This window comes from Glutamicibacter sp. AOP12-B1-11, assembly GCF_052379245.1.
Lineage (GTDB): Bacteria > Actinomycetota > Actinomycetes > Actinomycetales > Micrococcaceae > Glutamicibacter.
The window spans coordinates 112192-204860 of sequence record NZ_JBQSYL010000002.1 but is presented as its reverse complement, the minus strand read 5'-3'; the positions used below and the strand labels follow the sequence as shown (position 1 = coordinate 204860).

At 62.6% G+C, this 92669-nt stretch carries 84 protein-coding genes (1 of these 84 running past the window's edge); 20 read left to right on the top strand and 64 right to left on the bottom strand.

The window, feature by feature from the left end; all coding sequences use genetic code 11:
* Positions 1-165 precede the first annotated feature (165 nt).
* The 3 genes from ACT3UQ_RS02085 (at position 166) to ACT3UQ_RS02075 (ending at position 2034) form a co-directional block, all read left to right on the top strand.
* Entirely contained in the window at positions 166-663 is a 498-nt protein-coding gene (locus ACT3UQ_RS02085; protein WP_444636424.1) for a GNAT family N-acetyltransferase, read from the top strand.
* Between the two features lie 330 nt (positions 664-993).
* Positions 994-1404, top strand: a complete 411-nt coding sequence (locus ACT3UQ_RS02080) for a RidA family protein (protein ID WP_096283055.1) — start codon at positions 994-996, stop codon at positions 1402-1404.
* A gap of 54 nt (positions 1405-1458) precedes the next feature.
* Positions 1459-2034 carry a GNAT family N-acetyltransferase gene (locus tag ACT3UQ_RS02075; RefSeq protein ID WP_217990326.1) on the top strand — a complete coding sequence of 192 codons (576 nt, stop codon included), beginning with the start codon at positions 1459-1461 and terminating at the stop codon, positions 2032-2034.
* Between the two features lie 167 nt (positions 2035-2201).
* On the opposite strand, the gene ACT3UQ_RS02070 is transcribed toward ACT3UQ_RS02075, so the two are convergent.
* The 7 genes from ACT3UQ_RS02070 to ACT3UQ_RS02040 all read right to left on the bottom strand — a co-directional run bounded on the left by ACT3UQ_RS02070 (position 2202) and on the right by ACT3UQ_RS02040 (position 11442).
* The gene (locus tag ACT3UQ_RS02070; protein ID WP_193058690.1) at positions 2202-5216 is read right to left on the bottom strand and encodes a Tn3 family transposase; all 3015 of its coding nucleotides are present in this window, start codon (positions 5214-5216) and stop codon (positions 2202-2204) included.
* Between the two features lie 208 nt (positions 5217-5424).
* Positions 5425-6225: a GntR family transcriptional regulator gene (locus ACT3UQ_RS02065; RefSeq protein WP_444636423.1), complete on the bottom strand. Its 801-nt coding sequence runs from the start codon at positions 6223-6225 to the stop codon at positions 5425-5427.
* A gap of 66 nt (positions 6226-6291) precedes the next feature.
* Positions 6292-6693 (bottom strand): cytochrome c oxidase subunit 4, encoded by a 402-nt coding sequence (locus ACT3UQ_RS02060; protein ID WP_444636422.1) that lies wholly within the window; start codon positions 6691-6693, stop codon positions 6292-6294.
* 2 nt (positions 6694-6695) lie between these two features.
* Positions 6696-8414: an aa3-type cytochrome oxidase subunit I gene (gene ctaD, locus ACT3UQ_RS02055; protein ID WP_096284690.1), complete on the bottom strand. Its 1719-nt coding sequence runs from the start codon at positions 8412-8414 to the stop codon at positions 6696-6698.
* Positions 8415-8419: 5 nt separating this feature from the next.
* Positions 8420-9310 (bottom strand): aa3-type cytochrome oxidase subunit II, encoded by an 891-nt coding sequence (gene ctaC / locus ACT3UQ_RS02050; RefSeq protein ID WP_096284692.1) that lies wholly within the window; start codon positions 9308-9310, stop codon positions 8420-8422.
* 213 nt (positions 9311-9523) lie between these two features.
* Positions 9524-9898, bottom strand: a complete 375-nt coding sequence (locus ACT3UQ_RS02045; protein ID WP_096284694.1) for a HesB/IscA family protein — start codon at positions 9896-9898, stop codon at positions 9524-9526.
* Positions 9899-10032: 134 nt separating this feature from the next.
* A complete protein-coding gene (locus tag ACT3UQ_RS02040) occupies positions 10033-11442 on the bottom strand; it encodes a dipeptidase (protein WP_096284696.1) in 1410 nt (469 codons plus the stop codon).
* Between the two features lie 69 nt (positions 11443-11511).
* Here ACT3UQ_RS02040 and ACT3UQ_RS02035 point away from each other — a divergent pair, with 69 nt between their 5' ends.
* Complete coding sequence (locus tag ACT3UQ_RS02035) at positions 11512-12105, top strand: DUF3043 domain-containing protein (RefSeq protein ID WP_096284698.1); 594 nt, start codon at positions 11512-11514, stop codon at positions 12103-12105.
* A gap of 373 nt (positions 12106-12478) precedes the next feature.
* Here the strand turns inward: ACT3UQ_RS02035 and ACT3UQ_RS02030 are convergent, their stop codons facing one another.
* The gene (locus ACT3UQ_RS02030; protein ID WP_096284700.1) at positions 12479-13543 is read right to left on the bottom strand and encodes a quinone-dependent dihydroorotate dehydrogenase; all 1065 of its coding nucleotides are present in this window, start codon (positions 13541-13543) and stop codon (positions 12479-12481) included.
* 61 nt (positions 13544-13604) lie between these two features.
* On the opposite strand from ACT3UQ_RS02030, the gene ACT3UQ_RS02025 reads away from it, so the two are divergent.
* On the top strand, positions 13605-14642 hold the full coding sequence (locus tag ACT3UQ_RS02025; RefSeq protein WP_176484118.1) for an alpha/beta hydrolase: 1038 nt from the start codon (positions 13605-13607) through the stop codon (positions 14640-14642).
* Here the strand turns inward: ACT3UQ_RS02025 and ACT3UQ_RS02020 are convergent.
* The 3 genes from ACT3UQ_RS02020 to leuA all read right to left on the bottom strand — a co-directional run bounded on the left by ACT3UQ_RS02020 (position 14639) and on the right by leuA (position 18024).
* Entirely contained in the window at positions 14639-15445 is an 807-nt protein-coding gene (locus ACT3UQ_RS02020; protein ID WP_096284704.1) for an isoprenyl transferase, read from the bottom strand. The genes ACT3UQ_RS02025 and ACT3UQ_RS02020 overlap by 4 nt on opposite strands.
* The gene (gene recO / locus ACT3UQ_RS02015; RefSeq protein WP_096284706.1) at positions 15442-16191 is read right to left on the bottom strand and encodes a DNA repair protein RecO; all 750 of its coding nucleotides are present in this window, start codon (positions 16189-16191) and stop codon (positions 15442-15444) included. Before recO ends, ACT3UQ_RS02020 begins: the two co-directional genes overlap by 4 nt.
* Before the next feature lie 93 nt (positions 16192-16284).
* Positions 16285-18024: a 2-isopropylmalate synthase gene (gene leuA, locus ACT3UQ_RS02010; RefSeq protein WP_096284708.1), complete on the bottom strand. Its 1740-nt coding sequence runs from the start codon at positions 18022-18024 to the stop codon at positions 16285-16287.
* Between the two features lie 221 nt (positions 18025-18245).
* On the opposite strand from leuA, the gene ACT3UQ_RS02005 reads away from it, so the two are divergent.
* The 3 genes from ACT3UQ_RS02005 to ACT3UQ_RS01995 all read left to right on the top strand — a co-directional run bounded on the left by ACT3UQ_RS02005 (position 18246) and on the right by ACT3UQ_RS01995 (position 21067).
* Complete coding sequence (locus tag ACT3UQ_RS02005) at positions 18246-19541, top strand: FAD-dependent oxidoreductase (protein WP_444636421.1); 1296 nt, start codon at positions 18246-18248, stop codon at positions 19539-19541.
* A gap of 92 nt (positions 19542-19633) precedes the next feature.
* Positions 19634-20209 carry a DUF4396 domain-containing protein gene (locus ACT3UQ_RS02000; protein ID WP_444615653.1) on the top strand — a complete coding sequence of 192 codons (576 nt, stop codon included), beginning with the start codon at positions 19634-19636 and terminating at the stop codon, positions 20207-20209.
* 39 nt (positions 20210-20248) lie between these two features.
* Positions 20249-21067, top strand: coding sequence for a type II CAAX endopeptidase family protein (locus tag ACT3UQ_RS01995; RefSeq protein WP_096284712.1), 819 nt, complete (start codon positions 20249-20251; stop codon positions 21065-21067).
* 174 nt (positions 21068-21241) lie between these two features.
* Here ACT3UQ_RS01995 and ACT3UQ_RS01990 read toward each other — a convergent pair whose 3' ends face one another.
* The 5 genes from ACT3UQ_RS01990 to ACT3UQ_RS01970 form a co-directional block, all read right to left on the bottom strand.
* Complete coding sequence (locus tag ACT3UQ_RS01990; protein WP_444636420.1) at positions 21242-22477, bottom strand: serine hydrolase domain-containing protein; 1236 nt, start codon at positions 22475-22477, stop codon at positions 21242-21244.
* Between the two features lie 254 nt (positions 22478-22731).
* Entirely contained in the window at positions 22732-23694 is a 963-nt protein-coding gene (gene era, locus ACT3UQ_RS01985) for a GTPase Era (protein WP_096284716.1), read from the bottom strand.
* Complete coding sequence (locus ACT3UQ_RS01980) at positions 23684-24976, bottom strand: hemolysin family protein (RefSeq protein WP_096284718.1); 1293 nt, start codon at positions 24974-24976, stop codon at positions 23684-23686. The genes era and ACT3UQ_RS01980 overlap by 11 nt, the downstream gene beginning before the upstream one ends.
* 3 nt (positions 24977-24979) lie before the next feature.
* On the bottom strand, positions 24980-25453 hold the full coding sequence (gene ybeY / locus ACT3UQ_RS01975; protein WP_096284720.1) for an rRNA maturation RNase YbeY: 474 nt from the start codon (positions 25451-25453) through the stop codon (positions 24980-24982).
* Complete coding sequence (locus tag ACT3UQ_RS01970; RefSeq protein ID WP_096284722.1) at positions 25450-26478, bottom strand: PhoH family protein; 1029 nt, start codon at positions 26476-26478, stop codon at positions 25450-25452. The genes ybeY and ACT3UQ_RS01970 overlap by 4 nt, the downstream gene beginning before the upstream one ends.
* A 398-nt stretch (positions 26479-26876) precedes the next feature.
* Between ACT3UQ_RS01970 and ACT3UQ_RS01965 the strand changes: the two genes are divergently transcribed.
* The gene (locus ACT3UQ_RS01965; RefSeq protein WP_444636419.1) at positions 26877-27689 is read left to right on the top strand and encodes a GerMN domain-containing protein; all 813 of its coding nucleotides are present in this window, start codon (positions 26877-26879) and stop codon (positions 27687-27689) included.
* A gap of 81 nt (positions 27690-27770) precedes the next feature.
* Here the strand turns inward: ACT3UQ_RS01965 and ACT3UQ_RS01960 are convergent, their stop codons facing one another.
* From ACT3UQ_RS01960 to hrcA, 3 genes are read right to left on the bottom strand one after another with little or no spacing between them, the layout of a single operon-like run.
* Positions 27771-28544, bottom strand: a complete 774-nt coding sequence (locus ACT3UQ_RS01960) for a 16S rRNA (uracil(1498)-N(3))-methyltransferase (RefSeq protein ID WP_096284726.1) — start codon at positions 28542-28544, stop codon at positions 27771-27773.
* Between the two features lie 2 nt (positions 28545-28546).
* A complete protein-coding gene (dnaJ, locus tag ACT3UQ_RS01955) occupies positions 28547-29671 on the bottom strand; it encodes a molecular chaperone DnaJ (RefSeq protein ID WP_096284728.1) in 1125 nt (374 codons plus the stop codon).
* 51 nt (positions 29672-29722) lie between these two features.
* Positions 29723-30736, bottom strand: a complete 1014-nt coding sequence (gene hrcA, locus ACT3UQ_RS01950) for a heat-inducible transcriptional repressor HrcA (protein WP_096284730.1) — start codon at positions 30734-30736, stop codon at positions 29723-29725.
* A gap of 125 nt (positions 30737-30861) precedes the next feature.
* On the opposite strand from hrcA, the gene ACT3UQ_RS01945 reads away from it, so the two are divergent.
* Positions 30862-31731 (top strand): DUF3097 domain-containing protein, encoded by an 870-nt coding sequence (locus ACT3UQ_RS01945; protein WP_105552135.1) that lies wholly within the window; start codon positions 30862-30864, stop codon positions 31729-31731.
* 91 nt (positions 31732-31822) lie between these two features.
* On the top strand, positions 31823-32224 hold the full coding sequence (locus ACT3UQ_RS01940) for a DUF4870 domain-containing protein (protein ID WP_444636418.1): 402 nt from the start codon (positions 31823-31825) through the stop codon (positions 32222-32224).
* 17 nt (positions 32225-32241) lie between these two features.
* Here ACT3UQ_RS01940 and hemW read toward each other — a convergent pair whose 3' ends face one another.
* The gene (hemW, locus tag ACT3UQ_RS01935; protein WP_444636417.1) at positions 32242-33471 is read right to left on the bottom strand and encodes a radical SAM family heme chaperone HemW; all 1230 of its coding nucleotides are present in this window, start codon (positions 33469-33471) and stop codon (positions 32242-32244) included.
* Positions 33472-35316, bottom strand: a complete 1845-nt coding sequence (gene lepA, locus ACT3UQ_RS01930) for a translation elongation factor 4 (protein ID WP_096284738.1) — start codon at positions 35314-35316, stop codon at positions 33472-33474. It abuts the gene before it with no gap.
* 112 nt (positions 35317-35428) lie between these two features.
* Between lepA and ACT3UQ_RS01925 the strand changes: the two genes are divergently transcribed.
* The 3 genes from ACT3UQ_RS01925 to ACT3UQ_RS01915 all read left to right on the top strand — a co-directional run bounded on the left by ACT3UQ_RS01925 (position 35429) and on the right by ACT3UQ_RS01915 (position 37021).
* A complete protein-coding gene (locus tag ACT3UQ_RS01925) occupies positions 35429-35995 on the top strand; it encodes a type II toxin-antitoxin system PemK/MazF family toxin (protein WP_096284740.1) in 567 nt (188 codons plus the stop codon).
* A 170-nt stretch (positions 35996-36165) separates the two neighbouring features.
* Positions 36166-36426, top strand: a complete 261-nt coding sequence (gene rpsT, locus ACT3UQ_RS01920) for a 30S ribosomal protein S20 (RefSeq protein WP_096284742.1) — start codon at positions 36166-36168, stop codon at positions 36424-36426.
* A gap of 163 nt (positions 36427-36589) precedes the next feature.
* Positions 36590-37021, top strand: coding sequence for an SRPBCC domain-containing protein (locus tag ACT3UQ_RS01915; protein ID WP_176484119.1), 432 nt, complete (start codon positions 36590-36592; stop codon positions 37019-37021).
* A gap of 17 nt (positions 37022-37038) precedes the next feature.
* On the opposite strand, the gene holA is transcribed toward ACT3UQ_RS01915, so the two are convergent.
* From holA to ACT3UQ_RS01885, 6 genes are all read right to left on the bottom strand, one after another.
* Positions 37039-38031 (bottom strand): DNA polymerase III subunit delta, encoded by a 993-nt coding sequence (gene holA, locus ACT3UQ_RS01910; RefSeq protein WP_444636416.1) that lies wholly within the window; start codon positions 38029-38031, stop codon positions 37039-37041.
* A gap of 34 nt (positions 38032-38065) precedes the next feature.
* Entirely contained in the window at positions 38066-40336 is a 2271-nt protein-coding gene (locus ACT3UQ_RS01905) for a ComEC/Rec2 family competence protein (protein ID WP_444636415.1), read from the bottom strand.
* Positions 40333-40965, bottom strand: a complete 633-nt coding sequence (locus ACT3UQ_RS01900) for a helix-hairpin-helix domain-containing protein (protein WP_444618963.1) — start codon at positions 40963-40965, stop codon at positions 40333-40335. The genes ACT3UQ_RS01905 and ACT3UQ_RS01900 overlap by 4 nt, the downstream gene beginning before the upstream one ends.
* Positions 40966-40986: 21 nt before the next feature.
* Entirely contained in the window at positions 40987-41919 is a 933-nt protein-coding gene (locus tag ACT3UQ_RS01895; protein ID WP_096284752.1) for a DegV family protein, read from the bottom strand.
* A gap of 9 nt (positions 41920-41928) precedes the next feature.
* Positions 41929-44448, bottom strand: a complete 2520-nt coding sequence (leuS, locus tag ACT3UQ_RS01890) for a leucine--tRNA ligase (protein WP_444615669.1) — start codon at positions 44446-44448, stop codon at positions 41929-41931.
* Between the two features lie 262 nt (positions 44449-44710).
* The gene (locus ACT3UQ_RS01885) at positions 44711-44995 is read right to left on the bottom strand and encodes a hypothetical protein (protein ID WP_444618961.1); all 285 of its coding nucleotides are present in this window, start codon (positions 44993-44995) and stop codon (positions 44711-44713) included.
* 143 nt (positions 44996-45138) lie between these two features.
* On the opposite strand from ACT3UQ_RS01885, the gene ACT3UQ_RS01880 reads away from it, so the two are divergent.
* Positions 45139-46929: an HNH endonuclease signature motif containing protein gene (locus ACT3UQ_RS01880; protein WP_444636414.1), complete on the top strand. Its 1791-nt coding sequence runs from the start codon at positions 45139-45141 to the stop codon at positions 46927-46929.
* A gap of 110 nt (positions 46930-47039) precedes the next feature.
* On the opposite strand, the gene glpK is transcribed toward ACT3UQ_RS01880, so the two are convergent.
* From glpK to ACT3UQ_RS01865, 3 genes are read right to left on the bottom strand one after another with little or no spacing between them, the layout of a single operon-like run.
* Positions 47040-48560 carry a glycerol kinase GlpK gene (gene glpK / locus ACT3UQ_RS01875; protein ID WP_444636413.1) on the bottom strand — a complete coding sequence of 507 codons (1521 nt, stop codon included), beginning with the start codon at positions 48558-48560 and terminating at the stop codon, positions 47040-47042.
* Between the two features lie 17 nt (positions 48561-48577).
* Positions 48578-49306, bottom strand: a complete 729-nt coding sequence (locus tag ACT3UQ_RS01870) for an MIP/aquaporin family protein (RefSeq protein ID WP_105552143.1) — start codon at positions 49304-49306, stop codon at positions 48578-48580.
* A gap of 57 nt (positions 49307-49363) precedes the next feature.
* Positions 49364-51043 (bottom strand): glycerol-3-phosphate dehydrogenase/oxidase, encoded by a 1680-nt coding sequence (locus tag ACT3UQ_RS01865; protein ID WP_258133445.1) that lies wholly within the window; start codon positions 51041-51043, stop codon positions 49364-49366.
* 162 nt (positions 51044-51205) lie between these two features.
* Between ACT3UQ_RS01865 and ACT3UQ_RS01860 the strand changes: the two genes are divergently transcribed.
* Together ACT3UQ_RS01860 and ACT3UQ_RS01855 are read left to right on the top strand one after the other, a co-directional pair.
* Positions 51206-52159, top strand: coding sequence for a sugar-binding transcriptional regulator (locus tag ACT3UQ_RS01860; protein ID WP_444636412.1), 954 nt, complete (start codon positions 51206-51208; stop codon positions 52157-52159).
* A gap of 10 nt (positions 52160-52169) precedes the next feature.
* Positions 52170-53036: an alpha/beta fold hydrolase gene (locus ACT3UQ_RS01855; RefSeq protein WP_105552145.1), complete on the top strand. Its 867-nt coding sequence runs from the start codon at positions 52170-52172 to the stop codon at positions 53034-53036.
* A 7-nt stretch (positions 53037-53043) separates the two neighbouring features.
* Here ACT3UQ_RS01855 and ACT3UQ_RS01850 read toward each other — a convergent pair whose 3' ends face one another.
* The 27 genes from ACT3UQ_RS01850 to ACT3UQ_RS01720 all read right to left on the bottom strand — a co-directional run bounded on the left by ACT3UQ_RS01850 (position 53044) and on the right by ACT3UQ_RS01720 (position 80682).
* Positions 53044-55005, bottom strand: a complete 1962-nt coding sequence (locus ACT3UQ_RS01850) for a primosomal protein PriA (protein WP_105552146.1) — start codon at positions 55003-55005, stop codon at positions 53044-53046.
* A gap of 7 nt (positions 55006-55012) precedes the next feature.
* Positions 55013-56218 (bottom strand): methionine adenosyltransferase, encoded by a 1206-nt coding sequence (gene metK, locus ACT3UQ_RS01845; protein WP_105552147.1) that lies wholly within the window; start codon positions 56216-56218, stop codon positions 55013-55015.
* A 77-nt stretch (positions 56219-56295) separates the two neighbouring features.
* Positions 56296-57531, bottom strand: coding sequence for a bifunctional phosphopantothenoylcysteine decarboxylase/phosphopantothenate--cysteine ligase CoaBC (coaBC, locus tag ACT3UQ_RS01840; RefSeq protein ID WP_444636411.1), 1236 nt, complete (start codon positions 57529-57531; stop codon positions 56296-56298).
* Positions 57532-57598: 67 nt separating this feature from the next.
* Positions 57599-57877 carry a DNA-directed RNA polymerase subunit omega gene (gene rpoZ / locus ACT3UQ_RS01835; RefSeq protein WP_105552149.1) on the bottom strand — a complete coding sequence of 93 codons (279 nt, stop codon included), beginning with the start codon at positions 57875-57877 and terminating at the stop codon, positions 57599-57601.
* Positions 57870-58433, bottom strand: coding sequence for a guanylate kinase (gmk, locus tag ACT3UQ_RS01830; RefSeq protein ID WP_105552150.1), 564 nt, complete (start codon positions 58431-58433; stop codon positions 57870-57872). The genes rpoZ and gmk overlap by 8 nt, the downstream gene beginning before the upstream one ends.
* Positions 58434-58436: 3 nt before the next feature.
* Complete coding sequence (gene mihF / locus ACT3UQ_RS01825; protein ID WP_047119171.1) at positions 58437-58772, bottom strand: integration host factor, actinobacterial type; 336 nt, start codon at positions 58770-58772, stop codon at positions 58437-58439.
* A gap of 133 nt (positions 58773-58905) precedes the next feature.
* Positions 58906-59739, bottom strand: coding sequence for an orotidine-5'-phosphate decarboxylase (pyrF, locus tag ACT3UQ_RS01820; RefSeq protein ID WP_105552151.1), 834 nt, complete (start codon positions 59737-59739; stop codon positions 58906-58908).
* Positions 59732-63010 (bottom strand): carbamoyl-phosphate synthase large subunit, encoded by a 3279-nt coding sequence (gene carB / locus ACT3UQ_RS01815; RefSeq protein ID WP_444636410.1) that lies wholly within the window; start codon positions 63008-63010, stop codon positions 59732-59734. Before carB ends, pyrF begins: the two co-directional genes overlap by 8 nt.
* On the bottom strand, positions 63010-64179 hold the full coding sequence (gene carA / locus ACT3UQ_RS01810; protein WP_444635737.1) for a glutamine-hydrolyzing carbamoyl-phosphate synthase small subunit: 1170 nt from the start codon (positions 64177-64179) through the stop codon (positions 63010-63012). The genes carB and carA overlap by 1 nt, the downstream gene beginning before the upstream one ends.
* Positions 64180-64689, bottom strand: a complete 510-nt coding sequence (locus ACT3UQ_RS01805) for a PH-like domain-containing protein (RefSeq protein WP_105649112.1) — start codon at positions 64687-64689, stop codon at positions 64180-64182.
* Positions 64682-65986, bottom strand: coding sequence for a dihydroorotase (locus ACT3UQ_RS01800; RefSeq protein WP_444636409.1), 1305 nt, complete (start codon positions 65984-65986; stop codon positions 64682-64684). Before ACT3UQ_RS01800 ends, ACT3UQ_RS01805 begins: the two co-directional genes overlap by 8 nt.
* Before the next feature lie 10 nt (positions 65987-65996).
* The gene (locus tag ACT3UQ_RS01795) at positions 65997-66959 is read right to left on the bottom strand and encodes an aspartate carbamoyltransferase catalytic subunit (protein WP_105552156.1); all 963 of its coding nucleotides are present in this window, start codon (positions 66957-66959) and stop codon (positions 65997-65999) included.
* Entirely contained in the window at positions 66956-67525 is a 570-nt protein-coding gene (gene pyrR, locus ACT3UQ_RS01790; protein WP_105552157.1) for a bifunctional pyr operon transcriptional regulator/uracil phosphoribosyltransferase PyrR, read from the bottom strand. Before pyrR ends, ACT3UQ_RS01795 begins: the two co-directional genes overlap by 4 nt.
* 419 nt (positions 67526-67944) lie before the next feature.
* Positions 67945-68355: a transcription antitermination factor NusB gene (nusB, locus tag ACT3UQ_RS01785; protein WP_096284788.1), complete on the bottom strand. Its 411-nt coding sequence runs from the start codon at positions 68353-68355 to the stop codon at positions 67945-67947.
* Positions 68355-68915, bottom strand: coding sequence for an elongation factor P (efp, locus tag ACT3UQ_RS01780; RefSeq protein ID WP_105552158.1), 561 nt, complete (start codon positions 68913-68915; stop codon positions 68355-68357). The genes nusB and efp overlap by 1 nt, the downstream gene beginning before the upstream one ends.
* A gap of 83 nt (positions 68916-68998) precedes the next feature.
* Positions 68999-69529 (bottom strand): tetratricopeptide repeat protein, encoded by a 531-nt coding sequence (locus tag ACT3UQ_RS01775; RefSeq protein WP_105552159.1) that lies wholly within the window; start codon positions 69527-69529, stop codon positions 68999-69001.
* Between the two features lie 2 nt (positions 69530-69531).
* Positions 69532-70623, bottom strand: coding sequence for a 3-dehydroquinate synthase (gene aroB, locus ACT3UQ_RS01770; protein WP_444636408.1), 1092 nt, complete (start codon positions 70621-70623; stop codon positions 69532-69534).
* Between the two features lie 62 nt (positions 70624-70685).
* Complete coding sequence (locus ACT3UQ_RS01765) at positions 70686-71180, bottom strand: shikimate kinase (RefSeq protein WP_096284796.1); 495 nt, start codon at positions 71178-71180, stop codon at positions 70686-70688.
* A gap of 7 nt (positions 71181-71187) precedes the next feature.
* Positions 71188-72387 (bottom strand): chorismate synthase, encoded by a 1200-nt coding sequence (gene aroC / locus ACT3UQ_RS01760; RefSeq protein WP_096284798.1) that lies wholly within the window; start codon positions 72385-72387, stop codon positions 71188-71190.
* Between the two features lie 29 nt (positions 72388-72416).
* Positions 72417-73244, bottom strand: a complete 828-nt coding sequence (locus tag ACT3UQ_RS01755; RefSeq protein ID WP_444636407.1) for a shikimate dehydrogenase family protein — start codon at positions 73242-73244, stop codon at positions 72417-72419.
* Entirely contained in the window at positions 73244-74569 is a 1326-nt protein-coding gene (gene mltG / locus ACT3UQ_RS01750) for an endolytic transglycosylase MltG (RefSeq protein ID WP_105649107.1), read from the bottom strand. Before mltG ends, ACT3UQ_RS01755 begins: the two co-directional genes overlap by 1 nt.
* Positions 74570-74601: 32 nt before the next feature.
* Positions 74602-75075, bottom strand: a complete 474-nt coding sequence (ruvX, locus tag ACT3UQ_RS01745) for a Holliday junction resolvase RuvX (RefSeq protein WP_105552163.1) — start codon at positions 75073-75075, stop codon at positions 74602-74604.
* On the bottom strand, positions 75068-77758 hold the full coding sequence (gene alaS / locus ACT3UQ_RS01740) for an alanine--tRNA ligase (RefSeq protein WP_105552164.1): 2691 nt from the start codon (positions 77756-77758) through the stop codon (positions 75068-75070). The genes ruvX and alaS overlap by 8 nt, the downstream gene beginning before the upstream one ends.
* Positions 77759-77777: 19 nt before the next feature.
* The gene (locus ACT3UQ_RS01735) at positions 77778-77987 is read right to left on the bottom strand and encodes a hypothetical protein (protein ID WP_096257770.1); all 210 of its coding nucleotides are present in this window, start codon (positions 77985-77987) and stop codon (positions 77778-77780) included.
* Between the two features lie 11 nt (positions 77988-77998).
* Entirely contained in the window at positions 77999-78370 is a 372-nt protein-coding gene (locus ACT3UQ_RS01730) for a DUF948 domain-containing protein (RefSeq protein WP_105552165.1), read from the bottom strand.
* Positions 78371-78494: 124 nt separating this feature from the next.
* Positions 78495-79118, bottom strand: a complete 624-nt coding sequence (gene rpsD, locus ACT3UQ_RS01725) for a 30S ribosomal protein S4 (RefSeq protein WP_096284810.1) — start codon at positions 79116-79118, stop codon at positions 78495-78497.
* A 190-nt stretch (positions 79119-79308) separates the two neighbouring features.
* The gene (locus ACT3UQ_RS01720; protein WP_258133448.1) at positions 79309-80682 is read right to left on the bottom strand and encodes a replication-associated recombination protein A; all 1374 of its coding nucleotides are present in this window, start codon (positions 80680-80682) and stop codon (positions 79309-79311) included.
* A gap of 45 nt (positions 80683-80727) precedes the next feature.
* Between ACT3UQ_RS01720 and dtd the strand changes: the two genes are divergently transcribed.
* Positions 80728-81165, top strand: coding sequence for a D-aminoacyl-tRNA deacylase (dtd, locus tag ACT3UQ_RS01715; protein ID WP_444636406.1), 438 nt, complete (start codon positions 80728-80730; stop codon positions 81163-81165).
* Here the strand turns inward: dtd and ACT3UQ_RS01710 are convergent.
* The 4 genes from ACT3UQ_RS01710 to hisS form a co-directional block, all read right to left on the bottom strand.
* A complete protein-coding gene (locus ACT3UQ_RS01710) occupies positions 81162-81485 on the bottom strand; it encodes a PadR family transcriptional regulator (RefSeq protein WP_105569039.1) in 324 nt (107 codons plus the stop codon). The two genes, dtd and ACT3UQ_RS01710, sit on opposite strands and share 4 nt — an antisense overlap.
* Positions 81478-82596 carry a hypothetical protein gene (locus tag ACT3UQ_RS01705; protein WP_444636405.1) on the bottom strand — a complete coding sequence of 373 codons (1119 nt, stop codon included), beginning with the start codon at positions 82594-82596 and terminating at the stop codon, positions 81478-81480. Before ACT3UQ_RS01705 ends, ACT3UQ_RS01710 begins: the two co-directional genes overlap by 8 nt.
* Before the next feature lie 172 nt (positions 82597-82768).
* Entirely contained in the window at positions 82769-84565 is a 1797-nt protein-coding gene (aspS, locus tag ACT3UQ_RS01700) for an aspartate--tRNA ligase (RefSeq protein ID WP_444636404.1), read from the bottom strand.
* Positions 84566-84637: 72 nt separating this feature from the next.
* Complete coding sequence (hisS, locus tag ACT3UQ_RS01695) at positions 84638-85963, bottom strand: histidine--tRNA ligase (protein WP_444636403.1); 1326 nt, start codon at positions 85961-85963, stop codon at positions 84638-84640.
* A 143-nt stretch (positions 85964-86106) separates the two neighbouring features.
* Here hisS and ACT3UQ_RS01690 point away from each other — a divergent pair, with 143 nt between their 5' ends.
* Both ACT3UQ_RS01690 and ACT3UQ_RS01685 read left to right on the top strand, forming a co-directional pair.
* Complete coding sequence (locus ACT3UQ_RS01690) at positions 86107-87465, top strand: DUF349 domain-containing protein (RefSeq protein ID WP_105569036.1); 1359 nt, start codon at positions 86107-86109, stop codon at positions 87463-87465.
* 58 nt (positions 87466-87523) lie between these two features.
* Entirely contained in the window at positions 87524-88129 is a 606-nt protein-coding gene (locus ACT3UQ_RS01685; protein WP_444636402.1) for a hypothetical protein, read from the top strand.
* Positions 88130-88186: 57 nt separating this feature from the next.
* Here the strand turns inward: ACT3UQ_RS01685 and ACT3UQ_RS01680 are convergent, their stop codons facing one another.
* The 3 genes from ACT3UQ_RS01680 to secD all read right to left on the bottom strand — a co-directional run.
* Positions 88187-90454, bottom strand: a complete 2268-nt coding sequence (locus tag ACT3UQ_RS01680) for a RelA/SpoT family protein (RefSeq protein ID WP_105552491.1) — start codon at positions 90452-90454, stop codon at positions 88187-88189.
* A gap of 222 nt (positions 90455-90676) precedes the next feature.
* Positions 90677-91651, bottom strand: coding sequence for a protein translocase subunit SecF (gene secF / locus ACT3UQ_RS01675; RefSeq protein WP_444636401.1), 975 nt, complete (start codon positions 91649-91651; stop codon positions 90677-90679).
* A protein-coding gene (secD, locus tag ACT3UQ_RS01670; protein ID WP_444636400.1) for a protein translocase subunit SecD crosses the window boundary here: on the bottom strand, positions 91644-92669 show its 3' portion. The gene runs 672 nt beyond the window's last position; only the last 1026 of its 1698 coding nucleotides appear in the window; the start codon falls outside the window, past its right edge; its stop codon occupies positions 91644-91646. The genes secF and secD overlap by 8 nt, the downstream gene beginning before the upstream one ends.

Genomic DNA, 92669 nt, shown 5'->3' with positions numbered 1-92669 from the left:
TCTTACGGGACACTTCCATCGAAGGTCACTTGAGCCTCTTCAACAACTCAAAAGTATTGGAAAATTTTCTGTAGCCCATTGATCTTTTCGGTGCTAGATTCGAATCATGTTCCATTCATAAAGTTTTCTCGCAACTAGTTCAGAAGACCTACGAATGGATTTGTCATGCCCTCCGACGTTTTACAAGCTGTTCTTCAGCACGCAGATTTCACTCCCGCCGTTTCTTCGTACGCAGATATCTGCCATGCAGAATCATCATCCTCGGCAGCACTAGCTGATGCGTATTTCGCAGCATACCCACCTGGCATTGCGGCCGGAACTCTTGAAGAAGCGCAATCCGAGATGGAAGAAACCTTCGCTCACGAGTATGGGCAGCTCCTCGAAAATGCTTCTTTTGTCGCAATGCAACAGGGAACGCCGATTGGGGCGATCTTTGTTGTCAAGGAGTCGATCTGGGATGAAGACTTACTCGGCCCATTCATCATCGATCTTTTTGTTGATCCTCGGCATCAGGGGCATGGACTGGGCCGCACCTTGATTACCGCTGCCATGTCTGCGTGTAAGAAGCATGGCGCGGACACGCTGAGTCTCCGGATCGGTGATGGAACTTCCGGTGCTGCGCTGGAGCTATATAAGCGACTCGGGTTCCTCGAATTGGCCTAACCGAATAGCGGTGGTGTCATGCGTCGGATAAACGAGGCATGACACCACCATAAGCTTCCATGCAGTGATTGCCTCAACATGCCCGGTCAAGGTTCCTCAAGCGGGCGCGTTCCCAGGAGACTTCGGCGGACCATACACAGGCAATATCTTTCGGACACAGGTTCAGATTGGCAGTCAAAGATTAGTGACAGATTCTCCGTTTTTGATCCGTGAAATTTTAGCGGCTACATGAAATCGTTCGGTCGGCACGGAACTGACTTTCCGCGGCGGCAATCGTTCCCTCAGATAGGCTGGGAATCTATCAGAAGCCGAGACACTTAGAGGACAAGCATGCAACAACCTACGGTCACGCTTATTCGATCTGAAGCCCTTTCCGATGTCGCTGAGTACGCTTACGCGGCGACTGCTCCCAGCGATGCGCGTCTTATCTTCTTGGCGGGATCCTGCCCGTTGAACCAGGACGGATCGACCGCTGGGGTCGGCGACTACCGCGTACAAGCCGCTAAGGCTTTCGAGAACATGTGTATCGCCTTGGAAACGGCAGGTGCGGGCGTAGAAAACGTCATCAGCACACGTGTCCTTGTGGCATCCTCAGACCAGGCAGATCTTGTTGCCGCATGGGAAGTAATTCGTGCGGCCTTCGGTGACCACGACGTTCCCAGCACATTGATGGGTGTTACTGTTCTCGGCTATACGAACCAGCTTGTAGAAATTGAAGCAGTCGCAGCTGTCATTGACTAAGCATCCTAACGCTCCGTCAGGATGCTGTAGCGATCAAATCGGAGGATCCTAAATTTGCAGGAGCCAGTAATACCGCTAGGTGAATTTGCGCGGCTGAAACAGCCGATTCTGGAAGTCGATGATTTGGTAATGCGGCCTTGGGAACTCGCAGACGTTCCCGTGGTGGTGGAGGCTTACCAAGACCCGGCGATCATACAGTGGCATGGAAAAACCATGACCACCGACGATGCTAAAAAATGGGTGCTCCACTGGCCTTCCCGCTGGCAAGATGAGTCCGGTGCGGGCTGGTCAATATCTCGCGACGGGGAAACGATCGGACAGATCAGTCTACGGCGCATCGATCTGGCTAATGGTGCAGGCGAACTTTCCTACTGGGTTCTCCCTCAGGGACGCGGAGCAAATGTGGCGCCTAGGGGGCTACGCGAGCTGTCTACTTGGGCGTTCGATATGGCGCACTTCCACAGGCTTGAACTTGCACATTCCGTCAACAACCCTGCCTCATGCATAGTTGCGCACAAGAGCGGATATCTAACGGAAGGTATCAAGCGTCAACAGGTGCTACATGCTGATGGTTGGCACGATATGCATTGTCACGCGCGTCTAGCATCAGATCGGATCGCCGTAATCTGACTTCACCTGAATATTCACCATCCCCGTTTAGGATTTCACAAAAGCGAATAATGATGTCGATGAAATTCAAACGTCTAAGCCCAGGCTAAATTCATACGCGCTCAATCAGGCGTCCCGCAGAGGGTTCCCCTCGCGGGCCGGTAGATGTCAGCGCTGTATTGCTTCGTTCAGGCTTCCCGGTCCTCGTCGGGGTTCCTGAAAGGTCGAAGTTGCGTGCCGGTGGAGTCCGCGGCGAAAGAGTAGCGACCCAGCATGTTGATGTGTTCCGAGACCAGCGGCGACAGTCGTTGTACGTCCTCGTCGGCAACGGGGACGCCGCGGTCGCGGAGTTCGGTGAGCGCGGCGTCCAGGTAGCGGGTGTTCCACAAGATGACCGCGTTCAGCACCAGACCGAGTGCGCCAAGTTGGTCTTCCTGGCCCTCCCGGTAGGACTGGCGTATCTGGCCTCTCCTGCCATGAAAGACGAGTCTGGCCAGCGCATGTCTGGATTCCTGCACAGTCAACTGGGTGTGGATTTGCCGACGATAACCCTCGTCGGCATCGATGAAGTCCAGCAGATGCTCGGTCTTGGCTATTCTGCCGTACTCCGCCAACGCCTTTCCGAGCAGAGTTGGTGTCCCACCGCCCTGGGTGACCCGCAGGATTTCCGAGGCGCGCACCGTCCCGGCGGTCAAGGACCCGGCAAGGCGAAGCATGTCCGGCCAGTTCGCCGTAATGAGCTCCATGTTGATTCGGTTGCGGCCGGCCACCGCGTTCAGCTTCCCATAGTCCGCCGTGGCGTCGACGCGCCAGAACCGTTGGTCCGGTAACCCTGCCAGGCGGGGTGAGAACCGGTATCCGAGCAGGGTGAAGAGCCCGAAAACCTGGTCCGAGTAGGAGGCCGTATCGGTGGCGACCATTTCGGGGCGTTGGCCGCCATCAAGATCGAGCAGCCCATCCAAAATATGCAGGGAATCGCGGACCGTTCCCGGGACCACGACGGCACCCAGCCCGGAGACCTGGTCGTTGAGATAGTTCAGCCAAGTCAATCCACGACCGTGGCCAAAGTACCGGGGATTTGCCCCGGAATTGACGGTGGCCACCGGCACCACGAACCGCATTCCGTCGACTGACGCCAACAAGCCTGTGCCCCAGCGTTGCGCGAGTCCCAGACCGGACTGGGCCTGGATTAGACGGGCGTTGGCCGCGCGAAGCGTATCGGCGCGTACATAGTTTTGATCTACGTGCGTCAGGCGTCCCCGAGTCAGTGCGGGGTGGCCTTCCTTGACCACCGGTGTCAGGCCGACGTTGCATGCCTCGGCAACCAGGATGGCGGCGACCGAAACGCTGAGCTGGCCCATCCTTGCGGAGGCCTCCGAGACGTGGCTGAATTCCGAGAGGAACCCCGTCCAGGAATGCACTTCCAGCAGCACATCGGGCAGGTCCACCCGCGGCAGCATCCCGGAGACCAACCTCCGCAACTGCGTCAGTGACTCCGGTATCGTCTTGGCCTCCAAAGGTGAGAGGTGGACTTTGCCGGAATCATCAATGCGTATCGCGGGATTGTCGGCCAGTTGCTCGGCCGCCGCAAGATAACGGGCATCAAGGCGGTGGCGAACATCGGCCAGGTGGTCCGCTGGCTCTTCCGGCAGCTGGAGCGCCCTCAAGGTCTCAGTCTTGGTTTTCTGCCACGCCGGATCGGTGAGCAACCGCGCCCGGGGATCTCCCCAGCGACGCCCACCCACCACGAAAATGTCCCTACGCCGCAGCGCCTTATGGACGGCCTCCATCACCGCCACCGTATAGGCCTTGCGGTCGATCTCCTCCGCAACCGTGACAAGACGCTGCCAAGCCGGCGAGAGCACGGACAGATCAACCTCGGCCGGGTCCTTTTTGCGGCCGTCCAGAACTTCCGGCAGCGCCGTCAGCGCCGCCAACGTTGGCGTCCCGCCCGCGGTGGCCCCGAAGGGTGCCGCCGCGGCCAACGCCGGCAGGAACGAGCGCACGGTGGCGAACCGGCGCATCATCTCGGTTGCAGTGTCCGCCCCGGTTCCGTCGGGATTCACCACTTCGTTCACCACCTCCAGCGCGGCGCGTATCTCGGGCAAGGAAACCTGATCGGCCAGCACCGAGGCGGCCTCTGCGCCGGAATACTCCGTGTTGTCCAACACCTCGACCAGTGTTTTCGCGGCCTTCGCCAATTGCAGTGAGGCCTTGGACAAGCGTGGCAGGGATTTCAACCGGGCGGCACTGGATTCCCTGGCTGCCTTGCGAAGAACGCGTTCGGTGACAATGGCGTCCAAGGCATCACACAAATCATCGGCAACTTCTGACGTCAAGGCGCGCACGGCACAGAGCAGTGTCGCACCCCGCCGCTGGTCTGATAGTTCTCGAAGCGATGAGGTCTTGCCCGCCAACCCGTAGCGGGCTAGGGCATTCATCCGACCCTCGGGGATCATCTCCACATCGATGGACCCGGCACCCAGTGCCCGCAAGCGACCCAGCCGCTCCAACTGCCGCAACAACTCTGGCACCGATACCCTCGAGGGCCCGGTCCGCAATCTTTCCCACGCGGTCAGCCGTGATCCCTCCCCAACGCGAAGCAGGCCTTCCAATTCCAGGATCAAGGCGGGGCCGGCCGCGTCAACCAGCATGGAATGGAGGCGGTCATTTGCTCCGGCACGGACCTCTATAACCAGTCGTGTCAACGTAGAGACGCCGGGGAGAAGGACCTTGCGTTCACGCAGCCAGAGCACCGTCCGTTCAAACAGACGCACCGGTCCCTCCGACGACGTCCAGGCCCGGGCCTCCAGGAACAGCCTCAGCTCCGCGTGGCTGGCCGAATCGGAGAAATCCGCATACCCGTACACGATGGAAATTTCCGCGGCATGCTCATACCCGGTCTGTCCCCGCTGCGCATACAGCTTGAGCACGGAAGCATCCGCAATATCCAACTGCCCGGCCAGGAATTCCACCACCGGCCACGGAACAGCCAATGGATCCGTCAGGAACCGTCCTGCCACCCGCACCGTGATCAGTTGGACAGCAAATCCCAGGCGATTGTGCATTCCCCGACGGCGACCAACTACCGACAGGTCTGCATCGTCCAACCAACAGAAACGTTCCAGGTCCTCCGCCGATACCTCGTCGGGGAATCCGCCGAACCCTGCTGCCTGCTCATCACTTAGAAAATCGACCGCCATGGAACCCATTCAACAGGCCTCAGACTCTTTAGCGTGAATTTCCGTACCGATCTTCCTCAGACCCCAATCTCGCAGAACAATAAAGCAGGAGCGAATGCATGATTTTTGATTCGGTAGTCAGCGCAGGAGAGCTACGGCGCTGAGGGCGGTCGGAAGCAATTAGGCAATGGTGGAACACTCGCCAGAGCCGCTGTGCGCGCTTCTAAGGCTAGAAGTTCTCCGTGTAGCGGGGTGTGCGCGTTCCGAGCCGTTGCAGCGGCACAAAGAGCTTGTATCGATCCGAGCGGTACAGCGAAACCGAATAGTCGGCAAGACGCTCGCCAATGTAGGCATATCGGGTGATCTGCAGAAGTGGGAAGCCAGGTTCAACACCGAGCAGCAACGCTTGTGCGCTGCTTGCGGCGGTGCTTTCGACCTGGTCTTCGCCCCATTCCAGCAAGATGCCGTAGCGCTCGTGGAGCGCCTGATAGAGCTTGGATGGCGGCGGACCGTCGGTGAAGCCTGGCACCAGGTCCGCGGGCATGTAGTTCTCATCGAGGCTCATGGGGGTGCCGTCCGCAAGCAGCAGACGCTTGAAGCGGATCACCGCCGTGCCCTCGTCAACTATGAGCTGCGCGCTGAGGTAGGCGGATGCCTTGAGTTCGTCGAATTCCAGCACGCGTGCGTCGGGCACCATGCCGCGGCGCATCATATCTTCGGAATACGAGTGCAGCCGTACGCGAAGGTCCATTTTTTCCGGGACCACGAAGGTGCCGATGCCGACCACGCGTTTGAGTACCTGCTCATCGACCAGGGCATCAATTGCCTGGCGGATGGTCTTTCGCGCCACGCCAAAGTGAGCGGCCAGCTCACGCTCGGGCGGTAGCTTATAACCTGGCTTGCAGGCCTCGCGGGCATGCGTCTTCAGAATGTCACGGATCTGGCGATACTTGCTCGTCTTACTCTGTGCATCGAGTGTGGCGGTAACGGCTGGCGTCGGCGAGTAGCGCACGAGGATCTCCTTTGACACGGTGGTGCTGCTTAAAATACTAACGGGGTGACAAGTAAAAACTTGTCACCCCGTTAAGAGAACTACTTAGTGGGCGTGATCGCCGCGGCTGTATTCGTAAACCCAGCCAACTAGTGCGACTACGGCTAGGCCTGCTCCAATGTAGAAGACCCACCATCCAACGGCCAAGCCGAGGAAGCCAATTGCTGCGGCACCGGCAAGTACCAGTGGCCACCAGCTCCATGGCGAGAACAGACCGAGGTCTCCGGCGTTCTCGTGGATTTCGCCATCAATGCGGTCCTCGGGACGAGCACCAACACGCTTGGCGGTGAAGAACAGGTAACCGCCGACCATGGCCGACAAACCGGTGAGCATGAGCAGAGCCAGCAGGCCTACCCATTCGTTCCAGTTGGTCATGTAGCCATAGACAACTGCCACTGGGGTGAAGAAGAAGATTCCACCCAGGAAAAGCCAGGATTCAACTTTCATCTTTACAGGTCCTTCTGGTCAGCCGGTCCGAAGATCTTTGCGGCACCAGCAGTAGGAGTGGAACGGCCACTCAGTTCTGGGTGGTGCAGATCCAGCGCTGGGCGCTCGGAACGGATTCGTGGGATCGAGTGGAAGTTGTGACGTGGTGGAGGGCAAGAGGTTGCCCACTCCAGCGATGCGCCGAAGCCCCATGGATCGTCAACTTCAACCTTCTTGCCATTGCGGTGGGTGACCCACACGTTCCAGAAGAACGGAATCATCGACATGCCCAAGATGAAGGCGAACACGGTCGAAACCTGGTTCATGGCGGTGAAGCCATCTTCTGGCATGTAGTCAGCGTAACGACGTGGCATACCCATAACGCCCAGCCAGTGCTGGATGAGGAAGGTTCCGTGGAAGCCGATGAACAGCAGCCAGAAGTGGATCTTGCCAAGGCGCTCGTTGAGCATCTTGCCGGTCCACTTTGGCCACCAGAAGTAGAAGCCGGCGAACATTGCGAACACCACGGTACCGAAGACCACGTAGTGGAAGTGTGCCACCACGAAGTAGGTATCAGAAACGTGGAAGTCAAGCGATGGAGCGGAAAGGATGATACCGGTCAGTCCACCGAACAAGAAGGTGATCAGGAAGCCGATGCTCCACAGCATTGGAGTTTCGAAGGTAATCGAACCTCGCCACAGGGTACCGATCCAGTTGAAGAACTTCACGCCGGTCGGCACCGCGATCAGCATCGTCATGAAGCCGAAGAACGGCAGCATCACGGAACCGGTCACGTACATGTGGTGAGCCCAAACGGAGACCGACAGAGCTGCAATGGAGATGGTCGCGAAAACCAGACCCTTGTAGCCGAAGATCGGCTTACGGCTGAAGACCGGGAAGATCTCCGAAACGATACCGAAGAACGGCAACGCAATAATGTAGACCTCTGGGTGACCGAAGAACCAGAACAGGTGCTGCCAGAGAACGGCGCCACCATTATCCGGGTCGAAGATATGTGCCCCGAAGCGGCGATCTGCACCCAAGGCGAACAGCGCAGCTGCCAGCGGTGGGAAGGCCATCAGGACCAAGATCGAGGTGATCAAGGTATTCCACGCGAAGATCGACATGCGCCACATGGTCATGCCAGGAGCACGCAAGCAGATGATGGTGGTGATGAAGTTGACGGCGCCAAGGATGGTACCGAAGCCCGACAGTGCAAGGCCGAAGACCCAAAGGTCTCCACCGATGCCTGGCGAGAAGGTGGTGTTCGACAATGGTGCGTAAGCGAACCAACCGAAGCTAGCGGCACCCTGAGGGGTGAGGTAGCCAGCCAGGGCGATAGTCGAGCCCAAGGAGAAGAACCAGAAGGCCAATGCGTTCAGACGTGGGAAGGCCACATCCGGGGAACCGATCTGCAGTGGCATCATCACGTTGGCAAAACCTGCGAAGAGCGGGGTTGCGAACATCAGAAGCATGACGGTGCCGTGCATGGTGAACAGCTGGTTGTACTGTTCCTTGGTCTGCAGGATCTGCATACCTGGCTCGAACAGTTCCGCACGAATCAGCAGCGCCATGACGCCACCGATGCAGAACATGATGAACGAGGTGATCAGGTACATGTACCCGATCTTCTTGTGGTCGGTCGAAGTAATGTAGTCGACAAAGAGTCGACCCTTTGACTTCGGCACGACGGATGGGGCAATCGACTTGACGTCGTCGGTAGCATACTCAAACGTAGTCATAGCGATTACTCTCCTTCCTCTGCGTGACCGTGCTCCACAACGATGGAGTTGACCTTGTTAGGCTGACGGTCGTATTCCTCACCAATGTGGCCATCTTCCAGCTTGGCAAGTTCAGCCTTGAACTCTGCGTCGCTAACGACCGCAACGTTGAAGAGCATCTCCGAGTGGTACTCGCCGCAAAGCTCGGCGCACTTGCCATCGAAGTTACCCTCAACCTGTGGGGTCAGGTAGATGTAGTTGGTCTTGCCTGGAATCATGTCCAGCTTCTGAAGGAATGCTGGAACCCAGAACGAGTGGATAACATCGCGGCTGTTAAGCTCGAGCGTTACCGACTTACCTGCAGGCAGGTACAAGGTAGGCAGTGATTCCTTCACGCCAGCCGAGCCGTCCTTGTTCAGGTGAGCCTGTTCGCCAGCGAAGTACTTCTCCTGGCCCTGGTAGCTGTAGTTGAAGTCCCACGACCACTGCTTCGCGCGGACGTCTACGACGACCTCGGAATCCACAGGTGCGTTGATTGACTTCTCAACAGTGTTATTGAAGCTAAAGAAGACCAAAACAAGGACCAAAGGAATGGCCGTGTAGAAGATCTCCAATGGCAGGTTGTAGCTCAGCTGACGTGGGTAACCAGTATCGGTCTTACGGCGACGGTAAGCCACGACGCACCAAAGCATCAGACCCCAGGTCAGAATTCCGATAATGATCACGGCGATCCAAGAGTGAACCCATAGATCCTGGATTGCTCCAGTGTGGTTCGTGGTATCGCGCTCCACATTTGGGAGCCAACCGCGTTTAGCCTCCGCTGTACATCCCGTCAGCAGCAATGCGCCGGCGCCAACCAAGGCAATAACTTTTGCCTTGGCGGATCCGAGACTGCCGGTTCGGTGTTGCGAACTCACAGACGGCCCTTCCTCTTTGTTGGTGCAGAATGTGGTCTTCATAAGTCACCTCGCGGCTAAACGAGTTGCACGGTGAGGTGGCTCACGAAGGGAAACATAGTTTTACTACTTAATGTAGAGCTTACCCTCTTCGACCCCAGAATACCGAAAAACGCCGCCGTTCTAACGAGAAATTTCTTCAACGTTTGAACGGCGGCGTTAGTTCCCTAAGGCCTAGTGGAAGGAATCTCCACAGGCACAGGAGCCGGAGGCTGCAGGGTTATCAATGGTGAAGCCCTGCTTTGAAATTGTGTCTTCGAAATCGATCGAAGCGCCGGAGAGATACGGCACGCTCATCTTGTCGACGATGACCTCTACGCCGTCGAAGTCACGCAGCGCGTCACCCTCGAGCATGCGCTCGTCAAAGTAGAGCTGGTAAATCAGGCCCGAGCAGCCGCCAGGCTGAACGGCGATACGCAAACGAAGGTCGTCACGGCCTTCCTGCTCCAGAAGTGAACGCACCTTCTGCGCAGCCACGTCGGAAATTTCTACCTCGTGGGTTGGTAGCTCGGTTGAGTCACCCTTGGTCTGGTCAACTGCTGCAGTCATGATTTTCCTCCCATACTGCTTGGTGTGACACCGTCGGCCCGAATATCTTCAGGTTATATGGCGCCTTTTCTTGATTCAATACTACGTCGCGGTCGCTGAAAATGCTCTCAGAACTTCTCCTTGTATGACGCGGTTCACAGGCCTTCGGAATTAATCCGCGCCAACAGCAAGGCTTCTGCGACAATCGCCTTCTGGAAGTCCCCAATGTGAAGCGACTCATTAGCCGAGTGCGCCCGCGAGTCGGGGTCTTCCACGCCGGTCACCAGGATCTGGGCCTGCGGGAATACGTCGAGCAGATCTGCAATGAACGGAATCGATCCACCCAGGCCCATGCTGACCGGCTCAACTCCCCACGACTGCTCCAGGGCCCAGCGTGCGGTGCCATTAGCCGAAGCTTCAAGATCCGCCTGATAGGCGCTACCTGCTTCGGTAGCCACAAACTGCACCTCGGCACCACGCAGGTCCACGGAGTTCACATGAGCTTCCAGCGAGGCCAAGGCCTGGCTTGGTTCCTGCCCTGGAGCCAAACGCATCGATACCTTGAAGCGCGTTTGCGGGATCAGGGTATTGGACGAGCGATCAACACTAGGCATATCCATTCCAATGACACTGAGCGCTGGTTTATTCCACAAGCGGTCCGTGATCTTGCCCGTGCCTGCCAGTTGAACGGATTCAAGCACCGAGCTGTCGCGGCGGAACTCGGACTCATCGAAGTCAACCTCGGCGATATCGTTCGCCACCAAACCGGGCACGGCAACCGAACCATTTTCATCATGGAATGACGCAATGAGTTTCGCTGCAAGAACCGGTGCGTCGAGCACCGGGCCGCCAAACATGCCCGAGTGAACTGCGTGCCCCAGCGAGCGCACGGTGATTTCCGCGGCCGCCATGCCGCGCAGCGAGCTGGTCAGGGCGGGAGTTCCCACGGCCCAGTTAGAGGAGTCGGCCACTACGATAACGTCGGCGGCGAGCTTGTCCTGATGCGCCTCCAGGAAGTTCCTGAAGGACGGCGAACCAGCCTCTTCTTCACCCTCGAAGAAGTAAGTGACGCCGACACCAAAATCCGCCACGGAATCCAGCACCGCGCGCAGGGAAGCAATGTGCACCATGATGCCCGCTTTATCGTCCGCGGCACCGCGGCCATAGAGCCGCTCCCCCACCTTCGTGGCTTCAAAGGCCGGAGTGTTCCAGTCTTCTTCGTTGCCAGGAGGCTGCACATCGTGATGCGCGTAGAGCAGGACGGTTGGCTTGCCAGGCTGGGCCATGCGGCGAGCCACCACCGCCGGTGCGCCCATGACGCCATCCGCGGCTGGCTCGCGCAGAATCTCAACGCTCTCCATGCCAGCGTCACGCGCCAGCGCGGCCACGGCCTGAGCGCTTTCTTCCAGATTGGCCGGATCGAAGGATTCCCAAGCGACGCCAGGGATGGCTACCAGCGAACCGAGCTCTTTGAGGATCTTCTCAAAGTTCTTCTCGATATGACTTTTCAGGGCAGTGACATCGACGCCATGGTTCGAGGCGACGACTGAAGAATTATTTGTCATGACTTCAGCCTAGCAATGACCTAGGTTGCTAATGTCACTGTGCCGCAAACAACCCGGTAGGATAGGGGCGTGTTTGGACGTAAAAAAGATGACTCTCAATCCCCCGCAAATGAGGAGCCGACTGCACTGGCTCCCGAATCAACTGACGGCCGCAAGACTGGCCCGACCCCTAAGCGCAGCGCGCAGCAAGCCAGCCGCCAGCGCCCACTAGTGCCTACCGATCGCAAGGCAGCCAAGGAAGCCGATCGTCAACGACGCATCGAAGCCCAGAACCGCTTGCGCATCGCTAATGAGACCGGTGACGAACGCTACCTGATGCCTCGCGACAAGGGTCCGCAGAAGCGCTATGCCCGTAACTTCATCGACTCGCGCTGGATGTTCAGCGAATTCATGATGTTCGTAATCTTCGCATTCCTGATCTTGTCGTTGACGTTCAATCAGAACCTCTCGGTACAGATGTACGTGCAGGGTGCCCTGTGGGTTGTCATCGCCCTGGTGATCATCGAATTGATCGTCACTACGGTGCTGCTCAAGCGCCGCTTGGTCGCTAAATTCGGCTCCATGGATCGTGGAATCCGCATGTACGCGGCGATGCGCGGCATGCAGTTCCGCAAGCTGCGCCTGCCGAAGCCGCAGATTAAGCGCGGCGCCGACATCGACTAGTTTCATTGTCCAAATCTTCTAGGGCGGATTCCTTATGGAATCCGCCCTTCTTTTATGTCGTTCAGCCCCGCATAAAGCGAGGCCTTTCACAAAATAGAAATCTTGTGAATCGCTTTACAAGGTTATAAAAGTCGAAAGCCTGTGCCACCACTGCTGCATCACATTTGCCCTTGTAAACGGGTTTACCAGCCCTTTGCGAGTATCCACAAGGTTTGGATTTGGTAACAGATGGTGCCGATGAGCACGGCCGCATTGGGCTGGCCAGCTTCTCCCCCAGCGTTGGGCGGTTTTTCATGCGGGAAATGGCACCCAGAGACAGCGAAGCTCCCGAAACGGTATTTCGGGAGCTTCAGACCGATCCTTCGACAGCAGATTACCGGCGGCTAGCTAGTTCCTTGTTGATGGCGCGTGCCCAGAACGGACCCTCATAGAGGAACGCGGTGTACCCCTGAACGAGATCGGCGCCCGCAGCGAGCCGTGTCTCGACGTCGGCGGCGTTCTCCACGCCGCCGACGGAAATGATGGCCATCTTCGAGGGGACCAATTCACGTAGCTGGCGAAGCACTTCCAGCGAGCGTTCTTTCAACGGAGCACCGGACAAACCACCGGCGCCGATTTCTTCGACCTTGGCGGCATCGCTGGACAAGTCTTCGCGTCCAATCGTCGTATTGGTGGCGATAATCCCGTCCAGGCCTAGCTCGGTAGCCAACGTCGCGACATCGACGAGATCTTCATCGCTCAAATCCGGTGCGATCTTCACCAATAGCGGGATGTGGCGGCCGGAGACCTGATCGGCCAACTGCCCGACTTCGCTGAGCAGCGGTCGCAGCGACTCAACGCTTTGCAACAGGCGCAGGCCCGGAGTGTTCGGGCTGGAAACATTGACCACCAAATAATCCGCATGGTTGGCCAGCTGACGCGTGGACTGCAGGTAATCGCCCACCGCATCGTCAAGTTCGACCAACTTGGTCTTGCCAATGTTCACTCCGATGACCGGGCGGGTGCCGGCATAGTCGGACTTGAGCCGCTGACGTGCGGTGGCGACGCGGGCGGCGACGACCTCGGCTCCTTCATTGTTGAAGCCCATGCGGTTGATCACCGCACGGTCATCAACAAGACGGAAAAGCCGTGGCAAGGGGTTGCCCGGCTGGGCCTGACCGGTCACGGTACCGATTTCGACATGGCCGAAACCGATGTCGCTCAGCGCCAAAATACCGGTGGCCCCCTTATCAAACCCGGCTGCCAGGCCGAATGGTGATGGAAAATCTATCCCCATCACGGTTCGCTGGAGTTTCGGATCGGGGGCAAAAAACTTTCGGGCTGCCTTGGTCAATCCCACACGTTGCATGAGCTTGATGGCGTCAAAGGCGAAGTAATGGGCCTTTTCAGGATCCATCTTGGTGAAAACATGCTTGAAGACCAGGGGATAAATGCGCATGGTTACTAGTTTCTCGTGAAGTTCCCGATTCAGACAACTTGCGGTCGGTATGCTTCAACATATGAAGGTCTCATCGAATTTACCTAGCGGGCAGTGGCCGGACTTCACCACCACGACCAACCCAGGGCAATGGGTGGCAGATCCGCTAGGCGAGGGCTTCGAATATACGACCTTGGACTTCGGTACCGATTCCGAGGGGCCGGCAGTGGGCACGCTCGTGCGCTACAAGCCCGCCGGTTGGCGCAACCGCCTACCGAGAAAGTTCAACGGGGTGGTGCTCAGCGTCCACGGGTGGAGCGACTACTTCTTCAACCGCGAACTTGCCGAATTCTGGCATCAGCGTGGATACCATTTCTACGCTTTGGATCTGCGGCGCTACGGGCGCAGTCTTCGGGCCGAACACGAAATTCCAGGCTTCGTCGATGACCTCGCGGTATATGACCAGGAACTAGAAGCCGCCATGGACCTGCTCGGCACGGCCCATCCCGACCTGCCGATCATCGGGCAGGGGCACTCGCAAGGCGGGCTGATCCTTAGCCTGTGGGTGGCACGCACCGGCCCGCGCATCCAGGCCCTGGTGCTCAATGCGCCGTGGCTCGAATTTCAAGGCACCGCATTTTTGCGCGTTCCGATGCATGGAATTCTCGAAGCGATCGGCCGCACCAATGGCCGGCGTAAATTGGCACTGCCGGAATTTGACCACTATTGGAATTCTTTGAGCGATCAAGGCGTCGGGGAATGGGACATCCATCGGCTATGGCGGCCGCGGCTGGCATTCCAGCCGACTACCGCTTGGATGAAAACCATTCTCGACGGACACGCCACCGTCGCCAAGGGACTGAACCTGACGCAACCTATATTTGTGATCAGTTCTGACGCTTCGCATTTCAGCACCAGCTATTCGCCGGCAATGCAGAGCACCGACTCGGTGATTGACATACACCAGATCCGATTGCGTGCCTTGAAGTTGGGAAGTTTCGTGACGCTCGCGCAAATCCACGGGGCCATGCATGACGTCTTCACCTCGGCAGAGCCTGCCAGGGCCGCCGCCTACCGCGATCTGGCGCTGTGGCTTCGGCTCCTCGACCGGCCGCGCTAATTCTTCGGCTTATCCACTGCCCCGCCGTAACGTCGATCGCGTTGCGCAAATTGCTCGACGGCGGTGAATAACGTCCTGCGGTCCACATCTGGCCAAAGCTGATCGAGGAAGACCATTTCCGCGTAGGCCGACTGCCACAACAGGAAGTTGCTGGTGCGCTGCTCGCCGCTGGTACGCAGGAAAAGATCTACGTCCGGAAGCTCTGGGGCGTAGAGGTATTTGCCGAGAGTTTTCTCCCCCACCGCCGAGGCCTTCAGCTTCCCGGCTGCGACGTCCTTGGCAATCGCGGACAGCGCATCGCCAATCTCGGCGCGGCCGCCGTAGTTCACGCACATGGTCAGCTGGCAACCGAGATTACCTTCGGTTAGCTCCTCGGCCGCACGAAGCTCGTTGACCACCGATTTCCACAGGCGCGGTTCACGCCCGGACCAGCGGATCCGCACACCCCAAGAATTCAAGGTATCGCGCTGGCGGCGCAGCACATCGCGGGAGAACCCCATGAGGAAGCGCACCTCTTCCGGGCTGCGTTTCCAGTTTTCCGTGGAGAACGCGTAGACGGAGACGTGCTTGATGCCCAGCTGCACGGCGCCGGCCATGACATCGAGCAACGCGGCCTCCCCGGCCCGGTGCCCTTCGGTACGCGGCAGGCCGCGCTGGTTCGCCCAGCGCCCGTTGCCGTCCATGACGATCGCGATATGCTCGGGGATCAGCGCCGCCGGAATGCTTGGCATCACCGGGTTATCCGGGTGCGGGTATGGGGCGACCGGACCTGGACGGCCGGTGATGGGGCGAAGCTTGCTCATGTTCTCTCCACGTGTCTTAATGACTTCACGGCACGTTCCAGGTGCCATTGCAGGTAACTGGCAACGATATCCGCTGCCTGCTTTTTCGCTCGAGGTCCCCCCTGGGCGACCGTGTCCCAGTCGCCGGTCAGCAGGGCTTGCAGGTACCCGATGGTGATCGGATGCGGGGCGAGCGATCCCGCTGGCCGGCAGGCGGGGCAAACCACCCCGCCCAGGTGCACATTCAGTGCCTCATGCGGCCCCGCTGCACCGCAGCGCACGCAATCGGTGAACGAGGGGGCCCAGCCGGCAATGGACAGAGCGCGAAGAATATAGGAATCCAGCACGGCTCCGTCATCAACCCGATGCTTGGAGAGCAACGCGATCGCACCATGCAATAACAGATACTGCTTATTGGTCGAATCGGCATCTGCTTCAAGCAGCTTCTCGGCAATTTCAACCATGGCGGTGGCTACCGTGTAGCTCGCATAGTCGGTGACCAGCTGCTGGCCGTAGGGGGTGCGCAGCTGTGCCTGGGAGACGACGTCGAGATTTCGTCCCATCACGATCAGCGCATCAACCTCCATAAACGGCTCGAGCGTGGCGCCGAGGCGCGAAGAGGTGCGCCGTACGCCTTTGGCGACGGCGCGGACCAAGCCCGTGGGGGTGATCAGCGTAATGATGCGGTCCGCTTCGCCAAGTTTATGGGTGCGCAACACCAGACCGCGGGTGCGGTAGCTGCGCGAGGCGAATCCGGAACGTGACACATCCCCAATTCTCCCACCTCAACCGCGCAGGACTAAAAACGCCACGGGGCGCAACCGAAGTTGTGCCCCGTGGCGTTCAGCATCTTCCAGCGGTTAGGCGGCGTCGCGGATTGCCCGGTTGACTGCCGAAATGACCGCCTTCAGCGCGGCGATGTTGGTGTTGGTGTCCAAACCGATCCCCCAGAGGATGCGATCTCCCACGGCGCATTCGACGAATGCCGCGGCGCGGGCGTTGCCGCCTTCGCTCATGGCGTGTTCGCTGTAGTCCAGCACGCGCAGGTCCACTCCGTCATCGTTGAGCAGCTTCACCAAGGCCGACAGCGGACCGTTGCCCTGGGCGCTGCGCTCGTGGGCGACGCCGTCGACGATCAGCTTGACGTCCAGCTGGAAGCTGCCGTCTTCGGCGGAGGCCGCGGTCGCCGAGGCGATCTCGTAGTAGCCCCAGGCATTCAGCCCGGAGTCCTCGCTGACCGGCAGGTACTCATCCTGGAAGACGTTCCAGATGGTGGACGAGGAAACCTCGCCGCCTTCGGTTTCGGTCTTCTTCTGGATAACCCCGGAGAACTCGATCTGCGCACGGCGTGGCAGATCCAAGTTGTAGTCGTTCTTCAGCAGGTAGGCCACTCCGCCCTTGCCGGACTGCGAATTCACGCGGATCACCGCTTCGTAGGAGCGGCCGATGTCCTTCGGATCGATCGGCAGGTACGGAACCGCCCAAACCATATCGTTCAGTTCCTTGCCGGCAGCCGAGGCCTTGACCTCCATGGCTTCCAGGCCCTTCTTGATGGCGTCCTGGTGCGATCCGGAGAAGGCGGTGAAGACCAGGTCGCCGCCGTACGGGCTGCGTTCTGCCACTGGCAGCTGGTTGCAGTACTCGACGGTGCGGCGGATGTGGTCCATGTCCGAGAAGTCGATCTGCGGGTCGATGCCCTGGCCGAACATGTTCATGCCCAAGGTCACCAGGTCGACGTTGCCGGTGCGTTCGCCATTGCCGAACAGGCAGCCTTCGATGCGGTCCGCGCCGGCCAGGTAGCCCAGCTCCGCGGCCGCGACTCCGGTGCCGCGGTCGTTGTGCGGGTGCAGCGAGAGGATGATCGAATCGCGGTTGGCCAGGTTGCGGTGCATCCACTCGATGGAGTCCGCATAGACGTTGGGGGTGGCCATTTCGACGGTGGCAGGCAGGTTCAAGATCATCTTGTTTTCCGGAGTCGCCTCCAGCACCTCGGCCACGGCCTCGGAAATGCGCTTGGCGAAGGCCAGCTCGGTGCCGGTGTAGGACTCTGGCGAGTACTCGTAGGTGATCTTGGTGCCGGTCAGCTGTTCTTCGTACTTCTTGCACATCCGCGCGCCCTGCACCGCGATGTCCACGATGCCGTCCTCGTCCTGGCGGAAGACGACTTCGCGCTGCAGCACCGAGGTGGAGTTGTACAGGTGGACGATGGCCTGCTTGGCGCCTTCCAGCGCCTCATAGGTGCGCTCGATCAGGTGCTCGCGGGACTGCGTGAGCACCTGGATGGTCACGTCATCCGGGATGCCGCGCTCGATGAGCTGGCGGACGAAGTCGAAGTCGGTCTGCGAGGCGGAAGGGAAGCCCACCTCGATTTCCTTGAAGCCCATTTCCACCAGCAGGTCGAACATCTTGTGCTTGCGCTCGGGGCTCATCGGGTCGATCAGTGCCTGGTTTCCATCACGCAGGTCAACCGCGCACCAGCGCGGGGCGGTGGTGATGTACTTATCTGGCCAGGTGCGATCGGGCAGGTTGACTTCGATCTGGTCCTGGAAGGGAACATACTTGTGGATTGGCATGTTCGAAGATTTTTGCATGTTCTGCATTTCGGTGTATCCCCTAGACAATGTTGGTGCTTAGTTGTGTGGGGCCAGACAAGAGCTACTCCGCGGCGAGAAGGTCGGCCGAATAGACCACTAACGGTCTCTTGGATCCTCGCAGCGGCAGATTAGAAGTAGAAGCTCGAAATGCACTTTTTGAGCATAACACCGCTTTGAACTGCGACGGGATTTGCTACTCAATTGTGTCAAATAGTGGACATCGGCCGGTGGAAGCGATCTTCGGGATCGGCTCGATGGCCATGGACAGCTCGGGGCAAACGTGCGAACAATGGGATTTCAGGCCCGGTTGCACGCGGGCCCGGGCGGTGGAGCTGAGGGAAGGGCTACGGATGAAGGCGATCATCATCGGAGCGGGAATTGCCGGGCTTGTGGCGGCGCGCCAGCTCGGGTTGGCCGGCTGGCAGGTGCTGGTGCTTGAACGCTCTAAGGAGCCGCGCCCCGAGGGCTACCTGATGGACTTCTTCGGCCCCGGCCTGCGCGCCGCCGAACGCATTGGGCTCTACCCCTATCTGACTGAGGTTGCCTACCGGGTGCAGGCCGCCGAATACGTTGACGCGAAGGGCCGGCGCACCGCAAGCCTGGATTACCAGAAGTTCTCGGACCTGGCAGGCGGGCGAGTGCTTACGCTCTTGCGCCCGGATATGGAAGGTGCGGCGCGCAAGGCCTTGCAGGATGTTGCCCCGGGCCGAGTGAGCATCCGCTACGGCGCGCGGGTTGAGCGGATCGAAACGACGGATGCTCGGGTACAGGTGCAGCTTGCAGGCCAAGAGCATCCGGAATCCGGGGAGCTCCTGGTAGGTGCCGACGGGATCCATTCAATGGTCCGGGCCGCGGTCTTCGGACCCGAAGAAGACTACCTGCGGCCCTTGGGGATGCGGGCGGCGGCCTTCATCGTTGAAGAGCCACAGCTGAATCGGGAGTTCAAGAACCGTTTGGTGCTCAGCGATACGGTCAACCGCACCGCCGGGATCTACGGGCTGCGTTCCACCGAGGTTGCCGCCTTCCTGGTGTATCGCCAACCGGAAGACGCGACGCCCAGCGATCCCCGGCAGCGGCTGCGCAAGGCCTTCGCCGGAGTTGATGGACGGGTGGATCGGCTTCTTCGGCTATGCCCGGAGCATCCCTACGACGATGCCGTAGCGCAGGTGGTCATGCCCGGCTGGCACCGCGGTCCGGTGGTGCTGCTCGGAGATGCGGCGGCCGCGGTATCGCTGCTTGCCGGTCAGGGCGGCTCCATGGCCATTGCCGGCGCCGCAGCCCTCGGCGAGGCCTTGGCCGCAGTCACCGAACCGGCGCGGCTGCCGAACGCGCTGGCCGGCTATGAACGGGCCATGCGTCCGGTCATCGCCACCGCGCAGGCCTCGGGGCGGCGTGCGGCGAATACCTTCCTGCCGAAGAACAAGCTGCAGCTGCTGGTGCGCCGTTGGATCGTTCGGGCAACCCATCTGCCCGGAGCAGACCGGCTGGTGGCCAAGCAGATCCTCAAGCGCATCGCCACATAGCGTGGGCACGTAGCCGGCCACGGTGCCGGCGGTATGATGCTGAACAACCGCGGAAGGCTAGCCGATTCCTGAAAGCACCCGGAAGGAGATCCATGGAACACGATACGAACGGTGAGCACGCCGGGCACGGCGCCGGGCATGACATGTCGTCGATGGCGGTGGGCGCAACGCTGCACTGCCTGACCGGTTGCGCCATCGGGGAAATCATCGGGCTGCTGGTGGGCACCGCGGCCGGATGGGCAAACCTGCCGACGGTGGCGCTGTCCATCTCGTTGGCCTTCCTCTTCGGCTACGCACTGTCGGCCATCCCGCTGGTGCGCGGCGGCATCGCCCTGTCCGCCGCCCTGGGCCTGGTCCTCGCCGCCGACACCCTGTCCATCGTGACGATGGAGATCGTGGATAACCTCGTCATGCTGCTCATTCCCGGAGCCATGGACTCCGGGGTCCTCAACCCCGTTTTCTGGGTTGCCATGGCCCTCGCCCTGACCGTCGCCTTCTTCGTCGCCTGGCCGGTGAACCGGGCCCAGCTGCGCCGCGGCAAGGGGCACGCGGTAACCCACCAGGCACTGGGCGGAGGCGCGGGCATGGACAACCGGCCGCTGGCCATCGGCGTCGGCGCTTTTCTGCTCGGCGGCTTCGTCGCCTCGCTCGGCACGCTGCTGCACTGAACCCTTTTGCGCCGCGGGCGGAGGTGGCATGCTGGTGGTGTGAAGCTCACCCTAGATGATCCGCCCCGCACCGCGCTCAGCTGGAAATTGCTGCCGGCGGTACTGCTCTCGCTCTCCGGCGTGCTGCTCTTCGCCGTAGCCAATGACCCGGCGGGCTACACTACGCTCGTGCTCAGCGTGCTCACGGCAGCATTTATCGATCGCCAGCTCGCCCGCCACCTGGGACTGATCGCGGCGGGGCTGGCGATCATCAGCTTCGTTCCGCTCAATGCCGATTTGAGCATCGGGCACATGCTCCAGATGGGTGGTGCGCTCGGCATGGCCGTGCTGGTGCCCTGGCTGGTCTCACGGTTTGCCTACCGCGAGCAGATCATCAAATTTCCGGTGAACACCGGACGTAAATGGCCGTTGGCCGCCAAACTGTATCTGCTCGGCGTGGTAGCGCTGGGCTTCCTCATTTTACCGGTGTACCTGATCAGCACGGGGGTCTTCCAGAACTGGCCGGACGCCTCGGATCCGACCATCTTCTGGCGGCTCTTCCTCGGAGTGAACGCCGTGGGCATCTGGGATGAGCTGTTCTTCATCTGCACCACCTTCACGCTGCTGCGACGCCACTTCCCTGACTGGCTCGCCAATATCCTGCAGGCGGTGATCTTCTCTTCCTTCCTCTGGGAGATCGGCTACCAGGCTTGGGGTCCGCTTCTCACGTTCCCCTTCGCCCTGCTGCAGGGCTATACCTTCAAGCTGACCAAGTCGCTGACCTACGTCGTCTCGGTGCATTTGATCTTCGACTTCGTACTGTTCCTCGCGCTGGTGCACGCGCACAACCGTGACTGGCTGCCGATTTTCTTCTACTAGGTTCCGGGGCGCACGTGCAGTTTCAGGGCAGCGGGCTGGCCATAATCCGTGCCCTCGTCTTTGGCTGGTGGCAGCCTTCGGCCAATTGCCCGATCCGCGCACGAGCGCTGCACTGCTGCGCTGCGGCATCGCGGCCGAATCGCTGGCCAACCTGGGATCCCGTATCCCGGGCAGCTAGTTGCCGGCTGGTGCCGCCGAGGCAGGTGGTGCGGTGTTGGCCTCCACCAATAGCGCCGCGGAGATAGCGTCGAAGGCGCGCAGCGTGCGGGAGAGCTTGGCAGGTCCCTGCGGGGTCGGCCAGCTGGAGAGCTTCACCGCCACCACCTCGGCGGGCCGGTTGATGTAGACCATCTGCCCGTGGATGCCCAGGCAGAGCACCACTTCGTCGCCGGGGTACGGGAACCACATCTGGTTCCGGTACATCCCGCCGGGCATGAGGTTGTCCACCGGGCCGTCGGCAAAGGCGTCGCGGGAGTCCGGGGCGCCGGCCAGCGTTTGGGCGATCCATTCTTTCGAGAGCACCCGTTCGCCGCTCGGCGCGAGTCCGTCGTTCAGGAAGAGCGAGCCGAAACGGGCCATATCGCGCATCGTGGCGTTGATCCCGCCGTCGAATATTCCGGTGCCGAACTGGTCGACGCCGATGGTGGCATCCGATTCGGCGCCGAGTTTGCTCCAGAGCAGCTCGCTCAGCAAGGTGGCCATGGGCTTCTTGGCCGCGGACTCGCAGATCCAGCCGAGCATGTCGGTCTCGCAAGATCGGTACTCGAAGACCCCGCCGTGGGCGGTCTTGCGCACCAGGGTTCTCAGGTACGGGTACATGCCGGTGGGCCCCGGGGCCTTGAGCGCAGACCATCCGATGGCCTGTCCTAGCATCCGCACCCCGGCGCTGGGGTCCAGGTAGTTCTCGGAGAAATCGATGCCGGAACGCATATCCAGCAACTGGCGCACCCTGGCCCCGGCATAGCCGTTCTCGGCTACCTCCGGCAGGTAATCGGTCAAGCGCGCGTCGGAGTCAAGCACCCCGGAATCGATCAACGCTCCGGCCACCGCGCCGATCAGCGACTTGCTCATGGACATCAGCAGGTGCGGGGTGTCGGCCTTCATCTGGCCGAAGTACTGCTCGGCCAGCACCGTGCCGCGGTGCATGAACATCCACCCGTCGGTTTCGGCGGCGGCCATCACCGAGCCCACGCTCAGCGGCGCTTCTGAAGGGAATGCCGGGGCCAGCCTCACCGAGTCCAAGTCACGGTGTGCCGCGGGAAGCGGCGCCACCGTTCCTTCGCCCCGGGATATCAGTGCCGTGGGCAGGAAGTCGGCCATATGTTGGAAGGACCAGCGCAGGTTCTTGGGAAGCCGCCAGTTGTTCATGTTCACTCCGGCGGGGGTGTGCTCCTGCTGTGTGCCGTCCATATGCGTTCCCTATCGATTGCTGCGCGAATTATTATCTGGACATTACCATCGAGTAATCTTTCCTCCCCCGTTCATTTTCGCGCCGTGCCGAGAACTACGGAATATGAAGCCGACCCAGTGCATCCAACTCGTGTCGCGGAGCGCCGAACCCGCTATCCCGCAGGGTCAGATCACTGGGGCCGGTTAAAAGCCAACCCCCGGATCGCCTCTCGAGGAGAGGGGATCCGGGGGTGGGGTAATCTACCGGGCTGAGCTTAGAAGCCCAAGCGGCCGAGCTGCTTCGGGTCACGCTGCCAGTCCTTGGCAACCTTCACGTGCAGGTCCAAGAAGACCTTGGTGCCCAGCAGCTTCTCGATGCCCTGACGGGCGTTGGATCCCACCTCGCGCAGGCGTGAGCCGCCCTTGCCGATGATGATGGCCTTCTGGCTCGAGCGTTCCACGAAGAGCGAGACGTGGATGTCCACCAGCTGGTTGCCTTCGCTGCGGCCCTCGCGTGGGATCATCTCCTCGACGACCACGGCCAGGGAATGCGGCAGCTCATCGTGCACGCCTTCCAAGGCGGCCTCACGGATCAGTTCGGCGACCATCTTCAGCTCGGGCTCGTCGGTAAGCTCGCCATCCGGGTAGAGCGGCGGTCCCTTGGGCAGGTGCTGGACCAGTACGTTGGCAACCTCTTCGACCTGGAATTCCTTCACCGCGGACACCGGAATGATCGCTGCGAAGCCGTCTTCGCCGAAGCTCTCCACACCCAGTTCAGCGACGGACATCAATTGCGCGGCGAGCTGTTCGCGGTCGACCAGATCGGCCTTGGTCACCAGGGCGACAATCGGCTTGCGCTGCAGCTGGGCCAGCTGGGAGGCGATGAAACGGTCGCCGGGGCCGATCTTCTCATTGGCCGGCAAGCAGAAACCGATGGCATCGACCTCGGAAAGGGTCTGCGCGACGAGGTCGTTCAACCGCTGCCCCAAGAGGGTGCGCGGGCGGTGCAGGCCCGGGGTGTCGACCAGGATCAGCTGCGCGTCATCACGGTGCACGATCCCGCGGATGGTGTGCCGGGTGGTCTGCGGCTTGGCCGAGGTGATGGCCACCTTCTGGCCCACCAGCGCGTTGGTCAGCGTGGATTTGCCAGCATTCGGGCGCCCCACGAAGGAGGTGAAACCCGAACGGTAGTTCTCGGGCCAGCCGCTGGTGGCCAGCAATTTGTCTTTATCGCTCATCTGAGGATTCCTCGTCGTTCTCTTTATGATCGGATGCGTCCGTTTCCAGACGCTCTACATGGATTTTGCCGATGCGGTTGCGGCGGCCGGCCAGGGCCACCACGGTCAGGCGCAGACCGTAGACATCGGCGGTGGATCCGAGCACGGGCACGGATTCCAACGCCTTGGAGAGCAGGCCACCGACGGTGTCTACATCTTCATCATCGATGAACACATCAAAATGATCTGCGACGTCATCGATGGATACCGAGGCCATTGCGAAGAGCGAGCCATCGGGGTTTTCGATCAGCTCGGTGCGCGAGCGGTCATACTCGTCGTCGATCTCGCCGACGATCTCCTCGAGCAGGTCCTCCAGGGTGATCAGGCCCGCGGTGCCACCGTACTCGTCGATGACCACCGCCAGGTGAATTGCCTCTTGCTGCAGTTCCTGCAGGAGTTCTGCAGCGTTTTTCGACTCGGGGACGAAACGCACCGGACGGGAGAGATCCTCGAGGCGCTCGGCCTGCTGCAGGCCGTGGATCTCGGAGATCACATCCTTGAGGTAGATGATGCCCTGGATGTCATCGGTGTCTTCGCCGATCAGCGGGATCCTCGAATAGCCCGAAGCCATGAACAGTTCCAGCGCGCCGTTGATCGTATGTTCGCCGGTGAGCACCACCATGTCTGTGCGCGGCACCATGACCGCACGGACGTTGGTTTCCTCCAGATCCATCACCGAGGAGATCAATTCCGCGGACTCTTCGTCCAGGTCCTCTCCCTCGCTGGCACGGTCCACTATGTCGCGCAGGCGCTCCTTGCCGAGGTAGCCGTCTTCATCGTTTCCGGGCCCCGGGCTCATCGCGGTGCCGATGCTCGCCAGCCAGTTGGTGATCGGGCCGAGCAGCACCCGCAAGAGCCGGACCATCGGTGCGGTTGCGCGCACGACATTGCGCGCATTGGAGCGGCCATAGCGCCGCGGGGAGACACTGACCAGGACGAATCCGAGGGCCGCCATAACCATAGTCGCCACCAAGCCGACCATCCAGATATTATCAATCCAACGGGCCACCAGCAGCGCGACGGCCACCGCGGAGGCCGTCTCGAACCAGATACGCCAGAAGCGGATCGCCTGGGCGTGCGATTCGCTGTCGTCCAGGATATGGCTTATCGCTTTGGAATTCGACTCGATCCGCAACCGTTCGGCCGCATTGCGGGACAAGGCGTAAAAGGCGGAATCGGCGGCGGTGAGAATTGCGGCACTGGCCATGAAGGCCAACGCCACGACTAATAGGACTATGCCCACCGGCTATTCCACCGTTTCCTTCGGCGCCGGGCGCCCGGTGTAGCTCTCGAGCAGACGGCGCTGCAGACCGAACATTTCGGCCTTTTCGGCAGGCTCATCGTGGTCGAAGCCCATCAAATGCAGCATGCCGTGGGTGGTGAGCAGCAAGATCTCATCGTGGACCGGGTGCCCACCGGCCTTGGCCTGGGCCTCGGCGACGGTGGGGCAGATCACGATATCCCCGAGGATGCCGCTTTCCGACGGGGCCTTCTCCGACCCCGGACGCAACTCGTCCATCGGGAAGCTCATCACATCGGTGGGACCTTCCAGGTCCATCCACTCCACATGCAATTCGCTCATGGCCTCTTCGTCGATGAAGACGACGGAAACTTCCGTTTCCGGGTGAATGAACATCGCCTGGGTGATCGAGTCAGCGAGTTTCTGCACGTCCTGCAGATCCACTTCGTAGTCTGTTTCGTTATTTACTTCGACGCTCATGACTTGTGCCGTCCCCGGGATTGTGCTTTGCGCTGTTGGGTGTCCCAGCGATCGTACGCCGTGACGATATCTGCAATGAGGCGGTGGCGCACCACGTCGCCGGCATCCAGCCGGCACAGGGCGATGTCGTCGATACCCGCCAACACGTCGATCACCATGCGAAGCCCGGAGACCGAGTTACCGGGCAGATCCACCTGAGTGACATCGCCGGTGATGACCATCTTGGAGCCGAAGCCCAAACGAGTGAGGAACATTTTCATTTGTTCGCTGGTGGTGTTCTGCGCTTCGTCGAGAATCACGAAGGCATCGTTCAAGGTGCGCCCGCGCATGTACGCCAAGGGAGCGACCTCGATGGTGCCTGCCTCCAGCAACCGTGGAATGGTCTCCGGGTCGATCATGTCGTGCAGCGCATCATAGAGCGGACGCAGATAGGGATCGATTTTCTCCGTGAGGCTTCCGGGCAAAAAGCCCAGTTTCTCCCCGGCTTCTACGGCGGGACGAGTCAAGATGATGCGGCTGACTTCTTTCGCCTGCAAGGCTGCCACGGCCATAGCCATGGCCAGGAAAGTTTTGCCGGTACCGGCAGGACCCACGCCGAAGGTCACCGTGTTGTCTTCGATGGCGTCGACATAGCTTTTCTGATTCAGCGTTTTCGGCCGGATCGCGCGTCCCCGTCCGGAGAGAATCTTCAGCCCGAGGACGTCGGTGGGCGCATCGGCACCACCGGCGGAGAGCATCTTGATGATCTGCTCAATGGTGTCTGCGCTCATCCGGGAGCCGCGGCTGGCAAGTGCACGGGCCTCTTCGGTCACACGCTGAGCCTTGCGCACCTGCACGGGCTCGCCAACCAGGGTCAAGGAAGCGCCATTGGGGCGAAACTGCACCAGCGGGTAGGCGCCGGTCAGAATGCGCAACAATTCATCGCTTGGACCCAGCGTGGCAACCATGAGTTCGGGAGTGTCGAAGGTGATCGTCAATGACGCGGGGCCGGATTCGACCGGCATCTTGTTCTGTTCAACCTGCATGCAGTGCTTAGTGCCCCTTTGCTGAGCTTGGCAATGATTATTGTTCTTGTCCCCTACAGTCTATCTAGTTCAGCACGCTTAGGGGATAATTTCGCAGGTAGCTAGAGCACAAAAATCTGAAGTGATTCTAAAGCATCTGTGGTGGTAAAGGTATAGATTTGGTTACGAATCCTTCGTTAGACTCCTTTTTGTCGATCCCGGGCGCCATCATGTGCCAAACTATTTGAGCGCCAGAGCTGGTTTACAGCAAGGTGTCAAGTGAATAATCAACGGATTGGTAAGTAGTGCAAGGAAGAATTACGAGGTTGATCTCCAAGCGGGTAACCGTCACCGGAGTCTGTTTAACTCTCGTCGTAGCAGCTGGCTGCGGTCTTGCCTCGCGCGAAGAATCCCACGAAATGCCGATCAGTACTGCCGCGGGTACCGTGGGACTGCCTCCTGCCAACGATTCGGTGGAGCACCATTCCCCGATCGACAGGCTCCCGATCTACTGGCTTGAAAATATGGACCTCGGGGTTTTCCTCTACCGCGAGTACGCCACAAAAAACGCCACTGGCGAGCCGATCGGCGATTCAATCTCCTACCTGCTCAACGAAAAGCCGGCCAATGCCGAGTGGTACACGCATCTGAAGCCTTCGGGTGAAGTTGGCGTGTCCATGAACCAGGACAATGTGATCACCCTGGACCTACCGGAGAAGGTCTTCAGCGCAAAGCTTGATCGTGGCCTTTCCGAACGCACAATTCAGCAGCTGGTGTTCACCGCCACCGCCGCCGCGTCCAATGCAGGCCTCCTCGTTGGCTCGCTGCCACCGAAAGTGAGAATTCTGGTTGACGGCCGGGCCAACGCCACGGTCTTCGGCGACTTGCGACTGGCGGACTCCTACGACCGCGATGCCTCATTCATGGCCCCGATTTGGATTATCGACCCGCAATACGGGTCGACCCGCAAGGCCGGTCAGATCCAGTTCAATGCTCGCGCCTCGAAGTTCAGCGACGGCATCTATTACAGCTTGGAGAGCAAGGACAAGTCGGGAAAGCTCACCGTGCTCACCGCCGAGGAGCCAATCCCGGAAGATAAGGTCAATCCCGATGGCTCCTTTGATTTCACCAAGCAGCTGAGCGTAGGCGCCTACAAACTCACCTTCTGGGGCAGGGAATCCGGATCCGAAGAAAAGATCGCCTCGGTATCCAGCGAGTTCACCATTAAATAGGCTGCGAATATTCGCTACCAATTGAAAAGTTCCGCAGGCCGTCGGCCTACGGAACTTCTTAATTGCTGAACCTTTCGGCGGCTACAGTTCTCCGAGCAGATGCCGAACCAGAACGAGGGCTGCCGGCCCGGCCGTCGAAGCACGCAGCACGTGCTCGCCTAAGAGCGCGGCCTTGGCACCAGCGCCGACAAACTGATCGAGCTCCGCGTCGCTGATCCCGCCTTCGGGGCCCACTACCAACGTCACCCCCGCATGTGCCGGGGCCGAATCGAGCCACGACCGGGTTTCCTCGGCCACCGAGCATTTAGCTGATTCATGCAGGATCAGAACCAGCTCGCCCTGGGCAGCAAGCTGCGCGATCTGTCCGGCCAGAGCCTTGGACCCGAGCGGGTCCAAGACCTTTGGTTCGAAGGCGCGGCGTGACTGCTTCTGTGCCGAACGCACCTGCGAACGCCATTTAGCTAAGGCCTTTTCGGCCTTCGGCCCATTCCAACGCACAATCGATCGATCGGCCTGCCAGGGGCGGACCGTGAAAATTCCCAGTTCCACCGCCGATTCCACGGCCTGTAGATCCCGGTCGCCCTTGGCCAGCGCCTGCACCAGGCCGACCGGGTGGACCGGCGGCGCTTCTTCGATGCGTTCCACCACGGTCACGCTGAGCAGGTCCTTGGCCGCGGCACTGACCTTGACTCGCAACCGGAGCCCGGTGCCGTCGAGCAAGTCCAGCTCCTCGCCGGGCGCCACACGCTTGACCGCAACCGCATGGTGGGCCTCGGGCCCGGTGAGCTCCAAGCTGTCCCCCACCATGGCCTCAGCTGCTTGCTGAGCGTCGATCACGAAGCTGTGATTGCTCATGCTCAGCGTTGGTTCAACTTGTCACGCAGTCGCGAGAACATTCCACCGGACTGTTCGACGCGGCCGGCGGTCATCTCTTCGCCACGCAATGCCGCCAGCTGCTCGAGCAGCTCACGCTGTGCGGCGTCCAGCTTCGTCGGAGTCTCCACCTGCAGGTGCACCACGATGTCGCCACGCTTGCCACCGCGCAGGCGCGGCACACCCAGCCCTGGCAGAGTGATGGTGTCCCCGTCCTGGGCGCCCGATTCCACGGTGATCTGCTGTTCACCATCGAAGGTTTCCAGCTTCAGCTCGCAACCGAGGGCGGCGCCGGTCATTGGGATGGCCATCTTCGCGTGCAAGTCGGTCTGCGCGCGTTCGAAGACCTTGTGGCGGCGTACGTCGATTTCGACGAAGAGGTTTCCGTTCGGGCCACCGCCGGGACCGGCTTCGCCCTGTCCGCGCAGCTGGATACGAGTGCCGGCATCGACACCGGCCGGAATGTTCAGCGACTTCGAGACGTGCTCGCGCACGCGTCCCTCGCCATTGCATTCATTGCATGGATCCGGAATGGTCGTGCCAAAGCCACGGCAGGCCGGGCAAGTTTCCACGGTCATCATCTGGCCGAGGAAGGAACGCACCGGACGCTGGATCTGGCCCGCACCGCGGCAGGTTTCGCAGGTAACCGGGCTGGTGCCGGGCCGGCAGCAAGAGCCTTCACAGACCTTGCAGGTGACGGCCGTTTCCATCTCGAGCGGGTATACGGTGCCCTTGACAGCGTCGACCAAATCGATGGTGATGGTGATCAGCGCGTCGCGGCCGGCCTGCGTGCGCGAGGCCGGCCCTTGGGCTTGCCCGCCGCCGAAGAACTGTTCGAAGATGTCGCCGAAGCCACCGAAGTTCTGGCCTCCGCCGCCGAATCCCTGCTGGCCGTTGCCGTTCAGGTCGCCGGTGGCGTCGAAGTTGGCGCGCTTCTTTTCGTCGGAAAGGACTTCGTAGGCTCGTGTGACGAGCTTGAACTGCTCGGCTGCCCCCTCGCCTGGGTTGACATCGGGGTGCAGCTTGCGCGCCAGCTTGCGGTAGGCGCTCTTGATTTCCTGCGGGGTCGCGTCCTGGGCAACACCCAGCGTCTCGTAATGCGAGCTCACGATATTCGCCGTGTCCTTTCGTAAAAATATAAAACGTTGTTGCTGACGAAACTAGTTCGTCAAAATCTTTGACAGGTAACGGGCAACCGCCCGGACCGAAGACATGGAGGTTGGATAATTCATCCGCGTCGGACCGAGCACTCCAAGCTTGTTCCTGGTGTCCGAGCCATAGGTTGTCGCGATGACCGTTGCGTCGGAAAGCTGCCCGTAATGGTGCTCGGTGCCAATGGCTACCGCCACGCCCCGAGAGTCCGCTTCCAACTCGGAGAACAGCTTCAGCAGCACCACCTGCTCTTCAAGCGCTTCGAGCACCGGGGTGAGCGTCAGCGGGAAATCTCCCACCGAACGGGCAAGGTTCGCGGTCCCCGCCATCACGATGCGCTGGGTGTTAGCCGCACGTGCCATCTCCTGCAAGGAACCGAGCACCGTCATGAACAGCGTATCTTCCAGAAGCTGGAGCGGAATTGATTCGGTGGTCAGCGAACCTACGAGATCTGCCAACTGCCGACCGCCAAAGGCCTTGAGCACGCCTTGCTTCATACCCTGCAGTTCGTCGTCGCTATACGCCCTGGAAGTGCCGATCATCCGCTGGTCGACGGTGCCATTGGAGGCAATCATGACCATCAATACCTGGGATGAGCCAAGTCCGACTAGGTCCAGATTGCGCAGCGATGCGGTGTCATAGTGCGGCACCTGGATCAACGCCACCTGATTCGTCAAACGTGCCAGCAAGCGCACGGTGCTATGCAAGACTTCATCTAAATCCTGGGAATTATCCAAGATTTTGTTGATGGCCTCGCGCTCCGCCCGAGACAACGGCTTAAGCTCGCCGATCTGGTCAACGAATCGGCGATAGCCTTTTTCCGTGGGTATTCTTCCCGAGGAGGTGTGCGGGGCAGCGATGAGCCCCTCTTCTTCCAGCAAGGCCATATCATTGCGAATCGTGGCAGCAGAAACTCCCAGGTTATGCCGATCAAGCAAAGCCTTTGAACCTACCGGTTCATGCGACTGGACGTAGTCCTCCACAATGGCGCGTAAAACGTCCAGACGTCGAAACTCGCTCACGTCAACACCTCCTATGAACTCCGGCAAGGATTTGGCACTCTAACCTATCAAGTGCCAAGTCTAATACCTACATCGGTTGCTAGCATTGGATTTCGAGCGTATTCGATCACAGCGAAAGGCAGTACGTGACCAATTACTCCTGGGGAGCCCACGACCTCAGTGCACCTGCACCGAAAAAACTGCGTCAAGTTCCGATATCAATGGGCCTACTACTCGAAGACGTGGACAGCGGTTGGGTCGGCGAAGTGGTGCGTACCGAGAAGTCCGGAGGAATGCGGGTGATCGTTTTAGAAGACCGGCGGGGCAAGACCCGCTCTTTCCAAGCGGGCTTCGGCTTCCTGCTCGAAGGCGAGCCGGTGGAGATCGTTGAGCCACAAGCCAAGGCATTGGCGCCAAAGACCATGGTTTCAGCTTCCGGTTCCCGGGCGGTCACCGGTTTGAAGGCCCGCGAGGCACGCGCCAGCCGGATCTGGGTCGAAGGCAAGCACGATGCCGAACTGGTGGAGAAGGTCTGGGGCCATGACCTGCGCGTGGAAGGCATCGTCGTGGAGCCCCTGCATGGTGTCGACGATCTAGCCGGGGCCATTCGCGCTTTCAACCCCTCGCCCGAACGGCGCCTGGGAATCTTGGTTGACCACCTGATTGCGGGCACCAAGGAAGAACGTATCGTGAAGGAAGCGATGGCGGTCCCCGGTGCGGCGAATCATGTCCTGATTCTTGGTCACCCGTATGTCGATGTGTGGCAGGCGGTGAAGCCGGCAGCACTTAATATTGAGAAGTGGCCGGTGATCCCCCGTGGAACCGATTGGAAAACCGGAATATTACGCGCGTTCGGCTGGCCGCATTCAACTGCCGAGGACATCGGGCTGGGTTGGCAGCGCATCCTTTCCCGAGTTGACCACTACGCACAGCTTGAACCGCAGCTGCTGGGTAAGGTCGAGGAGCTCATCGATTTTCTAACCAGCGAAGATTACGGTTTCCTAACGATTGACTAATAGTTGGATTTTTAGGGCGGGTTGTCCTCTACGTCGCTAGATCCTCGATAGAATCAGATCGACCACCCACTGCTAAACAAGGAAGCGCCACGTGACTGCACGCAAGACCGTACCGCCGGAAAATTCACGTTTCGAAGGTTCCAAGGTCTCGGCTTTGCCCTTGACTCCTTCCGAGGATCGCCAATGGGCCATGATGTCGCATTTCGGCGCGGTACTAGGATGCATTCCCGCGGCCATCATCTTCGCCGTGTACCGCGACCGCGGACCTTTTACCTCGCAGGAGTCAAAAGAAGCCTTCAACTTCACGTTTCCGCTGACCATTTTGGCCATCGTGCTGAACGTGCTCACCCTGATTCCCGGGTTTGGCTGGGCGTTCGCGGTAGCCACCGTGGCGCTCTGGGTCTATATGACGCTGATGGGCGCCCGTGCAGCCATCCAGGCTAACAAGGGACGCCCATACCGCTACGCATTCAACCTGCGGCTAATGAAGTAATAATCCTTGCTGAAACTTTAGAAGTCCAACAGTTCCCGCACTACAAGGTCGGCCAAGAGCCGACCGCGTTGCGTTAACACGATAGTTCCGGCGAAGGCCGACTGCGGTTCGATCAGCTCGTCGGCGATGAGTCCGGCAACTGCCCGACGGCCATGCTCATCCAATTCGGCGATCGGCATGCCGCTGCCCAACCGGGTCAGCAGCATCGTGCGCTCCAGCTTGACTGCCTCGGCATCGGGGAACTCGCGGCCGTGGCCCGGGGAAATCCCGCCGTCGATCCGCTGCTGGTAGGCCGAAGGATGCTTCACATTCCACCAGCGCAGGCCACCAACATGCGAGTGGGCCCCCGGTCCGGCGCCCCACCAGTCTCCGCCTTGCCAGTAAGCGACGTTATGCCGACAAGCATGCCCTTCGCCCTTGGCCCAATTGCTGACTTCGTACCAGTGGAAGCCAGCGGCCGCGAACATTTCATCGGCCAGCTGATACTTTTCGGCATGATCGTCGTCGTCGATGTTCGGCACCTGTCCGCGGCGAATCTGCGCCGCGAGCTTGGTGCCCTCTTCGATAATCAGCGCGTAGGCCGAAATATGATCCGGCTCGTAGCTCAGGGCCGCTTCCACGCTGGTGCGCCAATCCTCCAAGGACTCCCCCGGAGTCCCATAAATCAGATCGACGCTCACCTCGAGTCCGACTTCGCGAGCCCACCGGACCACCTGCGGCACGCCCTTGGGATCGTGGGTTCGCTCCAGCACCGCCAGCACATGTGGCACCGCCGACTGCATGCCAAAGGACACGCGGGTGAACCCGCCGTCCTTGAGCTCTTGCAGGCTCTCACGGGTCACCGAGTCCGGGTTCGCCTCGGTCGTGATCTCGGCTCCGGGCTTTAGCCCGAATTCGCTGTTGATGCGTGCCAGCACCGACACCAGGTCGCTGGCCGGCAGCAGGGTCGGGGTGCCGCCACCGAAGAACACGGTTTCAATTTCACGATGCGGCAAGCCGGACTTGTCCATCACTTGGCGAGCGAAGCTGATTTCCTGGCTGACGGTGGCCGCATAGCTGGCTTGGCTCGCCCCGGAACCAAGTTCCTTTGCGGTGTAGGTGTTGAAGTCGCAGTATCCGCAGCGCACCGTGCAGAACGGAATATGTACATAAAAGGACATGGTCCGCTCCTGCGCATTGTGTGAACACAATGCGGGGAGCAGACCATCGGCCGGAGCCGGATCGCCATCAGGCAAAACTGAGGGCATTTACTTCTTTTTCTCTTCGCCGGTGGACAACGCGGCGATGAAGGCTTCCTGGGGAACCTCCACGCGGCCGACCATCTTCATTCGCTTCTTACCGGCCTTCTGCTTTTCCAGCAGCTTGCGCTTGCGGCTGATATCGCCGCCATAGCACTTGGCCAGCACATCCTTGCGGATGGCGCGAATGGACTCGCGGGCGATGATGCGCGAACCGATGGCAGCCTGAATCGGCACCTCGAACTGCTGGCGTGGAATCAGTTCACGCAGCTTGCCGGTCATCATCACGCCGTATGAGTACGCCTTGTCGCGGTGGGTGATCGCGCTAAACGCGTCCACCTGCTCACCCTGCAGTAGAATATCGACCTTGACCAGGTCTGCAACCTGACTTCCGTCGGCCTTCCAGTCCAAGGATGCGTAACCACGCGTACGTGACTTCAGATGGTCGAAGAAATCGAAAACGATCTCGGCCAGCGGCAGCGTGTAGCGCATTTCTACGCGTTCTTCGCTGAGGTAATCCATACCGCGCAAGGTGCCGCGACGTCCCTGGCACAATTCCATGACCGAGCCGATGAATTCGGATGGAGCGAGAATAGTTGCCGAGACCAGTGGTTCGTGAACCTCGAGGATCTTGCCTTCGGGGAACTCCGAGGGGTTGGTCACGGTGGTCAACTGCTTGTCTTCGCCCATGACCTCATAGACCACGTTCGGAGCGGTAGAAATCAGGTCGAGGTTGAACTCGGCCTCCAAACGCTCACGGGTGATTTCCAGGTGCAAGAGCCCCAAGAAGCCAACGCGGAACCCGAAGCCCAAAGCGACGGAAGTCTCCGGCTCGTACACCAGGGCGGCGTCGTTGAGCTGAAGCTTATCCAAAGCATCGCGCAGCGCCGGGTAATCAGTACCGTCCATCGGGTAAAGTCCCGAGAACACCATCGGCTTCGGATCTTCGTATCCGCCGAGGGACTCAGCGGCAGGCTTCAGGCTATTGGTGACAGTGTCTCCGACCTTGGACTGGCGTACATCCTTCACACCGGTGATCAGGTAGCCGACCTCACCCACGCCCAGTCCCTTGCTTGGAACCGGGTTAGGCGCGGAGACGCCAATTTCGAGCAGTTCGTGCGTGCTGCCGGTGGACATCATCTGGACGCGTTCGCGCGGACGCAACATGCCGTCGACGACACGAACGTAGGTGACCACACCGCGGTAGGTGTCATAGACGGAGTCGAAGATCATGGCCCGTGCAGGAGCATCGGCCACGCCAACGGGCGGCGGAAGCTGCTTGATGACCTCATCCAGGAGAGCCTCAACGCCCTGGCCGGTCTTACCTGAAACCTTCAAGACGTCATCGGGATCGCAACCGATGAGGTTTGCCAGCTCTTCGGCATACTTCTCCGGCTGCGCGTTTGGCAGATCGATCTTGTTGAGCACCGGAATGATGTTCAGATCGCTCTCGATGGCCAGGTAGAGGTTCGCCAGGGTCTGTGCTTCGATGCCCTGTGCTGCGTCAACGAGCAGGACCGCGCCTTCACAGGCCGCCAGGGAACGGGAAACCTCATAGGTGAAGTCAACGTGGCCAGGCGTGTCGATCATGTTCAGCGCGTAGGTCACGCCATCGACTTCCCAAGGCATACGGACAGCCTGGGACTTGATGGTGATACCGCGTTCACGTTCGATATCCATGCGGTCCAGGTACTGGGCCTTCATGTCGCGTGCGGAGACCACGCCGGTGGATTGCAGCATGCGGTCGGCCAAGGTGGATTTACCGTGGTCGATATGGGCAATGATGCAGAAGTTACGGATGAGCGACGGATCGGTCGCGGCTGGCACCTGGGCGGTGCGGGCCAATGGAGACACCTAAACAGACCTCATTTGCAAACTAAGAATAGACGCGGAATTAGGCTCCATTCTGTCATGATTTACGCGTCACTACCTATTTGGTACCGCGCGCCCTGATAGTTTGTCGATCATGGCTTTGAATGTGCAGAAGATTCTTTCCCTCGTTGTGCGTGCAGTTAAGGTTTTCAACTCCACTCGCGCTAATGGGTCAAACACCTCCCCCACTACCCGCCGGCCGAGCAATGCTCCGAGCCGGGCTCAGCAGCGGCATGGCAGCAGCAATGGCGGGAACAACCTCCGCGAATCGGCCTACCCGGGCGATTTCCGCGGCACCGTCCACTATGAATACAACCCGAGCCTCGACGGCGAGGCCGATCCCGGCGAAGTGGTTTGGGGCTGGGTTCCCTACGAGGAAGACCACAGCCAGGGAAAGGACCGCCCGGTGCTGATTATCGGCCGCGATGACAGCTGGTTGCTTGGCCTGATGCTGACGAGCAAAGACAAGAACAATGGCGGTCACAGCAATCCGGACTACATGGACATCGGAACCGGCGCCTGGGACCGCGAGCGCCGTCCCAGCGAGGTCAAGCTCGACCGAATCATCCGCCTGTCGCAAAGTGCAGTACGTCGCGAAGGGGCCATTCTCGACGAGCAGCGTTTCGGCAATGTGGTGAACGCCCTAAATAACGGCCGCTAGGCGTTGGTCGTTGCCGCGGCGTTCTGCTAGAGTTAATTCTTGTGTGTCACGCAGGTTGGGTGACACGCCCCCTTTGGGTCGCCATAGGTGCCCCACACCGCTCAGTCGATGGCCCGAAGGATGAACCCTCTACCGACCGTATTTCGCAATAAACGAGAGAGTTTATTAAAGTGGCAAACATCAAGTCCCAGAAGAAGCGTAACCTTACCAACGAAAAGGCTCGTCTGCGTAACGTAGCAGTCCGCTCGGAAGTTAAGACCGTGGTCCGTAACGTCAACGACGCAATTGCCGCCGGTGACAAGGATAAGGCAACTGACGCATTGCGTCTGGCTGGCAAGAAGCTCGACAAGGCTGTTAGCAAGGGTGTTCTTCACAAGAAGAATGCTGCTAACCGTAAGTCGGCCATTGCCAAGAAGGTTAACGCCCTCTAAGCAACGCTAAACTTCAGCAAGATCCTCGAAGCCCTTGGGTTTCGGGGATCTTGTGCTTTAAGCACCGCTTCTCTGCCCTGCGGCACTGCGCTAGTGTTCAGCTATGCCATTAGTCGGTAGATCAGTAAATATTTTCGCAGGACGTGTCCTGCACCATTGGGAAATGCCAGCCACGGCAGACCAGGTGTGGCACGCGCTGACCGAGTCCGCGCCGTTATCGGGGTGGCTCGGGACGCTGGTCTCTGGGACCTTTCGCTCCGGTGAAGTAGTCACGGTCGAACACGCACCGAATTACCCCTGCACCTCACAGGTGCGAGGAATTGATCCGCTCAAGCTCTTGGCCATGTCCTGGAAGTTCCCCGACGAAGAGCCCTCGGAGTTGCGGATCGAACTCACCGGGCGAGAATCCAGCACCGGGTTGCACCTCGAACACCGGGGGTTAGCGGATAAGGCCGCCGACTACCTGATCGGTTGGCATACTCATCTGCGGTATCTGGAAGATCTGCTCGCCGGCAAGCCGCGCGACATGGTGGATTTTTGGACGCTCTACGAAGAACTGGCCCGTTCCACCGATCCCAAGCGGAACGAAAGCTAGGTGCCAGGCAAGCCGAGCTATCGCTGCGGTGCTTTGGAAGCAATAAATAAGATCGCACGTTCCAAGGCATAGCCTGGTGACCGCCCGCCGCCTTTGACCATGCGATCTGTTTGGGCGATGTTCTCAATGCATTGCGCGACATCAGCGCGTTTCCAACCGCGTGCTTGCTGCTGCGCTGACTGAACCTGCCACGGCGCCATGCCCAGCTCGGAGGCCAAGGACGCCGCCGGCTCGTTGACTCCGAGCACCTTCGCCAGCTGACGGATCTTCATCGCCAAGGTCGCGACGATGGGAATTGGATCTGTTCCGGTATCCAGGGAGTGGCGCAACGTGGTCAAGGCCAATTGCGCATTTCCGGCCAAGGCGGCGTCCGCCACTTTGAAGGCCGTCGCTTCGATACGGCCACCATAGTACCGATCGACCACCTCTTGATCGATGGTTCCGGTGGTGTCCTGAATCAGCTGGTGACAGCTGGATCCAAGCTCTGACAAGGAATTGCCAACCGCGGCGACTAGTGACTTCACCGCGTCATTGGTGATCCGGCGCTTTGCCGACTTGAATTCGGCTTGCACAAAGTCGATTTTCTCGGCGTCGCGTTTAATCGGCTGGCAATTGACGAGCAACGCGCCGGCGGCCTTTATGGCATCCAGTAATTTCTTGCCGCGGGTACCCCCGGAGTGGTGCATGATCAGCACATTCTCCGGTGCCTGATCCTTCAGATAATTCAAGGCATCTTTGAGGAAGTACTCGTTCATTGATGCCAGGTCGTGTACCTCGACGAGGTTCGCGCTGGAAAACAACGAGGAGCTCGTTGCCAGCAACAGTTCGCCTGGCTCGTAGCTGGCCGCGTTGAGCCGAGTATGCTGGATGTCCTCGCGCGTAGCAGCTTGGCTGCGCAACAGCTCGAAGGCGCGCGAAGCCAGATATTGTTCGGATCCGGTCAGCAGAATCAAGGGTTGGGGTGTTAAATCCCGCCAAGAAATTCCCGGAGATGCTTGCGCGCGTGCCATCGAGCTCCTTCATGCGTCGTGCGTTATCTCGATCCTACCGAACTGCAGGCCCGATCGCTGTGGCGAGCACCTTGTCCGGTTCGAATGTGAGCAGAACCGTACCCTCGAGGTCGGATCTGATCACGCGCGCGCCGGTGGCTCGCGCGGCATCGAGTATTTCTTGATGCGGATGACCATAGGAATTGTCTTTTCCGGCAGATATCAAAAGGACCTGCGGCCGCAGTGTTTCAATGATTTCCGTGCCGCCATTGCGCGCGCCGTGATGCGAAGCCTTGAGCACCTGGACCGGAGGTTGCGGCAGCTCGGCCAGCAGCTGATGCATCGCTGCTTCCTCCAGGTCTCCGGCGGTAAAGAAGCTCAGCACCTGCCCTTGGACAAGAAAGTCGAAAACGATCACCAAGGAGGTGTCATTGGGTTCGGCATAACGCGCACGGATTTCATTTGGCCCGATCACCCGGTAGTGCACGGCGTCCGTGCCACCGCTATCCCCCGGTTTGAGCACTGTGGTCTCGGCCCAGCGGCTAGGGTCGAAGCCGGGCGAAACCAGACGCTGATCGATTTGCAATCCCGTCCCTTCCACCTCGGCGATCCCGCCAAGATGATCGGCGTGTTCATGCGTGATGAAAACCTTGGATAACTTTTTGATTCCCAGCTGATTCACGCAGTCAGCCACGCCCCCATCTGTGGGTCCGGCGTCCAAGAGCCACCCCTCAGCGGGACCAGTACGAATCACGAACGCGTCACCCTGGCCGACATCGCACATCGCGATATTCCAGGTCACCGGGATGGCCGGACGGTAGAACAGGGTCGCCGGGAGCACCAGCGACACGAGGAGCACCACGAGCACCGCCAATCCGGCGCCGGCCAGCCGATGAATACTCGCGTGCTCGCTTTCATAGGTGCTCAGCAGCAGGACGGCGAACACCACCGAGAATCCAACTGCCAGAGAGATGCCGGCAATCCCAGGAGGCCATGGACGTGCGGCACCGGGCAGCTCGACTACCCAGAGCGCGAGCTTTCCAATCCATCCCGCTGGAAGGCCAGGCACCCATAACAAGATGTCGGTGACCGCCGGCAATGGAGTACAGCACAGCAGGCAGATCTCCCCCATGCTGGTGATCAGGGGCAGCAATGGTGCGACCAAGAGGTTGGCCGGCAGCGAGTACAGGCTGAAATTTGAGTTCAAGGCGATGATCACCGGCAGACAGGTGAATTGCGCGGCGCAGCAAATTGCCGTCAATTGCGCAAACCACGACGGGAAGAGGCGTGAAAGGATGTCGGTGAGGGCCGGTGTCAGTACGATGATGCCCAAGGTGGCCAGTACGGATAAGGCGAAGGCCGGTTCCACTGCTAGCGACGGATCGATCAGCAGCAAAATGGTCCCCGACAGGCTCAAGATGCCCAAGGACCCGCGCCCGCGGCCCAGCATGAGCGAGATTGTTGCGATGATTCCCATTAATCCGGCGCGGAGCACACTCGGGTCAAGGCCCACGAACCAGATGAATAAGGCCAGGAAGCCGATGCCCAGCAGCGCGGCCAGCACCCTGGGCACGGCGCAAAGCCTGAGGATCACCAGCACCATGGCACCGAGCAACGCCACGTTTGACCCGCTGACGGCGGTGAGGTGGCTCAGCCCGCTGTCTTTCATTGCCGCGGAGAGTTCTTCGCCCTGCCCCGAGCGGTCCCCGTAGAGCATGCCCGGAAGGAGCCCGCGGGCCTCGTCGGGTAGTTCTTTCAGGCTCGACGCGAATCTGGTTTTCAAGTGATCTGCCGGTGTCGGTTCCTGCCAGGTCTTCACCACCGGTTCGCTCTGTGCCCGAGCCCACCAGTGGAATGCACCTTTTGCCCCGGTAGATTGCAGGTCCAGAATTGTTTCGAAACTATCCGCGCCGGTTTCCAGCGGGTAGGGCAGGCTCAGATATATCGGAATGGGGCAAGCAACCCACTGCTCCTGGTGCCAATATTCTCCGATCTGCGCAATGCCCTTGTTCGTTCCGTCTTCGCCGAGGCGCGGCGGATCGTTAAAGGCCACGATGACCCGCCGCTGCTGTTCTGCTCCCTCGGGCAGCCGGCAGTCGTTCTGCCCCTGGGCGGCGAAGCTGATGCTGATCGAGGCCAGGAGCAGCAGCAGCGGTCCGGTGAACCAGGGAGCCGAGGAGGGAGCATCGTGACGCCGGCGCAGCAGCAGCGCGAAGCCCACGAGGAAGAGCAGCAGCACGATGAGGGTGACCAGCACCGGCGGTTGCAGGTATGCGGTCACCCAGGCCCCGGCCAAGATCCAAAGCCCGCGGAAGTCCGTCTTCATGGGATCACCAATTCCGACAGCTCCCCCAAGAGCACCGGGCCTATTCCAGAGACAGCGTCGAGTTCCGCGACGCTGGTGAACGGGCCATTTTTGTCCCGGAAGTCGATAATGCGTTTGGCTAGTGCCGGGCCGATGCCCGGCAGGGTCTGCAGGGTCTGCGCATCGGCCTGGTTCAGCGAGATCTTCGCGTTTGGCCCTTGGGCTTGCGGGGCGCCCGGAGTTGCCGAGGCATCACTAGTTCCGGGCAGGATGATCTGCTGCCCGTCGGCGAGTTTGGCCGCCAAATTCAATAGCTCCGGGCGGGCTTTTTTGCTCATCCCGCCGGCTGCTTCGATCGCATCGGTGATCCGCGAACCATCGGGAAGCTCGTAGACGCCGGGCTTTTTCACGGCCCCGACCACATGCACGGTGAGCGTAGCCAGCGGTTCGGTGGCGGCCGGGTGTTCGGGGTCGGCCACCAGCGGAATGGAATCCAGCTCTTCGGCCGCCGGCGGAGGCGAGAAGATGATCGAGAAGGCCACCCAGGCCAGGACCACGAGGACCAGCACGAGGGCAGCGACCCGCGACACGGCGAAGCGCAACCTGGTCGGCCGTGGCGCAAGTTTACTGAAGAAGTCGTGGCGCCCCATGGCCGATAGTTTGCGCCACTACTACGAAGGGAGGGTGTCCTCCGGCTCGGATTGTGGATTCAACGGTCCCACGGCCACGGCGAGCACCCCGATGCCGGTATGCGCCGCGAGCACCGCCGGCAGGGATTCGATCAGCACCTGCTGCGCGCTGAGCGGAGCGAGCTCGTTGGCGATCTCGGTGGCGAGTTCGGCCGCGCCGAAGTGCATGACGCCGATGCGTACCGGCCCCTGGGCCGCGGTAGCAGCCTGGGCGCCAAGCGCCACCAGCCGCGCCTGGGCCCGAGCGAAGGAGCGCGGCTTTTCGATGGGCTGGATCACACCCGCGTCGATGCTCAGGATCGGTTTGACGTTCAGCAGGTTGCCAAGCACCGAAGAGATGGTGCTGATCCGTCCACCGCGGCGCAGCTGCTCCAGGCTCGGCACGGCGAAGTAGACGGAATTCCGCGCCGCGCCGCGGGCGATCTGCTCGAGCATTTCCAGCGGGGCTCCGGCATCGCGCGCGGCCAGCACGTCGGTGACCGCAAAGCCCTGGGGCATGGCGACGGTGCGCGAATCGATGACCTGCACCGGGATTTTGATGTCGGCGGCGGCCAAGCGCGCGGCCTCCACCGTCCCGGAAAGCTGCCCGGAGAGGTGAATGGAGATGATCGACTCGCAACCGGCGGCGGCCAGCTCCCGGTAGGCCCGGGCGAATTCTCCGGGCGCCGGACGCGAGGTCTTGACGGATTTTCCCATGGCGAGCCCCATCATCAGGGCGTTCAGATCTTCGCCGTGCACGTGGTTGTCCACGATGATCGGGATTCCCAGGCAGGCGAAGTCTTCGCTGTCCAGCAATTGTGCTGGCAGGCAGGCGGCGGAGTCGGTGACTACGCCGATTCGGGTACGCGCAAGCCCACGCGGGGCCAGCCATTTAGGCAGCCAGCCCGCGCGTGGGCCCTTGGTGCGTTCGTTCATGCCTTGAGCTTACGGTGCCGGAACCACATTCACGAGCTTCGGCGCACGGACGATGACCTTCAACGGCTCCTTGCCGTCGAGCATGCGAATCACCGTCTCATGGGCCAAGGCCTGCTCGCGCAGGTCATCCTCGGAAATGTCGATCGGAACTTCCAGGCGTGCGCGGACCTTGCCCTTGATCTGGACCACGGCGGTGACGGTATCGTCAACCAGCAGCGACTCATCGACCTCCGGCCAGGCGCTGTTCACGACGCTCGGTGCGTAGCCGAGCTCGGCCCACATGTCCTCGGCGGTGTAGGGGGCGAACATGCTCAGCAGCTGGGCGGTGACGGTGGCCGCCTCGCGGACGGCCGGGTCGGCGGCGCCGGCTCCCGAATCGATGGTCTTGCGCGCCGCGTTGACCAATTCCATGGTCTTGGCGATCACCACGTTGAACTTGCCCGAATCCAGCAGCGCGGCTGCCTCGTGCACGGTGCGGTGGGTGACCTGGCGCAGCGCCTTCTCACCGGTGGTGTAGTCCACGTCCTGTGCGCTGGTGACGTCCTGGGCGATGCGCCAGGCGCGGGCCAGGAACTTCTGCGAACCGCTTGGGGACACATCGGCCCAGTCCACGTCGTCCTCCGGAGGGGAGGCGAAGATCATGGTCAGCCGCACCGCGTCGACGCCGAACTTGTCCAGCTGCTCGCCGAGGTCCACGCCGTTGCCCAGGGACTTGCTCATGGCCTTGCCGCCGTTGAGCACCTGGCCCTGGTTCAGCAGCGCGCTGAACGGCTCGGTCGCGTCGATCAGGCCCAGGTCGTGGATGACCTTGGTGAAGAAGCGCGAGTACAGCAGGTGCAGGATCGCGTGCTCGACGCCGCCGACATACTGGCCTACCGGCATCCAGTCGCGGACCGCCTGCGGGTCGAAGGGGCCCTCGGTGTAGTTCGGGGAGACGAAGCGCAGGAAGTACCAGGAGGAGTCCACAAAGGTGTCCATGGTGTCGGTGTCGCGCTTGGCGTCCGCCCCGCACTTCGGGCAGGGCACGTTGACCCACTCCGCCACGGCGGCCAGCGGGCTGGTGCCCTTCGGCGCCAGCTGCTCACCGCGCAGGTTATCGGGCAGGCGCACCGGCAGCTGGTCATCGGGTACCGGGACCTCGCCGCATTCGGCACAGTGGATGATCGGGATCGGGGTGCCCCAGAAGCGCTGGCGGCTCAGCAGCCAGTCGCGCAGCCGGTAGTTGACCGTGTGTTCGCCGGTGCCGGCGGCTTCCACGATTTCGATCGCCTTGGCGACCGCTTCGGTCTTGTCCAGCCCGGTCAGCTCACCGGAGTTGACCAGCTTGCCCTCGCCGGCGGTGGCGGTTCCCGACACGGCCGGGTCCTCTTCGCCGGTCTCCACGACCACGCGCACCGGCAGGTCGAAGGTGCGGGCGAAGTCCAGGTCGCGCTGGTCGTGCGCGGGCACGGCCATGATCGCGCCGGTGCCGTAGTCGGCCAGCACGTAGTCCGCCGCCCAGACCGGCAGCTTCTCACCCGAGAGCGGGTTGATCGCGTAGCGGCCGGTGAACACGCCGGTCTTCTCGCGCTCGCTGGACTGGCGTTCGATTTCCGAGAGCGTCTTGACCTGCTCCTGGTAGGCTTCCAGCGCTTCGCGGTGCTGCTCGGTGACCAGCTCGTTGGCCAGCGCGGCATCCGCGGCGACCACCATGAAGGTCGCCCCGTAGAGGGTGTCCGGGCGGGTGGTGAAGACCGGGATCTGCACCTCGGCCAGTTGCTCGTGGGCTTCGATCTGGAAGGTGACCTGGGCGCCTTCGGAACGGCCGATCCAGTTCTTCTGCATCAGCAGCACGCGCTCGGGCCAGTGGCCCTTGAGCGCATCCATGTCCTCGAGCAGGCGGTCGGCGTACTCGGTGATCTTGAAGTACCACTGGTTCAGCGACTTCTTGGTCACGGCGGTGCCGCAGCGTTCGCAGGCGCCGTTGACTACCTGCTCGTTGGCCAGCACGGTCTGGTCCTTCGGGCACCAGTTGACCGGGTGGTCCTTGCGGTAGGCCAGGCCCTTTTCGTAGAACTTGTTGAACAGCCACTGCGTCCAGCGGTAGTACTCCGGATCCGAGGTGTGCAGCCGGCGATCCCAATCCGCGGAGATGGCGTAGCGCTTGAAGCTCTCGGCCTGGGTGTCGATGTTCTTATAGGTCCACTCGGCCGGGTGCGCATTGCGCTTGATCGCGGCGTTCTCCGCCGGCAGGCCGAAGGAATCCCAGCCGATGGGGTGCATGACGTCAAAGCCACGCAGGCGCCAGTAGCGTGCGACGACATCGCCCATGGCAAAGGCCTCCGCGTGGCCCATGTGCAGGTCACCGGAGGGGTAGGGGAACATATCCAGCACGTAGCGACGTTCACGGGTGCCATCGTCGGCCGGCTTGAACACTTCTAGTTCATCCCAAACCGGTAGCCACTTGGACTCGAGGTCCTTGAAGTCGTAGGTTCTGGTCTCGTTCGTCGATGATGTCACTGAGCTCGTCTCACAAACTTGCGGAAAAATTTCCTGACGGAAAAACTTGGTATTGTCTCCAGACACAACAAAAGCCCCCAAATATCCACTCGGGGGTACGGCCGCAGGCCGCTCTTAGACTAGGTCGCGCTGAAAATGCATACAGCGATTCTATCGCAGTTCCCGCCGCAGAGGTGCATCGATGAAGTGCGCGCTGCGCCACGGCAAAAACGGCATGCCCACGATCGCTTCCCCGGCCGCCGGCTGGCACCGCAGCCCAATGAACCCCCTACCCGTCGGCAAACATGGATCCCTACGCTTCGACGCCGCGGATACTCGGCGAATCCAGCAGCCCGTGCATGGGGCCGATCCGTTCGATCATGGCGGGCAGCGGCCTGGTAGCCGTCGAGGAACGCGCTGAGATCCGCCGGGTCATTGCCCGAAAAGCCTGCGCGGCATAGGCCAAGTCCCCCAATCTGGTACTCGGCTCGCCAGCATCCCAGTCGATGAACACCCAGCGCTCCCCTGGCCAGATTCCACGGGGCCAGATCGGGCTGTCGAAGTCCTCGCCCAACGCGGACCATTCTGCCGCATGCATCCAGCCCAGGGGCTCCCCGCTGGATACGAAATGCCGGGGGTTTCCATCGCGCCCAAGGCCGGCGCAAGAAATATTCCGCCAAGCTATCCACAGCCCGTGGACGAAGCCGCGGCGCAGGGCCGATCTGGCGCAATCATGGAGGCATGAACACGCCAGCACTCATCTCAGCGCTGCACACCCTGTGCAGGGCCCCGCTTCAGCTCGGGGCGCACCTCACCGGTGCCATGCTCGTGCGCTTGGGGATCCTCTGTCTGGCCTTGTTCACCGCCATCGGCCAGCTGGTCCACCAGACCCGCGACCCGCGCCTGGTCCTGGCCCATGCGGATCTGGTCGAGAAGTTCTCCCAGCAGGTCCACCTCGCCCAGCTCACCACCGCACTGGATGCAGAGGCCAGCGGCGCGCACGCGCTCAGCCTGGAAACCTACGATGGGCTGCGCGACGGCACCTGCAGCTTCGAGGCAGAGCCCGAACTAGCCGCCGGCCGCACCTGCTATCAGAGCACCGGCGATCTGCTTGCCGCCTGGCTCGGACTGAACTACTTCGAGGCCCAACGCCGTATCGACGATGCCCACCTGCTCATCGGCCGGCGCACGCCGCAGGGCGGTATCTGCGAGCCGCGCTTCGCCCACCTGGCCGAGGTCTATGCCAAGGGCGGCGCCGACCGCCGCACCGTCGCAGCCACCGCACGTCGCCTGGAGAAGCTCGAAGCCAAGGATTCCACCTTCGACGGCGTGCCCACCGAGCTGAAGGCACGCGATACCGATGGGCGCTTCCTGGAGGAGCATGCCGCCGAGTCGTTGCGGAGCCTGGGGCCAGATGCAGCACGCAAAGACATCAGTTCCCGGATCAGTCTCTACAAGCAGCTCAATGGCGACAAGCTACCGCCGAAGCTCGGGTTGTTCATCGGCCCGGTGGTCCAAGGCGTGCACGAATTCACTCTTCGCACCCTGGCCACGCAGGCGCAGCTGATCCGTTCGATCGCCGTGCAGGCCAGCGCCCCGCGCACTAAGGCCGGCCAGGCAGCCCGGACCCCCGTGCAGCCCGATGGCAGCACCGAAGCAGCCGATCAGCCCGCCACCGAGCCAACGGCTGCCCGGGCGGCGGAATCCGCCGAATCTATCGACCGGTCCGGCACCGCCGAGCAGGCAACGTCCGAAGCGCCGGCATGGTTGCGCACCGAAAACCCCATGCCCGACTGGGCCCGCGCAGCGGAAGAACCCTCCGGAGCCAAACCCGAGCTGCCAGCGGACGATGCTGAAGCAACGCCCGGGAAGAACATCCCGGCCAACGCAGAAGTTGCCGCCTACCGCGAGGAGGTCAGCGTCGCACTTCGCCGGCTCAACGCGCTCATGGCGATTCTCGCCACCCCCGCAGGCGGCAAGGCCAAGGCGGTCATCCCGCGATTCATTGTCTACATGTGGCTCAGCGATCTGCAGAATCTGGACCGCGCTTATGGGACTACTTCCAACGGCGTTCGGCTCCCGCCCGGCGAGCTCAGACGGGCTCTTGCCAAAGCCAACGTGATCCCCGTGGTGCTCGGCGGCAACAGCCAACCCCTGGACATGGGAAGATCCAGACGCTACCACGAGGGCTACGTGCGGGCGGGTGTGCTGGCGCGTGATCGCGGCTGCATCGTGCCCGGCTGCACCACGGCTCCCGATCACGTGGAGATCGATCACTACAAGCTGCCCTGGGCCGAGGGTGGCACCACAAGTGTTAAATCCGGGGCGGCGGTCTGCCCCGATGGCCACCATAGCCGCCATCTCGGGCAGCTTAAGATCGTGGACGTCAACGGCCTGCCGCACGTCATCCTGCCTGCGCATCTGGACCCGGAGCAGAAACCGCGGCGCAACACCTATTGGGATGCGCTGCAGCTCGGTGATGCTCCCGACCCCGATGTAGCCGGTCCGGAGCCACCGGAGCACGAGGAGTGATGTCCCGGCGCCGAGGGTTAACGACAGCGGACCCCGAATCAACGATCATCAGTTGATTCGGGGTCCGCTGCTATCGGCCCATCGACCAGGTCGAGGGCGGCGAGGCCGAGTTAGGCCTTCGTGTCCTCATCCACCCAATCGAAGGTGCGAGTCACTGCCTTCTTCCAAAGGCGCAGGCTGCGCTCGCGCTCTTCTTCACCCATGGCCGGTTCCCAACGCTTGTCCTCGGACCAGTTGGTTTCCAGCTCGCCCAGGCCCTTCCAGAAGCCCACGGCCAGGCCTGCGGCATATGCGGCGCCCAATGCGGTGGTTTCGGTAACCTTTGGACGGACCACCGGGACACCTAAGATGTCCGCCTGGAACTGCATCAGGCTCTCGTTGGCAACCATGCCACCGTCAACCTTCAGCTCGGTCAGAGGCACCTCGGCGTCGGCGTTGACCGCATCAAGCACCTCGCGGGTCTGGAAGGCGGTGGCCTCCAGCGCCGCGCGGGCAATATGGTTCTTGTTCGCGAAGCGGGTCAGGCCCACAATGGCGCCTCGAGCCTCGGCACGCCAGTACGGGGCGAACAGGCCGGAGAACGCCGGGACGATGAAGACCCCGCCGTTGTCCTCCACCTTGGCCGCCAGCTCTTCAATCTCCGGAGCCGTGGCGATCATGCCGATGTTGTCACGCAACCACTGCACCAGCGATCCGGCCACGGCAATCGAGCCTTCCAAAGCATAGACCGGTGCGGCATCGCCCAGCTTGTAGGCCATGGTGGTGAGCAAGCCGTTGGAGGAATGCACGATCTCGGTGCCGGTGTTGAAGATCAAGAAGCAACCGGTGCCGTAGGTGTTCTTCGCGGTACCGGCGGCGAAGGCGGCCTGGCCGAAGGTAGCTGCCTGCTGGTCGCCCAGGATGCCGGCCACGGGTACTTCGCGCAGCAGCTGATTGCCGGCCACGGTGCCATAAACCTCGGAAGAGGAGCGAATCTCGGGCAACATCGAAGCTGGCACACCGAAGTCCGCCAAAATCTGCTCATCCCAGGTCAGGGTCTTCAGATCCATGAACAGGGTGCGCGAAGCGTTAGTCACGTCGGTGACGTGCACGCCGCCGTCCACGCCGCCGGTCAGGTTCCACAGCACCCACGAATCGGTGGTGCCGAAGAGCAGGTCGCCGGCTTCGGCACGCTCCCGCACGCCTTCGACGTTGTCCAGGATCCACTTGATCTTGGTTCCGGAGAAATACGTGGCCAGTGGCAAGCCGACGCGGTCCTTGTAGCGGTCGATTCCCCCATCCTTGGCCAACTCGTCGACGATGTCCTGGGTGCGGGTGTCTTGCCAGACAATCGCGTTGTACACCGGCTTGCCGGTGTTCTTGTCCCAGACCACAGCGGTTTCGCGCTGGTTGGTGATGCCGACAACTTCGATGTCGTGGCGGGTCAGGTTTTGCTTGGACAGAGCCTGGCCGATGACCTCGCGGGTGTTGTTCCAGATTTCCGCTGCGTCGTGCTCAACCCAACCTGCGGCCGGGAAAATCTGTTCGTGCTCCAGCTGGCCTACCGAGACAACCTCGCCTGCATGATCGAAGACGATGGCTCGGGAACTGGTCGTTCCCTGGTCAATGGCGATGACATATTTTTCACTCATGATTCACATCTCTCTTTCTAGAACAGCAGGCCGGCAGCGACGCCGCCGAGTAGACCACCGATGACCGGACCGGTGATGGGCACCCAGGAGTAGGCCCAGTCGGAAGATCCCTTGCCCTTGATAGGAAGGATAGCGTGTGCCAGTCGCGGACCGAGGTCTCGGGTTGGGTTGATGGCGTAGCCGGTAGCTCCACCGAGGGACAGGCCGATGGCCACCACGAGCAGTGCGACCGCTAGCGGGCCGAGCTGGTGCGGGGTCTTTCCCAGACCGGCGATGACGAAGACGAGCACAAACGTGCCGAATACCTCGGTGACGACGTTCCAGCCATAGGAGCGGATCGCCGGACCGGTGGCGAAGACGCCAAGCTGATTGCCGGCGTTCTGCTTGTCATCGAGGTGCTTTTTGTAGGCCAGCCAGACGCCAACGGCGCCAAGGAAGGCACCAACGAGCTGCGCCAGGAAGTAGAGCATGGTGTTGGCGAAGGTGATTGCGACGCCCGGTGCGTATTCGGTGATATCTGGGTTGATCATCAAGCCCAGGGTCACCGCAGGGTTCAGGTGAGCACCTGAAATACCGGCGATCCAGACACCGCAGTAGACGCCTAGGCCCCAGCCGAAGCTGATGGCAAGCCATCCGGCGGCGCTACCGAGGGTGCCTTTCAACGCGACGTTGGCGCAGACACCGCCGCCCATGAGTAGGAGAATGAATGTGCCGGCTAGTTCGGCAAGAAACACGTGAGTGGACAACGTTGACCTCTTAGTGATTTCGTAGGCCGACGGCAACCTGCCGCCGGCCGGTGCAGGTTACGCGAGGATGACCCCATGGCTATCTGCAAGTACCGAGAGCGAATGGTCGATCTCGGCTTCGGTCTGGGACTGATCCCAGCCCATTGGTGTCACGAGGTGCGAGGCGACCTCGATGACCAAATTTTTGGTGACTAACCCGCGGAAGGCGAGGTTGGTGCGCCGGATGAACACGTCAATCAGGCGGCCCACCTGCTCATGCTCAACCAGGTAGGCAAGTTCTTCCACGGACAGTTCACTGCTGTGCTCCAGGAGCTGCTCGTGCTGACCGAGCTGCTCCAGCACGTTGTCTGCCCCGGTGCCGTAGCGCTCAAGCAACACGCGCAGGCGTGAATGCGGTGCACGTTGCTCGCGGGCGGCATACCAGGCGGCAAGCTCGCCGTCGTTCTTCGGGAAGTTCTTGCCGCCGCCGATGGCCACACCTTCGGTGCTGACTTTCGCGCTTTCGCCCAGGAAATCCAGCGCCTTGCCCCCGAGGTTCTCGGCCAGCGCGCGGAAGGTGGTCCACTTGCCGCCGATCAGCGAGAGCATCGTCGTGCTATCGGTCAGGCGGGTTTCCTTCACCTGGTAATCGCGCGAGACGAAGCCAGGAGCGGTATCGTCGTGATTTGGCAGCGGACGCACGCCGGAGAATTTGTAGACGATATCTTCCTTAGCCACGGCGATCCGCGGGAAGACCTGCTGGATCAGGTCGAAGAAGTAGTCCACTTCCTCCTCGGTGCACACCGCAGGATCACGCATATCGTGTTCCAAGTCGGTGGTGCCCACCAGGACGCGGCCGAGCATCGGGTAGATCAGCACGATGCGGCCGTCTTCGTTTTCGAAGAAGATCTCACGCCCGCCGGTGGCGGCAAGCAGTTCCGGGTGGTCCAGCACGATGTGCGAGCCCTTGGTGCCACCGGTCCACTTGGTTTCCTTGCCAAGCTCCGCGTTGGTCAGGTCGACCCAAGCGCCGGTGGCATTGATGATGACCTCGGCGTCGAAATCGAATTCCGCGCCGGTGAGCACATCGCGCAATTTCGCGGTTCCCGATTCAACTCCGGCAAGCTCCACGTAGTTCGAGGCGCGCGCTTGGTCGCTGGCCTTCAGGCCGTCGCGCAAGACGTCCAGGGTGAGCCGCTCGGGGTTGTGCACCGAGGCATCGAAGTAGGTGGCGGTGTACTTCACATCGTCGCGCAAAGCGGGCAGATCCTTGCGGGCGGCCTTGGCTCCCTTGAAGTTGTGCCATGGGGTATTGCGTCCGCCGATGCCGGCGAAGACGTCATACATGATCAGGCCGGCCTTGATGAGCGCCGCACCTCGTTCGGTAGGCTTTCCCGACTTGTGGCTCAAGAAGCGCATCGGAGCGCTGAGCATGCCGGAGAAGGTGGAGAAGATCGGGATCGTGGTCTGCAGCGGTTTCACATAGTGCGGTGCGATTTCCAGGAGGGAGTTGCGTTCCTGCACCGATTCGTGGACCAGACGGAACTCTCCGTTTTCCAGGTAGCGGATGCCACCGTGGATCATATGCGAGCTGGCGCCCGAGGCGCCCTGGCAGTAGTCCCCGCGTTCCACGAGCGCCACATCGATTCCCTGCATCGCCAGGTAGCGGAAAGTTGCTACGCCATTAATGCCGCCGCCGACAACGAGCACGCGCGCCTTTGGCCGTGCACGTAGTTGCTCTAGCTGGTCCCGATTCACGATTACATGCCCCTTTATTGACGATTGGTACGTGTCAACAGTTAGTCTGGTCACCATGGAACGAAACGGTCAAACGAAATGCACAAACGTGCAGAAATGGTCCCATTGATGCAGATATCCCCCAGCTCCGGTCCGTACAAACTGCCAAATCCTGGCACATCCGTGCAAGCCAGCCCCAAGGCGAAGGATGCGCTGCGTGCGGCCCAGCTGTATTACCTGCAGGACATCAAAATGGAGGTGATCGCCCGTGAGCTCGGGGTTTCGCGCTCCACGGTCTCCCGCCTGCTCGCCCACGCCAAACGCACCGGCATGGTGTCGGTGAAGATCAACCCTTCCGCAAATATGTCCGCGCTGCTCGGCAATCAGCTTACCGAGCAATACGGGATCAGCGTGCATTTGGTGCCTACCGACGGTTCGATGGATGATACCGAACTCCTCCAACGCGTTTCGGCGCACGCGGCCTACCTGCTGGGCACCATGGTCTCCTCATCGATGACCGTTGGTGTGGCCTGGGGGCAAACCATGCAAGCGGTTTCCGCCGCGTTGAACAGCCACCCCACCCATGATTCGGTGGTCGTCCAATTGAATGGGGCCGCCAACCCGGTGTCCAGCGGGGTGCGCTATGCAAGCGAAATCCTCACCCGCTTCGGCCAGGCCTTCACCGCGCGCACCGAACAGTTCCCGGTCCCGGCCTTCTTCGACAAGGCCAGCACGCGGGAGGCGATGTGGCAGGAAACTTCCGTGCGACGCGTGCTGAATATTCAGGAGGAAATGAATCTGGCGGTCTTCTCGCTCGGCGCGGCCGACTCAAAACTCGCCTCCCAGGTGTACCGCGGCGGCTACCTGAGCGAAGCCGAAACAAAGCAACTGCGAGAGAAGGGCGTGGTGGGTGACGTCGCCACCGTGTTCTTCGACAAGCATGGAAATGACGCGGAAATCGAGATCAATGCCCGCGCTACCGGCCCCACCCTCGCCGCGCTGCGCCAGGTGCCACGGCGCTTCTGCGTGGTAGCTGGCCGAGGCAAGATCAACGCCGTTCGCGGCGCACTCAATGGCGGGCTGATCACCGAACTGGTCATAGACGAGGGCACCGCCATGGCCCTCTTGGACGGGTAGGCTTGAAATTATGAGCCCACGCACCGAATTGGTTACCACCCACGCCCTGCACGGCTCGAGAACCAGGGTCTTCAGCTATCCGGCCAGCACCGCAAGCAGCGCCGGGGTCATCTTTGCGATCCATGGATTCCGCGGGGATCATCACGGACTGACCCGGATCATCGAGCAGCTGCCGCAATATACGATCATCGTGCCGGATCTGCCGGGGTTCGGCGAATCCACCTCGATGCAGCTGGCCCACGACGTCGACGGCTATGCCCTGGCGCTCAACGACCTGGCCGACGAACTTCGGCTGCCTGCGCACAGCATCTTGCTCGGGCATTCCTTCGGCTCGCTGGTCGCCGCCAAACTCGCCACGCAACGCAACTTTTCCGCCTTGCTGCTGCTCAATCCCATCTCCGAGTTGGCCCTCGAATCCTCCCAAGCCTTCATCGCCAAGCTCACCGGCTGCTACTACACGCTGTGCGCCAAACTCCCTGCGCCCCTAGGCGAGGCGGTGCTCCGCTCGAGGCTCTTCTCCGATGCGATGAGCCTGGTCATGACCAAAAGCAAGGATCCGGCGATGCGCGCGTACGTGCGCGAGCAGCACCGCGCCTACTTCGGCGGCTTCCATTCGCGCGACACCCTGGCCCAGTCCTACCAGGCATCGATCAGCTGCACGGTGGGCGGGTACGCCCGGGCCATCGGCATCCCGGCGTTGCTGGTTGGCGGCATGCTCGATGAGCTGGGCACTGCGCAAACCCAGGAAGCCTTGCGGACGAGCTTCACCCAAGCCGAACTGGTGATGCTCGAAGACGTCGGGCACCTGATCCACTACGAAAAAGCACCCGAGACCGCCGCGGCGATCACCAAGTTCCTGGCCCGGATCGACGCCTAGGCGTCGATCAGAGCACCTCGTCGGGATCCACCGCGATATTGACCACCGGATCCTTGGCCGCGGACATCCGCGCGCGCAGGGCGCGCAGCGTCGAGGTCACTGCCGCGCCCTCGGCGTAGGAGTAGAAGACCACATAGCGGTGTTCGATCGGTGGCCCGTCGATAATGGTCGGCCCATGGATCTGAAGCCGTTCGCGCATTGCCGGGTCCAGCGCGGCGATCAACCGTTCGGCCCCGGGGCCGGAGATCACGGCGCTGCGCACCGCTGGGGGCAGGCCAAGTTCACGCCGCTCCCCCAGCTCCCGCTCGGCAAAGCTCGCCGGGTCGTACCGGACCAGCGCGGCCCCGGCAGGGCTCGGCGTCCCGGTGAGCACCACGACCCCGGAGCTCCTGGCCAGGGAGGCTGCGGTGAACCAGCGGCTGAGTACCTCTTCGGTGTTGCGCAAGGAGTCATGGGCCATCATCTTGTCGGCGTCCAAGAGGAGCACCGCACGGTATCCGGCTTCCACGAAGGGTTCGACCCCCGGTGTGGCGACGACAAGCGCCGGCTTGTCGCTCAGCCGGCGCACCGGCTTCGCGCCGGTGGATGAAATCACCGGCACCTTCGGGAAGGCGAGACCCAACTCGTCGGCGGTGCGGTCGGCGCCGATGCTGGCGGCTCGGATGCGCGGTGAATTGCACTCTGCGCACCGGTACTCGCGGTACTGCTCTCCGCACCATTTGCAGGCCACATGATGACCGGAGCCGCCCAGTTGCAGCGGACCTTGGCATTGCGGGCAGCGCGCGAGCGTGCGGCAGTCCTGGCAGGCCAAGGCGGGCATGAACCCGGTGCGGGCCACCTGGACCAGCACCGGTCCGCTTTCCAGGGCCTTGGTGGCCTCACGCCAGGCAAGGGACGGGATCCGGGCCCGGGCCAGCACCGGATCTCGTTCCAGTTCAAAATCGTTGGTGGTCGCCACCACGCGGGCGGTGTGTGCGCGCAAAATCTCGCGCGGCATCTTCAACTCGATGGCCCAGCCGGTGGCGACCAGGCGTTGGGCCTCCACCGAACGTGACGGCGACGCGATCAGCAACGAGCAGTTTCCATGCGTGCTGCGCAGCAGCGCCACCTCGCGCGCATGCTGGTAGGGCGCGCGTTGCTCGCGATGGGATTGGTCCGAGTCCTGCCACAACACGATCAGCCCAAGATCCGGCACATGGCATTGGGCAGCCGAACGCGTGCCGATCACGATGTGCACGTGGCCGCCGATGGCGCGCAAGAAATTCCGGTAGCGCGGAGTGGGCCCGTCATCGGCCTGCAGACGCGCATAGCAGTCCTTGCCATAGTGCTCGTCCAGATGCTCGGCTAGGCGTTCCAGGTCGCTGGCGTCGGGCACCAAGAGCAGGACCCGTTCCTTGCGCGCCAGCACCGGACGGCAGGCATCAAGCAGGAATCCTGGCCAGGAGCCAAAGAAGTTCGGCACCCAGGTGGCCACCGCCCGCAGCGTGTCCCCGTTGGCCCAGGCTTGCAGCGCTTGGGCGCCCTGCTCGTAGTGCTCCAGCTGATTCGGTGATTCGGGCAGGGTGGGCAACTGGTCGAGCAGCTCTTCTTTTTCCACCTTCGCGGCGCGCGGCGGCACCGCTAGGCGCACCACATCCCACACGGTGCCGGCATAGCGGTTGGCCACCAGCTCGGCGACCTCGAAGACCGCACGGTGCAATACGACCTGGTCGCTGACCAGTTTCGCCAGCGCCTTCAGCTTGATAGGCGAGGGATGGTCTTCGAGGATTTCGGTGATGAATCCGGGCAGCTGCTGCGGGCCGAAGGGCACCTTGACGCGCGCACCCACCATCGCGCCTTGGACCATCGAGGGCGGGATCTCGTAGTCGAAGAGCCGGTCCAGGTGCGGGACCGAAGAATCAATCAGCACCCGAGCAACCCGTTTGATGCGGGCCGGCTCGGGTGCTGAGATCAGGGCATCCTGCTGCACATGGTTCCTAGGCGTTGAACCAGTTGCGCAACGCGTCCACGCGGTCCAGACGCTCCCAAGTGAAATCGTTGTCGTCGCGGCCGAAGTGGCCGTGCGCGGCGGTCTTGCGGTAGATCGGACGCAACAGGTCCAGGTCTTCGATAATGCCCAGCGGGCGCAGGTCGAAGATCTCGTTGATGGCGTGGGTGATCTTGGCCGGGTCAACGGTTTCGCTGCCGAAGGTCTCCACGTAGAGCCCCACCGGACGTGCCACGCCAATCGCGTAGGCCACCTGCACCTCGGCGCGGCGGGCCAGGCCCGCTGCGACGACGTTCTTGGCTACCCAGCGCATCGCGTAGGCCGCCGAACGGTCGACCTTCGAGGGGTCCTTGCCGGAGAACGCGCCGCCGCCGTGGCGAGCGAAACCGCCGTAGGTGTCCACGATGATCTTGCGGCCGGTCAACCCGGCGTCGCCCACCGGACCGCCGATGACGAACGGGCCCGAAGGGTTCAGAATGATTTTCACATTCGAGGTATCCAGATTGGCGCGCTCCAGAATCGGCGCAACCACCTCTTCGGCGAGATCGGCTTTCAGGGTCTCCAGCTCGTACTCGGCGGCGTGCTGGCTGGAAACCACTACGGTATCCACCGAGACCGGGGTATCCCCGTCGTAGCCGATGGTCACCTGGGTCTTGCCGTCCGGGCGCAGCAACGGCATGCGTCCGTTCTTGCGCACCTGGGTCAACCGCTCGGAGAGGCGGTGGGCGAGGAAGATCGGGGTTGGCATCAGCGAGTCGGTTTCATCCGAGGCGTAGCCGAACATCAGGCCCTGGTCGCCGGCGCCCTGCAGGTCGCGCGGGCCTTCGGCGGTTCCCTCACGGGATTCCAGCGAGTTGAACACGCCGTCGTGGATTTCCTGGGACTGCTGGCCGATGGAGACCGACACGCCGCAGCGGGCGCCGTCGAAGCCGTTGGCCGAGGAGTCATATCCGATATCCAGGATGGTGCTGCGCACGATCTCGGGGATCTCGACATAACCGTTGGTGGTTACCTCGCCGGCCACATGCACCAGTCCGGTGGTGGTCAGCGTTTCGACAGCAACCTTGGAGTTCGGATCCTGCGCCAGCATGGCGTCGAGGATTGCATCCGAGATCTGGTCGCAAATCTTGTCTGGGTGTCCCTCGGTGACGGATTCCGAGGTGAAAAGACGAAGTTCGGGGCTAGTTGAAGTCACCTTTTTACTCTATCTGGTCTGACCGACCGATTGCTTTTAGTTGCGACGTTACGTGACCAAGCGCTATATGGCGCGGCTCACTTTGTGACGCGTGAATGTCCGATTATTGCGTCGGCGATCTGCTCTATGACGACCCGTGCCACGTCAAGCTTGCTTCCCTTAGCCTGCACGCTGGGCGCCTTCGAGGCGAAAAGCACCTGAACGCTATTGGTGTCTTCCCCGAAGGTCAGCTGCGCGCCGACCTCGTTGACCACCAGCATTTCGCAGCCCTTGCGTTCGAGCTTGGAACGGCCGTAGTCCAGCACGCTGCCGTGCTCATCGCCCGTCTCGGCGGCGAAGCCAACGATCAGCCCGGGCAGCGTGGCGTCCGCGGAACGCGCCTGGACCACCTCGGCGAGGATGTCCGGATTGCGCACCAGGGTGATCACCGGGGCGGAGTGCTCGTCGCGTTTCTTGATCTTCGAATTCTCGATGGAGGCCGGGCGGAAGTCGGCGACGGCCGCGTTCATGATCAGCACGTCGTTTCCCGGCGCTTCGGCAAAAACGGCCGCACGAAGTTCCAGTGCGCTGGAAGCGTGGACCAGGCGGACCCCGTGCGGGGCCGGGACCTCAAGATGCGTCGCGAGCAGTGTCACCTGCGCGCCGGCGTCACGGGCGGCCTGCGCCAGTGCCACGCCTTGGCGGCCCGAGGAGCGGTTGCCCAGGAAGCGCACCGGGTCCAGCGGCTCGCGCGTGCCCCCGGCGGTAATCAGGACGCGCTGTCCGGCAAGCATCGGGGTGCTCAGCAAGGGTGCGATCTCGGCGAAGATCTCTTCGGGCTCCGGAAGCCTTCCGGGGCCGGTGTCCTTGCCGGTCAGGCGCCCGCTGGCCGGTTCGACAACCGTCACCCCGCGGCCGCGCAGCGTGTCGACATTTGCGCGTGTGGCCGGGTGCTGCCACATTTCGGTATGCATGGCCGGGGCCATTACCACCGGGGCGCGGGCGGCAAGCAGCGTGCCGGTCAACAGATCATCGGCGATCCCGGCCGCGGCCTTGGCCATGATGTCCGCGGTAGCCGGGACGACGAGCACCAGATCTGCCTGCTGACCTAGGCGCACGTGGTTAACCGATTCGACGGCGTCGAAGACCTTGGAGGTCACCGGGTTGCCGGAAAGGGCCTCCCAGGTGGCGTTGCCTACGAAGTTGGCCACATTCTCGGTGGGAATTACGTCCACATGATGTCCGGCCTCGCGCAGCAGGCGAAGCAACAACACTGACTTATAGGCGGCGATCCCGGCCGAGACGCCCAAAACGATACGCTTCACGCAGTTCATCCTTGGTGATTTATAACCTGGTGGTTAAAGAAAAAGATGGCGTCCGCTCGGGACGCCATCTTTGCTATTAGTCTTCGGTGACCTCGGCCCGCGAGACCTTGAGCAGCTGATTGTCCAGTTCGCGAAGTGCGATGGTCAATGGCTTTTCATTCAACTTGGTCTCAACCAATGGACCAACATACTCGAACAGGCCTTCGTTCAGCTGCGCGTAGTAGGCGTTGATCTGGCGTGCGCGCTTGGCCGAATTCAGCACCAGCGCGTACTTCGAGTCGTTGGTCTCAAGCAACGAGTCGATCGATGGGTTAATGATTCCCTCTAGATTGGACACAGGACTCCCTTTAGTCATTCTTCAGCCCCATGAGGGCAACAAGCTCTTCGGCGGCACGTGGAACATCATCATTGACGATGGTTACATCGAATTCTGATTCGGCCGCAAGTTCCAGTTTAGCGGTTTCTAGCCGGCGCTGCTGCTCATCGGCGGTTTCGGTACCGCGCCCGATCAGCCGGCGCACCAATTCGTCCCAGGATGGCGGGGCCAAAAAGACAAATTTCGCGTCGGGCAGCGTCTCTTTAACCTGCCTCGCGCCCTGCAAATCTATTTCCAGCAGTACTTTCTTGCCGTTGGCCACCGCGTCATTAACCGTAGAGCGAATGGTGCCGTAGCTATTGCGCCCGTGCACCACCGCCCATTCCAGCATGTCGTCGTTGTCCACCAGCTGATGGAACTTTTCTGGGCCCACAAAGAAGTAGTGGACTCCGTCTTGTTCCCCCGGCCGAGGCTCTCGTGTCGTTGCCGACACCGAGAGCCAGACATCAGGATAATTGTCACGGATGTAGGTAGAGACGGTGCCCTTGCCTACGGCCGTAGGGCCGGCTAGAACGGTTACCGACGCAGCGGTCATTGACTACACTTTCGTTTTTGGCGGAGATTGTTTGAAGTGTTCGGTGATTGCCGTGCGCTGTTTGCGTCCCAATCCGCGCAAGCGACGCGAAGGGGAAATGCCAAGACGCTCCAGCAGGTTCGCTGCGCGCACTTCACCGACACCCGGCACCGACTCCAAGAGGTCCATGACACGCATGCGTCCCACAGCCTCATCTTCGTATACCAAGTCTAGTACCTCCGTGATGGAGATTTTGCCGGCACTGAACTGGGCTTTAATTTCCGCACGGCGGGTGCGGGCGGCCAATGCCTTGGCGCGAGCCCGGATGCGGTCTTCGTCTGAGAGTTCTCGCAGTACCATCGTTCAGCCATCCTTAATGTGTAGTGGACTATGGCTATGTTGTGAACATAGCGATCAAACGCGGTTATTGCAAGAGTAATCGCGTTGTGGCTACCAGAAACTGTAATAGCCACAACGCGATTCTGCTAGTTATTTAGCCTGCGGCCAATAATTCATCGCGTACTTGCGATGCTTTTGCACGCAATGCGTTTACACTAGGCCCCGCCTGGAGGATGTCGCGGCTGCTCGTGCCCAGCACCTGGCGGTAGCTGCCGGCGAAAGCGGTGGCGATATCCTGTGCCGTAGCCCCCTGGGCACCGAGGCCCGGGGTGAGCAAGGGAGCCTTGGTCAGGCTCAGGTCGATGCCCAATTTCTTGGGGGCATCGCCGATCGTTGCGCCGACCACCAGGCCCACGTGGCCCATATCTTCAGCACCCGCATTTTCGGCACTGACTTGGTCAATAATCGATTTTGCAACCGACTTTCCCCCGCCTACATGCTGCACTGAGGGCCCCTCCGGGTTCGAAGTCAGCCCCAAGACGAACACTCCACGACCGGTCTGCGCGGCCAGGTCTATGGCCGGGCGCAGGGACTCGTAGCCCAGGTATGGGCTCAGCGTCACCGCGTCGCTGGCCAGTGGCGAGGCATCGTCCAGCCACGCGGTCGCATAGGCCGCCATGGTCGATCCGATGTCGCCACGCTTGGCATCCGCGAGGGTTAAAATTCCCGCGGATTTTGCTGCGCGCAGAGTTTCTTCCAGGGCGGCGAATCCGGCCGAGCCAAATCGCTCATACAAAGCGACCTGCGGCTTGAGAATTGCGGCCACCCCGACCATGGCTTCCACCACGGTCAGTGAGAAAGATCGCACTCCGGCGGCGCTGTTTTCCAGCCCCCACGCCTGAAGCAGCCCCGGGTGCGGGTCGATGCCCACACACAGGGGCCCCGAGGCCTCCATCGCCGCCCGAAGGCGGGTTCCGAAGTTAGGCATTGCGGGCCCCGCGCAGGTTCTTGTCGTGCTCCTGCAGGCTGGTGACGTCCCACTCGTATTCGCGCAGCGCGTCGATGGCCTGCACGCAGGCGCCGAATTCGGCCACGGTGGTGATGATCGGGGTGCCCACAGACACGGCGGCGGCACGGATCTCGTAGCCGTCCCCGCGGGCCTCGGAGCCCGTCGGGGTGTTCAGGATCAGGCCGATCTGGCCGGCGTTGATCAAGTCCACGATCGACTCGCCGCCCTCGTGGACCTTGCCCACCACCTGGGTCGGGATGCCGTTGCGGCGCAGCACCTCGGCGGTGCCGCCGGTGGACAGGATCTCGAACCCGATGTCGGCCAGGTGCTTGACCGGGATCACGATGGAGCGCTTGTCGCGGTTGGCGACCGAGACGAAGACCTTGCCGCCGGTTGGCAGCGGGTTGTTCGCCGCCGCCTGGGACTTGGCGAAGGCGGTGTCGAAGTACTTGTCGATGCCCATCACCTCGCCGGTGGAGCGCATCTCAGGGCCCAGCAGCGAGTCGACGACCTTGCCCTCCGGGGTGCGGAAGCGAGCAAACGGAAGCACCGCTTCCTTCACCGCGATCGGTGCCGAATCCGGCAGGTGGGTGCCGTCGCCGGTGGCCGGCAGCGAGGTGCCGCGCAGTTCGGCGATGCTGTGCCCGACGCCGATCAGGGCGGCGACCTTGGCCAGCTGCACGCCGGTGGCCTTCGAGGTGAACGGCACGGTGCGCGAGGCACGCGGGTTCGCCTCGATCACGTAGAGGATGTCGCTTGCCAGCGCGAACTGGATGTTGATCAGCCCGCGCACGCCCACGCCCTCGGCGATGGCCCGGGTGGCTGCCGCCACGCGGTCGCGCACATCCGGGCCCAAGGTGATCGGAGGCAGGGTGCACGAAGAGTCGCCGGAGTGGATGCCGGCCTCTTCGATGTGCTCCATGATGCCGCCGATGTACAGGTCGGTGCCGTCGAACAGGGCGTCCACGTCGATCTCGATGGCGTCTTCCAGGAAGCGGTCCACCAGCACCGGGTGGTCCACGGTGATCTCGGTGGCGTTGGCGATGTAGCGCTCCAGATGCGCCTCGTCATACACGATTTCCATGCCGCGTCCGCCGAGCACGTAGCTCGGGCGCACCAGCACCGGGTAGCCGATGGAGTCCGCGATGGTCTTCGCATCGGAGAATGACACCGCGGTGCCGTTCTTCGGGGCGATCAGCCCGGCGTTGTCCAGCACCTGCTGGAAGGCGCCGCGGTGCTCGGCCAGGTCGATGGCCTCCGGGGAGGTGCCCAGGATCGGCACGCCGGCGGCCTTCAGCTCGGCGGCGAGCTTCAGCGGGGTCTGCCCGCCCAGCTGCACGAAGACGCCGAGCACCCCGCCGGACTGCTCCTCGGCGTGGATGATTTCCAGCACATCTTCCAGGGTCAGCGGCTCGAAGTACAGGCGGTCGGAGATGTCGTAGTCGGTGGACACGGTTTCCGGGTTGCAGTTGATCATCACGGTGTCGTGCCCGGCGGCGCGCAATGCCATCACCGCGTGCACGCAGGAGTAGTCGAATTCGATGCCCTGGCCGATGCGGTTCGGCCCGGAGCCGAGGATGATCACCGAAGGCTTCTGATGCGCGAGCACCTCGGTTTCCTCGTCATAGGTCGAGTACATGTACGGGGTGAACGCCTCGAACTCGGCCGCGCAGGTGTCCACGGTCTTGTAGACCGGGCGCACGCCCAGCGCGTGGCGGATCCCTCGGATGACCGCCTCGGACTTGCCGGTCAACGCCGCGATCTGCGCGTCGGAGAAGCCGTGGCGCTTGGCCTCGCGCAGCAGCTCCTCGGACAGGTCCTTGTTCGCGGCGATCAGCTGCGCGGTCTCGTTGATCAGCGCCAGCTGATCCAGGTACCACGGATCGATGGCGGTGGTTTCGAACAGCTTCTCGATGGATACCCCGGAGAACAGCAGGCGCTGGACCAGCGACAGGCGCTCGGTCGAGCCCTTGACGATCGAGGCCAGCACGGCCTCGTGCTCCGCTTCCGGGATCGGCTCGAAGGACAGCTCGGAGCCCTTCTGCTCCAGCGAGCGCAGGGCCTTCTGCAGCGCCTCGGTGAAGTTGCGGCCCAGGGCCATCGCCTCGCCGACGGACTTCATCGTGGTGGTCAGCGTCTTGTCGGCGGCCGGGAACTTCTCGAAGGCGAAGCGCGGGACCTTGACGACCACGTAGTCCAGAGCCGGCTCGAAGGAGGCCGGGGTCTTCTTCGTGATGTCGTTCGGGATCTCATCCAGGGTGTAGCCCACGGCCAGCTTGGTGGCGATCTTGGCGATCGCGAAGCCGGTGGCCTTGGAGGCCAGCGCACTGGAGCGCGAGACGCGCGGGTTCATCTCGATGACCACGACGCGGCCGGTGTCCGGCTCGATGGCGAACTGGATGTTGCAGCCGCCGGTGTCCACGCCCACCTCGCGGATGACCGCGATGGAGATGTCGCGCAGGTTCTGGTATTCGCGGTCGGTCAGCGTCATCGCCGGGGCGACGGTGATCGAGTCGCCGGTGTGCACGCCGACCGGATCGAAGTTCTCGATGGAGCAGACGACCACGACGTTGTCGTTCTTGTCGCGCATCATCTCCAGCTCGTATTCCTTCCAGCCCAGGATGGACTCCTCCAGGAGCACCTCGGTGGTCGGCGAGTACTGCAGCCCGGCGCCGGCGATGCGGCGCAGGTCCTCGGCGTTGTAGGCCATGCCCGAGCCCAGCCCGCCCATGGTGAACGAAGGACGCACGACCACCGGGTAGTTCAGGATCTCGACGGCGGCGAAGGCCTCCTCCAGGGTGTGCACGATGACCGACTTGGCGGACTCGGCACCGCAGCGCTCGACAACGCCCTTGAACTTCTCGCGGTCCTCGCCCAGCTCGATGGCTTCGATATTCGCGCCGATCAGCTCGACGTTGTACTTTTCCAGGGCGCCGGACTTGTCCAGCGCGATGGCGGTGTTCAGCGCGGTCTGGCCGCCCAGGGTGGGAAGGATCGCGTCCGGGCGTTCCTTGGCGATGATCTTCTCCACGACCTCCGGGGTGATCGGCTCCACGTAGGTGGCGTCGGCGAATTCCGGGTCGGTCATGATGGTGGCCGGGTTGGAGTTGACCAGGATGACCCGCAGGCCCTCCTCCTTGAGCACGCGCAGGGCCTGGGTGCCGGAGTAGTCGAATTCGGCCGCCTGGCCGATGACGATCGGACCCGAACCGATGACGAGTACTGAGTTGAGATCGGTGCGCTTAGGCATTACTTGCTGTCCTTATCTGCGGCGGAATTCATCGCGGAAACGAAACGGTCGAATAGGTAGGCGGCATCGTGGGGGCCGGATGCTGCCTCCGGGTGGTACTGCACGGAGAACGCCGGGATGTCTAGGCAGGACAGGCCCTCGACCACGCGGTCGTTCAGCGAGAAGTGCGAGACCTCCACCTGGCCGAAGCGGGCCACCGGTGCGGTGACGGCTCCCTCCAGCGGCGCGTCGACGGCGAAGCCGTGGTTCTGGCTGGTGATCTCCACCCGCCCGGTGGATTTGTCCATCACCGGCTGGTTGATCCCGCGGTGCCCGAAGCGCAGCTTGTAGGTGTCGAAGCCCAGCGCGCGGCCCAGGATCTGGTTGCCGAAGCAGATGCCGAAGTACGGCATGCCGGCGTCCAGCACGGAGCGGACCAATTCCACCTGCTTGGTGGCGGTGGCCGGGTCGCCGGGGCCGTTGGAGAAGAACACGCCGGTGGCGCCGGTGGCCTTGATATCCTCCAAGGTCGCATCGTGCGGCAGCACGTGCACGCGCAGTCCGCGCTCGGCCAGGCGGCGCGGGGTCATCGACTTCATGCCCAGGTCCACGGCGGCGACGGTGTGCAGCGGTTCGCCGGTGAAGCCGTGCTCGGCCGGTTCCACGGTGTAGGCCTTGTCCACGGAGACCTCCGCGGAGATGTTCCGCCCGGCCATTGCCGGCTGCGCCTTGACCAGCGCGACGAGCTCCGCGTCGGAGCGGTTGGCCTCCTCGCCGGAGAAGATGCCGGACTTCATGGCGCCCGCGTCGCGCAGGTGGCGGGTCAGCGCCCGGGTGTCCACGTTGCGGATGCCCACGATGCCGTAGCCGACCAGGTCCTCGTCCAGGGTGCGCTCGCTGCGCCAGTTGCTCGGACGGCGGGCCGCGTCGCGGACCACATAGCCCGAGGGCCACATGCGCTTGGACTCCGGGTCTTCGCTGTTCACGCCGGTGTTGCCCACGTGCGGGAAGGTCTGGACGACGATCTGGTGCGCGTAGGACGGGTCGGTCAGGGTTTCCTGGTACCCGGTCATTCCGGTGGTGAACACTGCTTCGCCGAGGGTCGTGCCCACGGCGCCGTAGCTGCGTCCACGGAAGATGCGGCCATCTTCGAGTACCAACACTGCTGGTAGGTTGCTCAGGGAATTCACTTAGTTTGTCTCCTGCTCGGCCGCGTCGGCTTGGTGCGACGCCAGCAACTGATAAATCTTGGCGGTGTCCTCGTGGTAGCGAGGACGGAATCCGGTGTCGAAGGTGAAATCATCCTTCACCCATGTGATCACGATCAGCCCGTCTTTTTCGACGAACTTTCCTACCATGCCCGAGGAGCGGGTCACCTTCACGTAGGCGGTCCAGGGAATGTGCACATCGCTGGTGCCCGGGCGCATCAGGTGGATGCCGGCCTCGCCGAGCTCCAGGCTGGCGTTGGCGCGGACCCCGAGCTGGTGCACGGCGATCCGGTCAAGCCAGTCCTCGAACCGGGTGGTGGCGACGTACATGCCCTCGAAGCTGTGCTCGCGCCGGTCCGCGAACCCGGCGTAGGGCGCCGGAATGCCGGACTGCCGGCGTTTCATATTGCGCCAGCCGATCAGGATCAGCGCACAGAACAGTACGACGATCCCGATGGTGACCAGCGCCGAGGTGAGTTCGCCGCTAGTCATTGGCAACCCGCGGACTGGCCAGCGCGCCATCGAGCACCGTGGCGTGGCCGTGGTAGAAGGTGGCGTTCACGGCCCCGGGCAGTTCCATGCCGGCGAACGGCGAGTTGCGCCCCTTGGTGGCCATTGCATAAGGGTCGACGATCCAGCGCGCTGCCGGATCGACCAGGGTCAGGTTGGCCGGCTCCCCCACGGCGATCGGACGGCCCTGATCGCTCAGGCTGCCGATCTTCGCCGGGGTCTCGGAAGTGATCCGGGCGACGTCGGCCCAGGAAAGCAGTCCGGTCTCCACCAGCGTATGCTGCACGATCGACAGGGCGGTTTCCAGCCCTGTCATGCCCATCGCGGCGGCTCCCCATTCGCAGTCCTTGGCCTCGGAGGGGTGCGGTGCGTGGTCGGTGCCGATCACGTCGATGGTGCCGTCGGCGACGCCGGCGCGCAGCGCCAGCACGTCCTCTTCGCGGCGCAGCGGCGGGTTGACCTTGAACACCGGGTCGAAGGTCTTGACCTTCTCATCGGTCAGCAGCAGGTGGTGCGGGGTGACCTCGGCGGTGACCTGGATGCCGCGGGCCTTGGCCCAGCGGATGATCTCCACCGAGCCGGCGGTCGAGACGTGGCATACGTGCAGGCGCGCGCCGACATGCTCGGCCAGCAGCACGTCGCGGGCGATGATCGACTCTTCGGCCACCGCCGGCCAGCCGGCCATGCCGAGCACCGCGGAGACCTCGCCCTCGTTCATCTGCGCACCCTCGGTGAGCCGTGGCTCCTGGGCGTGCTGGGCGATCACCCCGTCGAAGGCCTTCACGTATTCCAGCGCGCGGCGCATCAGCAGCGGGTCCGAGACGCAGATGCCGTCATCGGAGAACATGCGCACCTTGGCGCGCGAGTCGGCCATCGCGCCGATTTCGCTCAGCTGCGCGCCGCCGAGGCCCACGGTGACCGCACCTACCGGGCGGACGTCCACCCAGCCGGCCTTGCGGCCCAGTTCGTAGACCTGCTCCACGACGCCGGCGGTATCGGCCACCGGGGTGGAGTTGGCCATCGCGTGCACCGCGGTGTAGCCGCCCTTGGCGGCGGCCTTCGATCCGGTCTCCACCGTTTCGGCGTCTTCGCGGCCCGGTTCGCGCAGGTGGGTGTGCGGGTCCACGAGGCCCGGCAGCAGCACCATGCCGGCGGCGTCGATCACCGTGGTGCCTTCGGCCGCGGTGATGGTGCCGATCTCGGCGATCTTGCCGTCACTGATCAGCACGTCGGCGCGTTCGCCACCGAGCACGGAGGCCTGTCGAATCAAATACGTCATAATCAGTTCCTTAGATCAGGTCGCCGGAGAGGAGCATATACAGGCTTGCCATGCGCACCGCGACGCCGTTGGTGACCTGTTCCAGGACCATCGAACGCGGCGAGTCGGCGGCAGCCGAAGAAATTTCCAGGCCGCGGTTCATCGGGCCCGGGTGCAGGATGAGGGTTTCGTCCCCGTTGGCTTCCAGGGCCTTCAGCCGGGTGTCGTCCAGTCCCCAGTAGCGCGAGTATTCGCGCGGGTTGGGGAAGAAGGCGTCTCGCATGCGTTCGCCCTGCACGCGCAGCATCATCACCGCGTCCACCCCGGAGGCGATGACCTCGTCGAGGTTGTAGCTGATGGTGCACGGCCAGGCGCTCGCGCCCACCGGCAGCAGGGTCGGCGGGGCGACCATGGTCACCGAGGCGCCCAGGGTGTTCAGCAGCCAGAGGTTCGAACGGGCCACGCGGCTATGCAGGACGTCGCCCACGATCGCGACCTTCAATCCGTCCAGTCCGCGGCCGGCCGGGCTGACTCCCTCGCGCAGGGCCAGCTGGCGGCGCAGGGTGAAGGCGTCGAGCAGCGCCTGGGTGGGGTGCTCGTGGGTGCCGTCTCCGGCGTTCACGATCGGCAGCCCGATCCAGTCGGTGGCCGCCAGCCGGGCCGGCGCCCCGGAGTCCGGGTGGCGGATGACTACCGCGTCAGCGCCGATGGCCAGCAGCGTCTGGGCGGTGTCCTTCAGTGATTCGCCCTTGGACACGCTCGAGCCCTTGGCGGAGAAGTTGATCACGTCCGCGCTCAGCCGCTTGGCGGCGGCCTCGAAGGAGATGCGCGTACGGGTGGAGTCCTCGAAGAACAGGTTCACCACGGTGCGTCCGCGCAAGGCCGGAAGTTTCTTGACCTCGCGGGTGCCGGTTTCGCGCATTTCCTCGGCGATATCAAGGATGGCAATGGCTTCGGCGCGGCTTAGATCCGCGGTGGAGAGCAGGTGCTTCATGCGCTGGCCTCGATGACTACTTCGTTGCTTGAATCGACTTCGGCCAGGTGCACGCGCACCTTTTCGCTTTTTGCCGTGGGCAGGTTCTTGCCCACGTGGTCCGCGCGGATGGGAAGTTCGCGGTGCCCGCGGTCCACCAGGACCGCCAGCCGCACGATGCGCGGGCGTCCCCAATCGGAGAGTGCATCCAGGGCTGCGCGGATGGTGCGTCCGGAGTAGAGCACGTCGTCCACCAGCACGACGACCTTGCCGTCGATGCCGCCTGCCGGCAGGCGGGTTGGCGCCGGGGTGCGGGTGGTGGTGTGCCGCAGGTCGTCGCGGTACATGGTGATGTCCAGCTGTCCGACCAGCGACGCGGGGTCAAGCTGGGTCGGCGCGGAAGCGGCGATGCGCCGTGCGAGGCGTTGGGCCAGCGGATATCCGCGGCTTGGAATGCCTAATAGCACCAGATCTTCGGTGCCCTTGTTGGCTTCGATAATCTCGAAGGCCACACGGGTCAGTACACGTTCGATATCCTCGCCGGTCAATACCGTGCGAGCCACATCGGGCTGTGAATTTTCATTCATCCTGTGCACCTCTCCCTTCTCCGCCTCACGGGACGGGATTTAAAGGAATATTGCTAGTTCAAATTATCACGATCCGGCCGCCATTCCCTAGCGGAAAGCTATGCATGACACTGAATGGGCGGTGATCTCTCTCACGGCGTCATGCGGGCTCGCGCGGCCAGCCCCGCTATTGGCGGGAAAGTACCGCAGCGCCGAGCTTCGAGGGGCCTGAATTGTTGGCTTCGCCACAGCGGGTCGTCGGAAACGTCGATGAAATAATGTTGAGTTTTTCACGTGGCAACCGCTCGCGGCGCAGAATCGCCTAGGCTTGGGCGGGTGCTGCCTCCGGGGCAACGCGCGGGGCCGGGACCCTGCGGGTTAAATACCGCAAGCCGGAACCCAGCAGGTTCCGGCTTGCGGTAGTTCAGGAGAATCGAGGATTAGTCGACCAGGGTGTCCTTGACGCTTTGAATGCGTCCGAGCACGCCGTTGACGAACTCGGGAGACTCGTCGGTGGACAGCTCGCGCACATTCACGACGGCTTCGGCCACGGCAACCGCGTCCGGAACTTCGTCGTTGTACAGCAGCTCCCACACCCCGATGCGCAGCGCCATGCGGTCCACGGCGGGCATCCGCTCGATGGTCCAGCCCTTGACATAGCTTTCGAGCACCTCGTCGATGCGGTCCAGGTGGGCGGTGACGCCCTCGAGGATCGTCAACGAATACTCGTTGAGCACGATGTCAGAATTTTCGCGGCGCGCGATGGCTACGCTGAGCGCATCGACGTCGCGGGCCTCGGCTTCGAAAAGAAACTCAAGTGCACGACGACGCGCCTTGGCGCGGGCCCTCACTAGGAGACACGTCCCAGGTAATCGCCGGTGCGGGTATCAACCTTCACCTTGGTGTTCTGATCGACGAACAGCGGAACCTGGATTTCCTTGCCGGTTTCCAGGGTTGCCGACTTGGTGCCTGCCGAGGAGCGGTCGCCCTGAAGGCCCGGTTCGGTGTAGGTGATTTCCAGGATGACCGAGGCCGGAAGCTCCAGGTACAGTGGGCTGCCGTCATACATGGCAATGGTCAGTTCCTGATTTTCCAACAGGAATCCGGCCGAGTCGCCCACGGTCTGGCCGGGAACGGTGATCTGGTCGTAGTCTTCCAGGTTCATGAAGACGTAGTCTTCGCCGTCCTGGTAGAGGTACTGGTAGTCGCGGCGGTCAACGTTGGCCAGCTCGATCTTGGTGCCAGCATTGTAGGTCTTGTCCAGAACCTTGCCCGAGAGCACATTGCGCATCTTGGTGCGCACGAATGCGCCGCCCTTGCCCGGCTTGACGTGCTGGAAGTCGATGATGGTCCACAGTTGGCCATCGATCTTAATGACCTGACCATTCTTGATGTCAGTTGTATCCGCCACGGGTCCTCAAATCCTCTATTTTCGCCAGCGTGCACTGGCATTATCAAAAATCCATTTATTACTATAGCAAACCGCGGTGAGAGCTAATTTCGCGCGCGTTCCTCGGCAAGCGCCAGGCATGCGGCCGACGCGTTGACCAGGTGCTCGGCCGAACCCATCTGCTGGCGCTGCTCTAGGGCCGCACGGAAGCGGGTAGCCGCGGCCTTGTAGTCGCCCTTTTCGAAGAAGGACATCGCCAGGTGGTGCTGCATCAGCGGCTCGTAGTAGGTGCCGGAGAATTCGTCCACCAGCTTGCGCAGGCGATTGATCGCGCGATCGAAATCACCTTGCAGCCGGGTCAATTCGGTATCCAGCACGCGCAGGTGCGCGTTGGTCGGGTCGCTTAACCGCGACTCGGCGATCAGGTTGCCGGCCTGGGCCAGTTCCCCGCGGGCCATGTGGATCACCACCTGGTCGGTCGGGGTGCCAGAGCGCATCGAACGGTCCGCGGCTTGTTCATCGGTGATGAATGGCCGCAGGTTGCTCGGGTCGATCAATACTCCGTCGATGGAGGTGCCCACGCCGTCGTGGTTCACCGATGCGACGTCGATGGCGTATGCGGTGAATTCGCTCATGCTTACTCTCCGATTTCTTGGTAGGCGGCGAATAACAGCGAGTTATCCGGCACCTCGTAGATACGCGGCTTGCCGATGGCTTCGAGTACCACGAAGCGCAGCTGGTCGCCACGGGTTTTTTTGTCGCGCTTCATGCCGTCCAGCAAGGCCATCCACTTGTCGTTGCGGTAGCTGGTGGGCAAGCCAAGGGACTTCAGGATGCTGAAGTGCCGATCGGTCACCGCATCGGAGGTGTAGCCCACCGAACGGCCTAGTTCCGCGGCAAAGCACAGCCCGATGGAGACCGCGGCCCCGTGGCGCATCGCATAGCGCTCGGAAAGCTCGATCGCGTGGCCCAGGGTGTGGCCGTAGTTCAAGAATTCGCGCGGACCCGATTCCTTCAGGTCCTTGGAGACCACCTCGACCTTCACCGCGATGGTGCGTTCGATGATTTCGCGCAGCCGTGCGCTGTCGGGGCGGATGGCGTCTTCTGGATCCTCTTCGATCAGTTCCAGAATGCGCTCATCGGCGATGAACCCGCACTTGACCGCTTCGGCCAGCCCGGTGACCAATTCGTTCTTCGGCAGCGTTGCCAAAGCGTCGAGATCCGCGAGCACGCCGGCCGGTGGGTGGAAGGCACCGACCAGGTTCTTGCCCTCGGCGGTGTTGATGCCGGTCTTGCCGCCCACGGCCGCGTCGACCATGCCCAGCAGCGAGGTGGGAATGTGGATGACCTTGACCCCGCGCAGCCAGGTGGCCGCCACGAAGCCTGCCACGTCGGTGACGGCTCCGCCGCCCACGGCAACCACGGCGTCGGTGCGGGTGAAGTCGTTCTTGCCCAGGACTTCCCAGCAGAACCCGGCAACCTGAATGTGCTTGCCCTCTTCGGCATCCGGGATTTCCGCGGTCAGCGAGGTGAAACCGGCCTTTTCCAGATCGTCGCGGACCACGTCTCCGGTGGCGCGCAAGGCCCGCGGGTGGATCACCAGGACCTTCTTAGCCGCCGAGCCCAGCAGTTCGGGCAGGTGTCCCAATAGTCCGTTGCCGACCAGAACCGGGTAAGACTCCGCGGGGGTGGTTCCGGTGACTTGAAGTGTGGTGGGTGCTAGTGGCATCCGAGAAGATCCTCCTGATGGTGCTGATCTGTAAAGCCTACGCGGGAGCGTACCGGGATTCGCTATCTCGTGCTGTGAATCACATGGCTCTCGATGGCTTCGACAAGCTGCGCAACGCTCAGATTGTCTACCTGTAAGGTCAGATCAGCAAGGGTTTCATAAATATCGTGGCGGGCTTCGTAGAGCCTGGTCCAGGTGGTGAGGCTTTGGTCACCGGCCAGCAGCGGGCGGTTTGTATCCCCGGCCAGGCGGCGCTTGGCCGTGGCGAGGGTCATCGCCAAGTAGATCACGGTCCCGCCGCGCAGCACCGCCTGGTTCTCTTCGCGCAGCACGGCCCCGCCGCCGGTGGCGATCACCCCGGCCCGCAGTTCGGCCAGCGCGGCGACCTCCAGATCACGGAAGTAGGCTTCGTCGTGTTCGGCAAAGATCTGCGGAATCGAACCATGGGCGGCGACGATGTGCGCGTCGGAATCGGCGAAATCGGTGCCCAGCGCCTTGGCCAGCGCCTTGCCCACAGTTGACTTGCCGCTGGCCATCGGCCCAATGAGGTAAATCATCTGCCGGTTAGACTCCGGTCGACCCTAGATTGGCGGGAATGCTGGCCAGGTAGCTTTGGATATTGCGCTTGGTTTCGGTGACCGAGTCTCCGCCGAACTTCTCCAGCAGCGACTGGGCCAGGACCAGCGCGACCATCGCCTCGGCGACAACGCCGGCGGCAGGCACCGCGCACACATCCGAACGCTGGTGGTGGGCGGTGGTTTCCTCGCCGGTGGCCGTGTCGATCGTGGCCAGGGCGCGCGGCACGGTGGCGATCGGCTTCATCGCCGCACGCACGCGCAGCACCTCGCCGATGCTCATGCCGCCCTCGATGCCGCCGGCTCGATTGGTTTCGCGCTTGATTCCGCCCGCGGTGGCCGGCACGATCGCGTCGTGGGCGGCCGAACCGCGTCGGGCGGCGGTGAGGAAGCCGTCGCCGACCTCAACACCCTTGATGGCCTGAATGCCCATCAGCGCGCCGGCCAGCCGGGAGTCCAGCCGGCGGTCCCAATGCACGTAGGAGCCGATGCCCGGAGGCAGGTTGTAGGCCAGCACCTCGACGACGCCGCCCAGGGTCTCCCCCGCCTTGTGCGCGTCATCGACCTCGGCGACCATGGCGGCCGAGGTTTCCCCGTGGAAGCAGCGCAGTGGATCGGCGTCCAACGCCGCAACGTCCCCCAGGGTGGGCAGCGGTGCGTCGAGGGGCGCCGCGACGGCGCCGATGGCGGTGGTGTGCGAGACGAGTTCGATGCCCAGATCGGCCAGAAAGGCCTGGGCTACCGAGCCGAGGGCCACGCGGGCCGCGGTTTCGCGGGCGCTGGCGCGCTCGAGCACCGGACGGGCATCGTCGAAACCGTACTTCTGCATGCCGGTGAAGTCCGCGTGCCCCGGACGCGGGCGGGTCAGCGGCGCGTTGCGCGCCATCGAGGCCAGTTCGTCCAGGTCAACCGGGTCCGAGTTCATCACGCGTTCCCATTTGGGCCATTCGGTGTTCCCGATTTCGATGGCTACCGGTCCGCCCTGGGTCTTTCCGTGGCGCACGCCACCGAGGAAGGTGACCTGGTCCTTTTCAAACTTCATGCGCGCGCCTCGGCCGTAGCCCAGGCGCCGCCGAGCCAGTGCATCGCGCACCGCTTCGCTGTCCACCGAGACTCCGGCGGGTAGGCCTTCAAGAATTCCAACTAGTGCCGGGCCGTGTGATTCGCCCGCCGTCAACCAACGCAACATGGATTCTATTTTGCCATGACATGGCCTCATTAACCGCGTCGATGAAGCCCCAGTGAGCGATACATCGCATTTGTGACGTTTTCGCGGGTGTGCGTGTCGAAGTCTGCGGCGCTGAAATAACGGGCTTGCTCCACCGCCTGGTGCACCAGCATATGAAGCCCGGAGATCACCGTGCCGGCCCAGGACTCGGCCAGTTTGCTCGGCCACGGGTCATAGGCGACATCCAGCAGCAGCCCCTGGCCGCGGCCCAGATGCGGCACCCAGCTGTCGGCGGCGCGCGGCGGCAGCGTGCTGATCACCAGGTGGTCAGCGGCGATGCCGCCGGCACCCAGATCCTGCACCTGCACCAGCTGCACGCGCAGGCCCAGCTGGCCGGCCAGTGCGGTGGCCCGCTGCGCACGGGTGGCGTCGCGCACCACCAGCTTGAGTTCCTCGACGCCAAGTTCCGCGGCCGCTTCGATGGCCGCCAAGGCCGTATTGCCGGCGCCCAGCACGGTGGCCCTCGATGCTTGGCGCAGCCGCGCGTCGGCCAGCGCCAGCACGATCCCGTCCACGTCGGTATTCTGCCCATAGAGGGCGCCGTCGGGGCGCACCACGATGGTGTTCAGCGCGCCCAGGCGCGCCACGCGCGGTGAAACCTCATCCATCAGCGGAACGAAGACATCCTTCAACGGCATGGTCACCGAACATCCGGCCCACCCGCCGGCACGCATTTTGGCCGCCTGCTCCGGGGCCTGGGACGGGTCCAGCTCAATGGCCCGATAGTCGATGTCGGCGCCGAGCAGCTCATAGGCCGCTCGATGCAGCACCGGGGATTTGGAATGCTTGATGGGTTGGCCCAAGACGGCGGCGCGCATTACTTGCAGACCTCCGCATTCGCGGCGCACCAGGCGCGGAATTCGTTCTGGTTCACCTGGTGCTCGGCATAGTTCGAGGCGAATTTCGTCTCGCCGCTCTGCGTATTGACCGTCACCCAGTAGTAGAAGCCGTTATCCGCCGGGTTGACCGCCGCATCGATCGCGGAGGTTGCCGGGGAGCCGATCGGGGTCGGCGGCAGCCCGGTGTGCACATAGGTGTTGTACTGGTTGCCTGCGTCCCTTTTCTCGGTCGCGGTGAACTGCAAGGAGTACCGGTCAAGCCCGTAGATCACCGTGGAGTCGGTCTGCAGCAGGCCATGGGTCTCCACGTTGTTCGGGTTCAACCGGTTTTCGATGGCTCCGGCCACCGTGGCATAGTCCTTCGGGGTGGCTTCGGCCTGCAGAATCGAGGCGACCTTCAACGCCCGGTAGCCTTCGCCCAGGTCATTGACTCCGGCATCTTGCAAGGCGGTTTTGGTCGAATCCACCAATTCGGTGAGCACCTTCTCGGCGCTGGTATCCAGGGCAAAACGGTATTCGCCCGGGTGCAGCCAGCCTTCGAGGTTCTTCACCGACTCGGGCAGCCCGAACTTCTCGGGCTGGTTCGCCAGCTCGCCCAATTTCTTCTCATCGAGCCCGGAGCCCTTGGCGATTTCGGCCAGCGAGGCCTGCAGCCGCAGATTCGCCTTCAACCCGATGTAGAAGACCTTGTCCGGACGATTATCGACCAGCACCTCGGTCGCGTCCGCGGCGGGCATCTGCAGCTTCAGCGGATAGGTTCCGGGGTGAATGACCACATTGTCCGCCTTCGAGTCCTCCAGCGCGTCCATGAACAGCTTGTCGCTGGCCACCACGTCGAGTTCCTCGAGCTTGCGCGAGATCAGCGCCGGACCCCAGCCGTCCTCCACGGTGAATTCGACCGCTTGGCCGCCCGGGCCCGGGTAGTCATCCGGGTTGAACTGCTTGACCAGCGAACGGATGAAATAGAAGGACCCGGCGACCACGACGGCGAAGATCAAGAAGGTTGCGAGCATCACCAGGTTGCGGCGGCGTTTGCTGCGCTTCTTGCGCGCCTTCGCCGCGCCGCTGGCGGGCACCGTGCCGAGCAAGGATTCGGGCGCCGGCTGCGGCTCAGCGTCTGCCATGGCCGGTTCCGGCTCGCGGTGCAGCTCGGCCGCGGCCGAATCTGCACCGCCGTAGAGCTGCTCACCGGTCAGTTCCGGGGTAGTTGGTGTTGCGAGGCCTTTCGGCTCGCCGGCTGCAAAACGCGCGTAAAGCTCGGAAAAGGTTTCACGCTGCCGTTCGCGGCGGGCTTCTTCTCGCATCAATTCTCCCTGTGGATTCTCGCGGCGCGCTGTTACTTCAGCACGATGCGGCTGGCTTGAACGCGCACACCATTACGTCGCATTTCAAGCACCTGTTGCAGGATTTCAATGGCGGCCGCCTGGTCAACGACCTGACGATGGTCTTGCATGCGGCGCCCCGAGGCGTGCAACGAGCGGTGCGCGCTGACCGTGCTCAAACGCTCGTCAACCAAGAAAATCTCAACCTCGATGCTAGCCGCATTTGCCTCCTCGGCCAAGGCTATCGCGTAGTCACGAGCCATTTTCGTGGATTCCGTGGAATTCCCGGCCAGGGATTTCGGTTCCCCGATGAACACCTCGGAGACCTCACGGTCAACGATCATGCGCAAGAGCAGGCGGCGATCGGAGTTCTTCTTCACATCGCGGCGCAGGGTCATCACCGGGGTGGCGAGGATTCCCGACGGATCGGAGACGGCGACGCCGACGCGGGCCAGGCCCACGTCGACGCCGAACGCTAGCTTAGCCATTGGCAAGGGCCGCCCGGATTGCGGCCAGCGCGTCGTCGATCTTCGATACGTCCGCGCCGCCGCCCTGGGCCATATCGTCCTTGCCGCCGCCACCACCGCCGAGCACCCCGGTTGCGGTGCGCACCAGCGCGCCGGCCTTGAAGCCGTTGGCGCGTGCCTCGTCGTTGGTCACTGCGAGCACCAGCGGACGGGAGTTCGACACGCCGATCAGCACGATCACCGCGGCCTGCGCGCCGAGCTTGCCGCGCAGGTCAAGGGCCATGGTGCGCAGCGCGTCGGCCGAATCGATCTGCCCGGCGTTGTGCGCCAGCAGCCGGGTGTTGCCGATGGTCTGCACCTGCTCCAGCAGGCTGGCCGACTGGGCGAGCATCGCGGCGCTCTTGAGCTCCGCGATCTGCTTCTCGGCGGCCTTCAGCTTCGCCACCGTGTCGTTCACGCGCTCGGAAACCTGGTTGGACGGCACGCGGAACAGGCCCGAGAGCTCGGAAACCAGCGCACGCTCGGCGGCCCCGTGGCGGAACGCCTCCATGCCCACCAGCGCTTCGACGCGGCGGTTGCCCGAACCCACCGAAGCCTCGGAGAGCAGGGTCAGCTGCCCGATGCGGGAGGTGGACGGCACGTGGGTGCCACCGCACAGCTCGCGCGACCAGGCCCCGTTCATCTCCACCACGCGCACGGCGTTGCCGTACTTTTCGCCGAAGAGGCTCATCGCGCCCAGCTTCTGCGCCTCGGCCATGGCCATCTCGCTGGTGATCACCTGGTGGTTCGAGGCGATCGCCAGGTTCACCACCTCTTCGACCTCGGTGCGGGCCTGTGCGGAAAGCGCCTCGGCCCAGGAGAAGTCAAAACGCAGGTATCCGGCCTTGTTGAAGGAACCGGCCTGGGTGGCGGTGTCCCCGAGCAGCTCGCGCAGGGCCGCGTGCACCAGGTGCGTGGCCGAGTGGGCCTGCTCCCCGGAGTGGCGGCGCGCCGCGTCAACCTGGGTGCGCACCAGCGCCTCGGCGGGAAGTTCGCCTTCGCGCACGATCACCTTGTGCACGTTCAGCCCCTTGATTGGGGCCTGCACGTCGGTGACCTCGAGCACGAAGCCGTCGCCGGTGATCAGGCCGATGTCGCCGGCCTGGCCGCCGGCCTCGGCGTAGAACGGGGTCTCGTCGAGCACCAGCTCGATTTCCTGGCCCTGTTCGGCGAAGTTCACCACCTGGCCGTCGGCGACGATGCCGCGGATCTTCGATTCGCCCACCAGCGTGTCGTAGCCGGTGAACTCCACCTTGCCCGCCTCGGCGAGCTTGGTGAACACCGACAGGTCCGCATGCCCGGCCTTCTTGGACTTCGCGTCCTTCTGCGCCCGGGTGCGCTGTTCGGTCATCAGTTCGCGGAAGCGCTTTTCGTCCACCGCCAGGCCCGCCTCGGCGGCGATCTCCAGGGTCAGGTCGATCGGGAAGCCGAAGGTGTCGTGCAGCGCGAAGGCGTCGTCGCCGGTCAGCTCGCGGCCCGCGGTTTTGGCCTGCTTCAGCGCGTCGTCCAGCCGGGTGGTGCCCGAGGCGATGGTGCGGCGGAAGGCGCGCTCCTCGGCGTAGGCGATGCGCCCGATACGGGCGAAGTCCTCTTCGACGATCGGGTAGACGCCCTTCATCGCGTCACGCGAGACCGGCAGCAGCTCGGGGAGCACCTCGGAGTCCACGCCCATCAGGCGCATGGCGCGCACCGCGCGGCGGATCAGCCGGCGCAGCACGTAGCCGCGGCCCTCGTTGCCGGGGGTGACGCCATCGGAGATGAGCATCAGCGAGGAGCGGATGTGGTCCGCGATCATGCGCAGGCGCACGTCGTTGGCGTGGTTCGGATCTTCCGGGTCCTCGGTGGAGGTGTAAACGATGCCGGCAAGTTCGGCGGCCTTGTCGAGCACCGGACGCAGCTGGTCGGTCTCGTACATGTTCTCCACGCCCTGCAGGATCATCGCCAGGCGTTCTAGTCCCAGGCCGGTGTCGATATTGCGCTTGGGCAGTTCGCCGGCGACGTCGAAATCGGTTTTGGAACGCACCGCGGAGAGCCGGTACTGCATGAAGACCAGGTTCCAGATTTCGATGAAACGGGTTTCGTCGACCGCCGGTCCCCCGTCCAGGCCGTACTCCGCGCCGCGGTCGTAGTAGATCTCCGAGCAGGGACCGCCGGGGCCGGGCTGGCCGGTGTTCCAGTAGTTGTCTTCCTTGCCGGTGCCCACCACGCGTTCGCGCGGGATGCCGATCTGCTCTTCCCAGATGCGCCGGGCTTCTTCGTCCTTCTCCGCGCCGTCTTCGTAGACGGTGACCCAGAGGCGCTCGGGATCCAGGCCGTAGCCGCCGTCCGCAAGCGAACCGGTCAGCAGCTCCCAGGCGAAGTGGATCGCTTCCTTCTTGAAGTAGTCGCCGAAGGAGAAGTTGCCGCACATCTGGAAGAAGGTGCCGTGGCGTACGGTCTTGCCGACCTCTTCGATGTCACCGGTGCGGATGCACTTCTGCACCGAAGTGGCGCGCGCGTACGGCGCCTCCTCCTGGGCGGTCAGGTAAGGGATGAATGGGACCATGCCGGCCACCGTGAACAACAGCGACGGGTCAGATGAGACCAGCGAGGCGCTGGGTACCGCTGTGTGCCCCTTCGCGACGAAGAAGTCGACCCAGCGGCGTGCAATTTCCTGCGTTTTCATCGTGTTACGGATGATCCCTTCACTTAGCGGTGTCCACGCCCAAGGCGGAACGTAATTCTACTTCGCGGGAGTTCATTCCTTCGCGGAATGCCCCCACTACCTCCGAGATGCGGTCGGCGTACTTGCCGACCTGACGGTTCAGGGCCGCCCCGGAGGATACTTCGGTGTATTTCTTGGTGGCGAGGACTCCGACGCCCACGCCGATAACAACCCACAAAAGCTTTTTCATTCTAGTCTCCCCTAACGGCTGCGGCGGCCCTTGCCGCTGGTGTTCGCATTGATCGCTGCCTGCACACCGGAGGTGAATGCGGCGATCTTGATCAGTGGCTTGCCCACGGTGGCTGCCACCAAGGAGGACAGCGCGGAGACGTTGGCGCTCGCATCGGAGACGTTCGAGGTGATCGCGTCGACCTTCTTGAGCTGGTCGTTGGTCGTGGCGACGGTATTGGCAACCTCGCCAATCAGCGGGGTCGTCCCGTCCGAGAGGTCCTTGATCGAGTTGCGAAGCTCATCAAACACCTTGCCCAACTTGATGATCGGCACCGCCAACAGTGCCACCAGGATGGCAAAGACGCCGGCTGCGATGAGCCCTGCAATATCCGAACCCGACATGTGCTTCCTCTTCTGCTTTGGGTGTTTGCTGCCATTCCAGCTTAGCGAACCGCGAGCTGATATAGGTAGTTAAGCCAATGGCCCGCAACCGAGTCGGTTGCGGGCCATTGAACACGCGCTAGATTTAGCGTGCGTAGTACTCGACCACGAGGTTCTCTTCGCAGGTCACTGGGATCTCTGCACGCTCAGGAGCGCGCAGGTAGGTAGCCTGCAAGGCTTCCAGCTTCACGTCCAGGTAAGCAGGAGCTGCTGGCAGCACCTGTGAGTGCTCACCTGCTGCTGCCATCTGGAATGGAACCATCTTCTCGCTGCGTTCGTGCACGTGGATCAGCTGACCCGGCTGCACCTTGAACGATGGGCGGTCCACGCGCTGGCCGTTAACCAGGATGTGGCGGTGCACAACCAGCTGACGGGCCTGCTGGATGGTGCGGGCGAAGCCTGCACGCAGCACCAGGGCATCCAAGCGGGACTCGAGCAGTGCCAACAGGTTGTCACCGGTCTGGCCGCCGAGGCGCTTGGCTTCCTTGAATGCGTTCAGCATCTGAACTTCGCGGATGCCGTACTGGGCACGCAAACGCTGCTTTTCGCGCAGACGAACCGCGTAATCGCTGTCCTGCTTCTTGCGGGCACGGCCATGCTGGCCGGGACCGTAGGGACGACGCTCCATGTACTTTTCAGCTTTTGGAGTCAGGGCAAGGCCGAGTGCGCGCGAGAGGCGCACGGTACGGCGGGCACGGGCGTTAGCCATATGTGTGTCCTTTTCGATTTAGCGACGGGATCTACTGGCCTCCGGGACGGAGAGTGTTGGGGCGTCGCGGCCCTCGACCACTGCAACCTCGCCTCCCGAACGATGACTCGCACGGGCGGCATGGCTTGCCAGCCAAAGATCAAGTCTACACGATGCACCCCGGCCAGCAGGTGAGCTGTAACGAAGCTCGCTAACGTTTCTTCTTGTCCTTGCGCCGAATGATCTCGCGCAGCCGGGCCAGCCGATCGCTCAGCGAGCGTTCGGTCCCGTTGGCGTTGGGGCGGTAGTAGTCGGTGCCGATCAGGTCATCGGGCAGGTACTGCTGGCTGGCGATCGAATGCGGGGCATCGTGGGAGTAGATGTAGCCCACCCCGTGGCCCAGCGCCTTGGCCCCCGGGTAGTGCGCGTCGCGCAGATGGTCCGGGACCAGCGCGCCCTTGCCGGCGGCCACGTCGGCCAACGCCTCGTTGATCGCGTTATAGGCGGCGTTGGACTTCGGCGCCGTGGCCAGGTGCACGGTGGCGTGCCCGAGCATGATCCGCGCCTCCGGCATCCCGGTCAGCGCCACCGACTGCGCGGCGGCCACCGCCAGCGGCAGCGCGGTGGGATCGGCCATGCCGATATCCTCCGAGGCGCTGATCATCAGCCGGCGGGCGATGAACCGCGGGTCCTCTCCGGCCGAAAGCATGCGCGCCAGATAGTGCAGGGCCGCATCCACATCCGAGCCGCGGATCGACTTGATGAACGCGGAGATGATGTCGTAGTGCTGGTCCCCGTCCTTGTCGTAGCGCTGCACCGCCTGGTCCATGGCCAGCTGCACATGCTCGTCCGCAATTTGTATCGGCGGCTGCGCCGCGGTTCCGGCGGCGTTCCAGGCCACCGCGCCGGCGGCCTCCAGCACGGTGAGCGAACGGCGGGCATCGCCCTGGGCCAGGCGCACGATCGCGTCGCGCTGCTCGGCCGGAAGGATCACCTGCGCATCGAAGCCGCGCTCATCGTCAACCGCCCGCTCCAGCAGCTCCGCCACATCCACGTCGGTCAGCGGGCGCAGGGTCAGCAGCAGCGAGCGCGAGAGCAGCGGCGAGATCACCGAGAAGGACGGGTTTTCGGTGGTGGCCGCGACGAGCACCACCACCCGGTTCTCCACCCCGGGCAGCAGCGCATCCTGCTGGGCCTTGTTGAAGCGGTGGATCTCGTCGAGGAACAGCACCGTGGTCATCCCGCGCAGGTCGCGGTCGTCCTTGGCCTGGTCGATCACCCGGCGCACATCCTTCACCCCGGCGGTGATCGCCGAGAGCTCGACGAACTTGCGGTCCGTGGCGCGGGCGATCACATGCGCGATGGTGGTCTTGCCGATGCCCGGCGGGCCGTAGAGAATCACGCTGGCCGGGCCGGCCAACCCGGTTTCCGGGTGCTCGGCGAGCTGCCGCAGCGGGGAACCGGGGCCCAGCAGGTGCTGCTGGCCGACCAGCTCATCGAGCGTCTTGGGGCGCATGCGCACCGCCAGCGGCGGGCGCGGGCGCTTGATCGAACCGTCGTCCAGGGCATCCAGCAAATCGTTCACTCCCCCAGCCTACCGATACTCTGGTAGCTGCGAAGAAAGGATCACATGCGCGCAGTATTACAACGAGCCAGCCGGGCCAGCGTCGAAGTTGACGGTTCGATCGTCGGGCAGCTGCCTCGCCCGGGACTCGTGGTGCTCTTGGGCATCACGCACGAGGATAACGAGGCTGCCGCCCGCAAGGTGGCGCAGAAGATCTACGGGCTGCGCATCTTGGAGGATGAGGCCAGCTGCGAATCGCTTGGCGCTCCGTTGCTGGTGATCAGCCAGTTCACGCTCTACGCCTCGGTGCGCAAGGGACGGCGCCCCTCCTGGTCGGCGGCGGCGCCCGGCGCGCACAGCGAACCGCTCTACGAATACTTCGTGGACTATCTGCGTCAGCTCGGCGCCCGCGTGGAGACCGGGGTGTTCGGCGCGATGATGGAGGTCAACCTCACAAATTCCGGCCCGTTCACGGTGATCGTGGATTCGGCAGAGCTGGCCTAGCGGCCCGTGCCCCGGACCAAGTGCACGAGCCGGTCGAAGCTGGCGCGCTGTGCCTGCAGTTCGGAGCGGCCGGCGGCGGAGAGCTCGTAGACTTTTCGCCCCGGTCCGCCTTGGCCTTCCTCCCACCGTGTTCCGAGCAATCCGGAGGCTTCCAGCTTGGCCAGTGCGGGATAGAGCGTCGCGCCCTTGATCGGCCCGAATCCGCGTTCCTGCAAGGATTTGGACAGCGCATAGCCATGCGCTTGGCCGCCGGACAGTTCGGCAAGCAATAGCATCGGCAGCATCGCGCGCTGCCAGGAGCCGGGAAATTCGCTACTCATCGCGGCCTTCCTGCAGCGCATGGGCATGCGCCCGGCGTTCGGCAAGCTTGGCTTGCACGTAGTCCGCCCGATCGGCGCGGCGCAGCTGGTAGAGCGAGATGCCGATGAACACCATGAATGCTATCGCGATGAAAATATTCCAACCGCTGATCCCTGCTTCCAGCAGCTCCGGAATGAGGCTGATGCCATAGACGCATGCGACGGCCAGCGGCAGCAGGCGACGGAGCAGCCAGCGCCGCTTGAGCGCACTTTCGGTGTTCACCGCTAGCCCGATGGCAAAGGTGCTGGGTGACCCGAATTCTTCGAGCATGTCCACGCTGTTGCCTGCCGCGCCGAGATCGGAACCATGCTGGCGTGCCGCGGCCAGTGCCTCCCGGGCTTCCTTCGCGTTCATTCCGTAGCGGCCACGCAGCAATCGCGCTACCTCGTCGAACCAGAGGCTCGGATCAAGGGCTTCCGCCGTGCCGGTCGAGGGTTTTTCCTCATCCCTGGTGAAGGGCAGGCACCAGGAGCCGAGCGCTGCCGCCGCCCCAAGGAGCGGCGCCAGCCAATTTGGCACCGGCAGGTGGCCTTCGCCGCCAAGGACGGCGATCCCAATAGCCGCGGCGATGCTTGCCAGGCACCCGGAAATACCGATCAGCCAGGAAGCTTCGAAACGCCCCTTCAAACGGTAGAACCACCAAAGGTGGGCCGAAGCGGCAATGCCAACCCCTCCGGCCAGGGCCGCCAGCTGCCAGTAGTGCCATGAATAATTCGCCCATCCGTCGCGGAAGCCAATCCATAGGCCGAAGCCCACGCAGATCAGCCCGGCCAGCATCCCAACGACGGTCAGCAGCGCGGTGCCGGTCTGCACCGTGAGCTCTGCGTTGGCCCGCTGCTGGGGCGTAAGCATTGCTTGGGCACGTTGCACGCCGTATTTCCACGGATCGCCAAACAGTTCGTCGGCACCGGCACCGCTATCGTGCACGGCAGCAAGCTGATTGCGCAGCTCGTTGCGGCATTGCTCGTTGGAGAGGTCGTTCCAAGCGATGGAAACCAGGAAAGTTTGGGCCCATGAGCGGTCTGCTTCTGGGTACTCTTCGATGACTCCACTGGGAGATTCCGGGGACATTGGCTGCTCCGAACTGCCTTCAGATAACTAGGTCAAAATTCAACCTAGTTCAAAAATTATCCCGTGTCCAATGACGTTGCGGCTGTTCGAAAACAAGAAAGGAGCAGGATGAAACGAATAATCGCTTCAACCTGCTCCTTGCGGTTAGCGGCCGCGAACTTGATCTATGAACCTATTTAGCGGCTTCGGCCACCGGGGCCTCGGCCTTCTTCTTCTCCGGCTTGAAGTCGATGCCGGCTTCCTTGCGCTGCGCCGGGGTGATCGGCGCAGGAGCGGCAGTCAGCGGATCAAAACCGCCACCGGTCTTCGGGAAGGCGATGACGTCGCGGATCGACTCGGAACCGGTGAGCAGCTGCAGCACGCGGTCCCAGCCCAGGGCGATGCCGCCATGCGGTGGGGCGCCGAATTTGAAGCCCTCCAGCAGGAAGCCGAACTGGGTCTGCGCCTGCTCGTCGGACACGCCCATCAGCTTGAAGACACGTTCCTGCACGTCGCGCTGGTGGATACGGATCGAGCCGCCGCCGATTTCGTTGCCGTTGCAGACGATGTCGTAGGCGTAGGACAGGGCCGAGCCCGGATCCGTATCGAAGGTGTCCATGAACTCTGGCTTCGGGCTGGTGAAGGCGTGGTGTACTGCGGTCCAGGCGCCGGCGCCCACCGCCACGTCGCCGGAAGCGACGGCCGCGGAGGCTGGCTCGAACATCGGCGCATCAACGATCCACACAAACGCCCAGTCGCCGTCCTTGATCAACCCGGTGCGGTGCCCGATCTCCACGCGCACCGCACCGAGCAGCGCCCGGGACTCGGCCTTGTCGCCGGCGGAGAAGAAGATGCAGTCACCGGGCTTCGCGCCGGTGGCCTCGGCCAGTCCGGCCTTCTCCTCATCGGAGAGGTTCTTCGCCACCGGGCCGGCCAGCTCGCCGTCTTCCTTCAGCAGCACGTAGGCAAGTCCCTTCGCGCCGCGCTGCTTGGCGAATTCCTGCCAGGCATCCAGGGTGCGGCGCGGCTGCGCGGCACCACCTGGCATGACCACGGAGCCGACGTAGGCGGACTGGAACACCTTGAAGGAAGTGTTCGCGAAGTACTCGGTCATCTCGGTCAGTTCCAGGCCGAAGCGCAGGTCCGGCTTGTCCGAACCGTAGTGGGACATCGCGTCGGCGTAGGTCATGCGGCGGATCGGGGTCGGGATCTCAACGTCGATCAACGACCAGATTTCCTTGACCAGCTTCTCGCCGAGCTCGATGATGTCATCTTCCTCGACGAAGGAAGCCTCGATATCCAGCTGGGTGAATTCCGGCTGGCGGTCCGCACGGAAGTCCTCATCGCGGTAGCAGCGCGCGATCTGGTAGTACTTCTCGAAGCCGCCGACCTGCAAGAGCTGCTTGAACAGCTGCGGGGACTGCGGCAGCGCGTACCAGGCGCCCGGGCTCAGGCGGGCGGGCACGACGAAGTCGCGGGCGCCTTCCGGAGTGGAGCGGGTCAGCGTCGGGGTTTCGATCTCGACGAAGCCCTCGTCGTGCAGCAGGTTGCGCGCGGCACGGTTGACCTCGGAACGCAGACGCAGGTTGCGCGACGGGGTCGGACGGCGCAAATCCAGGTAGCGGTGGCGCAGCCGCGCCTCCTCGCCGACCTCGACGTGCTCATCGATCTGGAAAGGCAGCGCCGCGGCGGTGTTCAACACGATGACCTCATCGGCAATCACCTCGATCTCACCGCTTGGCAGGTTCGGGTTCTCGTTGCCTTCCGGGCGACGCTCAACCTTGCCCTTGACCTGCAGCACGAATTCATTGCGCAGCGGGTGGAAGTCCTCTTCGTCGCGCACCACAATCTGGGCGAAGCCGGAGGCGTCGCGCAAATCGAGGAACGCCACACCACCGTGGTCGCGTCGACGCGCGACCCAACCGGTGAGGGTGACCTGCTGTCCAATGTGCTCGGCGCGGAGTTCGCCCAGCTGATGAGTGCGTAGCACTACGATCCTTTCGGTCGGTTGAGACGTGAAATCTCTTCAGTTCTTCTCGATGACGAGTTTAGTGCACCGTTGCTAGTTGACGGTGTTGTGCAGATCCTCGGCCGGCGGCGTCCAGCTGGCGGCATCCGCGCTGAGCTGCTCGCCGGAGCGGATGTCCTTCACCTCGTGGGTGCCGTCCTCCTGTGTGAACCAGACGAACGGAATCCCGCGGCGGTCAGCGTACTTGATCTGCTTGCCGAACTTCTCGGCGCTGGAGGCGACCTCGCAGGCAATGCCGCGGGCACGCAGCGCGGAGGCGACGTCTTGGGCCTGGTGCCAGGAATCGGCGTTGGCCAAGGTGACATATACCACCGAGGGCACGGCGCGCGCGGCGCTCGCCAGCTCCTCGGCGAGGATGCGCGAGATCAGCCGGGTGACGCCGATGGACAGGCCCACCCCCGGGTAGTTCTTCTTGCCCTTCGAGGCCAGCGACTCGTAGCGTCCGCCGGAGCAGATCGAACCGAGGGACTCGTGCCCGACGAGCACCGTCTCATAGACGGTGCCGGTGTAGTAGTCCAGCCCGCGGGCGATGGACAGATCCGCCATCACCTTGCCCGGGGCACGCTTCGAGGCGGCGTCGATGACCTGGGCGAGCTCATCGAGCCCGGTGTCCAGCAATTCGTGCTCCACGTCCAGCGCGCGCACCTGGGCGACGAAGCCGGTGTCCAGGGTGCGGATCGCCGCCAGCGCCAGCGCGGCACGGGCCTGCTCTTCGCTGGCCCCGACCTCGGTGACCAGGATCTTGGCGACGCCGTCTTCGCCGATCTTCTCCAGCTTGTCGATGGCGCGCAGCACCGCGTCCGGGTCTTCCAGGCCCAGCCCGCGGTAGAAGCCCTCGGCCAGCTTGCGGTTGTTCACGCGCAGCCGGAAGTCGCCGATGGGCAGGGCGGAGAGCGCGTCCGCAATGGTCAGCGCGAGCTCCACGTCGTAGCTGAAGGGCAAGCTGCCCTCGCCGACGACGTCGATATCCGCCTGGGTGAATTCGCGGAAGCGCCCGTCCTGCGGGCGCTCGCCACGCCAGACCTTCTGCATCTGGTAGCGGCGGAAGGGGAAGGCCAGGTGTCCGGCGTTTTCCACCACGTAGCGGGCGAAGGGCACGGTCAGATCGAAGTGCAGCGCCAGCGCGTTGGGGTCGTTCTTGCCCTCGGCTTCGGCGGCCAGCCGGGAAAGCCCGTAGACTTCCTTGTCGATTTCGCCCTTGCGCAGCAGCTGCCCGCGGGTTTCCACCGCGCGCGTTTCGATATTGGCGAAGCCATGGAGTTCGAAGGTGCGACGCAAGGTGTCCAGCACATGCTGTTCGACGGCCCGCTCGGCCGGAAGCCATTCGGGGAAACCTGATAATGAGGCCTTGCGTGCCATGAAACTCCTTAGTACAAAATGGTTGCCCATCTATCCTACGACGCAACACATTGGAATACTGTGCACGTCGGCTTACTAAGAAACGGAGGTCACAGGTAGAGTTACCTCTAGCAAGCGAACAGTAAAGCGAAAGAGTTTCAGCGGTGACCACCAGTCAGAAATCCGACGACAGCCCGAACATCCCCTTGCCACAGGCCCATAAGCCAGTGGCAAAGCCGGTAGTGGCTCAGCCCGTCGACCACAGCACTCCCCTCGAAGAAGCGGCCAAATTTGCCCGTGTGACCGACGATGGCCATGTGTTTGTCATCATCGACGGCACCGAGCATCCGGTCGGGCAGTACCCGGACGCCAGCGAAGAAGAGGCCTTGGCCTACTTCGTGCGCAAGTACGATGACGTCGTCTCGCAGCTGATGCTGCTCGAACAGCGCGTAGCGGCCAAGGCGCCCAGCGGCGACATGCCCAAAACCCTCGACACCCTCGCAGCGACCGTGGCCGAACGCCACCTGGTCGGCGACATCCGCGCCATCGAGGCCCGCATCGAGTCTTTGCGCGGTGCGGTGAGCACCCTGTCCGCCGCGCAGCGCCAGGCAAATGAGGCCGCTCGCGCCGAGCAGCTCAAGGTCCGCGAAGGACTCGTCGAGCAGGCCGAGGCACTGGCCGGGAAGCGTCCCGAGCAGATCCAGTGGAAGACCGCGTCCTCCGAGATGAACGAGCTGTTCGACACGTGGAAGGAAACCCAGCGTTCTTCCGTGCGGTTGCCGCGCGCCACCGAAGATGCCCTGTGGAAGCGTTTCCGCGCCGCCCGCACCACTTTCGACCGGCACCGCCGCGCCTACTTCTCCCAGCTGGACGCGACCAACGCGCAGGCCAAAACCGTTAAGGAAGAGCTGATCGCGCGCGCCGAGGCGCTCGCGAGCTCCACCGACTGGGCGGGAACCGCCGCCGAGTACCGCAAGCTGATGGACGAGTGGAAGAAGTCCCGCCGCGCCTCGCGCAAGGACGACGACGCGCTCTGGAGCCGCTTCCGAGCCGCACAGGATGTGTTCTTCCAGGCCCGCGCCGCCGAAAACGCGAAGGTCGACGCCGAATACGCGCAGAACCTCGTGGTGAAGGAGGCCCTGCTCGAAGAGGCCCGCGCGCTGCTGCCGGTGAAGGATCTGGCCATCACCAAGCAGAAGCTCGACGTCATCCGCGGCCGCTGGGAAGAGGCAGGCAAGGTTCCGCGCGCGGATCTGCAGCGTGTCGAATCGGCGCTGCGCCAGGTCGAAGAGGGCGTCAAGGGCGCCGAAGACGAGCAGTGGCGCCGTTCCAACCCGGAGACCAAGGCCCGATCGAATTCGATGCTCACCCAGCTGCAGGAGACCATCGCGGCCCTCGAAGCGGATCTTGAAGCGGCGAAGAAGCAGGGCAATGCCAAGCGGATTGCCAAGGCCCAGGAGGCCTTGGACGCCCGCCAGATGTGGTTGAACACCCTGGAGAAGTCGGCAGCCGACCTGGACTAGAATCCACAGTTCGGCAGAACACCCCCTACGCGGCGGCGCTTGCTGGTTCAGTAGCTTCATGGAGAAAGCTACGAGACAGCGCGTCGCCGCGTTGCGTATCCCCGAAGACCTGTTCATCGTCGGCGAACCCTTCACCCGCAATGAGCTCGGCGCCATGGAAACCCATGGGCTGCTGCGCGAATCCATTGGCGGGTGCTTTGTGGAGACCAGGTTCCGTTATGATTCGAGCGCGCGCGCCGCTATCGCCGCGTTCCTCGCCGGCCGCCAACTGGGCAGGACCGACGTGTTCTGCCAGCAGACAGCGGCCTGGATCCATGGGCTGCTGCCCCATGTGAATACGATCTGCATCTCTTCGAATGCCTACCATCGGCCCTACCGCCCCGGAAATTCGCTGAGCTTCGAATTTGTGCAGTTGCCGATCGAGGAGGCTGATCTGGTGAACCGCAAGCGGGTGAAGCTCACCGGATTGCTGCGCACCGTCTGCGATGTTGCCTGCTTCGACCCGTTGCCGATCGCGACGAGCGTGTTCAACCAGATTCAGCGGCTCGAGGATCCGTTCTTGAACCTGGCTGCCGTGGGCGAACGGCTCTCGCAGCTCGATTCCGCCCCTGCGGTGGAACGCGCGTTGCGGCTGGTGCAGTCCTACCAGGCGCGCGCGGCATAAAGCGAACCCCGCCACCGCTGACGTCGCGTCGCGGTGGCGGGGTTCGCTTTATGCTGCTTACCGGCGGCTGCCGGCGGTGGTGCGGTAGACGTCGTACACGCCATCGATGCGGCGGACCTGGTTGAGCACGTGGCTCAGGAACTTCGGATCGCCCATCTCGAAGGAGAAGCGCGAGATCGCCACGCGTTCGCGGCTGGTCTGCACGCTGGCCGAGAGGATATTCAGGTGGCTTTCGGACAGGATCCGAGTGACATCCGAAAGCAGCTGCTTGCGGTCCAGCGCCTCCACCTGGATTTCGACAACGAACACCCCATGGTGCTTCTCCGCCCAGGCGACCGAAACCAGCCGGTCCGGTTGCTGGGCCAGCTGAGCCAGGTTCAGGCAGTCGGTGCGGTGCACCGAGACGCCGGCACCTCGGGTGACGAAGCCTTCGATGTCATCCGGAGGCACCGGGGTGCAGCAGCGGGCCAGCTTGACCAGCACGTCGCCCACGCCCTGGACGATGACGCCCGCGTCGTTGCCCGTGGTGGGCTTGGCGAGGCTCGGAGTGACCGTGGCTTCCTCGTCGACCTGTTCGCCCGCTGGCGGGCCGGTGAGCGCCACCAGATGCTCGATGACGTTCTGCGCACTGGTATGCCCGTCGCCCACCGACTGGTAGAGCGCCGAGATGTCCACGTGGTGCAGGTTCGTGGCCACTGTGGTCAGCAGCTCGTGGGTCATCAGCCGCTGCAGCGGCAGCTGATTGCGGCGCAGCTCCTTGGTGAGCAGCTCCTTGCCCTTTTCGATCGCCTCTTCGCGGCGCTCCTTGCTGAAGTAGGCGCGGATCTTCGCCTTGGCGCGCGGGGACTTCACGAAGTGCTGCCAGTCCTGCGAAGGACCGGCATCCTCGGCCTTGGAGGTGAAGACCTCCACCACGTCGCCCTGCTTCAATTCGGTATGCAGCGGAACGAGCTTGCCATTGACCCGCGAGCCGATGGTGCGGTGGCCGACATCGGTGTGGATGGAGTAGGCGAAGTCGATCGGCGTGGCCCCGACCGGCAGCGACATGATGTCGCCCTTCGGGGTGAACACGTACACCTCGGCGGAGTTGATGGTGTAGCGCAACCCGTCGAGGAATTCCTCGGAGTCGGTGGTGTCTTCCTGCCACTCCATCAACGAGCGCAGCCATTCCATGTTCTTCTCCGCGGAGAGCATCGAATCGCCGCGTTCGCCGTGCTTGTACTGGAAGTGCGCGGCCACTCCATTTTCGGCGTGCAGATGCATCTCGTGGGTGCGGATCTGGATCTCTACCGGCTTGCCCTCGGGACCCATCACCGTGGTGTGCAGCGACTGGTAGAGGTTCAGCTTCGGCAGCGCGATGTAGTCCTTGAACCGTCCGGGCAGCGGATTCCACTCGGCGTGCACCACGCCCAGCGCCCCGTAGCAGTCCTTCACCGAGTCGACGGTGATGCGCACGCCCATCAGGTCATGGATGTCGTCGAAATCCTTGCCGCGCACGATCATCTTCTGATAGATCGAGTAGTAGTGCTTCGGGCGCCCACTCACCGCGGCGTGCACGTTCAGCTCGCCGAGTTTGCTGTTCAGCCGTTCGCGGAGGCTGGCCAGGTACTTTTCGCGCTCCGGGGTGCGGTCCCCCACCATGCGCACGATCTCCTGGTACACCTTGGGATGCAAGGCGGCGAAGGAGAGGTCTTCCAGCTCCCACTTCACCGCGTTCATGCCCAGGCGATGCGCCAGCGGCGCGAAGATCTCCAGGGTTTCCTTCGCCTTGCGGGAGCTGGACTCCGGGGACACGTAGCGCCAGGTGCGCGCGTTGTGCAGCCGGTCGGCGAGTTTGATCAGCAGCACGCGGATGTCGCGGGACATCGCGACCACCATTTTGCGGACGGTTTCGGCCGGGGCCGCGTCCCCGTAGGTCACCTTGTCGAGCTTGGTGACGCCGTCCACGAGCATCGCGATCTCTTCGGAGAATTCCTTGGTGACCGATTCCAGCGAATAGTCGGTGTCTTCCACGGTGTCGTGCAGCAGCGCCGCGGCGAGGATCGAACCGGTCATCCCCATTTCGGCGAGGATCGTCGCTACGGCCACCGGGTGGGTGATGTAGGGGTCTCCGCTCTTGCGCTTCTGCCCCTCGTGATGCTTCTCGGCCACCTCGTAGGCGTGGATCAGCAGGTCCAGATCCGCCTTGGGATGCTTGGACTTCACCGTGCGCAGCAGCGGCTCCAACGTCGGCGAGGTGCTCGGTGTGCTTCCTCGGCCCGCAAAACGTACTAGGCGTGAGATCGAGCGCCGCTTCGAATTGTTCAGGTTCGGCGTGTTTGCCATGCCTCGCTCCTTCCCACCGTCGCCGGTCATAACGGTGCTAGGTGCCAAGCTCGTGATGCCGGCTCCATGCATTGTTTTAGTTCATTCGTTATAGCACGTTCGCGCGGTGACAACTAATTACGCGAACTTTTCGACGACGAAAAAGTGCCTCGGATCGGTGGATCCGAGGCACTAGTCGTTCAGCTGATCCGCAGGGAATCTGCGGTGGAAGCGACCGGATGCTTAAGCGTCGAGTTCTTCCAGCTTCTGGGTGTGCTTGCGCACGTCCTCGTCGCGGTGGCGCAGCCAGTTGTACAGCGGCGCCTGGACGAACAACGTGGACAAGTTGGAGATGATGATGCCGATGAACAGCGCCAAGGACAGATCCTTGAGCGTACCGGCGCCCAACAGGTAGGAGCCGATGAACAGAATCGACGCGACCGGAAGCACCGCCACCACCGAGGTGTTGATCGAACGCACCAGCGTCTGGTTAACCGCGAGGTTCACCAGCTGCTGGAAGGTGCGCTTCTGCTGCTGATCATAGCCCTTGGTGTTCTCGCGGACCTTATCGAACACCACCACGGTGTCGTAGAGCGAGTAGCTCAGAATCGTCAAGAATCCGATGATCGCGCTGGGCGTGATCTCAAAACCGGAGAGCGAATAGATGCCCGCGGTGATGATGATGACCACGAACAGGCCCCCGATGGCGGCGACCGACATCTTCCAGGTGCGGAAGTACGCGGCCATCAGCAACCCGACTAGCACCACGAAGGCCAGCAGGCCCAGCATCGCCTGGCGTGAGACGTCCTGTCCCCAGGTCGGGCCGATGAAGTTGCTGGTCACCTCGCTGGCATCCACACCATAGGTTTCGGCCAGCTCGCCTGCCACCGTGATGGTCTGGTCGTCGCTGAGCCGTTCGGTCTGCACGCGCATGGTGCCCGGTGCGATATTCGTGACGGTGGCTTCGGCGCCGGAGGCGGCGGATTTCACCACCTCCTCACCGAGGCTGATGTCGGTATTCTGCACGCCGGAAACCATGAATTCCGAGCCGCCGCGGAAATCGATGCCCAGGTTGAAGCCACCCTTGGCCACCGGGACCAGGATCGAGGCGATCACCAGGATCGCGGCGATCAGGAACCACAGGCGGTGCTTCTGGGTGAACGGGTAGGACGTTTTCCCGGTGTAGAGCTGGTTGCCCCACTCTGCGAGCTTATTCATTGTTCTCCTCCCGGTTTGCTTCGGCGCGGCGGCGTTCGGCGATGGTCATGCGCTTGGCCGCCTCGCCGCTCGCCTTGGAGTTCTTCTTGCCCCGGTTCGCATCAACGTTCTCGTTGAAGCGGCGGACCTGGCCGGCGCCGCGGTACAGCGGCACCACGCCGAGCAAGGATGGGTCCAGCCCGGAGAGGCGGTGCCCATCGGCGAAGAACTTCGTGCGCGCCAGCAGCATCAGCGTCGGGTGGGTCAAACCGTAGACGACGACGAGGTCGATGATTGCGGTCAGGCCCAGCGTGAAGGCGAAGCCTCGCACGTTGCCCACCGCCACCACGTAGAGCACGACGGCGGCCAGCACGTTGACCGCCTTGGAGGCCAGGATGGTCTGCTTGGCGCGGGACCAGCCCACGTCCACGGCGCTGGCCAGCGAACGGCCATCGCGCAACTCATCACGCACACGTTCGAAGTACACGATAAAGGAGTCGGCGATCAAACCGATCGCGACGATCAGACCCGCCACACCGGCCAGCGACAGGCGATAATTCATCGCCCAGCCAAGCAGCACGATCGCCAGATAGGTGAGCACGCCGGAAACCAGCAGCGACAAGATCGTCACCAGGCCCAGTGCGCGGTATTGGAAGAGCGAGTAGATGAACACCAGGACCAGGCCGATGACGCCGGCGATGAGGCCGGCCTTGAGCTGGTCGCTACCGAGGGTGGCGGAAACCTGCTGCTCGGACTGGATCTCGAAGCTGATCGGCAGTGCGCCGTACTTCAGCTGCTGAGCCAGCGCCTGGGAGGATTCTTCGGTGAAGCCGCCGGAAATCTGCGGGCGGCCATCGGAGATCACCGCGTTGGTGGTCGGAGCGGAGATCACCGTTCCATCGAGCACGATCGCGAACTGGTTCTGCGAACCCTGCAATGCAATCAGGCGCTGGGTGGTTTCCGCGAAGGTTTCGGCACCCTGCTTGTTGAACTCGATGACCACGACCCATTCGCCGGTGACCGCACCCTGCACGCCGCG

Excerpts from the sequence above, each read along its gene's own strand:
- ACT3UQ_RS02085 (WP_444636424.1), top strand. The coding sequence starts at position 166 with ATGCCCTCCGACGTTTTACAAGCTGTTCTTCAGCACGCAGATTTCACT.
- ACT3UQ_RS02080 (WP_096283055.1), top strand. The coding sequence starts at position 994 with ATGCAACAACCTACGGTCACGCTTATTCGATCTGAAGCCCTTTCCGAT.
- ACT3UQ_RS02070 (WP_193058690.1), bottom strand. The coding sequence starts at position 5,216 with ATGGCGGTCGATTTTCTAAGTGATGAGCAGGCAGCAGGGTTCGGCGGA.
- ACT3UQ_RS02060 (WP_444636422.1), bottom strand. The coding sequence starts at position 6,693 with ATGAAAGTTGAATCCTGGCTTTTCCTGGGTGGAATCTTCTTCTTCACC.
- ctaD (WP_096284690.1), bottom strand. The coding sequence starts at position 8,414 with ATGACTACGTTTGAGTATGCTACCGACGACGTCAAGTCGATTGCCCCA.
- ACT3UQ_RS02045 (WP_096284694.1), bottom strand. The coding sequence starts at position 9,898 with ATGACTGCAGCAGTTGACCAGACCAAGGGTGACTCAACCGAGCTACCA.
- ACT3UQ_RS02040 (WP_096284696.1), bottom strand. The coding sequence starts at position 11,442 with ATGACAAATAATTCTTCAGTCGTCGCCTCGAACCATGGCGTCGATGTC.
- ACT3UQ_RS02030 (WP_096284700.1), bottom strand. The coding sequence starts at position 13,543 with ATGCGCATTTATCCCCTGGTCTTCAAGCATGTTTTCACCAAGATGGAT.
- ACT3UQ_RS02025 (WP_176484118.1), top strand. The coding sequence starts at position 13,605 with ATGAAGGTCTCATCGAATTTACCTAGCGGGCAGTGGCCGGACTTCACC.
- ACT3UQ_RS02020 (WP_096284704.1), bottom strand. The coding sequence starts at position 15,445 with ATGAGCAAGCTTCGCCCCATCACCGGCCGTCCAGGTCCGGTCGCCCCA.
- leuA (WP_096284708.1), bottom strand. The coding sequence starts at position 18,024 with ATGCAGAACATGCAAAAATCTTCGAACATGCCAATCCACAAGTATGTT.
- ACT3UQ_RS02000 (WP_444615653.1), top strand. The coding sequence starts at position 19,634 with ATGGAACACGATACGAACGGTGAGCACGCCGGGCACGGCGCCGGGCAT.
- ACT3UQ_RS01990 (WP_444636420.1), bottom strand. The coding sequence starts at position 22,477 with ATGGACGGCACACAGCAGGAGCACACCCCCGCCGGAGTGAACATGAAC.
- era (WP_096284716.1), bottom strand. The coding sequence starts at position 23,694 with ATGAGCGATAAAGACAAATTGCTGGCCACCAGCGGCTGGCCCGAGAAC.
- ybeY (WP_096284720.1), bottom strand. The coding sequence starts at position 25,453 with ATGAGCGTCGAAGTAAATAACGAAACAGACTACGAAGTGGATCTGCAG.
- ACT3UQ_RS01970 (WP_096284722.1), bottom strand. The coding sequence starts at position 26,478 with ATGCAGGTTGAACAGAACAAGATGCCGGTCGAATCCGGCCCCGCGTCA.
- ACT3UQ_RS01965 (WP_444636419.1), top strand. The coding sequence starts at position 26,877 with ATGCCGATCAGTACTGCCGCGGGTACCGTGGGACTGCCTCCTGCCAAC.
- ACT3UQ_RS01960 (WP_096284726.1), bottom strand. The coding sequence starts at position 28,544 with ATGAGCAATCACAGCTTCGTGATCGACGCTCAGCAAGCAGCTGAGGCC.
- hemW (WP_444636417.1), bottom strand. The coding sequence starts at position 33,471 with ATGCCCTCAGTTTTGCCTGATGGCGATCCGGCTCCGGCCGATGGTCTG.
- ACT3UQ_RS01925 (WP_096284740.1), top strand. The coding sequence starts at position 35,429 with ATGGCTTTGAATGTGCAGAAGATTCTTTCCCTCGTTGTGCGTGCAGTT.
- ACT3UQ_RS01915 (WP_176484119.1), top strand. The coding sequence starts at position 36,590 with ATGCCAGCCACGGCAGACCAGGTGTGGCACGCGCTGACCGAGTCCGCG.
- holA (WP_444636416.1), bottom strand. The coding sequence starts at position 38,031 with ATGGCACGCGCGCAAGCATCTCCGGGAATTTCTTGGCGGGATTTAACA.
- ACT3UQ_RS01905 (WP_444636415.1), bottom strand. The coding sequence starts at position 40,336 with ATGAAGACGGACTTCCGCGGGCTTTGGATCTTGGCCGGGGCCTGGGTG.
- ACT3UQ_RS01900 (WP_444618963.1), bottom strand. The coding sequence starts at position 40,965 with ATGGGGCGCCACGACTTCTTCAGTAAACTTGCGCCACGGCCGACCAGG.
- ACT3UQ_RS01895 (WP_096284752.1), bottom strand. The coding sequence starts at position 41,919 with ATGAACGAACGCACCAAGGGCCCACGCGCGGGCTGGCTGCCTAAATGG.
- ACT3UQ_RS01885 (WP_444618961.1), bottom strand. The coding sequence starts at position 44,995 with ATGCATGCGGCAGAATGGTCCGCGTTGGGCGAGGACTTCGACAGCCCG.
- ACT3UQ_RS01880 (WP_444636414.1), top strand. The coding sequence starts at position 45,139 with ATGAACACGCCAGCACTCATCTCAGCGCTGCACACCCTGTGCAGGGCC.
- glpK (WP_444636413.1), bottom strand. The coding sequence starts at position 48,560 with ATGAGTGAAAAATATGTCATCGCCATTGACCAGGGAACGACCAGTTCC.
- ACT3UQ_RS01855 (WP_105552145.1), top strand. The coding sequence starts at position 52,170 with ATGAGCCCACGCACCGAATTGGTTACCACCCACGCCCTGCACGGCTCG.
- coaBC (WP_444636411.1), bottom strand. The coding sequence starts at position 57,531 with ATGAACTGCGTGAAGCGTATCGTTTTGGGCGTCTCGGCCGGGATCGCC.
- rpoZ (WP_105552149.1), bottom strand. The coding sequence starts at position 57,877 with ATGACTAAAGGGAGTCCTGTGTCCAATCTAGAGGGAATCATTAACCCA.
- gmk (WP_105552150.1), bottom strand. The coding sequence starts at position 58,433 with ATGACCGCTGCGTCGGTAACCGTTCTAGCCGGCCCTACGGCCGTAGGC.
- mihF (WP_047119171.1), bottom strand. The coding sequence starts at position 58,772 with ATGGTACTGCGAGAACTCTCAGACGAAGACCGCATCCGGGCTCGCGCC.
- pyrF (WP_105552151.1), bottom strand. The coding sequence starts at position 59,739 with ATGCCTAACTTCGGAACCCGCCTTCGGGCGGCGATGGAGGCCTCGGGG.
- carB (WP_444636410.1), bottom strand. The coding sequence starts at position 63,010 with ATGCCTAAGCGCACCGATCTCAACTCAGTACTCGTCATCGGTTCGGGT.
- ACT3UQ_RS01805 (WP_105649112.1), bottom strand. The coding sequence starts at position 64,689 with ATGACTAGCGGCGAACTCACCTCGGCGCTGGTCACCATCGGGATCGTC.
- ACT3UQ_RS01800 (WP_444636409.1), bottom strand. The coding sequence starts at position 65,986 with ATGACGTATTTGATTCGACAGGCCTCCGTGCTCGGTGGCGAACGCGCC.
- ACT3UQ_RS01795 (WP_105552156.1), bottom strand. The coding sequence starts at position 66,959 with ATGAAGCACCTGCTCTCCACCGCGGATCTAAGCCGCGCCGAAGCCATT.
- pyrR (WP_105552157.1), bottom strand. The coding sequence starts at position 67,525 with ATGAATGAAAATTCACAGCCCGATGTGGCTCGCACGGTATTGACCGGC.
- ACT3UQ_RS01775 (WP_105552159.1), bottom strand. The coding sequence starts at position 69,529 with ATGAGCGAATTCACCGCATACGCCATCGACGTCGCATCGGTGAACCAC.
- aroB (WP_444636408.1), bottom strand. The coding sequence starts at position 70,623 with ATGCCACTAGCACCCACCACACTTCAAGTCACCGGAACCACCCCCGCG.
- ACT3UQ_RS01765 (WP_096284796.1), bottom strand. The coding sequence starts at position 71,180 with ATGATTTACCTCATTGGGCCGATGGCCAGCGGCAAGTCAACTGTGGGC.
- aroC (WP_096284798.1), bottom strand. The coding sequence starts at position 72,387 with ATGTTGCGTTGGTTGACGGCGGGCGAATCACACGGCCCGGCACTAGTT.
- ACT3UQ_RS01755 (WP_444636407.1), bottom strand. The coding sequence starts at position 73,244 with ATGCGCGCCGCCGTCTTGGGCCAACCCATCAAGCATTCCAAATCCCCG.
- mltG (WP_105649107.1), bottom strand. The coding sequence starts at position 74,569 with ATGCGAGAAGAAGCCCGCCGCGAACGGCAGCGTGAAACCTTTTCCGAG.
- ruvX (WP_105552163.1), bottom strand. The coding sequence starts at position 75,075 with ATGGCTAAGCTAGCGTTCGGCGTCGACGTGGGCCTGGCCCGCGTCGGC.
- alaS (WP_105552164.1), bottom strand. The coding sequence starts at position 77,758 with ATGAAAACGCAGGAAATTGCACGCCGCTGGGTCGACTTCTTCGTCGCG.
- ACT3UQ_RS01735 (WP_096257770.1), bottom strand. The coding sequence starts at position 77,987 with ATGAAAAAGCTTTTGTGGGTTGTTATCGGCGTGGGCGTCGGAGTCCTC.
- ACT3UQ_RS01730 (WP_105552165.1), bottom strand. The coding sequence starts at position 78,370 with ATGTCGGGTTCGGATATTGCAGGGCTCATCGCAGCCGGCGTCTTTGCC.
- rpsD (WP_096284810.1), bottom strand. The coding sequence starts at position 79,118 with ATGGCTAACGCCCGTGCCCGCCGTACCGTGCGCCTCTCGCGCGCACTC.
- dtd (WP_444636406.1), top strand. The coding sequence starts at position 80,728 with ATGCGCGCAGTATTACAACGAGCCAGCCGGGCCAGCGTCGAAGTTGAC.
- ACT3UQ_RS01710 (WP_105569039.1), bottom strand. The coding sequence starts at position 81,485 with ATGAGTAGCGAATTTCCCGGCTCCTGGCAGCGCGCGATGCTGCCGATG.
- ACT3UQ_RS01705 (WP_444636405.1), bottom strand. The coding sequence starts at position 82,596 with ATGTCCCCGGAATCTCCCAGTGGAGTCATCGAAGAGTACCCAGAAGCA.
- hisS (WP_444636403.1), bottom strand. The coding sequence starts at position 85,963 with ATGGCACGCAAGGCCTCATTATCAGGTTTCCCCGAATGGCTTCCGGCC.
- ACT3UQ_RS01685 (WP_444636402.1), top strand. The coding sequence starts at position 87,524 with ATGGAGAAAGCTACGAGACAGCGCGTCGCCGCGTTGCGTATCCCCGAA.
- ACT3UQ_RS01680 (WP_105552491.1), bottom strand. The coding sequence starts at position 90,454 with ATGGCAAACACGCCGAACCTGAACAATTCGAAGCGGCGCTCGATCTCA.
- secF (WP_444636401.1), bottom strand. The coding sequence starts at position 91,651 with ATGAATAAGCTCGCAGAGTGGGGCAACCAGCTCTACACCGGGAAAACG.